This is a genomic window from Actibacterium lipolyticum (genome assembly GCF_900184935.1).
GTDB lineage: Bacteria > Pseudomonadota > Alphaproteobacteria > Rhodobacterales > Rhodobacteraceae > Actibacterium_A > Actibacterium_A lipolyticum.
In genome coordinates, this window is sequence record NZ_FXYE01000001.1 from 1,355,521 (window position 1) to 1,470,863 (window position 115,343).

A 115,343-nucleotide genomic window follows, 5' to 3' on the forward strand; every position below is an offset into this window, starting at 1 on the left:
CCATATGACAGCGAGTTTGGCTGCCGGGTCGAGCAGGTGGTCTTTACCGGCCAGTACCATGTCGAAGAAATCGCAATCGCGTATCGCAACGATGCCTATCCCGAAGATCCGCCGGTACCGGCCTATTTCCGGTTCGATACGGTTGCGGTTGAAAACGATTCCATCGCGGATTTTTACCTGACATCCTTTCCGGGCGGACAGCTTTCACACAACGTCCGGCGGTTCCCGACATCGACGGACGCAATGCAGGCGCTTGACACTGGGGCGGTCAAAGCTGCGATGGGCGCGCGGGCAGAGTTGGAAGCCGGTTTGACCGATCAGCTGAGCCTCCATTCGCCGCCATTGCCGGGGTTCGCCGTCGGAAAATGGACGGTGGGTGTGGGTATTCACTTTGCATATCGCCCGCTAGCATACAGTGTAGATGATGCAATTTATCGCGCCATTCAGGATGGCCGCATTGAACAGATTTTTAAGAACCATGGGCTGACGTTTTCGGCTCCTGAACTTCGTTAACTACGCCCTTGGTCGAATAGCTTGATGGGCGGCGATTTCTTATCGTGTCGCTCAAAGACTGGGAGAATGAGCGAATGAAACTAAACGAATCAAGAGACATCGCAGCGGACCGCAGTGCGGTTTGGCAGGCTTTGCTTTCCGCGGATGTGTTGAAAGAATGCGTTCCCGGTTGCGAAGAGATGACAGGCTCGCCCGAAGAAGGGTTCGAAGCCACCGTGGTTCAGAAAGTTGGCCCCGTTAAGGCCAAGTTCAAAGGGGCTGTTACCCTGACCGATGTGGTCGAGGGTGAAAGCTGTGTGATTTCGGGTGAAGGCAAGGGCGGCGCAGCCGGTTTTGCGAAAGGCGGTGCCAAAGTGGTGTTGGAGGACATCCCCGGCGGCACCCGTCTGACCTATGATGTGGACGCGAAGGTTGGCGGTAAGCTTGCTCAGCTTGGCAGCCGCATTATCGATGGCTTTGCACGGAAAATGGCGGACCAATTCTTTGATCGGTTCCAGCAAACCGTAGAAGGGCCCGCCGAGGAAACCGTTGCAGAAGCAGCGGAAGCGCCTGCGGAAGAGGGTGAAAAGAAAAAAGGTTGGCTGAAGCGTATTATTTCAAGCTGACCTCAAACGAAAATCTAGGGAGAACCGTATGTCAAAAATATCCATGACCGTTAACGGGAAGTCGGTTTCCGGCGAGGTTGAAGGACGCACCCTTTTGGTGGAGTTCCTTCGCGAAGACCTTAAGCTGACCGGCACCCATGTGGGGTGTGACACCAGCCAGTGTGGCGCATGCACCGTGCATGTGGACGGCAAGCAGGTGAAATCATGCACCATGTTCGCAGCCGAAGCCGATGGCGCAGAGGTTAAGACGATCGAAGGCGAAGCAAACGCCGATGGCTCGCTTTCTGTGGTTCAGCAGGCATTCCAAGATTACCACGGCCTTCAGTGCGGTTTCTGCACGCCGGGCATGGTGATGGCCGCGACTGCGCTGTTGGGCAAGAACCCAAAGCCAACCGAGCTGGAAATCCGTGAGCATCTGGAAGGCAATATCTGCCGCTGCACCGGGTATCACAACATCGTCAAGGCCATCATGGCAGCCTCCGGTCAGGACGTTCCTGCCGTTGCCGCCGAATAATAGATAGAATTTTAGGGAGGACACCATGCCGAAAGACGGAGGCATTGGCGCCAGTACCAAACGGCGCGAGGACGTACGGTTCCTGACCGGTAAAGGTCGTTACACCGACGATATCAATCTGCAAAACCAGACTTACGCCTGGTTTGTGCGCTCGGACATTGCGCACGGCACAATTCAAAACATTGACACGTCTGATGCGGAAAGCATGGACGGTGTTGTTAAGATTTTCACATCGAAAGACTTCGAAGCCGCGGGCGGTATTCCGTGCGGCTGGCAGGTGACAGACCGCTTTGGCCAGCCGATGCAGGAACCAAAGCACCCGATCCTTGCCGAAGGCAAAGTGCGCCACGTTGGCGATCCGATCGCGGTTGTTGTTGCCGAGACACTTGAACAAGCCCGCGATGCGGCCGAAGCGATCGACATCGACATCGATGAGCTTGAGCCCGTGTTGGACATGAAAGCCGCCATTCAGGATGGCGCGACCAAGGTTCACGACGATCTGACATCGAACCTTTGCTACGACTGGGGTTTTGTCGAAGAAAACCGCGAAGCCGTGGACGAGGCGATCAAGAACGCCCATCACGTCACAACGCTGGAATTGGTCAACAACCGCCTTTGCGCCAACCCGATGGAACCGCGCGTTGCCGTTGCTGACTACAGCCAAGCCAACGACGAATACACGCTGTACACCACATCGCAGAACCCGCATGTGATCCGGCTTTTGATGGGCGCATTCGTGCTGTCGATCCCAGAGCATAAGCTGCGTGTTGTTGCCCCGGACGTGGGCGGCGGTTTCGGCTCTAAGATCTATCACTACGCCGAAGAAGCGTTCGTGACACACGCGTCCAAAATCGTTGGCCGCCCGGTTAAGTGGACCTCGACCCGTTCCGAGGCGTTCATCTCGGATGCGCACGGTCGTGACCACGTGACCAAGATCGAACTGGCAATGGACGAGAACCACAAGTTCACCGCGGTACGGACCGACACATACGCCAACATGGGCGCCTATCTGTCTACGTTCGCACCGTCGATCCCAACATGGCTGCACGGCACGCTGATGGCGGGTAACTACACCACGCCGCTGGTTTACGTGAATGTGAAAGCCGTGTTCACCAACACGGTTCCGGTCGACGCCTATCGCGGTGCCGGTCGCCCAGAAGCAACCTTCCAGTTGGAGCGTGTGGTCGACAAAGCCGCCCGTGAAATCGGGATGGACCCGGCCGAACTGCGCCGTTTGAACTTCATCAAGCCGGATCAGTTCCCATACGACACGCCTGTTGCTGTGACGTATGACACGGGTAACTACCACGCGACCCTCGATAAGGGTCTAGAGATGGTGGACTACGCCAACTTTGATGCCCGTGTCGCTGAAAGTAAGGCACGCGGTAAACTGCGCGGCCTTGGTCTTGCACACTTCATTGAAGCCTGCGGTATTGCGCCATCCAACCTTGTTGGTCAGCTGGGCGCACGCGCCGGTCTGTATGAATCCGCCACCGTGCGGGTGAATGCGACAGGTTCGATCAGCGTCATGACAGGTAGCCACAGCCACGGGCAGGGGCATGAAACCTCGTTCGCGCAGGTTGTCGCGGAAATGATCGGTATCGACGCAAGTCAGGTTGATATCGTTCACGGCGACACCTCCAAAACGCCAATGGGCATGGGTACTTACGGGTCGCGGTCTATCGCGGTTGGTGGTTCGGCCATGGTCCGCGCGACCGAGAAGATCATCAACAAGGCCAAGAAAATCGCGGCCCACCTGATGGAAGCTTCTGAAGGCGATATCGAACTGAAAGACGGTCAGTTCACCGTCGCGGGCACCGACAAATCGGTTGCTTGGGGCGATGTGACACTGGCGGCCTATGTTCCGCACAACTATCCGCTGGAAGAGATCGAGCCTGGGTTGGAAGAAACGGCGTTCTATGATCCGTCGAACTTCACCTATCCCTCGGGCGCCTACATTTGCGAGGTCGAGGTTGATCCCGACACCGGCAAAGTAGACGTGCTTGGCTTTATCGCGGCCGACGACTTTGGCAACGTCATCAACCCGATGATCGTTGAAGGTCAGGTTCATGGCGGAGTGGCACAGGGTATCGGCCAGGCGATGCTGGAAAACACTGTTTTCGACGAAAACGGCCAGCTTCTGTCGGGCAGCTTCATGGATTACGCCATGCCACGCGCATCCGACATGCCGATGTTTGATGTTGATCACTCTTGCCAGACCCCTTGCACGCACAACCCGCTTGGCGTGAAAGGCTGTGGCGAGGCTGGTGCGATCGGTTCGCCGCCCGCAGTGGTCAACGCGGTGATCGACGCGCTTCAGCGTGGCGGTTACGATGTCGATCACATCGATATGCCCGTGTCGCCGTCCCGTGTTTGGGAAGCCATGAACAAATAAGCCGCAACCGGCGCCCTGTCCGAAACGCATCGGGCAGGGACCCTTTAGGGAGAGAATGAGATGCATAACTTTGAGTTCGTGAAACCCTCGACAGTGGAAGAGGCGGTTGCGGCGCTGCAAAGCGACGAAGCGCAGCCAATGTCGGGCGGGCAGACGCTTCTGCCAACGATGAAACAGCGCCTTGCGGCACCCGAAAAGCTGGTCAGCTTGACAGGTATCGCGTCAATGCAGGGCGTGTCGGCAGTTGGTGGCGTTTTGACCATCGGCGGCGCAACTACACACGCAACTGTGGCCACCGAAGCAGCGGCGCATTACCCCGGCCTTGCCGGCCTTGCAGCGCATATCGGTGATCCGGCGGTGCGTAACCGTGGCACCATTGGCGGTTCGCTGGCCAACAACGATCCGGCGGCGTGTTACCCGTCGGCCGCGTTGGGGTCTGGCGCGACGATCGTCACCAACGCGCGTGAGATTGCGGCGGATGACTATTTCCAAGGCATGTTCACCACCGCGTTGGAAGAAGGCGAAATCGTCACCGGCGTGCGCTTTCCAATCCCACAGGCGTCGAACTATCAAAAGTTCGAACAGCCCGCGTCGCGCTTTGCGCTGACGGGTGTGTTTGTGGCCAAATACGCGGACGGTGTGCGCGTTGCAGTCACCGGTGCATCCGAAGAAGGTGTGTTCCGCTGGACCGAGGCCGAGGCGGCGCTTTCCGCCAATTTCTCGCCTGACGCGATTGAAGGCCTGTCTGTGTCGGCTGACGGCATGATCGGCGATCTTCACGGCACGCCAGCGTATCGCGCGCACCTGATCAAGGTACTGACCAAGCGCGCGGTTGCTGCTGCAAGCTAAGGTTTTTGAACCGAAAGATATTAGGCCCCTGCAAAAGCGGGGGCCTTTTTCATGTTAGGAAGGTCGTCTTACCATCGAAAGAGACAAGGGTCGCACGCACCGTCTGCGGCACGGCGTTTATCGCGTGTTGAGCTTCCTTGCGCGATAGCAGGCACAGCGCGGTGGACAGGCCATCGGCCAAGGCTGCATCTGGGGCTTGGACGCTGACCGTTGACCACTGGCTTTTTTGCCCAGCGGGGCCGATGATATGCCCGATATCCCCCAGCGACATCGCCGACGGGCTGGAGGTTGCGACGGCTGCGTCGGTTATGCGGTTGGTCGTGATCAGCCCGTGGGCCGGATCTTCGACCCCGATATGCCATTCGCCAATGCATGCGAATTCACCGATGTTGACTAGAACTTCTGTCAGGCCAAGGTCGCGCAGCGCCGCGGCAACGCGATCAGTTGCATAGCCTTGAGCGATGCCATTCAGGGTAAGTGCCTGACCGGGGCCGAGTGTTATGCGACGCGGGGCAATCGCGACGCGGTCCCACCCGATCAACGCTTGGGCAGCGGCGGTATCGCCCCCAGTTGCAAGCGCGCGCCAAAGCGGCTGCACCGTTGGGTCAAACGCGCCATTGGTGGCCTTGTGCAATTCGCCCGCCAGTTTCAAAACTTCACATAGGGGGGGCGAGGGCGACGATAGCGCGCCGGTTTGGTTCAGTGTTGAAATCTCTGACGCGGGGTCGAATAGGCTGAAGGTTTTTTCGACGTCGGCCAATATTGCCTTTGTGGCGCGGATTGCCTGATTGGCCACGGCTTGATCGCCACGAATATTCAGAAACGCCTCTGCGCCCAAAGCGTGGCCTTGCCAGTAAACCGGTTTGGCACAGGCTGGTGTTGCGAGTGCCGCGGCTGAGATCGTTAGAAAACGTCGGCGTGTGATCATTCCGCAGCTACCTGTCTTTCGTTGCGTTTGGCGGCGACAATAAGGGGAACGCACTGCTTTGGGTCGTCATGGATGGTGACGCAGTCAAGGCATTGAAAACATTCATCATACGCAATCTTACCGGTTTTTTCGATGGCACCGTATTTGCAACGGACTTTGCAGAGTTGGCAGGGAGAGCCGCATTCAGCCCGCCGGGCGATCCAGTCACGACCACGCAGCAACCCGCCAAGCGCCATAAACGCGCCCAGCGGGCAAAGATAGCGGCAGAACCCTTTGAACAGCACCATGGAAAGGCCAAGCCAGAACGAGGCATAAAGCACGTAATACCAATCGCGCACGAAGAAGACGGTGATTGCGGTTTTGAACGGCTCAATCTCGGCGGCGGTATCGATGTGATCCGGGGCGATAAAGACGGTGGCGATCAGCCCGGCCAAGACGACGTATTTGATCCGCTTTAGCCGTAGATCCCACCGATCGCTGGGTTCGATTTGAGGCAGCCGAAGGCGCGTTCCCAGATGGTGCATGAATTCTTGCATCGCGCCGAAGGGGCACAGCCAGCCACAGAACAGCCCACGCCCCCAAAGGACGAACCCAATGATGGTGACCGCCCAAAGGATAAGAGAGAAAGGATCATAGATCAGAAAGGCAAAGCTGCCGCCTTCGTATATTGTTCGGATCGTGCCAAGAACTGTGACGATGGACAGCTGGCCTTGCCCCCACCAGCCGACGAAGCCCAGCACAAACGCTAATATCGCCAGCCTGACCGGGGTAAAGCCGGCCAACCCGGCCAGCCAGTTCATGCGGGCCCACAACAGAGCGGTCAGGCCGACAAGAAACACGCATAAGACCACGACATCGTTTTGGCGATTTCGCAGGGCCTCCAGCCACGGTGGCACGGGCTTTACAACGCCGGGGCGGATAAAGAACCGTTCGTCTGTTGTGTGATCGACGGTTATGGTTACGCTGCCTGCTTCGGGTTGAAAGATACCGTGTTCGCGGACGGCCTGAACGCCCAGCTGCCATGGCCGCGCCGGATCGAAACCCAGCCGACGGTCTGTGCGCAGGATCATCGCGATGCCCTGAGGGACGTCATCAGCCAGTTCGACGAACAGGTCCGCATCGCGCAATGCGACGGGCAGGCCGTCTTGTTCGGCCGAAATCCAGTTCGGGGAGGTGTTGCGCACGAAAGAGTCCGATACCAAACCGTGACGTCCGGCCTCTATCAGCAGCAGGGGCTCGTCATCCGTTGAAATGGTAAGGAAGTCCTGCAGTTCGGCAAATGTGCCCGGTGAAAGTGCTGCACGTGCGATTGAACGTGGGCCAACGTCGACGATCCACAAATCCAGATAGGCCCCATCAGGGTCATCTTGCGCGACTGGGTCGTCATCTGCCCAAAGGGTTCCGGCAAAGGCGGCGTCGATCTCGGCGTTGGTGACGGTCTTGCGCTTTGCGATGCCCTGATCAACCAGATCGGCCCATGTCAGGTCTTCGCCGTAATCGGGGTTGGGGTATGCGGGCGGTGTGGTGGCGATGCCCTGCATTTTCTCGCGCGCGACGGCTAAGGTCGCGGCCATCACGGATTCATGGGCAATGCGCACGCTTGCCGTCGCTTTGGTCACGCCGTCCAGATAGACCAACGATGACCCTTCGCTGCCGCCCCCATAAGGCGTGCCCACGACGATTGAGGATGAAATCGACAGGCCGCGATATTGTTCGAAAAATTTGTGGAACGGAGCCTCGCCCAAGCCCGAAACAAAGATCGGTTCGTTATGCGCGATCAGGCGCACGTCCATGAAACGCCCTTCTAGATCAAGAAGCACCAACACGTTAATCGCCGCGCCTGAAAACCCGGGCAGGGGGGCAAGGGGTTCTGTTTCAAAGACATAGCCCGCTTCGGCTCCGCCGGAATTCAGAAGGCTCCAGACGCCGTTGTCGTTCAACTTCTCGCCCAAGGAAAACGGCGGCATGATGTATCCGGCAAGCGTGTCTTTGTTCATCTGTTCGGCCATTGCGTTGGTGGAAAACACCAACGCAAGGCAAAGGAATATCGTGCGAAGCCAAGCTGTCATTCACGAACAGTAAGTTCAGCCGAGGTGCCGCAATATAGGACGAAGGTATTAGCTTTTGCCGTATTGCGTTGACACTTGCGTGAAGCTGGGGTGCTGTTCACTGTGATGGAGGACCCTCAGAAAAATACCTTTTCCGGCCTTGTCGGCTTTACCTCGATCGGTGGGCTTATCCTGCTGTGGATCGTTGGCGCCTATCTGACGGCTGACGCCAGCATTCTTCCCTATCCCTGGACAGTGTTAGAGGTGATGGGAAAAGAGGCGCGGTCGGGCGAATTGCTGCGCCACAGTCTGGCCACGCTGGCCCGTGTTGCAGCGGCGTTTTGTATTGCCATGGGGCTTGGCACAGCGCTTGGCCTTTTGCTGGGCCGTTTCCCGAAATTAGACATGTGGGCCAATCCGTGGGTCGTGGTGTTTCTGAACGTGCCTGCGCTTGTCGTAATTGTGCTGTGCTATCTTTGGATCGGCCTGAACGAAGTTGCCGCCATCGTCGCCGTTTCGGTTAACAAAACTGCGATGGTTTTGGTCACGGTGCGCGAAGGCGCGCAGAATATGAACCGCGCGATTTCCGAAATGGCCCAGGTTTACCGGATGACCCGCTGGCAAAGGTTGCGCCATATCGTGTTGCCGCAACTGGCCCCATTCCTGTCGGCCAGCGCGCGCAACGGGTTGGCTGTGATTTGGAAGATCGTTCTGGTGGTCGAGTTTCTGGGGCGCAGCAACGGGATTGGGTTTCAGATTCACCTGTATTTTCAGCTTTTCGACACAGCGCATGTCTTGGCATACGCAATGACCTTTGTCGCTGTGATGGGGGTTATTGAATACGCCTTGCTGAAGCCCGCCGAAACGCGCGCTTTGAAATGGCGGCGTGCATAGCGTGTGATCCGCGCGGCGTTTGAGACTTCGGCCGCGCGGATGATTTGACTGTTATTCGTCCATCAACGCTTGGCGATCTTGAAGGCCAGATACAGCCCCAGACTGATGGCAAACAGCGCTGCGACCGAAATTTCGGCACCGTGCGGGTGCAGGTGCGGCCCCCCATGGGCCAGCGCGGGGGATGCCAAAAGGGTGGCGGCGATTACGGCGGGCAGGCGGGTCATTTTTCAATCTCCTGTTTGCGTTGATAAAGGAAGTCGCGGATATCCAGCGTCGATTTTTCATCCATCGAGACATAGATCAGCGACATGTTGGTGCGCTCGCGAACCATCTCTCCGGGGAAGGGCAGATAGCTAAGCTCGCGTGATCCGAACGAGGGCGAGGCCGTACCGACCTGCCAATCGGTTTTCAGCTCTACATCGATCAGTTTCAGCGCCTTTGCGCCATCCTTGGCAGGGCGTTCAAACGGGACCCCGGCAAGTTTCAGATAGCTCGTCTTATCACTTGCCTGAATGAAGCCGTCGATGAACTGGGTCGCCAGCACCTGAAGGTCCGCCGCATCGTCGTGGTGGTGCATGTGGCTGTGCAGGTGGTCGCCATGGGCGTGGTTATGCCCTTCGCCGTGATGATGGTGGTGGTCGTGTGGGTGATCATGTGGCATTGGACCACCGCTTTCCGCTGAATTCGCCGTGTGGGATCGAAACTGGCTTATCGATAAACTTCTTGTGCGCGCCCAGTTTGCCGTTGGACACCAGCGCGCCCAACACATCCACGATCACGCGGGTGCCCATCAACGCCGTAATGTCGGACGTGTCATAGGGCGGCGAAACCTCTACCAGCTCCATCCCACAGATACCTTCGGCCGCGATGCCAGAGGCAAGCGCCAAAGCCTCGCGCGGAAGGAAGCCGCCGGGTTCAGGCCAGCCGGTACCGGGGACAAAGCCGCAATCGATACTGTCGATGTCGAAGGACATATAGACCATGTCAACCCCATCCCACGCCATTTCCAGCGCCATTTCGATGGTCTTATCGACGCCCATCTTTTCCATATCGCCCATGGTGATGATGTTGGTTTCACGCTCGCGCGCAACCTTCACCGCCTCGCGCGGGACCTGCCAGCCACCGATGCCGATTTGGACAAGGTTCTTGGCTGGCACGTTGGGAAGGTTGGTGGAATGGAACCACGGGGTGGTATGCATCCGTTCATCCAGATCCTTTTCCTGAATGTCGGCGTGGCGGTCGAAATGCACGATGCCGATTTTCTTTGATGTGCATTGTGCGATGCCACGCACGCATGGGAACCCGATGGAATGATCGCCGCCAATCATGATCGGCAGAGAGCCAGAGGAGAATACATGGCTGACCGCTCGGCTGATCTGGTCAAAGCTCTTTTCGATATTGGCCGGGATGGTGAACACATCGCCCGCGTCGCACAGCGTCATCTGTTCGCGCAGGTCCACGCCGATTTCATAGTTATAGGGCGTGTAGAGGGCGGAGATTTTGCGCAGCCCTTGCGGGCCAAACCGCGTGCCGGGGCGGTAGGTCGTGCCGCCATCAAAGGGGATGCCCAGAACGGTGGCATCATAGTCTGCGACCTCCAACACATCTTCGGCATAGGGGGCTTTCAGGAAGGTGTTGATGCCCGCGAAATGCGGAAGCTCTCCACGCGCGAAGGTGGGGATCGATTTATCCTCGATGCTTTCGGCACCCGTCAGGCCCATACGCAGGGCCCAACGGCGTTCTTCGTCCCAGCGGCCTTCGGGCAGGTCGGCCTCTTTCTGCATGGCGCGCCAGCCTGCGAGCTTTGTCAGGTCTGGGTGGTGGCCGCGCTTTTCGCGGTTTGCCTGCTGTGCCAGTTGGTCAACCGGGTGGTGCGAGCGTGAGCGCCCGCGAGGTTCGTTAAACATCCTCTGCCTCCTTCAGATGTTGAAACGGGATGCCGCCATCGCGGGCATCAAAATCGTAGGTGATTGTCGCGCCATAGGCGCCGGGGTCGTGCGGGTCCCAACGGGGCTTGTCGAAGACCAGAACTCGGTCGCCCAGCTTGAACCCTTCTTCTAGGTCGTGGGTGACCATGAAGACGGTCATGCCGGTTTCGGCTTTCAGCTCCATCAGGAATTCGTGCATCGCGATCCGGGTGCCGGGGTCCAGCGCGCCGAAAGGTTCATCCAGCAACAACACCCGTGGTTTCGCGGCCATGGCTTGGCCGATGGCAAGGCGTTGTTGCATCCCGCCCGACAGGCTTGCCGGGTATTGGTCGGCGACGTGGTTCAGCCCGATCCGGGCCAGCATTGCATCGGCGCGTTCCAGCCCCGCGCGCCGGGCGGCACCCCGCAGGCGGCCCCAGCGCGTGGCGAAACCTTCGCCCGCCAGAATGTTGTTGCGGACTGTCAGATGCGGAAAGACCGAATAGCGCTGGAACACCACGCCGCGTTCGCGGTTCGGTTCAGACGCGGGTTCACCACCATCGATACGGATTTCACCACGCACCGGGGTTTCTTCGGCCAGCAGCATCCGCAGGAAGGTGGATTTGCCACAGCCCGACGCCCCGACGATAGAGATGAATTCGCCCTCATCGACCTCGACGTTCACACGTTCAAGGATCGAACGGTCGCCGTAGGATTGCCAGACATCGGTGACGGAAACAAAGCTCATAGCCCGGCCTCCATCCATGGGAATGATTTGCGTGACAGGGTCTTCAACGCCCAGTCGATCAGGAATGCCAGCAGGGTAATCCAGATGACGTAGGTTAGGATCACGTCCATCGCCAAATACCGGCGGACCAGGAAAATGCGATAGCCAAGGCCAACGTCTGAGGCGACAGCCTCGGCCGCGATCAGAAACAGCCATGCAGAGCCGAGAGAGAGCCGGATGTTGGAGATCAACCGGGGCAGGATTTGTGGCAAGGCGACGCGCAAGGCGATGACCCCGCTGGATGCGCCCAAAGTTTGCGCCTTGACGATTTGTTCATGCGGGATGTCCAGCACGCGCTGCGCCAGATCGCGGGTCATGATGGGTGTGATGCCGATGACGATCAGCACCACCTTGGACAGTTCCCCAAGGCCGAAGACGATGAACAGGATCGGCAGCAGGGCCAGCGGCGGTACCATCGACAGCACGGCCACAAAACCCGCGAATGTCTTGCGGGCATAGGGGAACAACCCAATCAACATCCCCAACGAAAGAGAGATGGCCGCCGCAATGCCGACCCCGCCCAACAACCGTGTCAGCGAGGCCCAGGTATCTTTCCACAGCAGGATATCACCGGTGCGTCGGTCCCCTTGGGTGAACAGGCGAACAGCCGTATCCCAAATGGTCGAAGGGGCGGGCAGCAGTTTGTCCTGTGGGTTCACGCTTAGCCGCATTTCGGATCCGACCGCATAGGCGATCACAACCAAAACAAACGGCAGCGCGGCAAGAAACACGCCCGTCGAACGATCAGGTTTTCGATTGATATGCCGCATGAACGCCCCCGCGAAAGCGTGGGCACGGCAAACGCCGCGCCCGTTTGCCGTTACAGCGCGCCGTCAGCGGCCATCTGCATATAGGTGGCGTCAAAGCGGAATTTGACGTTGCCAGCATCACCCGAGGTTGACCCATCAGGGTAGGCGATGCCGACGAAATCAGCACTTGGCGCGCCTTCGCCCAAGATGCCTTTGTCGAACAGGAATTCGGCGACAGAGGTCATCGTTGCAGGCAATTCGCCAGATGCGGCTTGGGCCACGGCGGCGGCAGGGTCAAAGAACATCTCGGTCGCTGCAAGCTGCGCTTTGTATCCGTCAAGGTCGGTGCCCGATGCTTCGGCCATTGCCGTCAACGCGGCCTCGTCACCGGCCGCCATAAGCGACATTACCTCGTACCATGCGCCAACCACGGCTTTTCCGAAGGCCGGATTGTCGGCCAGCGTTTCGGTGTTCACCACCATCAGGTCAAGGATTTCACCGGGTATCATAGAGCTGTCAAAGACGTTGGTCGCGTCTGGGTTTGACCCAAGGATTTCCGACACCAACGGGTTCCATGTCACCACGGCCTCTACATCGCCAGACGCATAGGCCGCGATCATATCCGCGTCGGATGTGTTGATGACGCCGTCCAGATCACCTTCGGACAGGTCGACAGTATCCAAACCGCGCGCAAGCAGATAGTGAGACACCGACAGTTCGACCAAGTTCACCGGCTTGCCATTCAGATCGGCCAGCGTGCCTTCGCCCTTGAGGATAACGGCGTCGTTGCCGTTGGAGTAATCGCCGATGATCAGCGCGGTCGTGTCAACGCCGCCCCCGGACGGGATCGAAAGCGTGTCCATATTCGTGGCCGACACCCCATCAAACGCGCCGGCTGTGTATTGGTTGATGGATTCCACATAGTCGTTGATTTGCACGATATCGACAGTGATGCCGTATTTGTCGGCCCACTTGTCCATGATGCCGCTGTCTTCCAAATACCCCCACGGCATCCAGCCGACATAGATGGACCACGCAAGTTTGAAGTCTGTCTTTTCCTCGGCCATGGCAGGTGTAAGGGCCGAGGCAAGAACGCCCAGCGAGAGCGCCGAAGCGGTAAGAAGCTTTGATTTAGTCATGACTTTCCCCGTTCAAGCGTCCCGCCGATTTTTGGTCGTGGTTTACGCCCCGCTGGCGGAACAAAGAGAAAAGGCGCGGGCAAAACCTGCGCAGTAATCTCCCGGGATTTTGGCCCGCCGTGTGCCCGCGCGGAATTTGCCACGTGGGTGAAGCTTCTTGGACCAGACCTGCCGCATGGGGCAGCGGAACCCTAAGCTTCCTGCGCCTTTGATTGGACTTTCGGAACGGTCTTTGCGTCAACAGGGCCGTCTTGGTTGGTGCGGGGCGGGCGGTGAATGGCTAAAAAATACGCACGAATTCGCGAAGTTGCCTAAGATGAGATCAACCAAGCGGTAAAAACAGGGGCCGAGTTAGCCTACTTCGCGTGTTGAAACGGCGAACAGTGTGTCGCCCTGAACCGGCGGCGTGCCGCGATACATGCGGGCGGTTTCAAAGCTGGGGGTGAACCCGTGTTCGGTCAGGCGCTGCGCGAATTCGGGCTGGTTGGACGGCAAGTCAATGCTTGCCCGATCAACACCAACGGCCCGCCCGGCGGCTGACATCAGGGCACAGGCCGCATCGACGTTGTCCGCGATGATGGGCCCGATTTTGCAGCCATCGTGACACTGCCGCGCAGTGGCGAAACCTTTGATTTCGCCACTGACCTCATACACCACGGTTTTGCGGGTGGGCGTGCCCATGATCCAGCCAGACAAGAAGCTGGGCCGTAAGTATCCGTTGGCGATGCCGTCCAACTGCGCGATGGTCGCAATATCGTTGCTCAGATCAATGTCACGCACGCTGTCGATGTTGGTTTCGGGCAGGGGGCCATCAAAGCGCGTCGTTGTGCCGGTTCTAACAAAACCGGACCGGGCATAGTTGCTTTGCTGTTCAGCCACGCCATCCAATCCGATGCAGCGGTCCCCAGCGTGGGCAATGGCATGTTGCCAAAGGTCGTACCCAATGCCCTTGCCGCGATGCGCGGGCAAACACAGGTAAAGACCCAGAAACGACATTTCATCATTGTGGTTCACAACCGAAATACCGGCGACCATTTCTCCGTTCTCTTTGGCCACAAAGAACCCTTCGCCATCGGCCCCTAGAAACGCGGCGGCATCGTCCAGCCCGGGGTTCCATCCTTCGGCGGCGGCCCATTTAAGCATCGTCTCAACATCGGTGAAGGTCGCGGTGTGGAACGTCACGGTCATTTGCGAAGCGCCTCGTGCAGGGAAGATGGGACCGATTTTCGCGATCTAAGGTCAAGTGATGTGACCAGATCAAGCAGGTGGCTTTTCATCAGCTCTTCGGCCAAGTCCCCGTCGCGATCGCGGAACGCCTCTATCAGGGCATGGTGGGCATGGCTTTCGCACAGCGCCGCGCGACGTTGCCAATAAAGCGCGATGATCAGCGAGGAGCGAGAGATCAACTGATTGATCAGATCGGCAATGGTTTTCTGATCGGCGATCCGCGCGATTTCGATGTGGAATAGGCCGGAAAGATACAAGGCACGCCCGCTTTCGCCATCGTCAATCGCCGCGTGTTCAGCATCTATATGTGCCTGCAACGCGGTGATGTCTGCCTCTGTCATGCGTTCAGCTGCGGATCGGGCGGTACGTGGTTCAAGAAGTGCGCGGGCCTCAAACACCTCACGGGCTTCGGCCACCGTTGGCTGGGCGACAAACGCGCCGCGGTTGCGTTTCAGTTCGATAAGGCGGTTGTGGGCAAGGCTTTGCAGGGCCGCCCGCACGATTGTGCGGCTGACGCGGTAAACATCTGCCAGTTCATCTTCGCCCAGTTTCATGCCGGGGGGCAGGCGATGTTCATGGATCGCTTGTTCCAACGCCGCAGCAACCGTTTCGGCCGTACCTGTTTTTACCTGCATCTTATTCATCACCAACTCCTGCCGTTGATTCTGCTTTGGCCGGACGGGATCGGCAAGTCGTGGGCTTCGTTAATGATAAGTGATCAGATTGTATACAATATTGTGGCTAAAATTGCGCACAGCATTGCTGCGGACGCACAAACTTCGGGCAATCTGTGAAAATGGCAGGGGGAAAGCATCAAAACACTGCCCTTAACGGGAAATTCTAATCGAACCTGAATGCAGCAAGCACATGGGGTGGGAATGCGAACAGGTTACGATCTTGAATTGGTTCACCTTACCAAACGCTACGGGGACACCGTGGCGGTGCGGGATTTGAACTATGTGTTTAGCGCGGGCAGCTATGTCTGCCTTTTGGGGCCGTCGGGATGCGGGAAATCGTCAACCCTGCGGATGATTGCCGGGCACGAAAGCGTTTCGGACGGGTCCATTGTCTTGGACGGTCAGGATGTGTCGTACCTGCCACCGGCGAAACGCGGCACAGCGATGATGTTCCAAAGTTATGCGCTGTTTCCGCATCTGACAGTGCGCGACAACGTTGGCTTTTCGCTTCGCATGAAAGGGGTCGATAAGCCAACGCGCGACGCCAAAGCGAACGAGTTGCTAGAGCTGGTGGATATGGGCGAATACGCCGACCGTCTGCCAGCGCAGCTTTCCGGTGGGCAACAGCAGCGCGTCGCCTTGGCGCGTGCGCTGATCACGGAACCCAAGGTTTTGTTGCTGGATGAGCCGCTTTCGGCGCTGGACCCGTTCCTGCGTGTTCGCATGCGGTCAGAGTTGAAGCGCCTTCAGCGTGAACTTGGAATTACCTTCATCCATGTCACCCACGGCCAAGACGAAGCTTTGGCTTTGGCTGATCAGATGGTGGTGATGAACAACGCCGTGATCGAACAAGCCGGCCCCGCGCGCGAGGTGTTCAATGCCCCCCGAACCGAATTTGTGGCCCGCTTTATGGGGGGGCACAACGTCATCTCGTTCAATGGGGCCAAGGTTGCGTTGCGAGCGGATGAGGTACGCCTTGGGGCCACAGGTTTGGCGGCCACGGTTGCAGGCGTTGAATATCAGGGCGCGCATGTGGCCCTGACGGCCATGACAGAGGCGGGGGAAGAAGTGCTGGCACTGGTCCCCGAAGCCAAGTTTTTCAATTCACCAAAAAATCCGGGTGACGCGGTCAACCTTGCCTGGGACGAGGGGCGGTTGCACCGCCTCCAAGCTTAATCAACCACGAACAATAGGGAATATTACAATGTCCAAAATGCGTTACAGCCGCCGTGCGATCCTGAAAGGCGGCGCAGCAGCCGCAGCGGCATCCACACTGTCTGCCCCAATGATTTGGGCGCAGGAAATCAAAGATATCACACTACGCCAGTTCGGCACCGGGGTTTCGAACCTGAACGAGGTCGCCGCAAAGGTTAAGGAAGACCTTGGCTTTTCGCTGGAAATGACTGCGCTGGATTCCGACAGCGTAACCCAACGCGCGGCAACACAGCCTGACAGTTTTGACATCGCCGATATCGAATACTGGATCTGTAAAAAGGTCTGGCCGACCGGCAACTTGCAGGCGATGGATACCAGCAAGATCAAGAACTATGACAAGATCGTTGGCATCTTCCGTTCCGGCAAACTGACACCTGAAAGTGAGATCGCACAGGGCACCGCGCCACACAGCGTTGGTTTCGTTGATGGGCCGGGCGCCACCAAGTTTGCCTCTGAAGAGACCGGTTGGATGACCCTGATCCCAACCATCTATAACGCCGATACGCTGGGCATCCGTCCCGACTTGATCGGTCGTCCGATCAACAACTGGTCCGAACTGCTGAACCCCGAATTCAAGGGCAAGGCGTCGATCCTTGATATTTCGTCGATCGGGATCATGGATATGGCGATGGTCTGTGAATCCATGGGCGAAATTCAGTATGCCGACAAAGGCAACATGACCAAGGAAGAGATCGACGCGACCTTCGCGATCTTTACCGAAGCAAAGAAAAACGGCCAGTTCCGCGCCTTCTGGAAGTCATTCGATGAAAGCGTGAACCTTATGGCCTCGGGCGAGGTGGTCATTCAGTCGATGTGGTCGCCTGCGATTACGGCCGTAAAATCGCGCGGAATTCCATGCGTCTATCAACCGCTGGAAGAAGGCTATCGCAGCTGGGGTGGGGGCATTGGTCTGTCGAAATCCCTGTCGGGGATGGAGCTGGACGCGGCCTATGAATACATCAACTGGTATCTGGACGGCTGGGTCGGCGGGTTCCTGATGCGTCAGGGTTATTATTCGGCTGTGCCTGAAACCTCCAAAAACTACATGTCAGAGAACGAGTGGGGCTATTGGTTCGAGGGCAAAGAGGCCAGCGACGAAATCACTAACCCATTCGGCGACGTTTTGGCCAAGGCAGGCGAAACCCGTGATGGCGGTTCGTTCTATGACCGGATGGGCGCGGTTGCCTGTTGGAACGCTGTCATGGACGAAAACCAATACATGGTTCGCAAATGGAACGAGTTCATCGCTGCGTGATGACCTGAGTTGTGGGGGCAAACGCCCCCACAGCACCTTTTTCCAGAAAAGAGCAAAAATGCCCCGATCCCTGATTGCCTGGCTTCAAGTTACGCCCTTGTCACTGATCCTTATGGGGTTCTTGGTGGCCCCGATCATCATGATCGTAATCGTCAGTTTTTGGGGTGCGACCGAATTTTCGATCTATCCGGCATTTCAGTTCGATAACTATGAGTTTTTGTTCGGCTCGCCAGTCACTTACAAGGTGTTCTTGGCCACGTTCAAATACGCGCTGATCACCTGGGCCTTTACCTTGGTTATCGGTTTTACGGTGGCCTATTTCCTTGCCTTTCACATTCGAAGTCAGCCGATCCAAATCGCGCTTTTCCTGTTGTGTACGATCCCATTTTGGACATCGAACATCATCCGCATGATTTCGTGGATCCCGTTTCTGGGGCGCAACGGAATTGCCAACCAAACCCTAATTTCGTGGGGTGTGATTGATGCGCCGCTGGATTGGCTGCTGTATTCAGATTTCTCGGTTATCCTTGCGTTTGTCCATCTTTACACGCTGTTCATGGTTGTCCCGATCTTCAACACGATGATGCGGATCGACAAATCCCTGCTAGAGGCCGCGCGCGACGGTGGGGCCAGCGGGTTTCAAACACTGCGCCACGTGATCATTCCGCTGACAAAACCCGGCATCATGATCGGCACGATCTTCGTGGTTACACTGGTGATGGGCGATTTCATCACCGTGCGCTTTATGTCGGGGTCGCAAAAGGCGAACGTCGGTCGGTTGATTTCCAACGACATCGCACTGCTGCAATACCCGTCGGCCGCCGCCACCGCTGTTGTTCTGCTGTGCACCGTGCTGATCGTTATCGCGATCCTGATGCGGTTCGTGAACATTCGAAAGGAGCTTTAAGATGGAAAGCCGCCCACGCTCTTTCTATGTCCTTGCCGCGTTTTTCTGCCTGTTCCTGCTGTTCCTTTACGGCCCGACGCTGACCATCGGCATCCTGTCTTTCCAAGGCCCGCAAGGGGGGCTGACCTTTCCGATGAACGGGGTTTCCCTGCACTGGTTCCGCGATTTGTTCGAGGTTCAGGCCGTCGGCGACATCTGGGGCTCTTTCCGCCGTTCTTTCGTGCTGGGGCTTATGGTGATGGTCACGACTGTGCTGATTTCGGTCATGGCGGGGCTGGCATTTCGCAAACGGTTCGCCGGTTCGGGCATTCTGTTTTACCTTGCGATCACATCGCTGGTCATTCCGTCGATCCTGATTTCTTTGGGGGTGGGCCTGATTTTCAACCAGTTGGGGCTAAAGGTACACTGGGCGACATCCGGTTTCGGCAGTCAGCTAACGTGGACCTTACCCTTCGGCCTTTTGATCATGTTCGCCGTCTTCAACCGCTTTGACAAAAGCTATGAAGAGGCCGCCCGCGACCAAGGCGCAACCGCGTGGCAAACGATCCGGTTTGTGGTGCTGCCGATAATCGCGCCGTCGCTGATCGGCGTGGCGCTGTTCGGCTTTACGCTGTCATATGATGAATTTGCCCGCACGCTTTTGACGGCGGGGTCGTACAACACCTTGCCACTCGAAATTTTCGGGATGACGACCAATGTCACGACGCCAGTGATCTATGCGCTTGGGACGCTGACAACGTTGTTTTCACTGTTGATCATCGCGGTGTTCCTTTTGACGGTCTGGGCGTTGTCCAAGCGGCGGGCGCGGTTCGGCTCTGACGCAGGGAAGGGCGTTTGATGCGGATTCTTTTCATGAACCCGAACGCCACCCAAGCAATGACAGACAGCATCCTCGGCGTGGCGCGCGCGGCAAGCCCATCGGGCGTTGAGGTTGAGGGGTGGACGAACCTTGACGGTCCGCCCGCGATTGAAGGGCCAGCAGACGGGGACGCGGCCGTTGTTGGGTTGCTGGCTGGGCTTTCATCTGCGCAAGCGCAGCGCGCGGATGCGGTCGTGATTGCGTGTTTTGACGATACCGGGCTGGAACAGATGCGGGACAAGGCGGATTGTCCGGTCATTGGGATCGGGCAAGCATCATATGCGATGGCCGGTTTGTTGGGGCATCGCTTTTCGGTCGTGACGTCGCTGCCCGTATCTATCCCTGTGATCAAAGAGAATATCTTGGCGCTGGGTCATGCCAGTCGCTGCGCGTCGGTCCGGGCAAGCGGCTTGCCGGTGTTAACCATCGAAGAGGGGGGCGAGCAAACCCGCGCCCGTCTTGCGGATGAGGTTTCGCAAGCGCATCAGGCGGACGGGGCGACGGCGGTGATTCTAGGCTGTGCCGGAATGGCCGCGCTATACGATGACCTGAAGTCGCGTGCAGATGTTGTGCTGATCGAAGGGATAAGAGCATCCGTTTGCCTCAGCACATCAATGCTGAACTATCAGGCATCGTGATCTAATTTTCAAAGCTAGGCTTTAAGAAACCAACTCCGCCTGTCGGGGCTTGGTTTTACGCTGCCAAATCTGTCTGAGGTCAGCGCTTATGGGTCCATTTAGGGCAATTTGCTAAGGGAGGGTTTCTGGCTCGTCGTCACCACCGAGGAGTGGACGATGAGAAAGACAACGAAGAGCCTTGGCGAAAAGGTCGTCAGTGAGGTGCCCCTAGATTTGTAGACGCCTTGCCCCCTAACTGTGAGGCGAGGAGGCTGACATGGGGACAAGCAATTACAGCGACGCGTTCAAGCGGGACGCGGTGCATCAGATTCCGGTGCGGGGTTATCCTGTTCGGGAGGTATCCCGGCGTTTGGGCGTCAGCACGCATTCTCTTTACAAATGGATGAAGCTGTTCGGGGATCCGGAGCCAAAGCCTGGCGTGGATCATGAACCCGAGAACCGACGGTTAAAGCGCGAGTTGGCCCGCGTGACTTAGGAGCGCGATATCTTAAAATAAGGAGGATTAGGAAAGGCCCCGGTGGGGCGTTTCCCCGACGAACGCAACGGTGTACTTTGCGCGAGGGTCCCAATGAAGTACGCCTTGATCCACTGCCCGGCAGTTGATTGCGAAGCAATCGACGAGAGGGAGGGCACATCGCGAGGAGTTCAGCATCCGGGGCATGTGCCGGGTGCTGCGGGTCCATTTCTCCGGCTTCTATGCATGGCTTAAGGAGCCGTTAAGCCAGCGTGCGCAGGAAGATGTGCGCCAGACGGAGTTGATCCGGCAGGCCTGGGCCGACAGCGGCAAGGTGGATGGCTATCGCAAGCTGACCGACGATCTGCGTGACCAGGGTGAACGGATTTCCGAGAACCGGGTGGCGCGGCTGGCTGGGATCGCCGCACAGGTTGGTTACAAGCGCAGACCTGGCGCTATGGTGGCAAGCCAGCGATGGTTGCCGAGAACAGGCTGGAGCAACAATTCCAGGCATCCGCGCCCGAGCAGGTTTGGGTCATTGATATCACCTACATCAAGACCCATGAGGGCTGGCTGTACCTATGCGTCGTCATCGACCTGTTCTCACGCCGCTTAGTCGGTTGGTCTGTGCAATCGCGTATGACCACTGATCTAGCTTTGCAGGCCTTGCTGATGGCCGTCTGGCGACGAAAACCCGGCAGTCGCGTCACAGTACACTCCGACCAAGGTTCGCAATTCACCAGTCGTGAATGGCAGCTGTTCCTGCGCCAACACAATCTGGCACCCAGCATGAGCCGGCGAGGCAACTGCCATGACAACGCGGTCGCTGAAAGCTTCTTCCAACTGCTGAAACGGGAAAGGGGCAGGCGACGAACATACCCGACACGCGACGATGCAAGACGGGACATGTTCGAATACATCGAGCTGTTCTACAACCCAAAGCGCAAGCACACGAACAACGGCATGCTGTCGCCCGTTGACTTCGAAACCAGACAGCACAAACTGAAAAAGGCAGGTGTCTAGGAAACTAGGGGCACCTCATAGTTCTTCATTTAAGCTGCGCAATGTTCTTTTACCAAGTCTGCAATCGATGAGGAACGTATCCCTTGAAGCGCGAAACGCGCTATGCCACTCGAAGCCCCTATAGATACATCAGACATCACTTCTACAAAGTCCCATCCGGTGAGCATCTCATACAACACTTCCGGCTCGGTCCTAACAACCCGCATTTGCCAGGTTCCGGCATCTTCGGTGCTTTCCCTCGCCAAGGCTATTGCCGTAGCTGCATTGCCAATCCTAGAAGTTTCTCCTGGGCTGCGACTCGGGATATGGAAACTCAAGCCCAGTGCGCCCGATGACAGCGGCTCGGCCTCAGGCATGCCAAAATCATAAACCGCAGCCGCACGATCAACACGAAAGAAATTAACATCTGCAGGAGTGAACGAGACTCTCGGCATGGTGTTCTCTTGGCAAATGAAACGCAGCGTAGAGTCTTCCCGATAGAATGACAGCGCGAGGGCCGGTTCGCCATCCCATGTGGTAAGCCTCGCATCAATCACAGTGCCCGCCGCCGCAAGATAGTCTTCATACCGGTTTTGTTTCTCCTGTCGGCACATCTCAGATACCCGTTCCGCAACCGCTTGCGCAGGATCCGAACGGAAATCGACCAAAAATTTCTCCGATCCCGGAAGATCCAGTATCTCGAAGACATCAACGCTCGACTTGATTTTGTAGAGGTTTCGCATTCCTTCGAACGGAAGGCTGACTTTCGTCCAGAATGTGTATTGGGCCCCTAGACGACTGGCAAACGCCTCGTAAGTTTTGCCTCCGACCCGAAACCGGAAACGCAGAAGTGTGTCGTCGACTTGATTGAGCGCAAAGAACCTCTCCGTGCGCAGGTAAGCTGAAAACGGAGGCTCAGTTAGTCGATTTTCCTCACGGTCGTTGTCGGCGTAGTTCTCAGTGCGAAAACCAAGATCGCAGGTGAGCATAATATACGGCCCGTTTTCATCAGCAACAATGATATAGGCCCTACCATAGGAATCACCTATCTCGAACGACGCAGCTGCTTCTGTTCTTCCGCTAGCCGCGAAGGTAAGACAAGCAACCAACCCGATCACAAAACTCAAAATTCTTTGTATAGTTCCTACCATGTTTGGTTCCAATCATTTTTAAAGCAATAGTCGGGCAAGACGATCACCACAGAAATTGTAGAGAAGGGTAGATTAGTAACGGTCTCGCTCGACCCTACTTGCATCTTGATCCCGTCGTACGAGAGGTTCTCGACGACTGTGATGCCGTCAGAAACACCGTCTGTGCCTGAATAAGTCAGATGAAATGCGAAGTTTCCTGGATACTTCACGTTCTCGGCACAGTCTCGAGAGCCGCCGAGTGCTGGTGGGGCAACTTGTCCGCAAGTGCCGTCTATCACCAACTTGAACCCGACCTCGATCTCTACTGTCACATGATCGCCCTTGCAGGCAGGGTCAAAAGTGATGACGCCATCTGATATGGACACCACACGTCCCTGATAAGTGCTGCCAGCTAAGTGAACGCTATCGGCTGAAGCACTCAAGGTGGTCATCGGAAGAATGTGGCTCAGAATGAGCACTCGACGTGCGCATCTCGTAAGATGCCGGAATGACAATGTAGTATGTATCAACGGTAAGTTGCTCCGCTGCAAACGGCGGTTCACGGAAAACAATAACTTGCTCTTGCGAACGGAACAACACAAGCATCTTCTGCCCGTCTGCCACAAGGCTAGCGACCCAGCTATCTGCCTCTGAATCACCAGTTCGCAAACACTCCAACCTCCTGAGTGCCGTGCTATCCGTAAACATATCGCGGACCGCGGCAGCTTGGGCTGTACTCGATATCCGGGCGTCTACAAACAGCACGATTAATGGCAGGGCGACGAGAAACGGGCCGGTTTTTGGAACCCTCATCTTGAGGACTTGGAAAGAGAACGGGGCTAGAGAGAACAACGCGAGTGCAAAAAGTAAGACGAACGCAAAGAGAAGAACGAGATCGTAGCGTAATACGTCCAGGCCTCGGATTAGGTAGTGGTCTGTTGTAATATCCAGAAACTGGAGTTGCACTCCGAAGCTACCATAGTACTCTGACAGGAATACGCTTCCGCAAAATGCGGTATAGGCAATGATGCCCGATATCACAGCGAGATAGGCGGATAGGTTCATCGTATCGCTCGCACTATGGACGTGTTAGGGTTCTACCTAACGTGGCAGTATTTTGCACCAAAGATCGCCCAGCGGTACGACGGACATAAACCTCTTGTCAGAACCTATGCGTCAAAACGGTCCTTTTCGCCAGCGACAAAACCCATGGGTTCTGGCACCCTCTCTTAGTTCGGGCAGCCATCTGCTCCAGAACCCCTGACGACGGGCAAACAGCAGGCGTTCGTTTCAGTGTAAAAAATCAAAAGTGCCTTCGGCGGTAGCTGACTTTCGACTGGATAAGATAGCATCCCATCCATAGAAACGTTGGTGAGACCCGCCACAGATTTACTACCACTATGGCGGATCGAAGCTACATAGGCGCTACAAACAAAGGAACAAGTTGAAGTATTCATAGGTATTTGGGTTTGCCCGCGTTGAAGCATATTCTGCACGTGTTTTTCCGCCAGTCTGACAGATACGGGTGGCTTCCGCCTGAGCTGCTGGGAGTGAAGTTTCTCTGCTTTGGAATGAAGAGGTGACGATTGTGACGCTATCGCCGTTGTAGTCAGATACAATTGGTGGGACATCACAAGCGGCAAGTGCGAACAAACCGACAAAAATCATTCCTGTTTTTTTCATTTTTCAACTTTCTTCTTTGAATTTTATTTTGGCCAACTGTTTCAGTTTAGATGGGAAAAAGTATCGTTCGTCAATACTTTAGCTCGCCGCCGCAACCGAAAGCCAAGGGTGCATCGGCGAACGCTTCGATACTCGTTGCCTTTTAGGCGTGTTCGCGACTTACTGGCCGAACGCGGGATTGGTCTGGCCGCTCGGTACTCATTCCAGCCGTTGGCGGCGGTAGCGACCGTTGTTGGTTCAGTTTTGTCCGCCGATGTTCGCTGAGCAGGACTTTTCTGCCGTTTGCCTAATGTCGGCTTTGGGAATCAAATAGCGAAAGCGCCCTCTCGCGCATCGTCGGGAAGGCGCGGAACTGATCGAGCGGGTGCAGCGGCGCGCGCTGAACGTTCTCGGCGAGGCTGTCCTCCTCGGCTAGCCCGTCAGTGCGCACGATGCAGGGGACCAGCGCGGTCTTGTTCATGCGCTTTTGCTTGACGAGCAGTTCCAGCGCCCGGAGCCGCCGCTCGCCGGCGGGGATCGTGTACATGCCGGTCTCGGCACCGCTCTCATCCAGCACGGGCCGTGCGGTGATGGAGCTGAGCAGCGTCCGCCGCGCGATGTCCTCCGCCAGTTCCTCGATCGACACACCCGCCTTGACGTGGCGCACGTTCGACTGGCTGAGCGTCAGCTTGTTGAAGGGGATGTCGCGCGATGCGCTGAGGGTGATCTTTTGTTGCTTGGTCATCGGGATATCTCCGCGACAGGCCAGCCGGGAGCCTCTCTCCCGACCTCCAAACCCGTCAAGGAAGACCCGGCACACCTCTCACTCTATAGGGTCATGTGCAGCAATCAGCGGCATCTCATAAACGACCGTTGGCAAGACAATACAGGAGTTGGAGAAGGCTTCGCAATCTGATACCCTTTCCGGCGAAGCAATTTGAAAACCTACGTGTATCTACTCTGGACCGATCTAATGAACATACGGGAGTAATCAATTCGTGTCGCGGTCTTTTGCATCCTTGACCATTCTACTCACTTCGACTCTGTCAATGCCGGCGTTTGCAAAGATGAACCCAGTCGAGGGTGATTTCCCTTGTGCTTCTGGAATTGTTCTGACGCCAGATGGTGAGATTCAGACACTTCCTTTTGCGGACTGTTTTCCAGATCAGGGAATGGCGTCATTTAATGTTCCGTTCTTTTTTTCGTACTATGCGATTGACGACTTCGAAGCCTCAATAAGGGATACGCTTCAAGCGCTAGGCTTCTCTTATAAGCCGGAAATCTTTCGCCGCCCTCCGTCTGCGGAATGCGCAGCAGTGGGCGATGGTGCCGAGTCGAATATTTTTTGGACGGACTGGGTTGTGATTAATGAAGATTTGCTGAGCGATTTCTCCCTCGAGGTGTCCGCTTTCGATGTTTCACTCGACGAGAGGCATCAGTACCGTATCCAGATCTACGGTTGCTTTAGTGCGGGGACTACTGTCCAATACGTTCAAGTGCCTGGAGACGCATGTCTCTACAGGCAAGCTCCAGTAGCAGAGGGGCCGAACGCATCTCTGACCTCGTTTGTTGATGTTGAGCATCGGGGCTCCGGTGGCCTTTGGCGAGCATACCAAAATCAAGAGTTTGACTCAGCCCCTCTTTTGACTTCAGTTGATCTTCAGTTGAGCTCAGCAATTGAAAGTGTTGAACCTAATAGAATTCGAGCGGCTGAATTCCGGACATGTGAGGACGGATAATGGTTCGTTTGTTAATGACTTGGATTTGGTTTGTCGGAAGTAGCTTAAGCCTTGCGTTGCTTTTGGTTTTTCTTTGGCGCGGAATAATTATTAACCAAGATTTCGCCGAGGTTCTTGATGATCTTGCGGGGATTTATCTTCCGTTTTTCACACCGATTGCCGCCTTTTGGTTTGCCGAAAGGGGGGAGCCATCAAACGCGCCAGCATCTGCAAGTTCGCTAGCAATTGGTATGTCCGTTCTTTACAATATTGTGATGCTCGCAATGCTAGGGTCCGTCCTTTTTTCCGAACAAATCGGAGGCCTAGTCGCCAATAGAATTGACCTGATGCGGCAGGTTGGTCTCTATTTGGGCGGCATCGTAGGCCTTTCGATTGGGTATTTCTTTGGAAAGGAATAGGCCATTGAAAGATGGTACAAAACTTGGTGTCAGTTTCGGTAGGGCAGGCTGGTAGCGATCTGGGCAGTGCGGCTGGTGTCGTGAGGCGACCATGATTTATGATCGCCTCTAGACAACCCAGCCTAGCCAGCTCCCTCCAGCAACGCCTTCGCCTTCCCCTCCATCACCAACCGCGCATCCTGCTGCGGCTTGGACCGGGCGACTGCCGTGATCCCCTGCACGAAGTCGAAGATGCTCTCGGGCGGGCGGCCTTCCTCGGCCAGAACCGTCTCGACGATCCGCCCCGTCTCCGCCTTCGAGAACCTGCGCTTGCGGAGGAAGTCCTGACGGTCCTAGTCCGACCGTGCGACGATCTTCTTCCGCGCCGCGCGGATGCTGTCGATGAAGGGCGCGGGCGAGGACTCGGCGAAGCGGCTGAGCGCCGGGGCAGCCTCGTGGGCGAAGCGGGAGGCGGCGGATTTCGAATGCCGGATAGGTGATCGGTGGTCTTTCGTGGTCGGGAAGCGGCGGCATGCAGGTGATGTTTGGCGATGCCAACGATGGCTCTCCTCTGAGCAGCCCCGCGCCACAGCAGCCGCAATTGCTTTGACGCTTTCTCCAATATGTATATAGTCAACCCTTTGTTTTGGTGCACCGCTCTGGTTTTACGCTGAAAATAGTTCAAACCTTTTGAAGAGGCACCAGATGCTTTTTACTCCATTCCTCCGCGTCACAGCCCTGTTTTGCTTGGTCGTAGCAGCGCCGCTCACCGCACAGGCCAAAACGGTAACCGTCGAATTCTGGGGGGAGGTCGTAGAACTCAAAAACAACGGCGGTCCGGTCACCACGACCTCGATCGCCGTCGGCGATGCGGTGCATGGCAAGTTTACGTATGACCTGACACCCGTGGCTGTGTCCCCCGGTTACGTGGGGTCAACGCGGCCCGATTTTGTCGATGGCAGCGGATCACGAACCAACTATTTGCCCGGTCCCTTCGGCGCGTCCACAACGTTCGAGCTTTCGATCGGTGAATATGAGTGGATCGGGAGGCGCAGCACCATATACTTGTATGTGGCCGACGACTATCGCTACCTGGAAAACGAGGACGACAGAACCGACATCTTTCTCTCCGCCCCTTCGTCGATCGGTCCAACGGTAGATGGCGCGAGTAACAGTGGAATGAGTGTGGGTTTCGGTGATATCAACAACCCTTCGCTGCTGAGCAGTAGTGCCGCGCTGCCCGACCTTGGCGAAATGCAGGACCTCCTTTCGGCCAACCCCGACTACTGGGATCGAAATGGTATCTTTCTAAGCAATGGCGACATCATTCGCTATGGCGTGACAGACGCCATTGCGTCGGTTTCGGCCGTTCCGTTGCCGGCGACGTTGCCGCTCCTGTTGGCAGCTTTCGGTGGGCTCGGCCTCGCGCGTCGCCGCAAGACCGCCTGAGGCCCCAGCACCCGTATCACGACCCGATCACCGCGCCCCCATGTCGCGGCGATTTCTATGTTGACGCCACGTCCTGTCCATCGCGCAGGTCTCCCTGCCGCCCATTTTTTCGATCATCGGCGCCAAGACTTTGCGGCGGTCGACAGGCTGGCTGATCATACCTTTTCTTGCTCTCTGCGGATATGAAATGAATGTCATGAATAGAGCCATTGCTGGATTCTCCATTTGCATTTTTTCGTGTTTGTTTCCACGATCCAATCATGCGCTTTTCTGCGCGGCCAGTCCTTAAGCGTGTTCGGAAAAATTCCAGAAAATTGGGAATTTAGAATTGGGTTCATCCCACCGAACCCAATATCCGCCCTCCGAAATCAGAATGTGTTTTATGCGATCGCAGCCAACGACTGCTTTCCCGCCGTCATGACGCATCGTAACACCGGCGCCTTACGCCGCTAAAACAAGCGCGGTTGCAGGTCGATCGCTGCTTTCTTCATTTCGAATGGCATGCCTTCTTCGTCACCATAGATCTCTTCGTTAAGGTCTTCGCCAGCGTGTCCCAGAATGTCGAGACGCACCTCTTTTTTCACGTCTTTTTGGTTCTTGAGAAACTGGTTGAATGAGTGGCGAAGGCTGTGGCCGTCGAGGCCTTTGGGATTTCCATCAAGCTGTTGGCTGCGGAGCTTTTCCCAATTGTATCGTAAAGCCGAAATGAACTTTTTCTTTTCGCTTTTTGGACGCAGCTCAGGAAACAGAAGGGTTTCACCTTTGGAGCGCATATGGTTCCGATGCTCAATCAGGCCTTGAGTAACAAGATGCTCGTGCATGGGCACAAGGCGTTCGCTTTGGAGGTTCTTTAGTCGTCGCTCGGCGTGTGGACGGATATCAAGCCCATATGAACCGTTAACTTTGACAATTGAATCAACGGTAAGACCTGCAATTTCTTCCATCCTGCCACCAGTATACGCGACGATCATTGGGACGTAATACAGACCATCTTTGTGAATCACATCACCTGCGTCGTGCCGCCTGTTTTCATTTCTACAACCCTGCCACACTGGATGTTTGAATAGTTCTTTTAGTTCATTTTCTTTGAAGGCTGCCCGCTTAGATCTTCCGCGTTTCGTCTCGGTTTTGCGAAGCTTTCTCGTATTAATTTTACCGTTGATCGAAGTGTCTTCGATGCCCTGAGCATAGCTTAGGATTGCAGACACCTGCTCAAGATAAGTGTTGAAGGTTTTCGGGGCCCGCCCAAGGTCATCGTCTGCTGACGCGTTGGCGAGCTCTTGGATGTCGCTCCAGGTGAAGTCGAGGTGAGTGGGACTCCTCATGAAGTTCTTATGAACTTCCGCGAGTCTGCGCTTGAAAATTCTCAGGTGGTACTGCTCGACTTCTGTCACCATTTGAACACCTGTTAACAGACAGAAGAGTTTAATCTTGGAGCGTCTGGCGTTTGCGGTCTTGTTGTCCATCGTTCCGTTGACCTGCGCGTGTTTGATGCTGCGTTCACATACCCCCGCGAAATCGACACCGAATGGGTCTTTCTCAGTTGATCGGTCTAGGTCTTCTTTACAGGCTTTTGCAGCTTCGAACTGATCGTTTAGGAGACGAGTGGTGAGTTCCGATGTAATCAGGTTTACCCCTGAGGTTAATAAAGGTGCAGGCTCGTTTGCAACAACCGTTGACGGTTGCTCGGAAACGTCTGGTGCATTGCATTCCTCTGTTAGCTCCAAACGGGGTTGACGGGCTTCTTGCTCGGGCTGCGCTGCGGCAAGCATAGATTTCAAGTATGCTTGCATGATTTGTGCGTCATGTTCGGCAGAGCGGGGGGCATAGTCCGTTGCGTCTTTGAATTCGCGAACCAAGTGATCCATCATGCCAGGAGATTTTAGCTTGCGGGCCTCCTGATCGAAAATCTCCATAACGCGACTGAGTTCTGTTGGTGACCACTCCGGATCGATGGCATCTACTGGAAATGGGTGATGTGGCCCGAACTTGATGAGTGTCTTCAAAGCATGTTGAAGGGCTGAGCGATCACATTCCGAGAAACTATGTTTGCGGCCGGTGAACCATGCCATCCGGCTCTGTCGCTTCAGATCATCAACGAACTGCTTCAAGCGCCTCTGCATGAATTTATGCACAAGTGCGTCCGGAATCGGATCATGGATGAATGCAAAGGAATTAAGCACGGTCTCGAACTCTTTGGTTAGTGATAGAGACCAGATAAGCGCTTGGTTTTTGTTTTTCGTCCCCAGCGACACCATGAGGGGTGACTTATATGTGGATAAGGTCGGAATTCGCCGACGATAATAAATCCGGTTGGGCTGGACGTATAGGTAGGTAGGGGCAGACATAAGCTCTCCTCGAAGTGGAGAACGCTTTGTTCGAGAAAAGTCCGCAATCAGCAGGGAGGCAACCTTGTGTGCAACTGCTTGTGCAACCTAAATGCTCTTACAGCCTGAAGTCCCTCGGAGGGAACTTCAGGCTTGTAGCAAAATCAACCGCTTAGGGGAAGATTGGCTCCGGCGGTAGGGATCGAACCTACGACCAATTGATTAACAGTCAACTGCTCTACCGCTGAGCTACGCCGGAACGTGGGGTGCTATCTAGCAATAGTGTTCAGCGGCGTCTAGAGGGTTTTGCAAGAAAAATGAAAAGGCTTCTACAACTTCGAAAATTGACCATCCGCGCGCAGCGTTTCGGTGGGCTTTGTCAGGTTTCTTTCAGTTAAATCAATAAGATGAGCGAGGACGTTGCGCGAGGCGGCTGGAAGCAAAGCTTTTGGCGTGTCTGTGTAGATGCGTGCTGCAAGGTCGTTTGCTGTTGCGGGGCCGTGTTCCAAAGCCTTTAGGATTTGCGCTTCGCGCCCGCGCCGGTGGGCGATTAACGACTCTATGCGCTTTGCCGGTGTGATGACCGGCGCGCCGTGGGCGGGGAAAAAGACGCGATCAGACCTGCCTTTAAGCTTTTCCAGCGATTCCATGAAGGCGGTCAGGTCACCATCCGGAGGCGAGACCATAGAGGTGGCCCAGCCCATAACGTGGTCGCCTGTGAATACGATGTCTTGGGTGGCAAAACACAGATGGTTGGCCATGTGCCCGGGGGTCCAGATTGCGGTGACGTCGATATCCCCGACAGACAATGTTTCGCCATCCGCCAAGGTGATGTCAGGGGCAAACCCTTTATCGACACCTTCGCCGCCGCCCAGACCAGTCAGCTGCGCAAGCGCCGCGCGTTGGCCGGCCTTGCTGTCGCCAAATGCATAAACCTTTGCGCCGGTCGCTTGTGCAAGTGCGGGCGCAAGCGGGGAATGATCTAGGTGACTGTGGGTGACCAAAATGTGCGTGATCTGCTCGTCAGGGCCAAGGGCGCGCATTATCGCCTGAAGGTGAGCGTTGTATGCGGGGCCGGGATCAATGACGGTGACGGCGCCTTTCCCTAGAAGATAGGTGTTGGTTCCGCGAAAGGTCATAGGGGACGGGTTGGGTGCAAGAATGCGGCGTACGCCGGGCTCTAGCTGTTCAACCTGGCCGACGATTGGGTTGAACCCGGCAATTTCGTCCATCTTCCGCTTCCTTCCGACTGCGCTGACAGATACGGTCTTAGCTGATGAAGATGGGATGGATCAAACGCACCTTGCCACGAAGCCTGTATGGACGGGCGGCGCTTATCCTTATCGTGCCGATTGTTTCGTTGCAGTTGGTGGTGTCCGTTGTCTTTATTCAGCGCCATTTCGCGGGCGTGACCCGGCAGATGTCCTATGGCATCCAGCTAGAGCTGGGTTACCTGCAACGCCAAGCGAACTCTGCCGTTGATTTGGAAAGCGCACAGCCCAGGGTGGCAGGGTTGGGGCAGGCGCTGCGCCATCAGGTCAGCCTTCCTTCGCAGAGCGATTTCGCAGATCAGCGCCTTTTTTACGACCTGTCGGGGAAAACGGTGATTTCGACGCTGCGTAGCGGTGCTCTTGATGTTTTGGGGATCGACCTAAGGTCTAACACGCGCGAAGTTCAGGTGCTTTTGAACACCCGGCACGGTCCGATGCTGGTTGTGGTGGAGCGGCGACGGGTCTCTGCGTCGAACCCTCATCAACTGTTGGTTTTGATGATTTCCACGGGGTTGTTGATGACCCTGATCGCCTATCTTTTCCTGCGCAATCAGCTTCGTCCCATTACCAAGCTGGCATTGGCCGCAGAAGCGTTCGGTAAAGGGCGCCACCTTAGGTACAAGCCGACTGGTGCGAACGAGGTTCGATCGGCCGGGAACGCGTTTATCGACATGCGCGCCAGAATTGAGCGTCAGATCGAACAGCGCACACTGATGTTGTCCGGCGTCAGCCACGACCTTCGCACCCCTTTGACACGTCTTAAACTAAGCCTGTCGATGCTGGACGAGGACGACGAAACCAAAGAGATGCTGCGCGATGTGTCCGACATGGAGCGGATGCTGGACGGGTTCCTTGATTTCGCGCGTTCGGATGCGTTGGATGATCTGGAAACGGTTGATCCTGCGGCGTTGCTTAAACGAGTTGTCGAAAAGACGACACGTGGCGTGACCTTTGGCGAGCTTCCGCAGGATATGCAGGTCACGCTGCGCCCGATGGCGATCGAACGCGCTTTGCTGAACCTTGTGAACAACGCTTTGAATTACGGAACGAACTGTATGGTTAGCCTGACGGTCGCCGACAGGGTACTTCGTTTTACCGTGGAAGATGACGGGCCGGGCATTCCCGCCGACAAGCGCGATGCGGCGATGCAGGCTTTCACGCGCCTTGATGAGTCGCGCAATCAGAATCGGGGGCCGGGGGTTGGGCTTGGCCTTGCCATTGCATCTGATATCGCACGACGCCACGGGGGGATGCTGCGACTAAGTGAAAGTGAAACGCTGGGTGGGCTGAAGGCCGTCTTGGTGATCGCGCGCTAAAGAACGCACCGGAGGGAGTCGTTTGTGGCGCTTCAGTCGTCGCAACTTATTGCGGCGTCGCGTGGTATTTCCCACGAATCTAACAGGGAATTCGTTTTCTCACGCGGCGACTTTCGAACCGCGCCTGATTGCGCGACATACCGGATTTTCCAGTCGCAGGGCTGATCGTCAGAACGGGCTTGCCAGAACGCAATGGGCCGGCGATATGCCCGTAAGTTGTTGAAACTGTTGGTAGGCCCGGAGGGACTCGAACCCCCAACCAAAGCGTTATGAGCGCTCTGCTCTAACCAATTGAGCTACAGGCCCGACCTGAGGAGAGTGAGTATCAGACCGGCATCTGCCGTCAAGCACCTCGTATGGCCCGTGGACAGCGGGCGGGTTATCGTCTATCGCAGCGCCGAATGACCGGGGGATATGTTATGAGCGATGGCAAGAACGGGCTAACCTATGCGGATGCAGGCGTAGATATCGACGCGGGCAACGCGCTGGTCGATCGGATCAAACCAGCAGCCAAGCGGACCAACCGCCCCGGCGTAATGGCGGGTCTTGGTGGCTTCGGCGCTTTGTTCGATCTTAAGGCCGCGGGCTATGTTGACCCGGTTCTGGTTGCGGCCACCGATGGTGTGGGCACCAAGCTGCGTATCGCCATTGATACTGGCGAAGTCGGCGGCGTGGGCATCGACCTTGTGGCGATGTGCGTGAATGACCTTGTGTGTCAGGGCGCAGAGCCGCTTTTCTTCCTTGATTATTTCGCCACCGGTAAGCTGGAAGTTGAAGAGGCTGCCAAGGTTGTCGAAGGCATTGCCGAAGGCTGCGCGCGCTCTGGCTGTGCGCTAATCGGTGGTGAAACGGCTGAAATGCCCGGCATGTATCATGACGGCGATTTTGACCTTGCTGGTTTTGCTGTTGGTGCGATGGAACGCGGTGCGGCCCTGCCGGACGGTGTTCAGGCGGGTGATGTCCTGCTTGGCCTTGCGTCGGACGGCGTGCATTCCAACGGCTATTCGTTGGTGCGCAAAGTCGTAGAGATGACCGGCCTTGGCTGGGATGCTGATTGCCCGTTTGCAGACGGCACACTGGGGCAGGCACTTCTGACGCCCACGCGGCTTTATGTCAAACCTGCGCTGGCGGCTGTTCGGGCAGGGGGCGTTCATGCGCTGGCCCACATCACCGGTGGTGGTTTGACCGAAAACCTGCCTCGTGTCCTTCCGGACAATCTGGGGGCGGATATCGACCTTGGCGCGTGGGATTTGCCACCTGTCTTCCGCTGGTTGGCTGAAACCGCCGGCATGGAGCAGGCAGAGCTGCTGAAAACCTTTAACGCTGGTATCGGTATGATCCTGTCCGTCGCAGCCGATCGTGCTGACGAACTGGAAAAACTGTTGGCTGCCGAAGGCGAAACCGTTTCCCGCATCGGGACCGTTAGCGAAGGCGCTGGCATGCGCTATTCCGGGACGCTTCTGTGACCAAACGCGTTGCCATTCTGATTTCTGGCGGCGGCTCTAATATGGTGTCGCTGGCGGAAAGCATGACCGGCGACCACCCGGCGCGCCCGGTTCTGGTGTTGGCCAACGATCCGGCGGCTGGCGGGCTAGCCAAGGCCGCTGCGATGGGTATTCCCACGGCAGCGGTGGATCACAAGCCATTCGGGAAAGACCGCGCCGCGTTTGAAGACGCGCTTCAGGCAAAGCTGGAAGAGGCGCAGCCAGACATCCTTTGCCTTGCCGGATTCATGCGGATTTTGACGCCCGGTTTTATCGCCAAGTGGGAAGGGCGGATGTTGAACATCCACCCGTCGCTTTTGCCAAAGTACAAAGGCCTGCACACCCACGCCCGCGCATTAGAGGCAGGGGACACAGAACACGGCTGTTCGGTCCACGAAGTCACTGCAGAGCTGGATGACGGCCCGATATTGGGGCAAGCCCGCGTTCCCGTACTGCCCGGCGATACGGCAGATATGCTGGCGGCGCGGGTCCTTCCGATGGAGCATAAATTGTATCCCGCGGTGCTTAGGAACTTTGCAGCTGGTGCACGCGAGCCGATCTTTATTTCATAAACTCTTTCCTTTCGGCGACTTATTGCCTAAACCGTCAGGACGGGTGAGGGCAGGAAAACAACGATTGCACCAGGAACAGCGTCCCTGAATGAGAACACTTACCAAGACTGATGAGCTTGCAGCCTTCTGCGCCGAAGCGAAGAATGGCCCATACGTTACTATAGACACCGAATTCCTAAGAGAGCGGACCTATTACGCAAAGCTGTGTCTAATACAGCTGGCGCTGCCGGGGGATGGAGAGGCGGTTCTGGTGGACCCGCTGACCAATGGCCTTTCGCTTGATCCTCTATACGATCTTTTCCGCGATACAAGCGTGGTCAAAGTCTTCCATGCTGCACGGCAGGATCTGGAGATTTTCTTCGTTGAAGGAAAGGTATTTCCAGAGCCGCTGTTCGATACGCAGGTTGCTGCGATGGTCTGCGGTTTTGGCGAACAGGTGGGGTACGAAACCCTTGTCCGCAAAATCGCGAAATCTCCGCTCGATAAAACCTCTCGGTTCACGGATTGGTCGCGCAGGCCGCTATCCGATGCTCAAAAAACCTATGCGTTGGCCGACGTTACGCATCTGCGCGTAATTTATGAATTTCTTGCAGCTCAGCTTGAAAAGAACGGGCGCGATAAATGGCTGCGCGAAGAGCTGCGGGTTCTGACGAACCCTGAAACCTATATCGTGCGTCCGTCCGAAGCGTGGAACCGTGTTAAAACGCGCACCCATTCCGGTAAGTTTCTTGCCATGGTGCAGGAACTTGCGCGTTTTCGCGAAGGGTATGCGCAATCACGCAACGTGCCGCGCAACCGCGTTTTCAAAGATGATGCGCTATTAGAATTGGCATCGACCAAACCACAAAACCACAATGACCTTTCAAGGTCTCGGCTGTTGTTGCGTGAAGCCCGTAAGGGTGAAATCGCCGACGGGATCATCGCTGCGGTCAAGGCCGCCAGCGAAATGAACCCCGACAACTATCCAAAGCCGGCAAAGAGCAACGACAAACTGCAGGTAAACCCGGCACTTGCGGATCTGTTGCGTGTGCTTCTTAAGGCCAAATCCGAAAACGCAGGCGTTGCGCAAAAGCTGATTGCCACCTCATCCGACCTTGATCAAATCGCCGCTGGTATGCGCGATGTGATGGCCCTTAAGGGCTGGCGGGCAGAGGTGTTTGGCAACGACGCATTGCGCCTGTGCGAAGGCGAATTGGCGCTAAGGGCCAAGGGCAACAACGTGGTCGTCGTCGAACTTTAGCGACGACTGCTACGTTGGTTTTGGGCGCCTCTCACAACGATCGTGCGAACATTGGCAAGGCTTTGATCCGAAAGGAACACAGCCGCCGTAATTTCGCGCGAGGCTTGTGTGCCAGCGGGGCCGACGGTTGGGGGTGGAAATGCGCGGAAGCTAAACACAAGCGTTCCGTCTTGCGGCTTTGCGTTGTTTTCGGCAACTAGATCTGCTTCCCAGTATCCTTGCTCTGTCGGCAGGCCCGTCGCGCGGACAATCGCGCCGCCCGGCACGCGTTCGATTTGCATCGATACGACCTGATCAACCAACCAGCGCCGTTCGACAGGGGCTGCTGGAACCTCGCTGACGGAAAGCGTTTCTTCGGTGCTGCCGCCAAACCAATTAAAGGGGTTCAGGCGGGATTCGCTGACAGTACTGCACGCGCCAATAAGCAAAACAGCGGACAAAACGGGAAGAAGTGGTTTTTTCATCAAAAGCCCTCGCATAGCTCCATTGGGTTAGCCCAAACCGGGCGTCTTGAAAAGGCAAGACAGCCCAGCACTGGACCTTTGCGGGCCAAGTGCTTAGGTCATGGCGCGAAAGAGCAGGGGGCGAAGATGGCCAGCGAAGCGTTTGAAGACATTGTGGACACGTTCGAATTTCTGGAGGACTGGGAGGACCGGTACCGCCATGTGATCGATCTGGGGAAGGCAATGGACCCACTTGAAGAGGCGTTTCGCGTTCCCGCCACCAAGGTCGACGGCTGCGCCAGCCAAGTTTGGTTGCTGCCCGAGATTGAAGGCACAGGCCCAAACGCCACGTTCCGGTTCCGTGGCGAAAGCGACGCGATGATCGTGCGTGGGCTGATCGCGGTGCTGGTGGCGCTCTATTCCGAGCAAAGCGTTAGCGACGTGTTGAAGATTGATGCGCCAGCCGAACTGGCTCGGCTGGGCCTGAACGATCACTTGTCGGCGCAACGCTCTAACGGGTTGCGCGCGATGATCGAACGGATCAACCTTTTGGCCAGTCAGGCCGCCGCCGCCTAAGCCTTGCGGTAATGGCGCAAAACGTACAGGCGGATGGCCGATGCCAAGCCGCAGTCCAAGCCGCGGTCCGCGTCAATTTCGGCGGCTAGTGCGTTGAGTGTAATTGATTTTTCTTCCGCGATTTCACGAAACGCGCCCCAAAAGTCATCCTCTAACGAAACACTCGTGCGGTGCCCTTTTAGGGTCAGGGAACGTTTGATGGGGCGGGTGTTCACGTGTCGTCCCGCCGATGCTTTTCAAGGTCGCTGCGGGCCTTTTCATTTCGTGCGGACTCTAACGTTTTGACGGCTTTCGTCCGGCCAAACTTGACTGAATTTTCATCACCGGTGGCGCGCTTCTGATCACGCTCTCGCGCCTTGCGCGCAGATTTTAGGTTGATGATTTTGGGCATTTAGATTGCCGCCTGTGCAAGGATCAGTTGGCTAGAATGTAAGCCAACACCCCCACCTTCGATAGGGGGCATGAAAACCGCCGATACGATGCACCGGCGGTCTTCGTTAATTCAGATCAGCCCTTTGGCCCGATCATCTGCTCTGGGCGGACGACACGATCAAAGGTTTCGGCATCTACAAAGCCCAGCTTGATCGCCTCTTCCTTCAGGGTGGTGCCGTTCTTATGCGCGGTCTTTGCCACGGTGGTCGCGTTGTCGTACCCGATTTCAGGGGCCAGCGCGGTCACCAGCATCAGGCTTTCGCGCATCAGCTTGTCGATCCGGGTCTCGTCCGCCTTCAGGCCGGCGATCAGGTTGTCGGTGAACGCACCACAGGCATCGCCGATCAACTGCATGGATTGGAGCACGTTGTAGGCCATCATTGGCTTATAAACGTTCAGCTCAAAGTGGCCTTGCGATCCGGCGAAACCGACAGCGGCGTCGTTGCCCATGACATGGGCGCAAACCTGTGTCAGCGCCTCGCACTGGGTCGGGTTGACCTTGCCCGGCATGATGGAAGAGCCCGGCTCATTCTCGGGCAGGACAAGTTCGCCCAGACCGCAACGTGGGCCAGAGCCCAGCAGGCGGATGTCGTTCGCGATCTTGAACAGGGATGCGGCGACGGTTTTCAACGCACCCGAGATTTCGACCATCGCGTCATGCGCGGCCAGTGCTTCGAACTTGTTTGGTGCCGTCACGAAGGGCAGGCTGGTGATTTCGGCCATGTTCGCGGCCACGGTCACGTCCCAACCCTTGTCGGTGTTCAAGCCGGTGCCAACGGCGGTGCCGCCCTGTGCCAATTCGTAAATCCGGCCAAGCGCGCCTTTGACCCGTTCGATCCCCATCGCAACCTGATGGGAGTAGCCCGAGAATTCTTGGCCCAGCGTCAAGGGGGTCGCGTCTTGGGTGTGCGTGCGGCCGATCTTGATGATGCCGTCAAACGCCTTCACTTTTTCCTCAAGCGCGGCGTGCAGCTTTTCCAGACCCGGCAGCAGAACATCGCGCGCTGTCATCGCTGTTGAAATGTGCATCGCAGTTGGGAACGTGTCGTTCGAAGACTGCCCCATGTTGCAGTGATCGTTCGGGTGCACCGGATCCTTCGATCCGATAACGCCGCCCAGAATTTCGATCGCGCGGTTGGCGATAACTTCGTTCGCGTTCATGTTGGACTGCGTGCCAGAGCCCGTCTGCCATACGACCAGCGGGAAGTTGTCGTCAAACTTGCCGGCAACCACTTCCGAGGCGGCTTGGATAATCGCGTCCGCCTTGTCGGCGTCCAGCTTGCCAGATTCTTTGTTGGCCATGGCGCAGGCCTGTTTGATCACGCCAAGCGCGCGCACGATGGCAACGGGCTGCTTTTCCCAGCCGATCGGGAAGTTGATGATCGAACGCTGCGTTTGCGCGCCCCAATATTTGTCAGCAGGTACTTCCAGTGGGCCGAAGCTGTCGGTTTCTGTGCGGGTCTGTGTCATGAGAGCAATCCTCCGGTATACGGTTGCATGCCGTTTACCCCCGCATGGCCAGCGTGGCAATCACCCAGCAGGGGCGTTAGCGCTATTTGCGGAAACTATCGAGGCTGACAACCTCTGCATCTTTAGGCGTGGTGCCGGATGGCGCGTCATCCGCATCCAATTCCGCCAAAATATCATCCTCGTCGTCATCTTCATCATCATCGTCCGAATCTTGCGTTTCAAAGCGCAAGCCGAACTCAACCGACGGATCAACGAACGTGCGGATCGCATCATATGGGATGAAAAGGGGTTCGGGGTTGTCGCCAAAATTCAAAGTCACGGAAAACGCGTCTTCGCCAACATTCAGGTCTTCGAACCAGTGCTGAACGACAACGGTCATCTCTTCCGGATAACGGTCACGCAGCCAATCCGCGATGATCACGTCAGGATGCGTCGTGTCAAAAGTGATGAAGAAGTGATGCTGGCCGGGAAGGCCGCGTTCTGAAACGTCTGTAAGCACACGCCGGATCAACCCGCGCATGGCACTGTGCATCAAATTTCCGTAGTCTATTCCGCGCGACATAGGGCCCCCAAAGCCGACATGCGCGACAGCATAGAAGATTCGAAGTTTTATGAAAGGGGCGTCAGGCTGGATTCTTTACATGCTTGTTAAAGAACTGCTGTGATTGCCCCCAACGTCGCCATCAGAACAAGCACAAGGGGCAGGTTCCAACGGCGCCACAAAAGCAGGACACCGGCAAGTACTGCCAGCGTTATAGCAGTTAGGTTAAGTGAGCCGACGATTGGCACGATGGTGTCGATAGGCCCGGATCGCAGGGTTTGGACCTGACCAAAAAAGACATGCGCAGAAAACCAAAGCGTTAGGTTCAGAATGACCCCAACCACGGCGGCCGTTACGCAGCTCAATGCCGCGGAAAGCCTAGGCTGCGTTGCAAGGCGGTCGATATAGGGCGCGCCCGCGAATATCCATAAAAAGCAGGGGGCGAATGTGACCCACAGCGTAACGATTGCCCCAAGAATGCCAGCGCCAACGCCGCCCGCTTTGTACGCGGCCAAATAACCCACGAACTCTGTCACCAAGATCAGCGGCCCCGGCGTGGTTTCCGCCAAGCCCAACCCATCCATCATTTCGGGCGTCGTAAGCCAGTTGAACTCGCCAACGACCGCTTGGGTCATATAGGCCAGTACCGCATATGCTCCGCCGAAGGTCACGATGGCGAGCTTGGAAAAGAAAAGCGCAATGTCCCCCAACAGTCCGGGTTGCACCGCATACAGGAGCGCGACAGGCAGCAGCCAGATTACCGCCCACAATGCGACAGTACGTGCCGTGTTCGTCTGGGGCGGCGGGGCCACGTCGGCTTGGGCTGTGCGGTCTGCCGTTACGAACCCATAAAGTGCGGCTAGGGCGATAATGAGCGGAAAGGGCAGACCAAAAGCGAATATCCCAAGGAATGAAAGCGCTGCGATGACCCATCGCGCGGGGCTGTGTAACGCACGTTTGGACAGTTTGATCAGCGCTTCGATCACGATGATCACAACAGTGGCTTTGACGCCCAGAAACAGCGATTGCGCCAGCGGGACGTTTCCATAGGCACCATAGGCAACAGCCAGCCCCAGCACGACGGCGGCACCAGGCAGCACAAACAGTAGCCCCGCCAAAAGTCCGCCGGGAACGCCGCGCATTCGCCAGCCGGAATAGGTGGCAAGCTGCATCGCTTCGGGTCCAGGTAAAAGCATGCAAAAAGAAAGGGCGCGCAAGAATTGCGCTTCGCTGAGCCATTGGCGGTCATCAACCAATTCGCGGTGCATCAATGCGATTTGCGCGGCAGGCCCGCCGAATGACAAAAGACCGATCCGCCCAAAGACGCTTAACATGGTGCGAAAGCTTGGCGTCTCCATCAGTCAGCCCCTTAAAGCGGACCAACCGCGGCCTTCGTTATCATTATGGATATTCATCTCAGCGTACAGTTATTGCTGATGATCTTTAAACTGATGTGACAGTCAGAAGGACTTGCGCATAAATCAGTCCGCGGCGGCGTGATTGAGCCAGCCGATAGGACGTTCAAGGAAATGGTTGGGAAGTGCAGGCTTCTGTTGCCAGGTGCCTGCGAACCCCGCCTTACGCTGCTAGGCGAAAGGGCTTAAGATTTCGATAGATCGAACTGCTTACGCAGCCAGAGCCATCGGAGCTTTGTTGTCATTTGCAACTAGCTTAAACGGACCGATATCGGTGGTACCTCACCGAGACAAAGCTAACCCCTTTAGACGTTCGTCGATCCTATTTCGACCCCATGATCCCCAAATGAAGGATGTTTGGTGGAGTCGCCGGGTACCGCCCCCGGGTCCGATCCGCTTATTACGAGCGCGTTTATGTCCATAGTCCCGAAGGACAACTTTTATATATGAGGAGGGCTGCTAAGGTTCAAGCATTCACAGAAAAACATTTGGAAAAGGAAAGGTATTCCAGAAGTGTGTGAAAGCCTTCTTTCGTCTATGATCAAGGCATAGATTGGTATTTATACAATGACTTTTAGTAAGAAACATTCAGAAAGCGCTGCCTCTGGACTTACTAGGGAAACGCGCGATCAGGCGATTGAACGCCTCTACGATGTTGCACTTGATCCAGCGCGCTATGAAACGCTTTTGGATCTATGGGAAACTGCGTTACAGCCGCTGCGTGAGCAGGCCGATTTTAATTCGGCCCGATTGCTGGATGACCCTGTTATTTCCAGCCATTTCACGCGGGCAGAGGAATTCCTTGATCGTGTGAACCACGCAGAGTCCCAAGATCAGCTGAACCAGGCGCTTGCGCCATTTGAAAAGCTTGCAGCGTTTCTGCTGGATGCCCAGAACAATGTCGTCGCGGCGAACCCCGCGGCGGGGCAATCACTTGGCCTTCAGCCGGGTGTGCCGCTTAGCGCGATGTCGGTGAACCCAGAAGACAGCGACAGCATCCTTTCAACGGCGCGGTCCCTGATTTCTGGCAAAGTTGAAAACGCCGCTGTTCTGCGTGTCAGGTCGCGCGAAAAAGGGCATTTTGTCGTGCTGCGGCTTCAACGCACGGTTCTGAACGACGGGGCCAAATACATCTTGGCCGCGTCTTCCGAAGTCAGCTGCCCCGAAGGTTTTTCTGACCTTCTGCGCCGCGCCTTCGGGTTGACGAATGCCGAGGCAAATGTCGTTCAAGGCTTGGTCGAGTGTTGTTCCGTTCGCGAAATCGCCGAACAGCGGGGCAGGTCGGTTGATACTGTCAGGGCGCAAATCAAATCCATCTTGTCGAAGACGGAAACCCGATCCCAAGTCGAACTGGTGCGCTTGGCGCTGTCGATGATGGATATGACGCAGCTGACGCTTAACGTGGATCTTAGCCCGCGTATCGTAAGCCGCGGTTATGCCACGTTGAAAGAATGCCCGTTTGAAAGCCTGTTGACGCCAGACGGGAGGCGGCTCGATTATCTTTGCCTTGGTGATCGACAGGGCGCGCCTGTTCTGTTCTTGCCTTTGGATTACGGCCTTGTGCGTTGGCCCGCTTCGGCCGAACGCTCCGCAGAAGAGCAGGGGTTGCGGATTATTGTTCCGGTCCGATCCGGTTATGGCGCTTCGGATATGGTTGATAAGTCGAAAGATTATGACGAAACGCTTTATGCGGATGTCCTTCAAATCCTTGAAGTGGAGCGTGTGAAAACATGCCCGATCATCAGCCTTGGCGGTGACAGCTTCTATTCCATCGGGTTGGCCAACAGATTTCCAGAACGGTTTCCTGCTTTGATCGCCTGTGGGGGCGTTTTGCCCATGACCCGGCGCGAGCAATATGAGCGGATGGAAAAATGGCACCGGTTCATTTTGGCCGGGTCTAAATACACGCCGCATTTGCAACCGTTTATGGTGAAGGCTGGTTTCTATCTGGCGCGCAAAATCGGCAAGCGTGGGTTTGTGCACGCGGTCTATGGTAACTGTAAGGCCGACGTGGAAACCTTTGAAGATCCAGAAGTTTTCGAAGCAATGGTCACCGGTTCCGAGGTCGCCTTGACCGATGATAACAGTGCCCACGAAGCGTTTTCCAGAATGTTGCTGGGGCCGCAGAAGGACGATTGGTCTGACGCTGTGAACGCTTTGAAAGATAAGACGCCGGTTATCTTTTTTAACGGCATGCAAGATCCACAAGTTCCACTTGCCACGCTAGAGGAATTTCAGCGTGATTATGATTGGATCGACTATCGCGTTTACGAAAACGCAGGCCAGTTAGTGTTTTTCCGCTACTGGCGCGACGTCTTGAAAGAATTGAAGAAATACACGCTTCACTGATGCTTTTACCCAACCTGGGGTATGACGCCTATTTCGGATGTCAGCTAAGGTGAAATTATACAAAAAACAGTTTGTACCGAGGTTAGTTTGTTGCGGGAATTTTTAGATTTCATAAGGGCTTACCCCGATCTTCTCGAACTCTCTGGTGTGGTGGGTTCGATCCTGTATGTCGGTGGTTTTGCATTGGTTCAGGGTGGTGTGGTTTGCGGAAATGGTAAAACTTATGCCCTTTCGAAGATTTTTGCAGCTTTGTTCGTTTTGTTGAGTTTGGCTGGTGCGTTTAACCTCGGGGCCTTTCTTATTCAGATTGGCTTTATCTCGTTCGGCTTGTGGGGGTTGGTGCGTCGGGTCGAAATTAAGGACACGGTCCCGATTGTTCGGATCCCCGAAAACCCGATCAAGGTGTGATCAGTAAGAATTTTAACAAGTGATTTAATAACCAAAGTGGCAGCCACCTAGGCTGTGTTTTCTTCTTCGAATGCATCGTGAGTGGTGAGTTTGAAGTCAAACGCCCGGGCTTGCCCCGGGCGTTTGTTTTGCCAGCTTAGAAACCGGCTTTGATCTTTTCGAACTCTGCGCTTTGTTTTTCGCGCAGTTCGCCGCTCATGGGAAGCTGTGCAAGCACAGGGGCAGAGATCGGGCCAAGGCCCACTTCGGTCAACGCCTCGTCCCCGACTTCGGCCATCGCAGCGGCGTTGGACTGGCCATAACCAGCGTCCAGAAGCGCCCCGGTGGAAGAGGGGTCAAGCATCGCGTTGAGGTAGTCATAGGCTTTCGCCTCAACCCCTTCGCCGTCTTTCAGGTTCACATAACCGCACAGCCAAAGCGAAGAACCCTCAGCCGCTTCGCGCTGAAAGCCGATTGGAAAGCCTTCTTCGACCATGGTTGGCAGGGTTTCGTTCCATGCCCAGCTGACCAGAACCTCACCGGTGGCCAAAAGCTGCGAAAGCTCAGCCGGGTCGGTCCAGTAGGTGCGTAAGTTCGGGTGCACCTGACGCAGCCAATCAGACGCGGCCGCGAATTGTTCGTCGGTGGCATTGGTCCAGTCCGTGGTGCCGGTGGCAAGATAGGCCAGCGCATAGGCATCATCCACGTTGTCCGGAAGGGTCATCCGGCTGGTGTATTTCGGGTTCAGAAACACTTTCAGTGATGCGACGTCTTCGGCAGGGACTTGATCCGAGTTATAGGCAATCGCGGTGGAGCCATAATCGGTCGGAACAAAGTAAACATCCGAACTGCCAGCGGTGACATCTTGGCCGGTCAGATCGGCGTTCAGATCAGCATAGGCGGTGATTTGCGCGGTGTCCCATGGTTCCAGAATTCCGGATTCCACCCATTTGGTCACCGAACCGGCGCAGACGTGGCTGACATCGGATTTGAAACCCGAGCGCAGCTTCTGAAGCGCTTCTTCTTCGTCGCCGAAGAACGCGAAATTAGGGCTGTCGCCGTTCTTTTCCACATAGGCGCTGTGGAAAGCGGGGTCTTCAAAACCCGAATAGTCAAAGACCAGCAGGTCGGTATCTGCGGCCATGGCGGTGGTGGCCAAAGCAGCAAAGGCGGTGCTGGCAAGCAGCTTTTTCACAAGAGTCATGAACATCCCTCCCGTTAGGGCGTTGCGGTACAGAACGACGCTAGATCAGCAAATGACCGTCGACAAGTGGGAAAAGCATTGGCGCGATCCGGTTGAATTATTGCCTTGAAAACAGGCGGTTCAAGGGGCCGTGTTGCGGGTGCGCGCCGCGCGGACATCACGGCCCAGCCGCAGTGTTTCCTGACACAGCGCATCCAACTGAGCTTCGACGCCAACGGGATTCTGTGCCTCTAGGGCGTCGGTAAGGGCAACGTGCAGCGCGATGATCCGCGCGCGGTCGCGGGCGGAAAAGGTGATCATGTTCATCAGGGGCTGCATCCCTTCGACCGCACCGGCAAGGTGATAGGACAGAACCGGGTTTTCCGCGCCGTCCACCAACGTCCGGTGAAACGCGACGTCAGATGCACAGAATCCTTCGTCGCTTAGGCCCGGTTGCTGTTGACGATGAATTTCAGCGCGCATTGCGGCCAAGTGATCCGCCGTGCGCCGTTTGGCCGAAAGGGGCGCACAGGCGCGTTCAAGCGCAAACCGTGCCTCGCAGGCGGTTTCAAAATCGACATCATTCATCGACAGCAAAAGGGTGGAGGTCGTGATTTGGTCGCCATACGCCTCGTCAAACCGCAGCCGGTTTACGAACGCGCCGCCGGTGGCCCCACGCTGCGTCCGGATTAGGCTTTGCGCCGCAAGGCGCTTTAGGGCTTCGCGCACCGTCGGGCGAGACACGCCAAAGGTTTCCGAAAGCTCTGCCTCGGACGGAAGGCGGGCATCAACGATCAATTCGCCAGAAACGATCGCATCCCGGATCGCCTTGGCAATTTGGGCTGAAAGGTCGGCGTCTGGCTTTAGCTTGGTTTTCATCGGGCGGTTCCGTGTGGTGCAGGTTTTCATTTGTCAGACATTTAAATGTATGACAATTCTTTTCACGAGTCAGCGCGAATAGATTCAGTGAAACCGGCGGATCGGATAGGATGAAGGCCACACCCATCTGGGTAAGGGGCGGGCTGCCAGACTTTGAATGATCGATTGGAAATGATGCGCGGCGCATTGCGTGGCGCTTTGGAGTGGAGGAGAGCGGAATGTTCAACGCATTGGTGGTTGAAAAGGACGACGAAGGCAAAACCCACGCCGCAGTGGCGCAGCTTGAAGACGGGCAACTGCCTGACGGCGACGTCACGGTGGCCGTGGAGTTTTCGACCGTGAACTACAAGGACGGGTTGTGCATCGGCCCGGGTGGCGGACTGGTCCGCAATTATCCGCATGTTCCGGGGATCGATTTTGCGGGCACTGTCGAAGCCTCGGACGATGCGCGCTACAAACCCGGTGACAAAGTCGTGCTAACCGGTTGGCGCGTCGGAGAGGCGCACTGGGGCGGCTATTCGCAGAAGGCGCGGGTAAAGTCCGATTGGCTTGTGCCGCTGCCTGACGGCCTGACATCGCGTCAAGCGATGGCGGTTGGAACCGCTGGGTTCACTGCGATGTTGGCCGTCATGGCGTTGGAAGATCACGGTCTGAAACCGGCAAACGGTCCGGTTTTGGTGACGGGTGCCGCGGGTGGCGTTGGATCGGTTGCCACAGCCATTCTTGCCAACCTTGGGTATGAGGTCACCGCCGTTACGGGCCGCCCTGAAACGGCTGATTACCTGAAATCCCTAGGGGCAAGTCAAATCGTTGCACGTGAAGAGTTGAACGAACCCATCAAACGCCCCTTGGAAAGTGAAAACTGGGCTGGGTGCGTTGATGCCGTTGGCGGGGCGATGTTGGCACGTGTTTTGGGGCAGATGAAATACGGGGCCTCGGTCGCGGCAGTTGGCCTTGCCGGGGGCGCGGGCCTGCCTGCCACGGTGGTTCCGTTCCTGCTGCGCGGCGTTAATCTGTTGGGGATCGACAGCGTTATGCAGCCCTATGAAAACCGTCTGCGCGCGTGGCAGCGGATTGCCAAAGACCTGCCTATGGACAAGTTGGAGGCGATGGTTCAGCCCGCGACCCTGTCAGATCTTCCCAAGCTTGGTGCGGATATTCTGCAGGGCAAGGTCAAAGGCCGCGTCGTGGTTGATGTGAACGCCTAAAAGGGCCGGTAAGTGCTCTGGCGCAGGCCTCTGGTGATAAAAAGATTGATTACCTGATGTCCGCGCTAGATCAGCACCTGTGGCGACCTGTTCGCGTTGAAAGTGGCAAAGTTTAAATGACTGAAAATCCTCCGATTATCTTGTGGTTCCGGCGTGACTTCCGGCTGTCGGATCACGCCGCACTTTCAGCAGCGTGCCGCACGGGCCGCCCAGTGATCCCCGTGTTCATTCACGATCAGGGTGTTGAAGAGCTGGGCGCTGCGCCCAAATGGCGGCTGGGCCTTGCGCTGGAAGAGTTTGAGCGGTCTCTGAACGTGAAAGGATCGCGCTTGGTTTGTCGGCGCGGCGATGCGCTTGGTGTGTTGCAGGCGCTTGTGGCGGAAACTGGGGCCGGGGCCGTGTTTTGGTCGCGACAGTACGATCCGCAAAGCATGGCGCGTGACACCGCTGTGAAAGCCGCGTTGAAAGACAGCGGGGTAACGGCAGAAAGCTTTCCCGGACATGTGATGTTCGAACCTTGGACTGTCGAAACCAAGACCGGCGGCTATTACAAGGTCTACACTCCGTTCTGGCGTGCGGTGAAAGAACGCCATGTGCCTTCACCATTGCCAGCGCCCGAAGGCTTCACCGCACCGCAGGAATGGCCGCAAAGTGAAGTGATTGCCACGTGGGATATGGGCGGTGAAATGCGTCGCGGGGCAGCTGTGGTGCAGCAGCATGTCGCCGTTGGTGAACAGGCTGCGTTAGAACGGCTACATGAATTCGTGACCGACAAAGTTGAATACTATAAGGCCGAACGTGACTTTCCCGGTATCGATGCAACCTCGCACCTGTCGGAAAACCTGACCTATGGTGAAATCAGCCCGGCCACAATTTGGCACGCTGGTCATCGCGCCCATCACGAAGGGGCTAAAGGCGGCGAACACTTTCTAAAGGAACTTGTCTGGAGAGAGTTCGCTTGGCACCTGATGTACCACACGCCACACATCGCTAAGGAAAGCTGGCGCGAAGGGTGGGAGCATTTCCCGTGGTCCGAGGACGCCGAGGCTCCGCAAGTTTTGGCCTGGAAACAGGGGCGGACAGGGGTTCCGTTCGTCGACGCCGCAATGCGCGAGCTTTATGTCACGGGCACCATGCACAATCGCGCACGGATGATCGTTGGGTCATACCTGACCAAACATTTGCTGGTGCATTGGCGGATCGGTCAAAAGTGGTTCGAAGACTGTTTGGTGGATTGGGATCCAGCCGCAAACGCAATGGGGTGGCAGTGGGTCGCGGGGTCCGGCCCCGATGCGTCACCGTATTTCCGGATTTTCAACCCTGAAACCCAGCTGGACAAGTTCGACGCCGATCGAAAATACACCGATGCTTGGATCGCTGAGGGTCGCTCTGATCCAAGTGCGACGGCGCTTAGTTATTTTGACGCGGTTCCGGTGAACTGGCGATTGTCACCGGCTGATCCTTACCCATCGCCAATTGTCGGCTTGGCAGAGGGGCGCGCGCGCGCGCTTGACGCCTATGCGAACCGTGGTTTTTAGGCTTACGCCACAGCAACGCGCAAAATCTTTAAACCCACTTGCGCAAAGGGCTTTTGCCGCCGAAAATGCACGGCGGTAATACTGACATGAAAGACGCCAAGAATGCCCACCGCAGCCCGCCTTATCGCCGCGATTTGTTTTGCCGCGGTGGCATATTTCGCATCTGACAGCTTTAAGGTCCTTCTGCCCGAGGGCACCAAAACCGATATGTTCAGCGAGATTAACGCCCTGATCGGTGCCATCATCGGATGGCGCGTTATGGGCCGTGTCGCCGGACACGGGTATCGCGATGCGATTAACAGCGGGCTTCAAACCTCGGCCACGATGGTTTTCTATGTCATGCTGTTTCATAGCGTCGCGCAGATGCTGAAAAACTCGACCCGCTTGAACTATGACGGCCCCATGGAAGCGATCGTCGGCATTTTTGAGCTGGCGGTGGAATATGGCGCGATGATGGTAACGTCGGCAGAGGTTATGATTATCGTCATTGTCGGCGGCATCCTTGCTGCGTGGATGACCGAATGGGTCGCTGCGCGCTGGAGCTAAGCATTGGGCGATATGTTTTTCTATGGCACGTTGTGCCACCGTCCGCTTCTGGAATGTGTGCTTGGGGACGAACGTGAAGGCGTTCAGATTTCCGCTGCGCGCTTGCCCGGTTACGCGTCCTATTGGGTGAAAAGCCAATCCTATCCGATGATTGAACCTTTGGCTGGCGGGCATGCCGAAGGGTTGCTTGTACGCGGACTTTCAGAACGCGCAATCGCACGGTTGAACTTCTACGAAGGAGGTTTTTCGTATTGTATAGAAGAGGTTACCGTCGAATATTCGGGTGAATTCGCGCGCGCGGACGTTTATTTTCCGCAAGCTGAACAGTCGAAAGGTGAACCGTGGTGCCTTGAAGATTGGGCGAAAATCTGGGGGCCGGTAACGGTCATTGCAGCGCAAGAGGTGATGCAAGACTTCGGTATTCGTTCTGCGGCTGAAATCGCTCAGCGGTTTGGCTCGATCCGTTCGCGCGCGGCGTCGCGCATTCGTGCACAGGACGCTGCCCCAACGACTCTGCGTGGTGCTGCGGTGCCCAGCGATGTGCGGTTGCACAAAGCTTCGCGCCCCTATGCGGATTTCTTTTCGGTTGAAGAGTATGAGCTGACCCACCGCCGATTTGCGGGCGGTGAAAGCGCGGTTTTATCCCGTGCAGGGTTTGTCGCCACGGATGCCGCTACGTTGCTGCCTTATGATCCCGTGCGTGACCGTGTTCTTCTGATCGAGCAGTTTCGCGTGGGCCCGTTTGCCCGCGGCGATGCGCAGTGTTGGTCGTTAGAGGCGATTGCAGGCCGGATTGATCCGGGCGAAACCCCCGAAGAAGCGGCGCGACGAGAAGCACAGGAAGAGGCGCATCTGACAATTGGCGCGTTGCATCCTGTGTTCAACTATTACCCGTCGCCGGGCGCGTTAAGTGAATTCCTCTATTCCTATGTCGCAATTGCGGATCTGCCCGACGATGCCGCCGGTTTGGGCGGAGCAGTCGACGAGGGAGAGGATATTCGCGCCCATGTCATTGGTTTTGAACGATTGATGGCGCTGTTGGATACGGGCGAAGTGCAGAACGCCCCGCTGATCATTTCGGCGCTATGGTTGGCACGTAACCGTGATCGGCTTCGCGCGGGTGCTTGAGTTCCCCTAAAACGAGCGATACTCAGAGGGGAACCAAGCTAGGGGAATTGAACATGCGTAAAGATCTTGCAGAACTGATTGGTAACACGCCCCTGATCCGCCTTAAGGGCCCTAGCGAAGCGACGGGCTGTGAAATCCTTGGCAAGGCTGAGTTCATGAACCCCGGCCAGTCGGTCAAAGATCGCGCCGCGCTGTTCATTATTCGCGATGCCGTTGCACGCGGTTTGCTGCGCCCCGGCGGCACGATTGTTGAAGGTACCGCAGGGAACACCGGGATCGGTCTTGCCTTGGTTGGTGCGTCGATGGGTTTTCGGACCGTTATCGTGATTCCGGAAACGCAGAGCCAAGAAAAGAAAGACATGATCCGCTTGGCCGGCGCGGAACTGGTTCAGGTGCCAGCCAAGCCGTACAGAGACCCCAACAACTATATCAAATACTCCGCCCGTTTGGCCGAACGCCTGATTCAGTCCGAACCGAACGGCGCGATCTGGGCCAACCAGTTTGATAATGTTGCCAACCGTCAGGCCCACATCGAAACCACCGGCCCCGAGATTTGGGAGCAAACCGGCGGCAAAGTCGATGGGTTTATCTGCGCGGTCGGTTCTGGTGGTACCTTGGCAGGCGTTGCGATGGCGCTTCAGCCCAAAGGCGTGAAGATCGGCCTGGCAGACCCCGACGGTGCGACGCTGTACAACTATTATAAAACCGGTGAGCACAAGGCCGAAGGCAGCTCCATCACCGAAGGGATCGGGCAGGGGCGTATCACTGCGAACCTTGAAGGGTTCACGCCTGACATGTCTTACCGCATCCCAGATGCCGAAGCATTGCCCGTGGTATTTGACCTGCTGGCGGACGAAGGGCTGTGCCTTGGCGGTTCGTCTGGCATCAACGTCGCGGGCGCAATGCAGATGGCGCGCGAAATGGGGCCGGGCCACACGATCGTCACCGTGTTGTGTGACTACGGGACGCGCTATCAGTCCAAACTCTTCAATCCAGCGTTCCTGAAGGAAAAGGGGCTGCCTGTCCCAAGCTGGCTGGATAACGAGGCGCGCGCACTGCCAGAGGTATTCGAACCGTGAAAAAACTTCATCGCTTATTGGCAGCCGTCTTCTTCTCTCTGACGCTGCCAGTAGCGCCGGTGGTGGCTCAGAGCACGAGCACGACGGCGACCGAAGCGGTGCAAGAAGCTCCTAACTATACTGCGTGGCAAGAGGTTGCCGAGCAGACAGAGGACGCCATCGGTTCGGGCGCTGCCACGAACAGCGCGCTAGAGAAGGCCCGCGAAGAGATTGCAGCCTGGCGTAGTCGGTTCTTGGATGCGCAATCGCTTAATCAAACGCGTATCGAAACGCTGGGCGGTCAGATTGCTGCCCTAGGTGCCGCCCCGGAAGAGGGAGCCACGGAACCGCAAGAGATCGCCGATCGACGCGCCGCATTGAATAGCCAGCTGAAGCAGTTGCAGGCGCCTGTGCTAAGCGCCGAAGAGGCATACCGCCGCGCAGATGGCTTGATCCGAGAAATCGATACGATCATTCGTGATCGCCAAGCGGATGAGCTTTTGCAGCTTGGCCCATCGCCCATCAACCCGACCCATTGGTCAACGGGCATTACGGCGATTTCCGGGACGTTCAGCGGCGTCGCACAAGAGGTCGCGACATCGTGGAACAGCGAAGAAGGCCGCGCAAACCTGCGTGAAGATCTTCCTGCTGTGTTGTTTTACTTGGCGGTTGCGCTTGTCCTGATTTTGCGCGGACGACGCTGGATGGAAAAGAACACGATCCGCTATGCCGAAAGCACGTCTTTGCGGGCGCGGGGTGCCTTTATTTTCCTGATTTCGCTGGGGCAAATCGTGCTGCCTTACATCGGGTTGGTCGCACTTCTGAAAGCGCTGAATTCCACCGGTTTGCTGGGCGAGCGTGGGACGCAGCTTTCAGCGTTGATTCCGACCGTTGGCTTGGTCATCTTGTCTGCGCGCTGGCTGGGCGGGCGGATTTTCCCCAAGGCCAACGTTCAGTCCCGTCTGTTTAATCTGTCGCGCCAGCGCACTGCCGAAGCGCGCTGGAATGCCGCCGGGCTTGGCGTGGTTGTCGGTATGGCTGGGCTGTTGGATCGGATGTCTTCGTTCGAAGACTACGCACCCGCCGCGCAGGCAACGCTTGGCTTTCCAATATTGGTTATTGGCGCCGTTCTTATGTTCCGCCTTGCGCGGCTATTGATGAACCATGTTCAGGCAGACGCCGCCGATGGGCACGAGGGGCTGTATCGGAACCGATTGATCGTCTTGATCGCCCGTGCGTCGATGGTGACGGCCGTTCTGGGGCCGGTTTTGGCAGCGATTGGGTATGAACGGGCCGCTGGCTTTTTCACCTATCCAAGTATCGCGACATTGGCGTTGTTCGGGCTTTTGGCCGTTCTACAGCGGCTGGTCGCCGATATTTACGCGATGGTCACTGGCGACAGTGAAAGCGCGCGCGATGCGCTTATTCCGGTGTTGATTGGCTTTATGCTGTTGCTGATGGCGCTTCCGGTGCTTGCGCTGATTTGGGGCGCGCGCGTTGCTGACCTGACCGAGATTTGGACGAAGTTCACCGAAGGTTTCTCGATCGGGGAAACCCGCATTTCGCCCAGTGACTTCCTGACTTTCGTTATGATTTTTGTGTTCGGCTATATGCTGACACGCTTGTTGCAAGGGGCGCTTCGTTCGTCTGTTTTACCGAAGACCAAGATCGATACTGGCGGGCAAAATGCCATCGTTTCGGGAACGGGTTACATCGGTATTTTCCTTGCCGCGATCATCGCGATCACATCGGCGGGCATTGACCTAAGCTCGCTTGCGATTGTCGCTGGTGCGCTTTCGGTCGGTATCGGCTTTGGTCTGCAAAACATTGTTTCAAACTTCGTTTCGGGGATCATCCTGCTGATCGAAAGACCCGTAAGCGAAGGGGACTGGATCGAAGTCGGCGGCGTCATGGGGACGGTGCGTGATATCTCAGTACGCTCAACACGTGTTGAAACGTTTGACCGCACGGATGTTATTGTCCCGAACTCTGATCTGATTTCGGGCATGGTAACCAACTGGACGCGCTCTAACCTAACGGGGCGGATTATTGTTCCGGTAGGGGTCGCCTATGGGACCGATACCAAGCGGGTTGAAAAGATCCTGCGTGACATCGCCGAGGCGCATCCGCTGGTTATCATTAATCCGCCGCCGCAGGTTCTGTTCCGGGGTTTTGGTGCCGATTCTCTGGATTTCGAAATCCGTGCAATTTTGCGCGACGTGACACTTGGTGTCCCAACACAGTCCGAGATCAATCACGAAATCGCGCGGCGGTTTGCCGAAGAGAAAATCGAAATTCCGTTCGCTCAGCGTGACATCTGGCTGCGCAACCCCGAAGCTTTGGGTGGGGCAGTTCCGTCGGCCGAATAGTATTCGCTTGAATGGGGGCGGGCCTTGCGTCGTTGGAGCGGCGGCAAAGGGCATGCGGTGTTCAAACGGGGCGCATTTGTTCCGCAGAAAACCGGCTGGTTTCTTGTTCCGCTGAAACTAGTTATGGCTCTGACGCATTTTCGGTAACTTCCTGCTTGAACGTTCCAGATTGGGCTGTATAACACGCCCTCACCGGAGAGGTGGCCGAGTGGTCGAAGGCGCACGCCTGGAAAGTGTGTAGGCGGGAGACCGTCTCCAGGGTTCGAATCCCTGTCTCTCCGCCATATACCCAACAAGCTGTACAAAGATGACCGTTTGGCGGGTGTTTGGCGTGTCTTCGCGACAAAAGACGATGGATCGAACCAGTCTGGATTGCCGGACGCACCTCACAGAAATCTGCGACCCATCTGCCACCTTGCTGGCCCCAAGGCATTCACGACATGTTTCGCCATAGGTTCGCGTTTGGTTTTGCGCGATAGTGAAAATCTGAGCACGGGGGCAGAGGGGGACAAGGCGATGAAGCAGATAGGCACGTTCGATTACATTGTCGTCGGTGCGGGCTCTGCTGGGTGCGTCCTTGCCAACCGATTGAGCGAGGATCCCACCAAACGCGTTCTGTTGTTAGAGGCTGGCGGCAAGGACAACTATCACTGGATCCACATTCCCGTCGGCTACCTTTATTGCATCGGGAACCCGCGTACGGATTGGGGGTTCAAAACGGCACCAGAAAAGGGGTTGGCAGGGCGTTCACTGATCTATCCGCGGGGGCGGGTGCTGGGGGGATGTTCGTCGATCAACGGCATGCTGTATCTGCGCGGGCAGGCGGCGGATTATGATATGTGGCGCCAGCTTGGAAACACCGGCTGGGGCTGGGATGATGTACTGCCGTATTTTGCGAAGTCTGAAGATTACTATGGCGGAAAAGACGACCTGCACGGGGCAGGCGGCGAATGGCGCGTCGAAGAACAGCGCCTAAGCTGGGACATTCTGGATGCGTTCAAAGCGGCCTGTGTTGCCGCGGGCATTCCCGAGACGGATGACTTTAACCGCGGCGATAATTTCGGCGTCGGCTATTTCAAGGTCAATCAGCGCAACGGCTGGCGGTGGAGCACGTCAAAAGGGTTCCTGCGCCCCGCGCGAAATCGGCAAAACCTGACAGTCCTGACACATGCGCAGGCTGAGCGATTGTTGTTCGATGGGAAGCGGGCAACCGGGGTGCAATTTCGCCTAAAAGGACAACCCGCCCAAGCACACGCGGCAGCAGAGGTGATTTTGTCGTCGGGGGCGATTGGCTCTCCTCAATTGATGCAGCTGTCTGGGATCGGGCCGGGTGGGTTGCTGCAAGAACACGGGATTGATGTGCTACACGAAGCATCGGGTGTGGGGGCAAACCTTCAAGATCACCTGCAAATCCGATGCGCATATAAGGTGCAGGGCGCAAAAACGCTGAACACGATGGCGAACAGTTTGTGGGGGAAGGGCATGATCGGGTTGGAATATCTGCTTAAACGCTCTGGCCCGATGTCGATGGCACCCAGCCAGTTGGGCGCCTTTGCGTGCTCATCCGAAGCGGTGGAAACGCCCGACCTTGAATATCACGTTCAGCCGCTGTCGCTGGAGGCCTTCGGCCAAGCCCCCCATGACTTTCCGGCAATCACCGCAAGTGTCTGCCATTTGCGCCCGGAAAGCCGGGGCCATGTCAGGATCACCTCGTCTGATCCAAACGCGCATCCAGAAATCCAGCCGAACTATCTGTCGACAGAGGGGGACAAGGCCGTTGCCGCACGGGCCATTCGCCTGACACGGCGGATCATGGAGCAGACACCGCTGGCGCAATATCACCCTGAGGAGTTCAAGCCCGGGCCGCAGTATCAAACCGATGCCGAACTGGTGGATGGGGCGGGGCAGGTGGCCAGCACAATCTTCCACCCTGTGGGGACCGCGCGGATGGGGGGCGATGAAGCCTCCGTTGTGGACCCTCAGCTGCGCGTACGGGGCGTTCAGGGGCTGCGTGTGGTCGATGCGTCGGTCATGCCCCGGATCACTTCTGGCAACACGAATTCGCCGACCATCATGATTGCTGAAAAGGCGGCGGACCTTATCCGTCAGGCTGCCAAAGGGCAGTAGGGCATCTTGGACTTCGATTTATGAAAGAAGGCTGCTAGGCTGCGCGCCGATGAGCAGAGGTTGCTGACGTGAAGAATAACAAACGCTTGGACGATGCAGCGCGCGCCGCGTGGCACTATTACATAGCTGGAAACACGCAGGATGAGATTGCTGCGGTTCTTGGCGTTTCGCGCCAGTCCGCGCAACGGTTGGTGTCGCAGGCGATGTCGGCGGGGTTGGTAAAGGTGCGCATCGATCATCCGATGGCGAACTGCATGGACCTTGCATCGAAGCTTAAGCAACAATTCGGCCTGAAATATTGCGAGGTGGTTCCGACGGATCCGAATTCGGCCTCGACAACGCTGGGTGTGGCCGAAGCCACGGCCGATGTGTTGGAAGATTGGCTATCACGAGAAGAGCCTGTGGTCATCGCCTTGGGGACGGGGCGGGCGCTTCGGGCGGCTGTTCAGCAGATGGGGCACATGGAATGTGACCAGCACAAGATCGTTTCACTGACCGGGAACATCTCGCCCGACGGCAGTACGGCCTATTATAACGTTTTGTTCTCGATCGGTGAAAAGGTAACCGCGCGAACGTTTCCGTTGCCAATGCCGGTCGTCGCGGCCTCTCCGGAGGAACGCGATATGCTGATGGCGCAAAAGACCATCCGCCAGACGCTTGATTTGGTGAAAACTGCGGATGTTGCAATCGTTGGTATCGGTGAGATGACCGATGGCGCGCCGCTTTTCAAAGATGGCTTTATTTCGAAACAGGATTTGGCCGAAATGCGTGCGGCTGGTGCAGTTGGGGAAATCGTTGGCTGGGCCTTCGATAAGAACGGCGACTTGATTGATGGACTCACCAACAGTCGCGTTGCCAGTCCCCCACTTTTGGACGTTGATTCTACGCTGGTGATCGGTTCTGCGATGGGGCAGGCAAAGCTTGAAGGCATTCGTGGCGCCATAAAGGGGCACCTTATCAACGGATTGCTTACCGATGAAAAAACCGCAGAAGCACTGCTTAAATAACTGATATAATGAAAATCTAGCTGGGCCCAGCCGTCGTGCTTTCTGCAGTGCGGCGTATGATGTTGTTGACTTTCATTTCAGAAAGCGAACAATTACCCACGAGCTTAGCAATTGCTCAAGTCTATGGGAGGACATAATGAAAAGTTCTATCCGCGTCCTGATGGGCGCCTGCGCTGTTAGCGCAATCGCTTCGTCGGCGTTTGCTGATACAATCACCATCGCAACTGTGAACAACGGCGACATGATCCGCATGCAGGGTCTGACCGAAGATTTCACCGCGAAAACCGGCCACGAAGTAGAGTGGGTTACACTGGAAGAAAACGTTCTTCGTCAGCGTGTTACCACCGACATTTCGACCAAAGGCGGTGCTTTCGACGTCATGACGATCGGTATGTACGAAACGCCGATCTGGGGCAAAAACGGATGGTTGGTATCGCTTGACGACCTGCCAGCTGAATACAATGCCGATGACATTCTGCCCGCTATGCGCGGCGGCCTGTCCTACGACGGCACCATGTATGCTGCGCCGTTCTATGGCGAAAGCTCCATGATCATGTACCGCACCGACCTGATGGAGAAGGCCGGTCTGGAAATGCCAGATGCACCTACTTGGGAATTCGTTGCGGACGCAGCCCGCAAGATGACCGACAAGGAAAACGAAGTATACGGCATCTGTCTGCGTGGTAAGGCAGGCTGGGGCGAGAACATGGCGTTCTTGACCGCAACATCCAACGCTTTCGGCGCACGCTGGTTCGACGAAAACTGGAAGCCTCAGTTCGACAGCCCACAGTGGAAAGAAACACTGACTTTCTATCTGGACCTGATGAACGAAGCAGGCCCTCCCGGTGCGTCTACAAACGGTTTCAACGAAAACCTGTCGCTGTTCCAACAGGGCAAATGCGGCATGTGGATCGACGCAACTGTTGCGGCGTCCTTCGTGACCAACCCAGACGATTCCACCGTAGCTGACAAAGTTGGTTTCGCACTTGCACCTGACACAGGTCTTGGCAAGCGCGGCAACTGGCTGTGGGCTTGGGCGCTGGCAATTCCTGCAGGTACGCAGAACGAAGCCGCCGCGAAAGAGTTCATTCAGTGGGCAACTTCGACCGACTACATCGAACTGGTTGCTGAAAACGAAGGTTGGGCCAACGTTCCTCCGGGTGCGCGTATCTCGCTCTATGAGAACGAGAACTACAAGGACATCCCATTTGCAAAGATGACCTTGGAAAGCATCCTGTCGGCTGATCCGAACAACCCAACGGTTGATCCGGTTCCATACGTCGGCGTTCAGTTCGCAGCGATCCCTGAATTCGCTGGTATCGCAACTGAAGTTGGTCAGGAATTCTCGGCCGCTCTTGCTGGTCAGCAGACTGCCGAAGAAGCTCTTGCCAAGGCGCAAGCTCTGACTTCGGATGCTATGGAAGCCGCAGGCTACTAAGCATCCTCCCGAGGGAGGGCGGCCTCGTTGCCGCCCTCCGCTTTCGTTTTAGAAAATCCCGAACGGACATACGAGGCGGTATAAAACCGTCAACAGAGGAGATGTGTCGATGGCGACGCAACATTCCCGATCCGCCGCACGACTGATGATGGCACCGGCTGTTATCCTGTTGCTGGGCTGGATGCTGGTCCCGCTTTCAATGACTGTATTGTTTTCGTTCAAAAAGTACCTGCCAATGCGCGGCGGGGACCTTGGCTGGGTAGGCTTTGACAACTACGTTCGGTTCGTCAGCTCCAGCGCGTTTTGGCCCAGTGTACAGGCCACGCTTTTGATTGTTGGTGGTGTGCTTCTTATCACCGTTGTGTTGGGTGTTGTGCTGGCGCTTTTGCTTGATCAGCCGATGTGGGGGCAGGGCATTGTTCGTATCCTTGTGATCGCGCCCTTCTTTGTAATGCCAACCGTTTCTGCGCTGGTCTGGAAGAACATGTTCATGGACCCGGTGAACGGGCTTCTGGCACATGTCTGGAAATTCTTTGGTGCAGCACCGGTTGAGTGGCTAAGCCAAGCCTCGATGCAATCGATCATCTTGATCGTCAGCTGGCAGTGGCTTCCTTTCGCGACCCTGATCTTGTTGACGGCTGTACAGTCGTTGGACAGCGAGCAGTTGGAAGCGGCCGAAATGGATGGCGCGCCAGTGTTCAAGCGGTTCTGGTACATCATTCTGCCACATCTGGCCCGTGCGATTACGGTTGTCGTGTTGATCCAAACGATCTTCCTGCTGTCGATCTTCGCAGAAATCTTTGTCACCACCCAAGGGTCGTTCGGCACCAAAACGCTGACCTATTTGATCTTCCAGCGCGTGTTGGAAAGTCAGAACGTGGGGCTTGGTTCTGCCGGTGGCGTATATGCAATCATCCTTGCCAACATCGTTGCGATCTTCTTGATGCGCATCGTTGGTAAGAACCTGGACGCGTGAGGAGAAACTGATATGGCCCGCGCTGTAACCAACCAACGCAAAACGATTAACACCATCCTCGCATGGGCGGTCGGTTTGCTGATCTTCTTTCCGATCCTTTGGACAATCCTGACCAGCTTTAAAACCGAAGCTCAGGCAATCTCGGACCCACCTGTTTTCTTGTTCTTCGACTGGACGCTGGAAAACTATGCCGTTGTTCAGGAACGCTCTAACTATATGCGTTTCCTGTGGAACTCGGTTCTTATCGCTGGTGGTTCTACCCTGTTGGGTGTCATCATCGCGGTGCCTGCGGCATGGTCGATGGCGTTTGTTCCAAGCAAGCGGACAAAAGACATCCTGCTTTGGATGCTTTCGACCAAGATGTTGCCAGCGGTGGGTGTGCTTTACCCCATCTACCTGATCTTCATTAAGTTCGGCATTCTGGATTCTCGTATCGGTCTGATCATCGTGCTGATGTTGATCAACCTGCCGATCATCATTTGGATGCTCTACACCTACTTCAAGGAAATTCCGGGCGAGATCCTGGAAGCCGCCCGGATGGATGGTGCCACCTTGAAAGAGGAGATCCTGTATGTGCTGACGCCGATGGCCATTCCGGGCATTGCGTCGACCATCCTGCTGAACTTCATTCTTGCGTGGAACGAAGCATTCTGGACGCTGAACCTAACGGCGGCAAAAGCTGCACCGTTGACAGCATTCATTGCCAGCTATTCCAGCCCCGAAGGGCTCTTCTACGCGAAACTGTCTGCCGCCTCGACGATGGCAATTGCACCGATCTTGATTTTGGGCTGGTTCAGCCAAAAACAACTGGTGCGTGGCCTGACCTTCGGCGCCGTCAAATAAGGTATAAAAAGATGGGTAGCATTACACTTAGCAAAGTCACCAAATCCTTCGGCGAGGCGCAAGTCATCCCGCCGCTGGATCTGGAAATCAACGATGGTGAGTTCGTTGTCTTCGTCGGCCCGTCGGGCTGTGGTAAATCCACGCTGCTGCGCCTGATCGCGGGGCTGGAGGACGTGAGCTCGGGCGAGATTTCGATTGATGGGGTTGATGCAACGTCGCTTGCCCCGGCAAAGCGAAAGCTGGCGATGGTGTTCCAGTCCTATGCGCTTTATCCGCATATGTCGGTGAAAAAGAACATCGCATTCCCGCTTAAAATGGCGGGGATGGATCCGGCAGAACAGGAAAAGCGGATCGCGAATGCGGCCAAGGTTCTGAACCTGACCGACTATATCGATCGTCGGCCTGGCCAGCTTTCGGGTGGTCAGCGTCAGCGGGTCGCCATTGGCCGCGCAATCGTTCGTGAGCCTGAGGCGTTCTTGTTCGACGAACCGCTGTCTAACCTTGATGCGGCGCTGCGTGTGAACATGCGTGCCGAAATCTCGGAGCTGCACCAACAGCTTGCGACAACGATGATTTACGTGACGCACGATCAGGTGGAAGCCATGACAATGGCCGACAAGATCGTCGTGCTGCGTGCTGGTCATATCGAACAGGTCGGCAGCCCGCTGGAACTGTATGAGCGGCCAAGAAACCTGTTTGTTGCAGGGTTCATCGGATCGCCCAAAATGAACCTGATCAGTGGCGCCGAAGCCGCCAAACATGACGCCGCCACCATTGGCATCCGTCCAGAGCATATCACGCTATCCAAGGAAAGCGGGACATGGGCCGGTAAGGTCGGCTTGGCCGAACATCTTGGCTCTGACACGTTCTCGCGGATCCATTCGGATGAACTGGGTGAAATCACGGTGCGCACCATCGGCGATTTCGCGATCAAGCATGGCGACACCGTTTACATGACCCCTGACATGTCCAAGCTGCATCGCTTTGATGCTGATGGGCTTGCCATTCGATAAGCCATCGCGCCGGCCATCCTTCGCGGTGGCCGCGCCTTGCACGGCATGGATGACATGGCCGTTCTAAGCGCCTCTGAGGAGGCTGAATATATCGCTGCTTAACCTGATGTCGGGAATGACACAGGGACAAGCATAGGGCCGAATGGCCCTGACCTATGGAGCATACTGTAAATGCCAACGCGCCTTTGTATCGAAAACCTAAAGGATCTTCCTGACGATGTTTCGGTACCCGCTTATGACCGGGCCCAGCTTAGTGCGGGCATTTTGCATTTTGGGGTCGGCAACTTTCACCGGGCCCATCAGGCTGTGTATCTGGACGCGCTGTTCAATAAGGGCCTTGGGCGTGACTGGGCGTTGGTTGGCGCGGGTGTAATGCCGGGCGATGCCAAAGCGCGCGATGTTCTGGCCGCTCAGGACTATCTGACGACTGTTGTCGAACAGGAAGCTGGCGCAAGCACTGCGCGTGTCACCGGGCCGATGATCGATTTCGTCGAACCCGGCGATGCGCAGGCCATCATCGCACGTCTGGCAGACCCTGAAATTCGGATCGCATCGCTGACCATTACCGAGGGCGGGTATTTCATTGACCCAGCGACCGATAAGTTTGATCCCGGCCATCCGCAGATCGTTGCGGACGCCGCATCGCCGGATACGCCGAAAACGGTGTTCGGCATCCTTGTGGCCGGACTAAGCGCGCGCCGCGCAGCGGGGCAGGAACCGTTCACGATCATGTCTTGCGACAACATCCCACACAACGGGGTGGTCGCACGCAACACGGTTGTGGGGCTGGCCCGTTTGGTGGACCCGGAATTGGCAGACTGGATTTCGGCCAATGTCGCGTTTCCGAATGGGATGGTTGACCGCATCACCCCCGCCACTAGCGACCGCGAGCGGTCGATCCTTGAACAGGACTTTGGCGTTCAAGACGGCTGGCCGGTGTTTTGCGAAAACTTCACGCAGTGGGTGCTGGAAGACAACTTTACCTGCGGCCGTCCACCGTTAGAGGAAGTCGGGGTTCAGTTCGTACCCGATGTTTCGCCATACGAGTTGATGAAAATCCGCATCCTGAATGGTGGTCACGCGATCATCGCTTACCCAGCAGGCCTGATGGATATTCACTTCGTTCACGAAGCGATGGAGCATCCTTTAATCCGCGCCTTCCTTGAAAAGGTAGAGCGGGAAGAGGTTATCCCGTCCGTGCCACCTGTGCCCGACACTGACCTTGGTGAATACTATCAATTGATCGAAACCCGCTTTGCCAACCCAAAGATTGGCGACACGGTGCGCCGCTTGTGCCTTGATGGTTCAAACCGTCAGCCAAAGTTCATCGTGCCCACGATTACTGACAGGCTTGCTGCCGGTGGGTCGGTTGATGGGTTGGCGTTGGAAAGCGCGCTTTGGTGCCGATACTGCTTTGGCACAACCGATAGCGGGGCTCAGATCGCGCCGAATGATCCCAGCTGGGACCGTCTGAAAACCGTCGCACAGGCCGCGAAAGATAACCCTGCTGAATGGCTCGCCATGGAGGATATCTATGGCGATACCGGGCGTAACCCGAATTTCGTCGACGCGTTTACAAAGGCGCTAAACGCCCTTTGGAAAGATGGTACCGCCGCCGTTTTGACCCGTTACTTGGACGCAGGTTAGGGCTGTATGGGGTCAGGGTTGATCATATTCGACTGCGATGGCGTCCTTGTTGACAGCGAGCCGATTTCGGTCGCGGTTCTGGTCGAGGTGCTGGCCGAAGCCGGATGTGATTTGCCGCTGGATCAGGCGTATGGCAAGTTTCTTGGCCGTTCGATGGCAACGATCGGGAAATTGCTGAAAGACGAATTCGGCCTGTCGATCACGTCAGAACATCTAAGCGAAATCCGTCGCCGCCTTTACGAACGGTTTCGGGGCGAACTTCGCCCCATACCGGGATTGGCCGATGTGGTGCATATGATGGATCGACCGGTTTGTGTCGCATCATCCAGTCAGCCAGAGCGTATTCGCCTATCGCTTGAGGTGACGGGGCTTTTGCAGTTGTTTGAACCTCATATTTTCAGTGCAACAATGGTGGAAAAGGGCAAGCCTGAGCCGGATTTGTTCCTTTATGCCGCACAGAAAATGGGGGTCGATCCACGTCACTGCACAGTGATCGAAGACAGCGCTGCGGGTATCCGTGCCGCCAAAGCAGCAAACATGCGGGTCATTGCCTTCACGGGGGGATCGCACGCTGGACCCGCCGATTTGGACGGAACTGCGCGCGCCCTCTCGCCGGACGCTATCATTGGTGATATGCGTAACTTGCCCGAGGTATTGGGTAAAATCGGCTGACCGAGGGACTCCCGAATGGGGCAATTGATCTGTGCGGTGGATGTCGGGACGGCGAGCGCCCGAGCGGGGGTATTTACCGCCGAAGGACAGCTTGTTTCGCGTGCTGTTCACCCGATCCTGATTTCGCAAAATGGCGACAACGAAGCTGAACATGATTCAAACGACATTTGGCAGGCCGTGTGCCGCGTGGTGCGTGGCGCCTGTGACGAAGCAGGCGTTGATAAGCAACAGATAGGCGCGCTGGCGCTTGATGGCACATGTTCGTTGGTTTTGGTCGGACAGGGGCGTTCGGTTTCTCTTTCGGCGCCTGGGTTTGATACGATTTCGTGGTTTGATCACCGAGCCGTATCCGAGGCAGAGGTTTGCACCAAAACTGGCCACTCCGTTCTGGAGCATATCGGTGGCACGATGTCTCCGGAAATGCAGTGCCCCAAGTTGCTGTGGGTTAAACGAAAACGTCCGGATATCTGGGAAAACCTTGGCGGTGCCTATGATCTTGCCGATTATCTGACGTGGCGCGCGACGGGGCAGAATGACCGCTCGCAATGCACGCTGACCGCAAAGTGGACGTATCTTGCCCACGCTGGTGGATGGCAGCGCGATTTCCTTTCGGCCATCGGGATGGAGGATTTGCTTGAAAAGGCGGCCCTTCCAGAAACGGCGCGGCCCGTTGGTTCCGCGATCGGTCGGTTAACCGCCACCGCGGCAAAAGAGCTTGGCCTGACGCAAGATTGCGTCGTTGGCACCGGAACCATTGATGCGTTTGCTGGCGGGATCGGCGTTTTGGGGAAATGCACCCCAGAAGAGCGTGACGGAAGCCTTGCGATGATTGCGGGCACGTCCAGTTGTGTGATGGGGTTTGCCCCTGAAAGCCGTAAGATTGCCGGGATTTGGGGGCCTTATCTGGGTGCGATCCTACCGGGCGTCTGGGTGAACGAAGGCGGGCAATCCGCCACAGGCGCGCTGCTTGATTTCGTGTTGAATTCGTTCGGTGAAGTGGTTGGCAGCGCGGCACATGAAAAGGTGCTGGCCCATCTTGCCGAGTTGTTGGAAGAACACGGCCCCGGCTTTGCGCGTGACCTGAATATCCTACCAGATTTCAACGGAAACCGGTCTCCTTTTGCTGACCCGACTGCACGCGGCGTGATCAGCGGGCTAACGCTGGATACCTCTTTCGAAGCGCAGTGCAGGGTCTATTGGCGCGCGGCGGTTGGGCTTGGGCTTGGGACGCGGCAGATTTTGGCGCGACTTGCGGAGGGGGGATATTCCCCCAAACGCCTTCATATCGCCGGTGGGCATGCGAAAAGTCAGTTGCTGACCCAGCTTTACGCGGATGCGACGGGTTGCATCGTCGAAGTCAGTTCCGCGCCGGATGCGGTGTTGCTGGGTGCTGCGATGATCGGGGCAACGGCCGCCGGTATTCACCCGTCGCTGGAACAGGCCGCAGCCGCAATGGCGCAAGAAACGACAATCCGTTTTCCAAGACCAGAACATCAGCTGGTACATGAAAAAGATTTCGCCGTTTTTGAAAAGATGCAGGCACAGCGCGCGGAACTGAACGCGCTGATAGAGGAGTAGACGATGTATATTGGATTGGACCTGGGGACTTCGGGTATCCGCGCGTTGTTGATGGACGCGGATCAGCGGATCATCGGGTCGGCCGAGGCTGACCTGACAGTCTCGCGTCCGCATCCCGGTTGGTCAGAGCAGGAGCCCGCCGATTGGATCCGCGCGGCAGAGACTGCGATGGCAGAGCTCCGCTCGCTTCACCCAGATGAGGTCGCCGCCGTAAAGGGCATCGGGCTATCCGGCCAGATGCACGGCGCGACGTTGTTGGATGCAGATGATCAGGTTTTGCGCCCGTGTATCCTGTGGAATGACACGCGCAGCCATGAAGAGGCCGCAGCCTTGGATGCTGATCCTAGGTTTCGCCAGATTTCCGGCAACATCGTGTTTCCGGGCTTTACCGCGCCCAAGCTGGTTTGGGTCGCCAAGAACGAACCCGAGACATTCAAAAAGGTCCGTAAGGTTCTGTTGCCAAAGGATTACCTTCGTCTTTGGTTGACGGGTGAACATGTGGCTGAAATGTCCGATGCGGCTGGAACCAGTTGGCTGGACACCGGTGCGCGCAAATGGTCGCCGGAGTTGCTGGACGCAAGCGGGATGAGCATCGATCAGATGCCGCGCCTTGTTGAAGGTTCCGACGTGTCTGGGCAGCTTCGCCCTGATCTGGCGCAGGAATGGGGCATGGGGTCGGTTGTCGTTGCCGGTGGCGCAGGCGACAACGCGGCGTCGGCGATTGGCGCGGGTACGATTTCCGCCGGCACTGGCTTTGTGTCGTTGGGAACCTCGGGCGTTTTGTTCGCGGCAAACGATCAATACCTGCCAAACCCAGAAAGCGCCGTGCACGCGTTTTGCCATGCACTGCCGGGGCGGTGGCACCAAATGGGCGTGATCTTAACAGCCGCATCCGCGCTGAACTGGTTCGCCGGTATCGTAGGAAGTACGCCAGCGGCACTGTCAGACGCCTTGGGTGACACGCTTATTGCGCCGTCCGGCGCGACGTTCCTTCCGTACCTATCGGGCGAGCGGACCCCACATAACGATGCAGCCGTCCGGGGTAGTTTCGCCGGATTGGCGCATGAAACGGATCGCGACGCGATGGCGCGCGCGGTGATGGAGGGGGTCGCCTTCGCGCTTCGCGACAATCTGGAAGCGCTTCATGCGGCGGGCACAGATTTGCAATCGATCATGGCGATTGGTGGCGGGTCGCGGTCGCACTATTGGCTGAAGGTCATCGCCACAGCGCTTAACCTGCACATTGATATCCCGGCCGAAGGTGATTTTGGCGCTGCGTTTGGTGCCGCGCGATTGGGTCTTTTGGCACATACTGGTGCTGATCCAGTGGCCGTTTGTCACGCGCCCAAGATCGATGGCGTGATTGAACCCGAACTTGCATTGCGCGATGCTTTTGACGCGGCTTATGACAGGTATCGCAGCCTTTATGTTCGCGGATAACATGCGGAAATAAAATAAAAACGCTGCGCAGGGTGACCCGCGCGGCGTTTCTTTTTATTGGGCCTAATTTACCCTACGAAGGCTTTTTCAACCACGTATTCGGCGGGCTCAGAATTCGCGCCTTCGTTCAGGCCAAAGCCCTCAAGGATCTCCATGATGTCCTTGTTGAAGTCGAGCGAACCACAAACCATACCGCGGTCAACCGCTGGGTCCATTGCGGGCAAGCCAAGGTCAGTGAACACTTTGCCAGAGCGCAGGTTGTCAGTGATGCGGCCCATGAATGGGCTCTCTTCGCGCGTCGTGGTGGGGTAGTATTTCAGCTTGTCACCAACCAGTTCACCGATCAGTGGATCGTTGGGCAGGCTTTCGACCAGCTCACGACCATAGTCCAGCTCTGCCACGTCACGGCAGGTATGCATCATGATGACTTCGTCGTAACGCTCGTACGTGTCGGGGTCGCGCATCAGGCTGGCGAAAGGGGCGATGCCAGTGCCGGTGGCGAACAGCCATAGACGTTTACCGGGCAGCAATGCGTCCAGAACCAGCGTACCCACGGGCTTGGGGCGCAGGATGATTTCATCACCCGGCTGGATGTGCTGAAGCTTCGATGTCAGCGGGCCGTCTTGCACCTTGATGGAGTAAAACTCCAACTCTTCGTCCCATGAAGGGGAGGCAATGGAATAGGCGCGCAGCAATGGCTTTTGTTTTCCATTGGCGTCCGGGTCACCCATCAGGCCGATCATCACAAATTCACCCGAACGGAAGCGCAAGGATTGCGGGCGCGCCACGCGGAACGAAAACAAGCGGTCGGTCCAGTGCTTGACCGATGTAACGATCTGCGCGTCGGGAAGAGCTTTTACGGGTTTCGCTTTTTCGGGCGAAACAGCGGTGGAGTCATTCATAAATCGTATCCTCGAAAGTCGGTGCTGGGCGGATTAAACCGCGCCACGCAGGCGATTTTGATAATCGTGGTCTTGCCAGGTTGCGCGGGCTTTCCATTGGTCCCACGGCTGCCGTTCAGCAAGTTCCGGTGTGATTTCAACCTCTTCAAAGCCAGAGCGGCGGGCCATTGCGTACTGATCCGCAATAACATGCCCCTTGGCGCGAAGACGTCCGTTGAAGCCCATCAGGCGCAAACGACGGGCCAGCGTAAAGCCACGGCCATCTGCGAAGGATGGGAAATCGATGCGGATCATATCGATCCCGTCCAGCTTCCCGGCCAGTACCGCAGGATCGGCATCGGATGCCAGATCAATCGCCAAGGCGGGAGCATCGGAATTATCGGCCAGTTCGTCGGGCGTTGTATAGGCAAGGGTCCAGTCGTCTTGGCCAAAGCCCTGATCGGTTACGATGATGTTCATAGGCTCCTCCTTCAGGATGGGGCCGCGCACGACCTTGCCGTTGATAAAGTGAATTCCGCATTCTTCCTTGTCCTGATCGCGCCAGCGGCCAGAACGGGGATCTTCGCCAGGTGCAACGCGCGACGTACACGGCGCGCAACCGATCGAAGGATACCCCTTTGCCACCAGCGGGTGGCGGGGAAGGCGGTTGTTTATGATGTAATCTTGTACGTCGTCTGGTGTCCAATGGGCCAGCGGGTTGATCTTGATCCGGGTATCGCCCTCATTTTCAAAAAAGTCGAGCGTTGCGCGGGTTTTACCCTGAAAACGCTTACGGCCGGTGATCCACGCGTCAAAGTTTGACAGCGCGTTTTCCAGTGGGACCGTCTTGCGCAGATCACAGCACGCATCGGTGCTGGACTTGTGCAGCAGACCGTCGGGGTCATGCGCGGCCACGGCTTCGCGTGTTGCGCGGATCGTGCGCACATCGGTCAGGCCAAGGTGGGCTGCGACCTCTTGCTGATAGGTCAGCGTTTCTTCGAACAGCATCTGCGTGTCGATGAAAAGGATCGGTGTGGCCGGATTGATCACGGAAAGCATGTGCAACAACACCACCGATTCCGCACCGAAGGACGAAACCATCGCGATGCGCCCGACGGTATCATCCGTCAGGGCACGCTTTAGCACCGCCTGCGCGGCGTGGTTCAGATACCGTTCGTTCAGATCCGTCACCCGGTCGGCGACAGAAGCTGTGAATGGGTCAGGCTGCATGTTTTCGGCCTTTCTCGGCGTCGGGATACAGGGCGGCTTTGAAAGGGTCCGCCCCGAGGCGACGATAGGCGCTTAGGAAGGTTTCATCGCTGTTTTCACGCAGATCAAGGTAGGCAAGGATCAGACGCTCAATCGCCGGAACGATTTCAGTGTCAGAAAAGCCGGGACCTGCGCGTTGGCCAATGGCGAAGGTTTCAGTACCGTCACCGCCAAGCGTGATCTGATAGTTTTCAACGCCAGCGCGGTCCAGACCCAGAATGCCAATATGCCCCACGTGGTGGTGACCACAGGCGTTGATGCAGCCCGAGATTTTGATCTTTAGCGCGCCAATCTCATGCTCCAACTTCAGTTCGTCAAAGCGGGTGGCGATTTCTTGGGCAACCGGGATCGAGCGGGCCGTTGCCAGCGCGCAGTAATCCATGCCGGGGCAGGCGATGATGTCGGACACAAGCCCAACGTTTGCCGTTGCCAGATCAGCCGCCACAAGGCGGGCGTGGATCGCGGGCAGGTGCGATTTATGGACATGTGGTAGCACGATGTTCTGTTCGTGGCTGACACGCAGTTCGTCGTGGGAATATGCCTCGGCCAGATCTGCCATTTCGCGCATTTGCGCATCCGTCGCATCACCCGGCGTCGCGCCGTGTTTTTTCAACGAGATTGTCGCAATGGCATAGTCGCCGTTCTGATGTGCAACGGTATTCGTATCCACCCACGACCGGAACACAGGGTCCGCGTCATAGGCTGTGGTGAACGCATCGGTGGGCGCCTGAATATAGGTCGGCTTGGGGAAGGCAGGCTTAATCTCGGCCAGCATTTCCTGATCGATGCCGGAAAACGCCGCGCGGCGCACGGTGAATTCCTGTTCGACCAGATCGCGGATCGTCTCTAGGCCGTTTTCGTGAACGGTGATCTTGATGCGCGCCTTGTACTTGTTGTCGCGACGACCCAGCAGGTTATAGACGCTGACGATCGCCTCTAGGTACGGCAGCAGGTCCGCCTTGGGCAGGAATTCCCGCACGACCTTGCCTTCCATCGGGGTCCGGCCAAGGCCGCCACCGACGATAACCTCAAACCCGGTTTCACCCGCGTCATTACGCGCCATACGCAGACCGATATCGTGGGCTTTGACCACGGCGCGGTCATTCGGGCTGCCCGTGATGGCAATCTTGAACTTGCGCGGCAGGAACTGGAATTCCGGGTGGTCAGTGGACCACTGGCGGATCAGTTCAGCATAGGGGCGGGGGTCTTCAATCTCGTCCTCGGCGGCACCTGCGAACTGGTCCGAGGTGACGTTGCGGATTGTGTTGCCCGACGTTTGGATGGCGTGCATTTCCACATCAGCCAACGCGCTGAGCATATCTGGCACGTCGTTCAGTTTAGGCCAGTTGTACTGGATGTTCTGGCGCGTCGTGAAGTGGCCATACCCTTTGTCCCATTTCTGGGCGATATAGGCCAACTGGCGCATCTGGCGGCTGGACAGCGTGCCATAGGGCACCGCAACGCGCAGCATATAGGCGTGCAACTGCAGATACAGGCCGTTCATCAGGCGCAGAGGCTTAAACTCATCCTCGGTCAGGGAACCGTCGATACGGCGTTCCACCTGACCGCGGAACTGTGCCACACGTTCGCGAACGAATTTTTCGTCGAAATCCGAATACTTATACATGGCTCGCCGCTCCGTGCTTGCTGCTGGTGTAGTTGGATGGGCCGCTGACGCGGAATTCTTCGCGGAAATGGGTCGGCTCGGGGCCGTTTTCGCCAAGCTTGGCATCGGCCAGATAGGCGCCGACGATTTTCCCGGGCTGGCTTTCGGCCAGTTTCAGGCGCGCTTCGGCGTGGTCGGCATCTTCCAGATACTCGGCCTTGGCGATGTCGCGGGTCCATTCGCCATCGGCGGTCATCCAGATGGAATCCCCTTCAAGCAGGTCATTGGCGGTCACGACTTTGGGCGTGAATTTACGGCTCATAGGGCCAGCTCCTTGAGTTCCGAATTGGCTATTTGTGTTTGGGGGGCGCGCGGGGCTAGGCCCAGCAACATGACGGCAGGGCCATCAACGCCTTCGATCTTGTTCGGCAGGTCCGCCAGTGTCAGCGCATGAATGCGGCTGTCGGTGCGGGATACGTTTTCAACGACTGTGACGGGGGTCGCCGGGTCGGCACCGTGCATCAACAGACGCCCTTGGACAAAGCGCGCGCTGCGCTTGCCCATATAGATGGCGGCCACCTGACCAGAGGCGGCCAGCGCCTTCCAGTCATGTTCGGCAAAACCTTTGACATCGTGCCCGGTCAGGAACCGCACGGAAGAGTTGCGCAGCCGTTTGGTGAACGACTGACCAATCTGTGCCACCGCGGCCGAGGCCGAAGTGATGCCAGGAATGATCCGCCATTCGATATTGGCAGCGCTCAGGGCGTCCAGCTCTTCGTCCAGACGGCCGAAAACGGTGGGGTCACCGGATTTCAGACGCACAACCTGTGCGCCGGCTTTGGCGTGTTCCACCATCAGCGCATTAATGTCGTTTTGATGTGCGGACGGGCCGAAACCTTTTTTCCCAGCCTCAATAATCACAGCCTCGCGGCGAGCGAGTTCAAGGATTTGGGGCGAAACCAGTTGATCGTGGATAACCACATCGGCCTCGTGCAACGCGTTGCGGGCCTTCATGGTCAACAGGTCCGGATCCCCAGGGCCCGCTCCGACAAGATCAACATGGCCGGTTTTCTGAGCAATGCCTTGGTGCGCGGCCAACAGATCGTTCAACGCATCGGGCAGGGCGGCCTCGCCGTTGGCCTCAAACGCCTGAGGGCCGGTTTTTTCATAATAGTCGGCCCAAAACGCGCGGCGCTTGCGACCGTGAGGCAGCTTTTCTGCGAATGGACGGAAGGCTTTGCCAGCTTTTGCCAACAGGCCAAGTGTCTGTGGAAGGCGTTCTTCCAGACCTGCCTTGATGGACCGCGCCAGAACCGGGGCCGCGCCTTCGGTTCCGATGGCAATGGTGACCGGATCACGGTCCACGATGGCGGGGGTGATAAACGCGCTGTCTGCCAGATTGTCGACGATGTTCGTCAACACGCCAGCCTTAGCGCCGATCACCGCGATATGGGCATCGCGGGTTTCATCTTCGTGCGCGGCATAGAGGAGGGCGGCACCGCGGGCGTCCGCAAGCTGCAAGTCGCGTTGGATAAGGGCTAGTTGGCCTTGGTCGGCCCATTTGACAACATCGGGCGCAGCGTCCGTTGCGAAAACCTGAACCTCGGCCTCTGTCTTCAGAATCAGCCGCAGCTTCGCAACAGCAGCCTCACCACCGCCAGAGACGATGATACGGCGGCCTGCGACCGCAAGAAATATCGGGAAATGTTTCACGACGACCAACTCCGATGGGGTTGGTAGTAAAATAGGTTATCCCCCCGTCATGCCGCCAGATGCGCAGGGAAATAAGAAAAAGGTCAAAGCTGGAAAGCTGAGGGCGGAAATTTGTTTCGGTTTCCATCCCGATGGAAGGTTAGCTTTTCTGCCCAGATGCAGTTGGCGGGGTTTCATACCTATTTCGATGGATGAAAATCCGGCCTCCCGCAGCGAAAAACGGGCGGTTGAGGCCAGACTCAGTATTCAGAAAGGTCAATTTCACGCAGGGCGTTGATCTCTTCTTCCGAGAAATTCTCGATGCCTTGGGTCAACTCATGGACCTCATCGACGATCGCGTTCATCGCGTCGAGTTCTTCCTTGGAAAAGGGTGGGCCGTTGCGTGTGAAACCCGATATCGTACGCGAAGAAATCGGCCCCGTGGCATAGGTTACCCCATTGTTAAGGCCGAAAGATTTCGCTTTGGCCAGAACGCCAGCGTCATCGTCATCCATCAGGTCATCCCAAAGGACATACCCTGTGTTTTGCAGGCCCCACCGAACAACAGGATCGGAAAGCATAAGACCGTTTTCGCTGTAATAGTCATTCCAGGCCTGATCATACGTTTGAAAAAGCAGCGAAGGCCGCGTGTAACGGATATGAATCGCCAAAGCGAAACCCGTGTCGCAGTATTGCGCCAATTTTTTCAAAAGATTGGCCATTTTTCCAACCTTAGTCATTTCCATTGTCACCTTTCGCCAATAGGCTGCACGAAATTATAGGTTAACACTCGGAACACGAACTAAGTATATGGAGCAACCTTTCATAGAATGATCACAGCAACTATTTGGAGTCCATGAGTTTATTGTCGGACTATACCGAACAGCTTCTCTCGTTGGCGCCCTCAGGCTGCTATATCGGGCTACGTGTTGGGTTTTCTTTCCCTGCGGAAGAGCTGAACAAATTGCCGGATGATTGGGTCGAGTTTTATACAGCTAACGGCCTAGTGGTGCATGATCCCGTGATGAAATGGGTTTATGCAAACCATGGTTTTGTGCGTTGGAGCGAGATCGGCTTGGATGACCCGCGTGGTGTGCTGGAAAGCGCCGCGCGATTCGGCCTGCGCTATGGTGTCGTCGCAAGCATTACGGCCCCCGGAGAGCAGGGGAAGCGCAGCTATGGCAACTTTATGCGGTCTGATCGCGAGTTTCAGGTCGAAGAAATCGAAGCGCTGCATGATATCCTTCAGCGGCTGCACGATGCAGGGGCTCAGCAACTGGCGCTGACCAATGCCGAGATTGAGGCATTGACGCTTCAGTCGCAGGGCCTTCGGCTCAAGCAAATCGCGGGTGAGTTGGACATTTCGATAAGTGCGGTCAAAGCGCGGTTGGCGAATGCGAAGCGGAAATTGGGGGCCCAAACGCCATCTCACGCTGCTTCGATCGCTCGGACCCGCGGACTGCTTTGAAGTGTGATAAGATTACAAAAATGTGGGTGATAAATCCCCTTTGAGGGAATTCTTATGCATTTAGCACAACTTAAAGATTAGAAAAATTTATAATCTTGGCGCAAGGTACTCCTGCAAAAAGGAGATTCACCATGCACAACATCACTTTCGACTTTGCTGGCTTACATAAACACGGCACCGCATTTTACGACTTTCTGGCCCTTCGCAAAAAAGTCTTCGTGGACGAACTGAAGTGGGACATCCCGCACAATGACGAAGTCGAGATGGATCAGTACGACACGCCGGTCGCCAGCTATTCATTGGTGTTGAAGGACGGGAAGGTCGTCGGCGGCGCACGTGTAATGGCAACGACGGCAAGTTGGGGCGACCATACCTACATGTTGCGCGATGCCTTTTCTGGCAAGCTTCCCAAGATTCCAGCCGAAGTGATGTGCGAAGAAATAAACAGCCCGCTGGTCTGGGAATGCACGCGGCTTGTCATCTCAAGCGAACTGCGGACGCAGAAAGAACGGACAGAGTGCTTGCGCCAAATTGTGGATGGATTGGTTGAAATGGCTCAGCGCGCCGGGGCGTCTCAGCTTATTTGTTTGTCGTCGCTGGCGCTGATGCGCGCTTTGCGCCAAATCGGTTACGATGCAACCAGCATTGGTAAGTCTTACAAAAACGCTGATGACGGTCGTCGCTATGCCGTTCTAAGCATGCCAGCTTTGTATTCCTATCAAAAGCCGCAGCCAGTGTCGGAGCTTATCGAGTACCGAATGAGTGCCTGACCTAAGCATATTTGGTGCGGCCTTGATACCGCCGATCGTAACAAATTCCTCCTCGAGTTCGGCCGCCAATAGCGTCCGGCGCGAAATCAGTTTGTGTTTAGGCGATGCGTTCCGTTTTGGTATCGCGTCGCCAACTCCTCTTGTGTCTGTGTCTATTTTTGCTGCGAAAGATGTTCAGAATATGGTATGATGTTGTCCATTAAGTGGTTGTGTCTGCTTTGAAATCTAACTCTTCGGTTGAGCGGCCTGCAACGTGGTGGCGTTGCCTTTCGGATCTCAAATGTAGGGTAAGGTTCTCCTGCCTTTACGGGTCCTCTGCTTGTGGTGAGGATGGCCCTGTCAGGTTGTCGCAGTGTGAAGGAGGTTTAAGCGCCGTGCGAATTGGGCGAAGCGGTTATTTGACATGGAGGATGCCGGAATAGTCGGCGTTCTTGGCGCAAATGCTGCAAAACGCGTGCAATTATTGATGCGTTTCTTAGCAGCGGAGCGACTTAAATTTGTCGAAAAAATAGGCATCTAAAAAGCAGAATTGATTTTGTAGGCGCATCGACATCGTCGAACTATCGCGCTAAACGGCGGCAAGAGTTTTTAATGGTGCCGTTGAAGTATCGAATTTGGGGGGCGAATCTTTCGGTTGGAAGACGAGGAAAGCGAAGATTTTTGCACGAGTTTAGTCACAGGATGTTTTTTCAATTTGCCAAGCTTTCGTGCAAAACGGCAACGCTGTGGTGCGCGGACGTGGACAATTCATAATTTGGCCACAAAGATTTACATTTTATGCGCATATTGATCAGTAGGACGATAGAAGTTTAAGAGTGTGAAGGCCCGATTGGCTGCTGGGCTGGGTTTAAAAAGTTGAGTGTTTCTGGATAGAAGCACAGAATATTACGGCGTTTTTTTTGAGTGTAGCCGGACACAAAGTATTGTTCGTAGTTGGTATTAGCGATTGGGATGAAGTTGGCGTGATGACGCCTTTGGGAGAGTCCGCATTTTGCGTCTCTTCGTTTGGTTGAACTAGGCTTCCCCGGTCAGATGTTTTTTTAAGCACGTGTCGCTTTTAGCGGCATTCCTATTTGGGAGCTGTTTTGATGGTATTGACCAAGCGGGCCTTTGCGGTCTTTGGCATGAGCCTGGCGAACCATATCCAGCCTAGCACGGCAATTGCGACGAGCCGGGCAGGGCATGTTGGTGTTCTTGATCTTGAGTTTGGCGATCCCTCCTGTGTTGCGACGCGCAACGCGGTTGAAAGGCTTGCTGTCGCAGGACGTGGGGATTGGGGGCTAAAGCTTCGGGTCTCGGACGCGGATACTCTTTTTTCGGCTGTTGGCTCATCAGTTTCTGGGATGGGTGTTGCCGTTTTTGTACTGGATGATGTCAACGCGCTTGATGGGGCCATGGCTGCCCTTCGCGCTGTTGCCCCGAACGCACAGGCATTTGCCGAACTTCATGATGCCGATCATCTGGCAGTGGTCGAAAAGGCTGGGCTGTCTGGTGTGATCGCAAAGGGCCACGAAGCTGGTGGCGCGGTTGGCGACGAAACGACACTGCTTTTGACGCAGCGGTTGGTTGCGCTGACCAAGCTTCCTGTGATTGCGCATGGTGGCGTCGGGCCCAATACGGCGGCCGCGCTTAAGGTCGCTGGCGCAGCTGGTGTTGTGTTGGACTGGCAGCTTGCTTTGTTTGACGAAGCGGCGACACCGCAAAAGCTTGCCATGGCTATTTCGCGCATGGATGGCAGTGAAACCCGGACACTTGGTGGGGATCTTGGTCATGCGCATCGCGTGTTTTGGCGCGCAGATCACAAGGCTGCCCACGCGTTAGAGGCGTTGGATATTCCCGGCTCGGACGCAGGTGCCTTTTTGGCGGCTGTTGATAAGGCTGTTGATCCAACCGACGCAGAAAACTCCGTTTGGCTTGTTGGACAGGATGCCGCGTTTGCCCGTCGGTTTGCCGATACTTATTCGACGCTTGGGAAAGCACTGGATGCGATCGCTGACAGCGCGGCGAAGCTGACCCAGCTTGCACAAGAGTTGAAGCCGCTGGCCGAAGGGTCGCCATTGGCGCAGGCCACCGGCACGCGCTATCCGATCATTCAGGGGCCGATGACACGGGTTTCTGACACCTCGGACTTTGCGGTCGCCGTTGCAAAGGGCGGAGCGCTTCCGTTTCTGGCTTTGGCGCTGATGCGCAAGGCCGAAGTTGCGGCATTGCTTGAGGAAACGAAGGCCAAGGTCGGTGATATGCCTTGGGGCGTCGGCATTCTGGGCTTCGTCGATGATGCGCTGCGCGAAGAGCAGACGGCGTTGATCGTTGAGCATAAGCCCGATTACGCCCTGATCGCTGGCGGTCGCCCCGATCAGGCGCTGGCGCTAGAAGCGCAGGGCATTCCAACCTTCTTGCACGTCCCGTCGCCCGGGCTTCTAAGCCTGTTCCTTGAAAGCGGCGCGCGCCGGTTCATCTTTGAGGGGCGTGAATGTGGTGGCCATGTTGGCCCGCGGTCCAGCTCTGTTCTGTGGCAACAGGCGGTTGACGCGCTGTTGGATCACTATGGCCCAGAGGGAGAGATTGACTGCGAACTTCTGTTCGCTGGGGGTGTGCATGACGAACGCTCTGGCGCGATGGTTTCGGCCCTTGCTGCCGGGCTGGCGGCACGCGGTGCAAAGATCGGTGTGATTGTTGGCACTGGCTACATCCTGACCAAAGAAGCGGTTGAGGCTGGCGCGGTTCTGGAAACCTATCAAAAGCTGGCTCTGGAATCTAAGCGCACCATGCTGCTGGAATCCGGCCCCGGCCACGCAACACGGGTTGTCGAAAGCCCGATTGTTGATGAGTTCTTTGAGGAAAAAGCCCGACTGCGGTCTGAAAATATCGACCCGGATGACATCAAGGATCAACTGGAACATTTCAATGTTGGCCGCTCGCGCATTGCATCCAAAGGCGTGGATCGGAACCCCGATTACGGCAAGGTGGATGGCGCTAAGAAATTTGTGAAGGTCAAGAAGGCCGATCAGATGAAGAAGGGCGTTTACATGATCGGGCAGGTGGCAAACCTGCACGATACGCCCACGACGATTGCTGACTTGCATGCTGCGATCTGCACCGGCTCGGCCGCTGTTCTGGATGCAGCGGTGCCTGCGCCCGAACCCGTCGAACCCTTTGTTGAGGGGCCGGGTTCGCGCATCGCGATCACGGGTTTTGGAACCATTCTGCCCAAGGCGCAGGATTTCACCACTTATTGGGAAAACATCCTTGATCGCGTCGACGCCATCGAAGAGGTGCCCGAGCGACGCTGGGATTGGCGCCGGTATTACGACGAAAACCGGGATGCGCCGGACAAGATGTATTCGAAATGGGGCGGTTTCCTCGATGAGATCGAGTTTGACCCGATCAAATACGGCATCCCTCCGAATTCTATGCCAGCGATTGAACCGCTGCAGCTACTTGCGCTGGAAACGGTGCGACAGGCGCTGGAAAACGCTGGTTTCAAAGATGGCGTGATCGAGGACGAGGCGTTGCGCCGCAAGACATCGGTGATCATCGGTGTCGGTGGTGGTGCGGGCCCTCTTGGTCAACGCTATGCTGTGCGCTCGTCGCTTCCTGCGATCAACGGGTCAATGCCCGAAACGGCGGAAGAGCGACTTCCAGAATGGACCGAGGACAGCTTCCCCGGCATCCTGTTGAACGTCATCGCGGGGCGTGTGGCGAACCGGTTTGATCTTGGTGGTGTGAACTTCACCGTCGATGCGGCCTGTGGTTCGTCCCTTGCTGCCGTCATGATGGCCGCGCGCGAGTTGGAAAATGAAACCTCTGACATGGTGATCGTCGGGGGTGCGGATAGTTTCCAAAACCCGTTTGATTTCCTTGCATTTTCCAAGACCCGCGCGTTGTCGCCGCGTGGCCGTTGCCGCACCTTCGATGCGGGCGCTGACGGTATCGCAATTTCCGAAGGTTTGGCCATGATGGTTCTGCGCCGTCTGGATCAGGCAGAGGCCGAGGGTGACCGCATCTACGCGGTTCTGCGCGGTGTTGCTGGATCTTCTGATGGCAAGGACCTTTCGCTAACTGCGCCACGTCCCGAAGGGCAGGAATCTGCGCTTGTGCGTGCCTATGATCGTGCAGGAATTTCACCATCGACCGTGGGCTTGGTCGAAGCGCACGGCACCGGAACCGTTGTTGGGGACCGGACCGAAATTCAAAGCCTTTCCAAGATGTTCGCTGATTATAGCGATGAAAAACAGTTCTGCGGCGTTGGTTCTGTTAAGTCGATGATTGGTCACACAAAAGCTGCGGCTGGTTGTGCTGGTATGATCAAGATGGCGCTTGCGCTGCACCATCGTGTCTTGCCTTCGACCCTGAATGTCGAAGAGCCGAACCCAGGCGCGAATTTCCCGGAAAGCCCGTTTTATGTAGCAACCGAAGCGCGCCCATGGATGCGTCGTGGCGACACGCCGCGCCGTGCTGGTGTCAGCGCATTTGGTTTCGGCGGCACCAACTTTCACGCGGTTCTGGAAGAGTATCGCGGCGGCTACCTGCCCAAACATCAGGACAAGTTCCGCAAGAATTGGACGCATGAGCTTTACTTATTCTCAGCCAATTCCAAGTCAGACCTAACGAATGAACTGCGCCGCGCGTCCGATGCGCTTTCGGCGGCCCCTGAAGGCGTGTCTGCAAAAGATATCGCAGCAAGTCTGGCCAAGAAGTTCGACGCCAAGGCCACAGCCCGGTTTGGGTTGGTTGCCACGTCATTGGCGGATGCGTCGGCGCGTTTGGCGCGGGCTGCGGAAACCATCGATGGCGGGGATGATACCCTGCGCGCGGTTGATCCCTCGGGGGCGTATTTCTCGGCTGATGACGCGTTGACCAACGATCAGGTGGCGTTCCTGTTCCCGGGCCAAGGCTCTCAATATCCAGGTATGGTTTCGGACCTTGCGACGACCTTCCCATCGTTTCACGACACCTTAGAAGGTGCATCGCACGCGTTGGATGGTCGTACACCTGCGCCGCTGGCCGATCTTATTTTCCCGCGGCCCACGCTGGACGAAGATGAAAAAGCCGCACAGGTTGAGGCGCTAAAACGCACGGATGTCGCGCAGCCCGCAATTGGGGCTGTTTCGGTTGCTGTTTTGCAGCTGCTTAAGTCCTTTGGGTTGGATGCTGTTTCGGCGGCTGGCCACAGCTTTGGCGAATTCTCGGCGCTTTATTCCGCAGGAACGTTCGATGCTGACACGCTGCTCAGCCTAGCGCATGCGCGCGGTGACGCGATCATGAAGGCTGGGGGCGATGATTTGGGCGCCATGGCTGCTGTGAATGCGGGGCCAGATGCTGTTCGCGCCGCGCTAAGCGCGGATGCGGGCGTGACCTTGGCCAATATCAACGCACCCGATCAAACGGTCATCGCGGGCCCAACACCGGCAATTGCCGCCGCTGAAGAGGCCCTCAAGGCCGCCGGATTTGCCGCCAAGCGACTGCCGGTTGCCTGCGGGTTCCATTCTGATTGCGTGGCCCCGGCGCGTGATCTGTTGGCGCAAGCCTTGGAAAGCGCAGAGATTTCCGCGCCTGATCGCCCGGTTTACGCAAATGCCACCGCCGCGCCATATCCCGACGGCCCAGCAGCCGTGCGCGCCCAACTTGCGCAACACTTGATTGAGCCCGTCAATTTTGTCGGTTCGGTTGAGCAAATGCACGACGCAGGCGCACGTCTGTTCTTGGAGGTTGGTCCGGGTTCTGTCCTGACCGCGCTGACGGACCGCATTCTTGGCGACAAGCCGCATCTTGCGCTGCCTGCCGACAAGAAGGGCCGTTCTGGCGTTCAGCAAATCCTGTGCTTGTTGGCTGGGGCTGCGACTGCGGGGCTGGATCTTTCCATGGCCAGCGTTTTCGATGGCCGCGCTGATGACACGCTTGATGTAACGGGCTGGAACCTTGCCCCTGCAGAAGATTCCCGCCGTGCAATGCTGTGGAAAGTGGACGCTGCGAACTCCCGCCCAATTAACGGCACACCGCAACGCCGCGGTTTTGCTGCGCGTATCGAAGAGGACCCAAAGACCGTGACCAATCAACGGCCTATTGCCAGCCCCACGCCCACCGCTGAGGCGACCGCACCGGCGACTACCGCGCCAGCGCCAAACGCTGCCCCTGCAAGTGTGCCGCGCATGGCGGCGACACCGGCCGGGTCGGGCGCAGACGAAATCATGCGCCGCCATCAGGAATTGATGACGCAGTTCCTTGAAAACAACCGTGCCGTGATGATGCAATGGATGGGCGCAGCACCGACGGCGGCGCGCCCCGCGATGCCTGCTCCGGCACCTGTCGCGGCGGCGCCAGTTGTTCAGCCTGCGGCAGTTGCACCGGTGATGCCTGTCGAAACGCCGCCAGTCGTTCAGCCTGTTCCGGCACCAGCACGGGTGGCACAAGCACCGGAAGCGACGTCTTCAGTTTCGCTGACGGCAGATGCAGCAACCGATGCGCTGCTTGCGCTGATCTCTGATCGGACGGGCTATCCGACGGATATGCTGGACCTTGATTTGAACCTTGAGGCTGATCTTGGGATCGACTCGATCAAGCGTGTCGAAATCCTTGGTGCTTTGCGTGGTGATCTTTTGCCGAACGCGGGCGAAGAGGCGCGCGAACGCATTGGCCCGGTTAGCCGAGAACGCACTGTGCGCGGCATCGTTGCGAAGTTTATGGAAGTGGCAGGCGATTTTGCCGCGCCAACGCCAGTTGCAGCTGCGGCAAATGCCCCGGCCGCGCCGACTGGTCCGAACCTGTCTGAACCTGCGGTGACCGATGCCTTGCTTGCGCTGATCTCTGATCGGACGGGCTATCCGACCGACATGTTGGACCTTGATTTGAACCTTGAGGCTGATCTTGGGATCGACTCGATCAAGCGTGTCGAAATCCTTGGTGCTTTGCGTGGTGATCTTTTGCCGAACGCGGGCGAAGAGGCGCGCGAACGCATGGGCCCGGTTAGCCGAGAACGCACTGTGCGCGGCATCGTTGCGAAGTTTATGGAAGTGGCAGGCGATTTTGCCGCGCCAACGCCAGTTGCAGCTGCGGCAAATGCCCCGGCCGCGCCGACTGGTCCGAACCTGTCTGAACCTGCGGTGACCGATGCCTTGCTTGCGCTGATCTCTGATCGGACGGGCTATCCGACCGACATGTTGGACCTTGATCTGAACCTTGAGGCTGATCTTGGGATCGACTCGATCAAGCGTGTCGAAATCCTTGGCGCTTTGCGCGGTGATCTTTTGCCGAACGCGGGCGAAGAGGCGCGCGAACGTATGGGCCCGGTCAGCCGGGAACGCACCGTGCGCGGCATTGTTGCGAAGTTTATGGAAGTGGCGGGCGATTTTGCCGCGCCAACGCCAGTTGCAGCTGCGGCAAATGCCCCGGCCGCGCCGACTGGTCCGAACCTGTCTGAAGGCGCGGTGACCGATGCCTTGCTTGCGCTGATCTCTGACCGGACGGGCTATCCGACCGACATGTTGGACCTTGATCTGAACCTTGAGGCTGATCTTGGGATCGACTCGATCAAGCGTGTCGAAATCCTTGGCGCTTTGCGCGGTGATCTTTTGCCGAACGCAGGCGAAGAGGCGCGCGAACGTATGGGCCCGGTTAGCCGAGAACGCACGGTGCGCGGCATCGTTGCGAAGTTTATGGAAGTGGCGGGCGATTTTGCCGGAACGCCATCGGTCGCGCCAGTTGAAGTGGTGGTGGCACAAGGCGAAGCAGAGCCAGAAGTTTCGGCCGATGATTGGGGGGCGCGTTTCGTAATGATCCCGCTTCCGGTTCCAGCACCCGAGCGTGCTGAATGGCTGACCCAAGGCGCGACCTATGTGATCACCGACGACGGTGCAGGCGTGGCAGCGGGCTTGGCAGATGCGATTTCTGCGAAGGGCGGCAAGCCGCTTTTGCTTAACGGCGCTGACTTGTCTGATGATCAAGCTCTTCGTGATCTTGTTGCTGCCGAAGCTTCAAAAATTGCAGGGCTTTTCCATTGTGCGCCGCTGCGCGGTGTACCGAAATTCGCTGAAATGAGCCGCCAGGAGTGGGACGGGGCGGTCGATGCATCGACGCGCGCGCTTTATTCGCTGCTTTCAGGGCTGGGTGGTTCGTTAAGTACACGGGCTGACGCGGTTGTTGTTGCGGCTTCGGCGATGGGTGGGGCCTTTGGTTTCGACAGCGTTGTGCCACAGTCACCTGCCGCAGCCGGGGCACCTGGGTTGTTGAAAACGATCGCTAAGGAATGGGACGACGCGTTGGTGCGTTCTGTCGATTTCGATGTGGCAAGCGACACGTCCAAGCGCGTTGAGGTATTGTTGGCCGAGGCCGGGCATCGTGATGATCATGTTGAAATCGGGGTGCGCGGCGATGAACGCCTTGGTCTGTTTGCTGAACAACGCTCAATCTCAGCCGATGCTCTGGCTGACATCGAATTGGACAAAGACTCTGTGGTGCTGGTCACAGGTGGTGCGCGCGGTATTACCGCCAAGATCGTTAAGCACTTGGCCAGCAATCACAGCCCTCGGTTCGTGTTGTTGGGATCGTCTCCAGCCCCAGAAGGGCCGGAGGATGCAAGCACGGCGGGCATCACAGATGCGCGCGATCTGAAATCCGCGCTGATCGCGGCAACCAAGGCCGCCGGGCAACCGGTGAACCCCGCAGCAATCGAGGGCGCTTATCGCGCTGTGATTAAGGCGCGGGAAATTCGGGATGCGATTGCAGTTGTCGAAGCTGCCGGGTCACAGGTCGAATACCTTGCCTGCGACGTGCGTGATGATCAGGGGCTGACGGCGCTGATCAACGGAGTTTACGACCGGTATGGCCGGATCGACGGTGTGCTGCATGGCGCCGGCGTGATCGAAGACAAGCTGCTTCTGGATAAGGATGTTGAAAGCTTTGATAAGGTCATTCGGACAAAGACGGAAAGTGCCTTCACGCTGGCGAAAGCCTTGCGCCCAGATGGCCTGAAATTCTTGGTTTTCTTCACGTCTGTCGCGGGGCGGTTCGGAAATCGGGGGCAGGGCGATTATGGTGCTGCAAATGAAACCGTGTCCAAGCTTGCGCGCGTTCTGAATGCGGATTGGCCTACGAGCGTTACCGCCGTCAGCTGGGGCCCGTGGGACAGTGGCGGAATGGTTTCGGATGAAATCAAGGCGCAGTTTAACGCAATGAAGATTGAGCCGATTGCACCTGTCCACGGTGTGCGGGCGCTGGAACTGGAAATCACACGCGGGTCGTCGGACGAACCAGAAGTCGTGTGGGGGCGCGGCCCATGGGAAGAAGACACAACGCGGTTTGCTGAGACTTACGGCGGGCCGCGCACGCGCGAGGCCGCAGAATAGCACAAGAGATTCGCATGTCGCGCCAATACGAAGAAGAACCCATCGCCATTGTCGGCATGGATTGTATTTTCCCGAAAGCCCCCAACCGGGAGGCTTTCTGGAAGAACATTCTGGACAAGGTTGATGCCGTTGATGATGCACCTGCTGATTGGCACGGTGACCTGTTTCTTGATCCCGAAAGCGAAGAAAACGACCGGGTTTATACGACCAAGGGCGGGTTCTTGGGAGATCTCGCCACGTTCGATCCATTGCGTCATGGCGTGATGCCAAGCGCGATTGATGGGGGTGAGCCTGACCAGTTCCTTGCATTGGAAGTCGCCGCGCGTGCGGTTGAGGATGCAGAGTTTGCCCTGCGGCCGGTTCCGGGTGACAGGGTCGCGGTCATCCTCGGCCGCGGTACCTATATCAACCGGGGTTTCACGTCGGTTGTGCAACACGGCATCATGATCGACCGGTTTTTAGATGTGCTGAAAAAGCTGCATCCTGATACCGAAGCCGACGAACTTGCAGCCGTGAAGAAAGAACTGAAAAGCTCCCTTCCGCCGTTCAATGCTGAAATTGCACCTGCTCTGGTGCCCAACCTTGTGACCGGGCGCATTTCCAATCGGCTGGATTTTCGTGGTGCGAATTACATTGTTGATGCGGCTTGTGCGTCGTCTCTTATCGCGCTTGAACGCGGTGTGGTGGACCTGCGGGCAGGGCGGTGTGATATGGCCGTTGTGGGTGGGGTTCATGCCTCGACCCCGGCGCCGATCTATCAGATTTTCTGTCAGCTAGAGGCGCTGTCTAAGAAGGGTGCGATCAAGCCATTTTCGGCCGAGGCGGACGGAACGCTGTTGGGCGAAGGCGTTGGCATTTTGTGCATCAAACGCCTGTCCGATGCCGAGGCAGCGGGTGATAAGATTTATGCCCTCGTGCGTGGTGTCGGTGTTGCCAGTGACGGCAAGGGTCTTGGCATCCTCGCGCCCCGGATCGAGGGGGAGGCATTGGCACTGGAGCGGGCCTATGTGGATGCAGGGATCGACCCTAAAACCGTGGGGCTGGTCGAAGCGCACGGTACGGCGACTTCGGTTGGGGACGCCACAGAGGTAGAGGCGTTGGCCGGGCAATTTGGCGGGCGCAGCAGTACCGCGCCGGATTGTGCCCTTGGTGCTGTGAAGTCGATGATCGGGCATTGCTTGCCCGCGTCTGGATCTGCTGGATTGATCAAAACCGCAATGGCGCTTCATCACCGAACGTTGCCACCGACGCTGGTTGATACGCAAAACCCAGATCTTCGGATAGAGGACACGCCATTTTACCTGAACACGGAATCCCGCCCATGGATTCACGGCGGGGCTGAGCCGCGCCGGGCAGGGGTCAATGCGTTCGGTTTCGGCGGCATCAACGCACATGCCGTGCTAGAGGAATATCGCGGCGCACCGGAACCTCAGCCGCTTTTGACCCGGTCAAGCGAGGCGCTGTTGCTGGATGCCCATGACAGTGACGCCTTGTTGGCCAAGATCGCCCACACCGCCGATGTCCTGAAAGCCGAAGACGTGACGCTTGCCGCGCTTTCGACCGAGGTGAATGCACAGCTTGGCACGGGAACATGGCGGCTTGGCGTTGTTGCGTCTGACAAGTCGGATGCTTTGGCAAAGCTGGACAAGCTTGCCGCGCGAATTCGGGCTGGCAAAACAAAACTGAAAGATCGCAAAGGCGCATACCTTAGTTCTGCGCCGCTTGGCCAACAGGGCAAACTGGCATTTATGTTCCCCGGCGAGGGCAGCCAACACATTGGCATGCTGCGCGAACTGATGATGCACCACCCCGAAATGCGCCAATGGTTCGATGTCGTCGACGGTGCCTTCCGGGATCACTCCCGCAGTTTGCTGCCAAGCCAAGTTATTTTCCCGCCGCCCGGTGTGGCCGCCGAAGGGGATGCTTTGTGGCGGATGGACATCGGCCCCGAAGCCATCTTTGCGGCCAATCAGGCCGTTGCTGCGTTGTATGGAAAGCTTGGCTTGTCGCCCGATATGCTGGTTGGCCATTCAACGGGTGAATATTCCGCACTGTATGCCGCAGGCGTTACGCGCCGTGACGATCCGGCAGAGCTTCAGGCCGAAATGCGGGCTTTGAACGATGCATACGAAGTGATGGAACGCGACGGGGCGATTGCCGCGGGCGCGTTGATCGCGGTGGGTGCCGTTCCTGCCGACACCTTGAACGCGCGGCTTGCCGAACGCGATGACGTTTTCTTGGCGATGGACAATTGCCCAAACCAAAAGGTAATCGCGGCCTTTACGGACGAGGCGCGGGTTTGGGCCGAAAAGCTGGCCGGCGAACTTGGCGGTTTCGGCGAGGCGCTGCCGTTTGAGCGTGCCTATCACTCGCCAGCATTCGCTCAGTTCAGCGAACGGTTGGAAAGCTTCCTTGGCGGGATGGAAATCAATGCGCCAGAAATTCCGGTTTATTCCTGTCAGTCGACGGCGCGGTTCGGCGAAGATGCAGACAGCATTCGAAAGCTGACCGCCGATCAATGGTCCGATCGGGTTCGGTTCACAGAAACCATTCAAAAGATGCACGACGATGGCGCGCGGGTGTTCGTTGAATGTGGTCCGCGCAACAATCTGACGGCATTTACCAACGATATTTTGCGCGGAAAAGATCACGTTGCCTTGGCTGTCGATACGCCTGCACGGGCCGGGCTGGATCAACTGCATCATTTCGTTGCGCAGCTTGCCGTCGAAGGCGTGCCGTTGAACCCAGCGGCCTTCGCGCCACCAGCCTCGACCGAAAAGAAGGTCACTGGCCCAACGCGTCCACAGGTTCTGAAAATGGGCATTCAGCCGATGGAGCTTAAAAATGTTCCGCCGATGAAGCCGCGTGCGAAACAAGTGCGTCCAAGCCCACCCGAAGCCGCGCCGACCAAACCAGACACGACGCCTGTGCCCGAACCTACTGCACCGCCGATCGCATCGGCAGAAGACCAGTTGATCGCATCTTATTTCGATACGATGGAGCAATTCGTTTCGTCAGAGCGTGACATCATGTCGGCCTATTTCGGGGCCTACACCGGTGGCGCACAGGCAGAGGTGCCAACGGCCGCAGATGTCGCGGCGCCTGCGCGGTTCCCGATGCTGACAGCGTTGGAACAGGCTGCGGACGGGCGTTCGCTGACCGCGCGGATCGAAGTGGACGTGGCGCGCGCGCCTTACGTGTTGGACCACAGCTTTGGGCGCGGGATTTCGCAAACTGACCCCGCACTGACGGGCCTGCCGGTTGTCCCGCTGACCTTCACGATGGAGGCATTGGCAGAAGCCGCCGCCGCCCTTCGCCCCGATATGGTCGTAAGCGGCATGACCGAAGTCCGTGCCTCACGTTGGCTTGCGCTGGATCGCCCTGTTCTTGCGCTTGAAGCCAGTGTTGAGTTGCGAAGCGATGGCGACCCAACCGTCGTTCATGTGCGCCTTCGCGAAGCAGAAGGGCCCGCATTGCGCCCAATTCTGGTCGAAGCAGATGTTGAGCTGCGCACCGCGTTGCCAGAGGCACCTGTCGCGCCTCAGCTTGGTTATGGCGCAAAGCGCGATGTGCGTTGGTCGCTGGACGATGTGTACAGCCGTATCATGTTCCACGGCCCAAAACTGCAGGCGGTTGAAAGCATGGACCTTGCAGCGTCGGATGGCTGCGAAGGTGTATTGTGCGGGATGCCCCATGACGGCCTATATGCCGGAACTGCCAACCCGGCCTTTGAAACGGACGCGATTACGCTTGATGCCGTTGGACAGCTCGTTGGGGTTTGGTCGGCAGAGATGCTTCCAGAAGCATTCCACATCTTCCCGTTCCGCGTTGAGAAGTTAGAGATCTTTCGCCCGCGTCTTGCGCCGGGGGAAAGGGCGCGGTGCCGTTCGAAGATCACACTGATCGGTGAGGATGAGATGAGCTCATACATCGATGTGGTGTCAGAAGACGGCCATCTTCAGTGCCGTATCGAAGGATGGTGGGACAAGCGGTTCAATCTTCCCGAAAGCTTTTATCAGGCACGGCTGAACCCCGCGCAAAACTGTTTGGCACGCCCGTTGCCTGCGCCGAACGACGGCGTCGCGGTTGCGTTGATCGATGACTTGTCGAGCGGGCTTTTCGATGGCAGCGGCGGCATTTGGGCGAAGGTGCTTGCGGGACTGATCCTGACCCGTTCAGAGCGGGCGGATTGGGATGCGCTTGCCACTGCGACAGACAAGCGGCGCTGGGAATGGCTGCGCGGGCGATCAGCGGCAAAAGATGCTGTGCGGATGTTGCTTCAGTCGGGTATTTTGCCCGCAGATATTGAGGTGACAAGCACCGGCCCCGACGATGGCCCGATCATCGGATCAACATGGGCAACCGAATGGGGCGCGCGGCCGCATATTTCGATCAGCCACACTGGCGAATACGCCCTGTCAGCCGCCGTCGATCCGGCGAAATTCGCAGGGGTCGGTGTGGACATCGAGCGGGTTAAACACCGCGAGGAAGCCTTTCTGACAACTGCGTTTTCGCCCGCCGAGAGAGAGATGATCGCCACCGCGCCCGAAGGGGATGCACGCGACCGTCTGGTCACCCGCCTTTGGTGCGCCAAGGAAGCGACCGGTAAATCATTCGGGGTTGGTCTGGCGCATGCGCTTGACCGTTTCGAAGTTGTAACAGGCGGAACTGATACGGATCAGTTTCAAGTAAAGGATAAGGGGACGAACACCCTTATTCATGTGAAAATGATGGCCGACATTGCGCCAGGCGTGATTTGCGCAATTGCAGTGCGACCATTGTAGAAAAGATATTGAGAACGAGAAGGACTTGGGATGACAACGGTAACCTACGAAGACGCGAAAAGCGTTCTGCAAGAGATCTTCGAGGATCTTGAAGATGATCTGGATGTTGAAAGCGTAGAACTTTCTGCCGATGCCAAGGTGTTGGAACTTGGGATGGAATCGATCAGCCTTGTCTATCTGATTTCCGAGCTTCAGCAGCATTACGGGCTGGGTGACGCGTTGTTCCGAAAGATGCGGGACGAAGACCGATTGTTAAAAGATATGACCGTCGATGACATTTTGAACTCTGTCGTCGAACTGGGCGCTCGCGCGTCTGCATAAGAAGGAATTCATTTAATGGGCGACAGCAAAATCCGCACGCTGCTTATCGGCTTGGATGGCGCCACCTATGATCTGTTGGATCAGCTGGTGGAAGAGGGCGTTATGCCCAACCTTGGCAAGATCATGGAAGAGGGTGCGCGGGGGATTTTGAAATCCACCATCCACCCGCTGACGCCACCTGCGTGGACGACGATGACAACGGGCCGCACGCCGGGCAACCACGGTGTGTTTGATTTTATCCGCGTTGATCGGGATGGGGCAAAGCCAAGCTATACGTTGGCCACGTCATCTGATGTGATGGTTCCGACGATCTGGCAGATTGCCAGCCGCGAAGGGTTGCGCGCCACGACGCTGAACTTTCCGGTAACGTTCCCGGCCAAGCCGATCGACGGTGTGGTTATTCCGGGTTACGTGCCGTGGTCCTATCTTGGCCGGGCAATCCATCCGCGTCCTGTGTTCAAGATGCTGAAAGAAAAGGGCGTTTTCAAAGCGTCCGAAATGTCCACCGATTGGCAGCATGAGCGCAAAGCCGTGCAGGGGCTTTCGGAAAACCAGTTGGAAGATTGGGTTAATTTCCACATCACCCGTGAACGTCGCTGGTTCGAAATCCTCATCACCCTTATGGAAGAAGAGCCAAGCGAACTGACGGCTGTTCTGTTTGATGGCGTCGACCGTATTCAGCACCTTTGCTATCACCTGATCGACCGCGCAACCCGCGACCAATATGATACGCCTGACGCGATCAAGACCCGCGAACTTGCGCTTCAATATTATCGCGATGTCGATGGCTATGTCGCCAAGATGATCGAAAAGGCCGGCCCACAGGCGCAGACCTTTATCGTTTCAGATCATGGCTTTACCCGTTCCGGCGCGCGCATCTTCTATGCTAACACATGGCTGGAAAAGAACGGCTGGCTGGATTGGGTCGAAGGCACACCGATGGACGATCAGGGCCGCGTTGCGCTGGACGAAAACACCGAGGCCAGCACGCTGATCGACTGGACCAGTTCAAAGGCCTATGCGCTTAGCTCGTCCTCGAACGCTATCTTCATTCGTCAGGCGAAAGAGCCGGGCGCACCGGGCGTTCAGCCAGAAGATTATGAAGCGTTCCGTGACAACATGATCAAGGAACTTCTGGCGCTTAAAGATCCGGCGACGGGTAAGCCTGTGGTTATGCATGTGTTCAAACGCGAAGACGCGTTCCCGGGCACTTATTCCGACCGGGCACCGGACCTGACATTGATGCTGCACGATTACAGCTTCTTGTCGGTGCTGCGCGCGGATGAGGCGTTGAAAGACCGTCAGGTACCTTATGCAACGCACCACCCGGATGGCATCTTTGTTGCGACCGGGCCGGGCATTGACATGGGCAAGCGGCTTGACCCGCTTTACATCGCCGATGTCGCGCCGACCGCGCTTTATTCGCTTGGCCTTGCGGTGCCGCGGGACATGGAAGGTAAGGTTTCCGAAAGCACATTCTCGGGCGAGCATCGCGAAGAGCATAAGCTGAAATTCGTCGATGTGATCGAGGAAGCGGGCGGGAACAAAGACACCTCCACGCTGGATGCCGAAGCGCAGGCGCAGATCAAAGAGCGGCTCAAGTCGCTCGGATATCTGTGATCTGATATGCCAAGGGCCTCCCTTCGCGGGCATACCATCCACTATCAGCAGGTCGGGCAAGGCCCCGACGTGGTGCTGATTCATGGGCTGTTTTGCAACATCGCCTTCTGGTGGTTCCGCGTTGCACCAAAGCTGGCCGAAAAGCATCGCGTGACCGCGCTTGACCTGCGCGGCCACGGGTTTTCGGCAATGTCGAATGGTGGCTATCGGGCGGTTGATCTGGCCGATGATGTGGTGGCCCTTATGGCGCATCTGGGCATCGAAAAGGCCCACCTGATTGGGCACAGCTTTGGCGGCGCGGTTGCGTTGGCTGTGGCTGTGAAACATGCCGATCAGGTGGAATGCCTGACCCTAGCGGATGCATGGGTGCCATCGCTTCAAACCATGCCGCCGTTGAATGACAGTGCGGCTTGGGCCAAGCTTCAGGCGCGGTTGCGAAAGCGGGGCATTGTTGTCGATGGGGAACCGCCGCGCGTTGCGCAGGGGTTCTTAGAGGAGATGCTGGACGCCGAAGATGAGGGTGAACCCGTTGCGGGCGGCGATGGCGCCGGGGCATTTGCAGGGATGCAGGTTTCAAGCGCGGGGCAGCGCCCGACGCGCGCGATGCGTCGCTGGCGTGAGTTGATGGAGCGGACCTCGGCCAACAGTCAGTTCCGTGATCCGGCTGGATTGGACCTTGATCATATCAGGGCGGTCGAACGGCCCGTCGATCTGATCTATGGCGCGCGATCACGTTATCTGACCAGCCGCGATGGTTTGGCCGAGGCGCTGCCAAATGCGCATCCGGTCGAGATTCCGAATGCCGGCCATTACTTCCCGCTGCTGCGCCCCGAAGCCTTGTTAAGCGCGGTCGCCACTGGGGTGAAATCAATGCCGCCAAGCGGTACGAAGAAAAGAAAAGAGCATAGCGTTGACTAAAGCAGATCAGAACATGACCGGAGATGCTATAGGCAAGGTCGAAGCCGAATTAGGGCAGGGAGCAGACGTGTCTGACAAAAGTGGAACAGGTTTGACGGCCGGGAACTTCCGGCAACTTGCGAAGAACGGTATTGGTGATCCGGCCAATGCCTATGTCCATGGGATGGAGTGGTACGACGGTAAGCTGTACTGTGGTATGACCCGCAACTCTTTCAAACTGTTAAAACTTTTTCCGCCGATCGATCCGCCCGCGCTTGACCCTTGGCCGGTTGACGTACCCCCAAAGGTTCAAGATTTGGACATGCAGGGCCAGATTTGGCGTTGGACACCAGAAACTGATGAATGGGAGCTGGCCTATCGTTCGCCCCTGATTGACGGCAAACATGGCGAACCTGCACCGCGCGATCTTGGCTATCGCGGGATGGAAGTGTTTCAGGGCAAATCGGACAGCAAGCCGATGCTCTATGCCTCGACCATGTCGACGGTGCTGCGCGGCTGCGCGGCGCATGTGTTGCGGTCCGAAGATGGTCTGAACTTTGAACCCGCCTGTGAGCCGGGCATCGGGAACGACAATATCTCGACCTTCCGGGAATTGGTTGGGTTTGACGGCTACCTTTACGCGCCGCCAGCGGGCGAGGGGATTCAGTTCAACTCTAATCGTACCGGCGTTTTGATGCGCTCAAACGATCCCAAGCCGGGCAACTGGGAAGTTGCGGGCGACCTTGGGTTTGGCGACAGCAAAAACAACGGCATCTTTATGATGACGGTCGCGAACAACCAGCTTTATGCCGGGACGTTCAACAATTACGAAGGCTATCAGGTTTGGACGACGCCACCTTGTGGGGATGGTCCGCTGCAATGGCGCAAAGTCATTGATAAAGGCGCCCACCGTGGCCCGCTTTCCGAAATTGCCATGGGCATGGTCGAATTCAACGGCGCGCTTTATGTCGGCAGCTCTATCCAGAACGGCGGGTATGACCGCACAAACCTGGTTGGTCCCGCCGCCGGAGAGGTCATTCGGATTTGGCCGGATGACAGCTGGGATCTGTTGGTTGGTATGCCGCGCGAAACGCCGGACGGGATGAAATACCCGCTGTCAGGGATTGGGCCGGGGTTCGACAACATCTTTTCCGGCTATACGTGGCGCATGTGTGTCCATGACGGTTGGCTATATGTCACGACGTTTGATTGGAGCGTGTTCCTGCAATACGCCCACCGCCCGTCACCCACCGCCAAAAAGCTGGTTGATGCGGTCAGCTTTGAACAAATGGCCGAAGTTGGCAGCGGGTTCGAGATGTGGCGCACCAAAGACGGTGTGAACTGGATGCCCGTTACGATCAACGGAATGAACAACCCCTATAACTATGGCGGGCGCACGATGGTTTCGACGCCCAAGGGGCTGGCCGTTGGGACGGCGAACGTCTTTGGTGGCAAATCGCCAGCGCGGTTTGCATCGCGTTGGGAATACATCGAAAACCCAGACGGCGGCACAGAGGTGTTCTTGGGCGACCCCGGAACCACGTCTTATGTCATTCCGAAGCCGAAGAAGGACAAAGCCAAGACAGTTGATATCGCGGCAACAGGTGCGACGGGCTACATCGGTCGCCACTTGGTGCCCAAGCTGTTGGACGCAGGGTACACGCTGCGCCTTTTGACGCTGCCCGGAACACGCGATGACATTCCGGCGCACAAGAACCTTGAAGTGATTGAAGGGACGCTGGAAGACCCCGCAACCTTGGCCAAGCTGGTGGATGGCGCGGGGATCGTGTTGCACATGGCCGCGCGGCTTGCCGGGGCGTGCACGTTGGAACAATTGCGCGAAACCAACGTTGAGGGGACCCACAACCTGATCCGCGCGTGTTCAGATTCCAAGGCGCTGAAGCGGTTTGTGTTCTGTAGTTCGGTCGCGGCTTATCAAAACCAATTCAACGAGAAAGAATGGCCTATCCATGAATCGCACCCGCTAAGGGTCGATGGGGGGCACGATCTGGCCGATTACGGCATGACCAAGATCGCCAGCGAAAACCTTGCCCGTTTCTACAGCAACAAACATGGGTACGAACATTCGATCCTTCGCTTTGCGTTGGTTTATGGGGTTGGTGATCCTTTGGTCGATCTGATGGCACGCAAAAACGCGCCAGAGCCGGATTTCGGGCAGGGGCAGGGTGGCGAACAGCCACGGCAGTTTGTGCATATTGATGATGCGGTCGAAGCGATTGCGCGGGCGTGTTTCGAAGACGGTGCCAAGAACGAAACCTTCAACGTTGCCGGGCCGGATGTGATAACCTATCGCGATGTGGGCCGGATGACACGTATCGCAATCGGTACGCCTTCGAATGACGATCTGGATCCAGACCGCACCCGAGTATGGCGCCGGTATGTGCAGCAATATGATATCAGCAAGGGCAAGAACAAATTGGGTTTTTACCCGTCTGTTCCCTTTGCCGAAGGGCTTCGCCAGATCATCGAAGCCGCCCAAGCCGAAGGCGCGTTGCCGCGGCCAAATGACAAAGTAACGAGGGAGACTGCCAAGAACACGGGTTTCCAGGCAGATTTCGCAAATCCTTCTCGTAAGGAGGGTAAGCGAAACGAGGCTTCAGCGAAGCCGAAGAGTATTAGTGAACCAAAAAAACAGATTGCGAACTGATTTCTGCGCGTTTCGCGCTAAAGATACAATGGAGATGACCAATGTCGAATACAGATGAATGGATGCCAAACGTTGAACAGGTTGGTGGCGACTCGTCTCAGGCAATGAGCTATGCGCGCAGTTTGATGAACGAAGGCCGCACCGACGAAGCGCGTGCAGAGCTGCAGTCGATCATCGATCAAGACCCGCAGAACACCCGCGCGATCATGGCCTATGGTATGTCGCTTCAGCGCGAACGCCGCTTGGAAGAGGCTGCGCAATATTTTGAAAAAGCGATGGAAGTTGACCCATCAAACACCACCGCGCCGCTTTTGGCGGCGACGATTGGTGTGCAGGGCGATAACCCGGAATATGCCGAGGCCAACTATCACAAGGCACTGACGGCTGACCCGACCTCCATTCAGGCGCTGACAGGGCTGGCACGCCTTCACCAGCGCAACAAAAAGCCAGACGCAGCGATCGAGGTGCTTGAGCGCGCGCTGGAAGTCGACCCTCAGTCCGAGCGTGTCCGCCACCAGTTGGCGACAGTCTATGCCAGCTCTGGCCGCAAGGACGAAGCGAAAGCCCAGCTTGAACATGCGCTTTCGATCAAACCCGGCGATCAGCGTACAGCCCTGTTGCTGGCAAACCTGTGCAACAGCATGGACAAGCCTGACGAGGCGCTGAAGACGCTGGAGGCTGCGCTAAAAGCGTCGCCAGAAGACGGGCGTTTGATGATGGCCATTGGGCGCACGAAACTGGCTGCTAAAGATTATGCCGGTGCCGAAGTCGTGCTGCGCAAGGCAGTGAATGCACCGCGTAACACAAACCGTGGTAACGGCCGTTTTGCCAGCCGTATCGCAGAACGCCGTGGTCAGCAGCAAGCTGGCGCAGGCGGTCAGCAAGCTGGTCAATGGCAGGGGATGCAAGGCGGCCAAAACCGCCAGCAGCGCCCAAACTCTATGGCGCAGTTGACGCTTGTTCAGGCCCTGATCCCGCAGAAAAAGCTGAAAGAAGCGCGTGAGATTCTGGCCAAGGCGCCACGCAATGGCCGTGCCAGCACAATCGTTCAGCGCCTTTACGGTGACGCGTTCGCGGCCGAGGGCAACATTGAATCCGCCGAACAGTCTTATCGCGCATCCATTCTGCGTGCGCCAAACGGCGAAGAAGCAATCCGTAAGATCGATGAAGCCAAGGCTGCCAAGTCCGCGCCCAAAGGCGATGCGGTTCTGAAGCTTTACACAGACGAGTTCGCCCGCCGTGTGAAAGAGCGCGAAGAGAACCGTGGCAATCAGGATCGCAGCGAAATGATGACACGCATCCGCGAACGCCGCGCACAGCGCGGTGGCGGTCAAGGTCAGGGCGTCGGTCAGGGCCAGATGCGTCAGCGACTGCGTGAACGTATGCAGCAGCAGCGCGGCCAGCAGGGCGGTGGCAACTTCCAAGGCTTCGGTGCGGGCAACATGCAAGCCGGTGGTGGTGCAATGGTGCCAGACGCGGTCCCACAACAAGGTATTGACGCAAACGGCCAGCAAAACCAACGCGGCGGTTTCTTGCGCGCTATGATGGCGCGTCGTCGCAATAACTAAGCCACTGTTCGGCATAAAAAAGAAAAACCCGGTTCGTTCGCGGACCGGGAACTACGGAGGCTTACGTTGAAAGTACTTGTGACCGGTCCCACCGGCGCTGTCGGGCAGTATATCCTCGAAATGCTGATGACTACGGGGTACGACGTGCGTGTTCTGGCGTTGCCGGATTCCATGCACCGTATCAATTTTCGTGATCGAATTGAGATGGTTCCAGGTGAACTGTCTGACGACATCGCCTTGGAAGAGGCGTTGAAAGACATTGATATCGTATTTCACGCGGCATTGGTTAGCCCGCCACCTGCGATGAAGCCCGAAACGATGAATGCGGTGAATATCGAAGGCACGCGCAATTTGTTGAAGGCCTGTGCGGGCAAGATTAAGCGCTTTGTTTTGGTCAGTTCGAACAACGTCTATGCGCCTCATCGCTCGCCCGCGATGTGGCCCTTGCTTGATGATGCGTTGCGCCAAGCACATGGTAACCCGCAGCAGGCCGCGCTTGGCGAAAGCCTGATCGCCGCAGAAGATTTGGTGTTCGAAGCTGCCGAACGCGGAGAGATTGAATACTCCATTCTACGGCCCACGGTGACGGCTGGTCGTAAATGCCCGTTCATTGAAAGCATGGTCACAACGATCCTTCGCAACCCTGATAACTTGGAAATGCAGCGGCGGATGTGGGACATGATGCAATGGTCCCACGGGACTGACATCGCCAGCGCCGCACTGCTGGTGGCCGAGCATGAGAAGGCCGTGAACCAGTGCTTTCTGGTTGCCGGGGCCGAACCCGTTACGATCTACGATGTTCAGGCGCTGATGTGGGAGGTGATGAACGTCGGGAAAAGCGATAATCCGTATGCGGAAATCGCCTCGCGTAATAACATGGGCATCCCCAAGTTTGAGCCACGCAAATTGCACGCGCTTGGCTGGAGGCCGCAGGTCGGGGTGAAGCAATGCATCGCAGAGGTACTGGGCCGGTTGGAATTCTATTCTTCTGCCGCGATCAAGATGCCTGCGCATTTGCTGGATGAATAAATCAAATTGAATAATGGCCGAAGCCCATTCGGGGCGAGCGGACAATAGGAAGGAAGATATTTATGCGCGCACTGGTTTCTGATGCCGATGGGCTGATCGGGAAGCGCATCATTTCACGGCTTCTTGCCGCGAAATGGGAGGTCACGGGCGTTACTGACGCGCAGACCGAAGCGCCCGAGGGGGCCAAGTTTCGTGCTTGGCCGAAAAAGCCGGGCTCATTCGGCGCGTCGCTTAAGGACGTGGATGTTGTGTATGTGACTGAATTGGCTGGCGACGCCGATTTGGAGGAAAAGCAGGAACATCTTTCCGGTTTGATCCGCGCATCAGCCAAGGCTGGCGTCGGTCGGCTTGTGTTGCTGAGCAGCGCCGAGATTTACGATCCGACTGCGCTAAGAAACCTAACCCTTTACGAAACAGGCCCGTTCGCGGCCGAAGGTACGGGTGGGCTGCGCTGTCGTGTAGCGGCTGCCTTGGAGGGTGATCTGCGCGAGATCCCGGGGGATATGGAACGTGTTGCGCTGCGCGTGCCGATGGTTCTTGCGCCTGACAGCAGCGGCGCGATCACGCTGGTTCGCGGAATTTTGGATGATGGGGCCGTACCTGCGGATACCCCTCGTTTTCAGACAATCGACGCGGATGAATTGGCCGATGCTTGTGTCATCGCTGGGACATCCGATCAGGCGTCGGGCCATGCGATCAACCTTGCTGGCGCTGTGTCGGTCCCGACATATTGCATCGTCGAGGAAATTCATCGTCTGGCAGAGGTCTTTACGGATCAGCACAACGGCGAAGTCCGCATTCGCCCCGAACATCCGATTTCATCGCCGATCCTTGCAGCGGGAAAGGCGGCGCAAATTTTGGGGTTCACTCCGAAGAAAAGCCAGTGGGTCAATATTGCCGAGCTGGTTCAGGCGGTGGTCCATCAAAAACGTGCGGACGGTGCGCTTCCTGCTATCGTTCCGATTATGCCAGCTGCACTGATGGCTGTTGAAAAACGTGAAAAGCCGCTTGCCGGGAAGGTTGCCGTTGTTACCGGCGCGACGTTTGGCATTGGGCGTGCTTCGGCGCTGTTGTTATCGCGGCTTGGGGCCAAGGTGGTTGGTATCGCACGAACTGAAGATGCCGGTGCCGCGTTGGTCGATGAACTGAAGCGCGAGGCGAAATTTACCGAAGGTGAATTCATCGCGGCCGATCTAAGCTCGCAAAAGACCATTCGGGATTTGGCCGAGGCGTTATGTGCAGATTATCCAAAAATCGACATCTTGGTGAATAACGCGGGTGCGGCCTATGCCGCGCATGAACTGACCGAAGACGGCGTTGAAAAGTCTTTTGCGTTGAATACTTTGGCACCGTTTATGCTGACACAGCTTTTGGCCGAGCCACTGAAATCTGCCGGGGCTTCGCGCATTGTAAGCGTATCGTCTGGGGCCCACGAAAACGCACCGATCGATCTGAGCGATCTGCATAGTGCAAAAAGCTATATGCCGTTTGACGCCTATGGAAAGTCCAAGTCGGGCTTGGTGATGTTTACCTATTGCCTTGCGTCGCAGTTGAACGGAACGGGCGTTTCAATTCACGCGGTTGATCCAAGCACGGTGCGCACTGAAATTGCCGCCCGCAATGGGCTTGAGGAAAAACTGTCCAAGGATCTTGGGCCGCAAGAACAGCAGCGCGAACAAACCCGAATTGATCGCGAACGTATGCAGATGATCTCGCCGGAAGAGGCGGCAAGCTATGTGGTGAACCTTGCAATGGCCCCGGACTATGAGGGTGAAAATGGTCTTTACCTAAGCAAGGGAGAGATCGCGCGTTCCGCAGACGCCACCTATGACGAGGCAACGGCTTGGAAGCTTTGGGACGAATGTGCCAAACTTACAGGGGTGTCATAACACGGGCGTCTTAGCGCCCGTGCGTGCGGAAAAACGAAAGCACCTCTGTTAGGCCGGGAAGATCGTCGCGCGTTGGGCCGAACATATCAAGGCCGCGTTGCGACCTTGCCGACTGGCCCGGGAACCAATGGCCCATCTCGGGGACGGGGCATATGACAACCTCGGCTTTCGCGTCGCATTGCGAATGCCGATCACAGGCCAGTTCGTTAAGGCCGGTTGTTGGGGTTTCATCGGCGCAGTTGTTCGCTTTGGCCCAAAAATCCACGTTGCTGTCGACCGACGGGCGGGGGCCCGGCTTTTCAAGAACACCCATGCCACCATCATAGGGGGAAAACCCGTCCTCTAAGCCATGCATCATTAGGACGGATACAGGGTATTTCATCTCGCAACCCGCTGAATTGTCACGCGTTCCTCCCGCAATCGCAATTGCAGCGATTTCTGAGTTCAGCTCGCAGGCGAGCCGTTGGCTCATCCCTGCGCCGTTGGAAAAACCTGTGGCGAAGTGATTGCCCTGATCGAGTTTCACGAAGGAATGCAGATCACTTAGGATTTCTAGGACGAAGGCAACATCGTCAACGTTGTGCTCTTTCGCGGGGCCACAACAATCACCTTGGTTCCACGACCGCCAAAACCCGTTTGGATAGACGATGATGAAGTCATCGGCACCCGCGGCTTCGTGCAGGCCAAGTTGTTTTTCGAACCCTTCCGAGGTGCCATACCCCGGATGAAAGGCAAAGATGACAGAAAGCTTTCCGCGCGCGTCTGCATCATCGGGGATATGGGCGATATAGCTTCGTTCGAATTTCCCGAATTTTAGGGTTCGTTCCTGACGGGCGGCATGTGCATCCATCGCCATTAGGGGGGTGATACAAAGCGCAGCAAAAGCCACTTTGGAAGTGCGAATAATATCTTTGATCAAAACCTGAGCATATCCTGAAATGTGAGGCGTTAGACGTGGCGTAAACGCCGCCACTGCAGGCAAATAACAAGTCACATTGAAACCATAGTTTGCGGTCAACTTATTGAAAAGGCGACGCTGTATTTTTGCCAAGAAAACTGTCGTTGAAATACATCTTCTTGACGCATTTTTGCGCGTTCATTACACGATACATATTGTTGATAACGATTAGATATTTACGTTTTGGTGAACGGCGCGGCGTGTGGCCCGACAGGGTTGATCGCGGTTTGCGAACCAGACAGAATGACAAAGTAGATCAGGCTGAATGCCTGAGAGTTAATAATTTCCAAATGCCCGTTTTTGGGCGGTTTTATTTGATTTAGGGGAATTCGATGGCTGTAGATATGATCGGTTGGGGCGCCGCAATCGAAGAGAGCGATTCAGATCAGCTCATCGTGTTTGTCTCTGGGTATGGGCGACCTACGAACCAACAGTTTCACTTCGCCGGATATGCCGAGCAGTTTACTCAGAACAAGCTGTTCCTGCGGGATCATGCGAATTGCCAATATGCCCAAGGTATCTCGGGCGTTACGGACAACGAAGAAGAGAATCTTGAGTTTTTGCGTTACCTCATCAAAAAGCTTGGCGTCAAACGGGTGTCGTTTGTGTCGGGCTCTGTCGGCTCTCATCCGACGGTAATTTGGGGGCACAAGCTGGGCGTGAATGATATTCATCTGATCGGCCCGGTTACGGACATGGACAGCATCGCAAAAACGGATCGCGGGCAGCAGGAAGCGTTCCAACCTGTGGCAGAGTATTTTCAGTCACTTCTGAAAGATGATTATCCGTATTCGAACCTGCGCGAGTTCATGAAAGAGAATTCTGACAAGGTGGACAGCGTCGACATCTATTACGGTTTGGATGATCCGACCGATATGGCGCAGGCCGCCTTTATCGAAGATTTGCCACATGTTCGTTCGACCATTTATCACAAGGGCGATCATTTCCGCGTGCCGATGTTTGTGCAGCGTCGCGACCCGGATATGGCGAACCGTATCTCTGCACCATCTGTGGTGCGCCCGGCAGATATGCGCAAGGCAGGCACGATTGGTGACACCGAACTGGGCCATGCTGTCGTGAGGTACGTGTAGCAATGGGGCATGAGAACATGAACATTGCGATGACACAGCCCGGGACAGATACGTTACCACAACCGGTGTTTATCATCGCGCTTCCCAAAAGCTATACGTCCGTCTTAAGCGGAATGCTGGGACAACACCCATCGTTGTTGAGTGTGCCAGAGCTTAATCTGTTCGTCGGTGACACCGTGATGGACTGGGCGAACCAGCCGGCAAGTTTCATCTTTTGCGATGGCTTGCTGCGCACGACAGCTCAGCTTTTGTTTGGCGCTCAAACCGCGATGACCGTTTCGCAGTCGCTGGAATGGTTGCAAGAGCGCGCGGATTGGAAAGTGAAGGACGTGTTCGACGTGCTGCGTGAACATGCGGCGCCGTCAATCGTTATCGACCAAAGCCCGATCTATACGCAGCGCCCGGATTTCACCCAACGCGTGTTGCAGGCCTATCCGAATGCGCGGTTCATTCACCTGACCCGCAACCCGACAGCGTGGGTTGCTTCGATGGCGAAGTGGGGGCCGCAGGGCGAAGAGATTTTGCGGATGTATACCCAAGCCGAAGTAGGTTTGGATCAGGTGCCATCGCCGATTGAACTTTGGCATGCGGTTCACACGGGTGTCGAAGCCTTCTTGGACCCGCTGGATGACAAGCAGGTTTTGCGCGTGATGGGCGAGGATGTTGTGACCCAGCCCAAAGAAATCTTGCGTACAATTTGTGAATGGCTGGATCTGCCGTCAGAGGATGGTGTGATCTCGGAAATGCTGCACCCGGAACGTTCGATCTTTGCGGGTTGGGGCCCGCCCGGCGCGCGTGGGGGAAATAACCCGGACTACCTTACCGCGCCGCAACTGCGGACGCGTAATGACCGTGACAAGCTGTTGAAGATCGATCGGTCTGCGATGCCTGTTTCCGACGCTATAAGCGAATACGCCGAAAAAATCGGCTATTCCTAACAGGTTGATCCTTGGGGTGGATTATGCCGCCCCAAGGGACATTGCAGAATTACGGACCTGCGGGTCGCTCCATGACAGATCTGCGCCGTTGATGTCCCAAGGTGATTGCATCGCCGCCCAGACAAACAGGTTTGCCATCACTTCAGCTGATGCAACAGGCGCGGCAGATCCCGCACCGCCACGCGCGCGGCGGAAATCGGCAAGGCCGTCTGTTTCCGTCTTGCCCGGGAAAACCAAGCAGGCACCGATTTCTGTACCAGAAAGTTCGGCCGCTGTTTGGCGCACCAAGGCATGGGCACCGGCGCGGCTGGCGGCATAGGCCCCCATACCGGTTTGCACTGAATCGCCAAACGGTGAAGAGGCAAACAGCAACGCACCGCGGCCCTGTTTTTGTAGCGTAGGGAGCGTGGCCCGGATCACATTGTAGGTGCCGGTCATATTGGTGCTGACGGCGGCCTCCCAGTCTTTCTGCGCAACCTCCCAGCTTGGACGATCCAAGGGGCCGGTTGCGGCCGCGAAGTTGATAACGGTGTCCACACGACCGAATTCAGCGACGGCGGCGTTAACCACCGTTTGCATCTGGTCAGCATCTGTTATGTCCGACGGCTGCGCCCACACAGAATGCCCACGTGCCTGCACCGACCCTTTTACTGCGTTAAGGCGCGCGGCGTTTCGCGCGGTCAGGCAGACTTGTGCGCCGCGTGCCGCGAAGGCGTATGCGCAGGCTGCGCCGATGCCTCGGCTTGCACCAATCAACAGGGCCACATACGGTGCAGCGTTATTCATTTCGAAGCTCCAAGAAATTCAAGTGGGGCAGCGTCACCAAGGAAGGTTGCTGCCACGGTAATCAAGAAAGGCACCGCAATGGGCAGGGGACAAGTTGGCAATGACCGTTTTTATGCCCGCTGCGCTGTCTTCGGGTGCAACGGGGCCGCGTGGGCCGCCCATATCGGTACGAACCCAGCCGGGGTGAAGGGCAATACCGATGACCCCGTAATATCCCCATTCGTTGGCATAGTTGCGGATTGCATCGTTCAGCGCGGCCTTTGATTGGCCGTATGGGCCCATCGCGCGGCCACCCGCACGAATGCCTTCGGCGCTGGAAACGAAAACCATTTTCCCCAACTCAGCAAGGGTCAGGTTTTCGAAGACGGCTTCTGCGATGTTGATTGGCGCGTCGGTGTTAATCGCGAACACCTCTTCCGGGGCAATGGGGGGGCCAGCGCCAAACGGGCCGCCCACACGGTCATAGGTGCCAGCGGAAACGATGAGCACGTCAATAGGTTCCGCCCCTAGGTTTTTCTTAAGCTGCGCAATTTGCGACGGATCGCGCACATCCAGCTGATGCATGACCACATCCGCCTTAGTGCCGGACAGTGTCGACGGCGGGGCACCCGTGCGCGACGTTGCATGAACGCGCCAGCCGTCAGCGGCATATTGTTGTGCAAGTTCGCAGCCGATGCCTCGGCTTGCTCCGATAATTAGGACGCTCGGCATCGGCTGTTTTCCTGTCTTATTATTAGTGGTTCAAGAAGAAGTTCACGACCGCACGCGAGCCGTTCAGATCTGGGCGTGCGGGGCCAAATTTATCGCCCATCGCGCCCTTTGCTTCTTCAGCACCGGGCCATGTGTGACCAAGCTTGGGAATGACGCACAGGATCGCATTGGCGTTGCCGTTGCACTGATTGTAAAATGTGCAGGTCGTGCCAAGGCTACCTTCGCTTTTCTTGGTGGTTGAGTTGGTGCAACCGTTCCGTTTGGCGACAATCGCCACAACTTCTGCGGCGGGTGTCATATAGCCAAGAGATTTTTTCATGGCTGCCGATTTGGCATATCCGCCTTCGACCGGTGAACCTTGGTCAGACGCGCCATGCATGTGCATCAGTGGCACAGCACCAGAAGCACAGTTTTTCATCGGGTGGGTCGCAGCAAACGGCGCCGCGGCCGCGACAAGGCCGGGCACCTTGCAGACCAGTTGGTAAACCATCACAGCGCCATTTGAATAGCCCGTGATATATGCCTTTTTCTGGATCGGAGCGATGGTGCTTAGATCGGCCATGATCGCTTTGAAAAAGCCAATGTCATCGATATTGCGCTTTTCGGCCAGCCCGCAACAGTCACCTGCGTTCCAGGTGCGGCGGAACCCATCGGGATAAACGGTAATGAAGTTATTGGCACCCTTGGCTTTGTGCAGCCGGGTGGTTTTTTCCATGAAATCGGCGGTTCCCAAGGCCGGGTGGAACGCCATCATCACGCGTAGCGCTTTGCCAGATGACACATTCTCGGGGAGAATGGCGATATAAGAGCGGCTGCGGCCATCAACCCTTAATTCGCGCTCTATACGTTGTTGAGCGGACGATGGGGCAGGGGCAAGCGCGAAAACTGCGGCCATGGCGCCGGCTATCAGGGCGGTCAAGCCGAACCTTTTCGGAATATTGTTGGATCGTAGTCGCTTGAGGAGCATTGGACGGGCCTCTCATAAAATAGGAAGGGAAAAGTTATACAGGCTCAACTCAATTGGCGGCACTTTGGTTCAAAAAGAACTGACCCCAATTCACACGATGCAACGACCGAGTCGCATTCGGCGCGCTTTTTATCTTCTGACCTTGTAACAAGATCACTTCATCTTTCTTTGCGCAAATCTGCACGTTGGCCTCAGTGCCCACATTTTGCTGGGCTTTGTTGTTTTTACGCACGCCCATAGAGGAACGCGCAAGGTATTCGTCGATTGTGCCTGTATCACGCAGCTTTCCAAGCCAAACCGCAACACATTTGCGTCAACTAAGGTTTCAACGCGAAATCAGGCGAAACTTAGGATGCCGCGGCAAGCGGGCGTTCTAGGTCTTCGATCGGCGTTGCAAGATCCGCAGCCAATGAGCCACTGCGCATCAGACCCGCAACGATTGTCCCATGGCGGCCACGGTCGTGCGTGATCGTTTCCACATGCGGGAAGTCGCGGTTCAGTGCGGCATGGTTCATATCGACAGGTTCGCTTGTCGCGACGTGTTGGCGAACGACGCGGACTTTGCCCAAATTTTCTTCGACGATGTTCCGAGAGTTCAGATATTTCGGATCAAAGCCGCGTTCTTGGAATAGGCCTGTTACGGGTTCAAAAACGCCTTCCCAAAGCTGGCTGTTTTCGGGGTCTCCACCGCTTTCTTTGTCCAGATAGCTAACCAACGACACCAAATGGATATCATCAACACCGATCAGATGCCCCATAACCAATGCGCCATATGCGCCCAGCGAAGCACCGATAAAGGTCACCCGCGATGGCTTGGTTTTTCCAATGAAATACCGCAGGAACTCTACGTTTTCATCCATGCTGTTCGTTAGGCCGGGGATGCCGTTGTGGTAAAAATAATCCTTCGCCTCGTCGCGCAGGAAAAGCTTTGAGTATGGCATGTCCTTGCTGAAATCGGTGCAATCAAACGTGCCCTTGCGATAGGCCCCCCGAGAGCTGAAAAAAACGACCAATCGGTCATCGCCATAAGATACGGCTGCGCCGTCTGCTATCATTTGAGTCATTTGAAATTCCAGAAAAAATAAACGATTAAACTGGTTCGGTTTATACAGGTTAGTCGCCCACAATTGAAGTGCTTTGAGCCGCAAGTGGCCCATAAATTTTCCTAGCGTAAACCGTTAGCGGAAATTTCAAACGAAGCTGGATTCTTCGGCGACGATATTAAGATGTGATGCCGACGGATTGTTGCGTGCAGGCGTCACGCCTTCGCGCCACTTTCTTGCAACTTATCTGGATTTTAGGCGGGCTTGGCGCTAACTTTCTTGGCAGCCCATTGTGCGTGCGCGGCAAACGTGCGAAATTCGCTGCGCTTCGGCCATTTATTAGTTGCTTAGATGTGCGATTTTTGCACGATAACCGTCATTATTTCGATCGCGTCGGACTGATCCGTCGCTTTCAGCCAACTAGGTAGGGATTTATGCCTTCGCGCGACGCCGCAATTAAATCAGAGGGCGTTAAGCAAAAGACTTACCGCATTACCGCAAAAGTTACTGTCTCTAACCGGGGTGGTTCAGATACAGAAAATGCGGTCGCTTTTGTAAAACACACTGAAAGTGGGCGGTTATTTCGCCTTGGGAAAGAAGAATATTTTCTTCTGTCGCAACTTGATGCTGGGCAGACTCCAGACGAAGTTGCCGCAGATTTTCATGCTGAATTCGGAAAGATAGTTCGCGCCGATATCGTTGAACGCTTTGCGCGTCAGATGTTGGGCGCCGGTATTCTGCAAGAAATCGATGAGGTCGTGGTTGAGCGCATCAAAGTCGATGATGCCGTGGAGGTCGCCGACACCGCCGAGGTCGTGGACGAAGCTTCGGATGAAGATGAGTTGGACCCAGAGAATGGCGACGACGATGTAGACGATGAGCCGGAGGACAACGGCGGGCGCGACTATGATGAAATGCGCGATTTGGAGGACCTCGTTTTCAATGATGACGCAGGCCCAAAGGATGCGCCGTCTAACAACGAAACGTCCAAAGTGCGCCGCCTGAACGCGGCAATTGGCGCAGCTAATCGCAAAGCACAGCAGAAATCGACGGAAGGCACTTCCCAAAAAGACGAGCCCAGCGACCAAACGCAGTCGGCCGCGAATACCGGGCCGGGGGAAGCCTCGCCAAAAGTCGAAGCAGCCCCAATCGCGGATCCCGAGGTCGCAAATCGGAAAGTGAAGTTTCAGCGCGACGCCGGTGTGGATGGAAAAACCAGCCCACCCGGAATGTTGCGACTGTTTGATCCAACCGGGATGCTACGCGTCCTTAGCGATACATTCGGTTGGTGGCGCCACATCAGTTGGCTGCTTTACCCGCTTGTCATCTTTGCGATGCTGGTCGTGTTTAACCGGTTGGCAGAGTTCGGGCTTGGCATGGCGATGACGTCACGCACCGTTTCACGGATCGCGTTTATCGTCGTCTCGTTATTTACCGTCAATCTGTTCACACGGCTTGTGACGGCCGTGGTCGCGCATCGAAAAGGGGCAGAGGTCCGCCATTTCGGCCTGACCTTTATCCTGTTCTTTTTTCCGCGATTTGCCATCGATCTTAGCGGTGTGCAAAAGCTGGACCGTGAAGGCAAACTGGCGGTTTACAGTTCAACCATGAAGGCACGGTTGTTCCTGTTCGCGACGGCAACAATCATTTGGGCGGCCACCCGTCGATCCGCCACCGTCATTCCCGATCTTGCGATGATCGTCGAACAGATTTCGTTCCTTACTTTCCTGCTTACCGCGTTTCCGTTGTTGCAGGGGGATGGCTACAAGTGGATTTCGACCTACTTCAATCAGCCGTTCTTGCGTCAGCGTTCTTATTATTACGTCTTTGGTACATCGAAGAAAATCGCCCAGCATCTGCCCGATCCGACGAAGGGTGAAAAATGGGCCTTCGCGCTTTACGCCATTGGGTCCGCGTTGGTCAGCGGCCTGCTGATTTCGCTTCTTGTCATCTATGTCTCAACAGGGCTGGAAGGGCGTTTTGGTGGCACCGGTCTGGTAATGTTCTTTGGGCTTTTGGTGCTGATCGCGGTCTGGCTTTCCGTAATGAAATCCGGCCAGCAAGAGGCGCGCAAAAAGGCGATGAAGTCCGCGATGGCTGATCGTATGGCCGAACGCAAAGCCGAAGGCGGGCAGGGTGCCGGTATGGGCATGGGTGCTGGTGGCGGAATGGGCATGGGGCTGGGCGGCGGCAATCCCGGCCGGGCGCTGGTGCCGGTTGCATCGGCGGCGTCACAGGGAACCGCCTTGGCCAAACGCAAACTGACAGACGTCGGTCGGCCGCGCCCCGCGGTCAAGCCGTTGGCCGGTATCTATGCAGACAACGCGGCCAGCCAGCGACGCTCTCGTTGGGTGACGCGCCTGTTCATGGTCGTTGCGCTTACGGGCTTGGCCTATGTCGCGCTGCGCCCTTATTCGTACGAAGTCGGTGGGGATTTCGCGATCTTGCCGGACATGCGCACCGAAGTGAACGCGCGGGTCGCGGGCGAACTGGTCGAAATCTTTGTGGACGAAGGCGACGTGGTGCAAGAGGGCGATCTGGTTGCCCGTTTGTCGGATTGGCAACCTAAGCGTCAGGTCGCGTCGGCCAAGGCAGAACTGGCCAAGGCAGAGGCGCGGCTTCAGAAACTGCAAGACGGCGCGACTGAAGAAGAAATTCAGGTCGCACGCGAACAGGTTGGCCGGGCAGAGGCAAGTATTCCTTTCCTCAAGTCCCAAGCCGAACGCGCTGAGACCTTGTTAGAGCGCAAGACAATCTCGGATGCTGATGCTGAGCGTTATCAGAGCCAGTACATCACCGGTCTTCAAGATTTGCGCAGCGCCGAAGCCAACCTTGCGAAGGTCGTCGCGCCAGCGACAGAGACGGACATCATCATCGCAGAGGCCGAGGTTGAAAAGCTTCGCTCGGAACTGGACTTCCACATCGGTGCCCTGAATAGCGTCGAGATTGAAGCGCCAGTCGCCGGACGGGTCGTCAGCGAAAACGTGTCCTTGATGCGCGGCAAGTTTCTTGATGCGGGCGAGCTGTTCATCGAAATCGAAAACCACGAAGTTGCGCGCGCCGAAGTGAAGATTTCGGAAACCGACATCGGGCTTGTTCAGATCGGTGATACGGTGCGGTTGAAAGCTTGGGCAAGTTCGAACGGCGAACGTGATGGCACCGTGATTTCGATCGCGCCAGTTGCCGAAACGGAAGAGTTCGGACGCGTTCTGCGTGTGAAAACGCAGTTCAATAACGAAGAAGGATTCTTTCGCCCAGGCATGACGGGTTTCGCCAAAATCGAAGGCGGCGATATGAAGGTCTGGCAGGCGTTTACACGGTTGTTCGACCGGTTCTTCCGGATCGAAGTTTGGGGCTGGATCCCGTGATACAGCCCCAAATTCTTTAGGCGCGGTTGCGGTACAGGTTCGGATCAACGACCTGCGCCATCGCCATGTGATCCAGACCAGACCCCAAGAAGTCGGCAATCTGTGTGGCCTTCGTTGCGGGGTCTGCCACCACCTGGCGGTAGTCAGCATAGAACATTTTGATATTCGGCTGCGCATCCGCCCAACGGCGGAATTCAAACACCTCTGTTTGAAACAGCTGTAGCAAGATGTCTCGACCAATGGTGTCAGGGTCCAGTCCATCACGACGCATCATGGTTTCCTGCGATGCCAGAACCTCTTCCAGCTCGCGCTGCATAAAGACGACGCGGTAATTCACATTTGCTGGCAGATCATAGACCAGCTTGTAGATCACTTTGACCACTTTCCCGCACGACGGGGCGACCCAGCTTTTGTCTTCTTTCAATGCTTTAACAGGTTCGAACTCGTAATAACCAAGCGGGTTATCGTCGTTTGGCTTACGCGCATGATCGACAACCGGGGGGATTCCGCCAGCTTCAAGCATTCGCATCATCATCGATGTTCCCGATCTGGGAAGTCCCGATACGATGGTTACAAAATCGACCTCTTCTTGCATGATTTGCCCTTTAAATGAACTTTTAGATTATGCATCGGCGGCGATGCCAAGGCATCGTGCCTATGGCTTAAATGTTTGTGGCGCCTATGTGAAGTTTCGGTAAGCTTAGTTGAGAGTTTTTCGCGACTCATGTATCTGTATTGAAGTTGTTTTTTTCAGATCAGTTTGTTTTTTCAAAGGAGTTTTGGGGATGACGGAAAATAACATGAATAAAAACTCGCCTCAGTCTGACGCGTCGGCTCAGCAACAGCAACAACAACAGTCCGGTGGATTTGGCGGTGCTGGCGGCGGGTTCGGTCAGGGCCGCTTTGGTCAAGGTGGCCAAGGGCGGTTCGGCGGCGGACAGGGTGGTCAAGGTGGCTTCGGCCAGGGCGCGGGCCAAGGCCGGTTCGCACAGGGCGGCGGGCAAGGCCGGTTTGCACAAGGCGGCTTTGGTGGCGGTGCAGCTCTGGGTCAGGGTCGTTTTGGCGGTGCTCAGGGTGCACAAGCAGGTCAGGGCGGTTTTGGCCAAGGCGGTGGTATGGCCGGCGGTCAGGGTCGTTTCGGCCAGGGTCAGTTCGCTCAGGGCGGCGGCATGGGCGCACAAGGCGGCTTCGGCGGCGCAGCCCAAGGTCAGGGCCGTTTTGGCGGTGGCCAAGGCGCACAAACGCAAGCAGGTCAGGGCCGGTTCGCTCAAGGTGGCGGCTTTGGCGGTGGTCAAGGTCAGGGCCGGTTCGCACAGGGCGGCATGGGCGGCGGCCAAGGTCGATTTGCCCAAGGCGGCGGTATGGGAGCACAAGGTGGTTTCGGTGGCGCAGCCCAAGGTCAGGGCCGTTTTGGCGGCGCGCAGGCCGGTGGTCAGCAACAGGGGCCGTTCGCAGGCGGTGCGCAGGGTGGCGGTCAAGGGCAGGGGCGCTTTGCTCAGTTCTTGCGCATGATGGCTGCACGTAACCAGCAAGGCGGCCAAGCCGGTTTCGCACAGGGCGGTGGTCAGGGTCGCTTTGCACAAGGTGGCGGGATGGGCGGTCAAGCCGGTCAGGGCCGCTTTGCGCAAGGTGGCATGGGCTTTGGTCAGGGTCAGGCCGCACAAGGTGGCGGTTTTGGCGGCGGTCAGGGTCGTTTCGGTGGCGGCCAAGGTGGCTTTGGTCAAGGCCGTTTCGGTGGCGGGCAGCAAGGTGGCTTTGGTGGCCAACAAGCGGCCGCCGCTCCAGCAGATGTTACTGACGCTGTAGAAGTTGACGCAAAAGCGCCAGCTGGCGGATGGGTAAACTGGCGCGAAGCTGCGGCCAAGGAAAACGCTGAAAAATCATAACGATATTCGGCGATGTTAGTAAGAATGGCCCGGAGGTTTTCCGGGCCATTTCTTATTTGTGTACCAAGTGAGCGGCGCAACCCGTCAGGGCTGCATAGTCATCTTCGATCACAGAAATTGCGAACCCTTCCAAGAAACCGGTAAAACGCCCTTTGCCATGAAAGGCCGCCGGGAAACCGAGTTGCTGAAGATAGGGCGCCACGGCGCGGGCCACGCCGCCGCAAAGATAGATACCGCCAAAGGGCAGGAAAGTCAGCGCAAGGTTGCCGGATGCTATCCCCAGATGCCGCGTGAAGATGCGCGCGGCCTCTTCGGCGGCAACGGCGTCACCCTGTGCCAGCATCCCCATAACGGCGGCAGCGTCAGCTTGTTCCGGCGTGCCTGCACGGGTCGTAACCCACGAAAACAGCCGCGAAAGGCCACGGCCCGATAGAACATCTTCGACGGCTGCGAAATCATCGGCGCCTTTTACGAAGGTCGCGAGGGCCAGATCATCCTCATTCTCGACGGGAAGGGCGACATGACCAGCTTCTGCTGCCGTAACGATGGGCCCGTTGGGGCCGGGAATCACAGCGGCAGCGTTGAACCCGGTACCGATGCCGATGACCAGGCGCGTCGCGTTCGGCCCTTCTGGCGCACCGCTAAGCACGGGGCGCAGCGACGGTTCATCCAGATAGTCCAGCGCATGACCTTGGGCCTGCAGATCGTTCAAGATGGCGACACGCCCGGTTCCCGCAGCACGGGCCAGCGTTTCAGTGTCGATTTGCCAGTTGAGGTTGGTCAGTCGGCCAATTCCGTCGCGCACAGGGCCAGCCACTGCAACGCAGGCACCGGAAAGCTGAGTGTTCCCACGCCCTTCGATATAGTGACGCAGGACGGTCTCCAGATCTGGGTACTCGGCATTGCGAAAACGGTGGATCGTGTCGGTCAAAAGCTCTGAGCCTTGGGCCAACGCGACGCGGGTGTTCGTGCCGCCGATATCTGCGACTAGGGCGGGTGCTTCCGCGTGTGTCATATTCTTAGTGCCTCTTCCCTTACCGTGCCAATGCCCGGGCTAGCGCGTGATAGGATGCTTTTGGGGTCCGCTGCAAGCTGTCGAAATCCATGTGGACCAAGCCAAATCGTTTGTCATAGCCATGCGCCCATTCGTAGTTATCCAAAAGCGACCATGTGAAGTATCCGTTTACCGGAACGCCTTCGGCCGCTGCTTTGCGAACCTGATCAAGATGGGCGTTCAAATAGTCGATGCGCGGCTGATCATCGACGACCCCGTCTTTAAGGTCATCAAAAGACGCCATGCCGTTTTCGGTCACGTAAAGGGGCAGGCCTTTGGTGTATTCCGTATGAACCCACGTCAGGAAATGATGAAGGCCTTCGGGATAAATCTCCCAGTCGACGGCGGTTTTGGGAAGGGGGCCGGGCACCTCTTTGTGGGCTGGCCACGGGCCATCGCAAGGCGCGATCAGCTTGCGCGTATAGTAGTTTAGCCCCACCCAATCGAGCGGTTGACCGATCAGCGCAAAGTCATCCTGCCAGTTCTTTGGCATATGTGGCGCGAAGCCTTCCATGACATCGGCGGGGTATTCGCCCTTGAAAAGGCCAGACAGGAAGAACCTGTTGTAATACCCGTCATAAAGGCGCGCAGCTTTTGCCGCTTCCGGCGTATCGTCGGCGGGGGCGGCGTATTCGAAGTTGCACACAGCCCCAAGGTTTTTCACGCCCTGCGCACGCATTGCTTCGATTGCCGTTCCATGGGCCAAAAGCACATGGTGCATGGCATGGGCCGTGGCGCGAATATCGCGCAGGCCGGGCGCGTGGTGTCCAAGGAAATGGCTTAGCCAGCCAACGCACCACGGTTCGTTGATTGGCGCGGCGGACCAAACTCTGTCACCTATCCGGCCCATGATCACTTCGGCGAATTCCCCGAAAGCAGCGGCGATGTCACGGTTACGCCAACCGCCTTTGTCGGCCAAAGCGACCGGTAATTCCCAATGGTACAGCGTGGCGGCGGGCTTTAGCCCGCGTTCCAGCATGGCGTCAACCAACCGGTCATAAAAATCGAGCCCCTCTTGGTTGGGCTGCCCGGTTCCTTCGGGAATGACTCGCGCCCAAGATGTGGAAAACCGGTACACATCGAAATTTGCTGCCGCAAGCATGTCGAAATCTTCGGGGTAGCGGTGATAGTGGTCACAGGCGATATCGCCGTTTTCCGCGCGCACGACGTTGCCGGGCGTTGCGGCGAAGGTGTCCCAATGCGTGGTGCCGGCGCCGCCAAAGCTGTGCCCCTCTATCTGATAGCTTGAGGTTGCAGCCCCGAATAGGAAGCCCTCGGGAAAGTCGTTCCGCGTGAAGTTCATTATTTTGCCTCTTGTGGAGCAGGGCAGGTTGAGCGGCCAAGGGTCAGTTCCGCTTCCAATAAGCGGGACTGTGGCGCAGTGTCAGGTGATTGGATGATGGACAGCAACATTTCTGCCGCTTGTCGCCCCGCATCCCGAACGGAGGAGCGCGTGGCCGTGAACAGCGGCACGTCCATGCCATCGGAGTTCTTGAAATAGGACAGTTCATCGTCGTGAACGATCAGCGACACGTCCTTACCCATTTTCAAGCCAAGCTCTTCGATGGCGCGGCGTACGCCGATGGCGGAAATAATTGACGAAACCAGAAACGCGGTGGGCGGGGTGTCTTGTTCAAGCATGTTCAGCGCAGAGCGATAGCCGTTTGTTTCGGTCATCTCTTCTGAAACCATTAGGGCCGGATCAGCGGCGATGCCGCGTTTATCCAGCGCGCTGGTATACCCATCACGGCGGCGCTGCGCGAAATCCATATGCTCTAAGCCATTGATCAGCCCGATCCGCCGGTGGCCCAGATCAAGTAAGAACCCCGTTGCACGCGAAAACGCGCGCCGGTTGTTTATATCCAGCCATGAATAGGGGCCTTCCTCGCCACTTGAGCGGCCATGGACGACAAAAGGCAGGCCGATTTCGCGCAACAGTTTGATCCGCGGGTCATTGATAAGCGGCGCGTGAACGATAACGCCGTCGACATTCCGCTTTGAGGCAAGATCGCAATAAATACGTTCCTCATCCGCGTCTTTGACGACGCTTAGGTGCATGTCATATCCAGCGTTCGAATACGCCTCGCCAGCGCCTGCGATAAAGTCGGCAAAGACCGGGTTCACCATCTCATGTTTGGTTGCGATTGGGATGACGTGGCCGATGGCCATTGCTCGCCCGGTTGCCAACCCTTTGGCACGGGTGTTGGGGCGGTAATTATGTGCGATTGCGGCGGCGTGAACCCGCCTGCGCGTGGCCTCGCTTACTTCGGGATAGCCGTTCAATGCCCGACTCACCGTTGTTTGGGAAAGCCCAAGCGTTTGAGATAATTGTTTGAGATTCATACCTGTTTTAGTCCCAAAGCGCTTTCAATTTCCTCAAACACTACTGCTATAATCCGCGTGCGTCAAAAGGAAGGTTAAAATGCGTATTTTAGATTTAAGTTGTTAATACCCGCCAAAATACGTGCATTTAGCGCCATTGGTTGACAGGTGGTTTCGGTTAAGACTAACGTCAAAAAAGTCAAAGCGCTTTGGGGGCGATTCCAAGGCGACAAGATTGAAAGCGCGCCAATGAGCGCGTGTATCGGGAGGAAACCATGAAGAATTCATTTTATGCGGGCGTCGCGACGCTTGCATTGGTTGCTGGTTCTGCCACAGCGCAGGACTTGAAGTTCACGCCGGGTGAGGGCGCGTTCAACTGGGATAGCTACGAAGCCCTTAAATCCATGGATTTGAGCGGCGAAACGATTTCGGTATTCGGCCCATGGCTGACCGCTGACAAAGCCCTTGTTGAAAGTGTTCTGGCGTATTTCGAAGCGGCAACCGGCGCAAACGTTGAATACACCGGCTCGGACAGCTTCGAGCAGCAGATCGTTATCGACACCGAAGCAGGCAGCCCGCCCAATATCGCAATCTTCCCGCAGCCCGGTCTTGCGGCCGATCTTGCCTCGAAGGGGTTTTTGGCTCCGCTGGGTGAAGAGACGGGGAACTGGGTTCGTGAAAACTATGCGGCTGGGCAATCTTGGGTTGATCTTGGCACATACGCGGACGCCAACGGCGGCGAAGACCTTTTTGGTTTCTTCTATAAGGTCGATTTGAAATCCCTTGTTTGGTACGTGCCTGAAAACTTCGAAGATGCTGGCTATGAAGTGCCCGAAAGCATGGAACAACTAAAAGCACTTTCTGACCAGATCGTCGCGGATGGCGGCACGCCTTGGTGTATCGGTCTGGGGTCGGGCGGCGCGACAGGTTGGCCTGCGACCGACTGGGTCGAAGACATGATGCTGCGCACACAGCCGCCTGCGGTTTACGACGCGTGGGTTTCTAACGAACTGCCATTCGACAGCCCCGAAGTCGTTGGCGCCATCGAAGAGTTCGGCGCGTTTGCCCGCAATGACGCCTATGTTGCTGGCGGAGCAGGGGCTGTTGCCTCTACCGACTTCCGCGACAGCCCCAAAGGCCTGTTTGCATCGCCTCCACAGTGTTACATGCACCGTCAGGCATCGTTCATTCCATCGTTCTTCCCAGAAGGTACGGTTGTGGGCGAAGATGCTGATTTCTTCTACTTCCCGGCCTACGAAGGCAAAGATCTGGGTAAGCCGGTTCTGGGTGCAGGTACCGTCTTTGGCATTACCAAAGACAGCAAGGGTGCCCGGGCGTTCATGGAATTCCTGAAATCCCCGATCGCGCATGAAATCTGGATGGCGCAAACCGGTTTCCTGACACCGCACACTGGCGTGAACACCGACGTCTTTACAGACCCAACTGTTCGCAAAATGAACGACATCCTGCTGAACGCCGACACGTTCCGCTTTGATGGTTCGGACCTGATGCCCGGCGCGATTGGCGCAGGCGTGTTCTGGACCGGCATGGTTGACTACGCAGGTGGTAAGGATGCGGGCGAAGTTGCGTCCTCCATCCAGTCCACTTGGGACTCTCTGAAATAACCACTCACACAAAAATGGCCCCGCCTGTCATGGGCGGGGCTGCCTATTAGGCCAATAAGAATAAGATAGGAGGGAACGATGGACCAATTGCTCTATGCGTCCGCGACCATCGTGATAGGTGTCTTCGGCTGCGTCGCCTATTTCTTCTGCTCAAACCTTGCCCTTGATCTGATTTTCCCGCCACGCGGCGAACATGCAGGGCGCAATATCAATATTGCCAACCTGATCCGTCCGTGGCTGTTTTTGTTTCCCGCTTTGGCGTTGCTGGGGCTTTACCTTGTCTATCCGGTTTTCAACTCTATGTGGCTGTCGCTTCATGATGCGACGGGGCGTAATTGGGTTGGCCTTGATAACTATAAGTGGCTGTTCAACGACGAAAAATTCCGCGAGTCGATG

General features: G+C 56.7%; 93 protein-coding genes, 3 tRNA genes, 1 other RNA gene, 4 pseudogenes and 1 riboswitch (2 of these 102 only partly in view). Of the genes and pseudogenes, 56 read left to right on the forward strand and 45 right to left on the reverse strand.

Translation table 11 applies throughout. The features are described 5' to 3' along the window. From COL8621_RS06750 to COL8621_RS06770, 5 genes are all read left to right on the forward strand, one after another. Nucleotides 1–513, forward strand: the 3' portion of a protein-coding gene (locus COL8621_RS06750) for a substrate-binding periplasmic protein (protein WP_093966501.1). Its footprint begins 390 nt before the window's first position; only the last 513 of its 903 coding nucleotides appear in the window; the start codon falls outside the window, past its left edge; its stop codon occupies nt 511–513. A gap of 74 nt (nt 514–587) precedes the next feature. Then, the gene (locus tag COL8621_RS06755) at nt 588–1,118 is read left to right on the forward strand and encodes an SRPBCC family protein (protein ID WP_093966502.1); all 531 of its coding nucleotides are present in this window, start codon (nt 588–590) and stop codon (nt 1,116–1,118) included. A gap of 28 nt (nt 1,119–1,146) precedes the next feature. Continuing rightward, nucleotides 1,147–1,632: a (2Fe-2S)-binding protein gene (locus COL8621_RS06760; protein WP_093966503.1), complete on the forward strand. Its 486-nt coding sequence runs from the start codon at nt 1,147–1,149 to the stop codon at nt 1,630–1,632. Nucleotides 1,633–1,657: 25 nt separating this feature from the next. After that, nucleotides 1,658–4,027, forward strand: a complete 2,370-nt coding sequence (locus COL8621_RS06765; RefSeq protein WP_093966504.1) for a xanthine dehydrogenase family protein molybdopterin-binding subunit — start codon at nt 1,658–1,660, stop codon at nt 4,025–4,027. A 60-nt stretch (nt 4,028–4,087) separates the two neighbouring features. Next, nucleotides 4,088–4,876, forward strand: a complete 789-nt coding sequence (locus tag COL8621_RS06770; protein ID WP_093966505.1) for an FAD binding domain-containing protein — start codon at nt 4,088–4,090, stop codon at nt 4,874–4,876. 49 nt (nt 4,877–4,925) lie between these two features. Here the strand turns inward: COL8621_RS06770 and COL8621_RS06775 are convergent, their stop codons facing one another. Together COL8621_RS06775 and COL8621_RS06780 are read right to left on the reverse strand one after the other, a co-directional pair. Continuing rightward, nucleotides 4,926–5,804, reverse strand: a complete 879-nt coding sequence (locus tag COL8621_RS06775; RefSeq protein ID WP_093966506.1) for an FAD:protein FMN transferase — start codon at nt 5,802–5,804, stop codon at nt 4,926–4,928. Then, nucleotides 5,801–7,873 (reverse strand): 4Fe-4S binding protein, encoded by a 2,073-nt coding sequence (locus tag COL8621_RS06780; protein ID WP_093966507.1) that lies wholly within the window; start codon nt 7,871–7,873, stop codon nt 5,801–5,803. The genes COL8621_RS06775 and COL8621_RS06780 overlap by 4 nt, the downstream gene beginning before the upstream one ends. Before the next feature lie 75 nt (nt 7,874–7,948). Between COL8621_RS06780 and COL8621_RS06785 the strand changes: the two genes are divergently transcribed. After that, on the forward strand, nt 7,949–8,746 hold the full coding sequence (locus tag COL8621_RS06785; protein WP_306345713.1) for an ABC transporter permease: 798 nt from the start codon (nt 7,949–7,951) through the stop codon (nt 8,744–8,746). A gap of 62 nt (nt 8,747–8,808) precedes the next feature. Here the strand turns inward: COL8621_RS06785 and COL8621_RS19005 are convergent, their stop codons facing one another. From COL8621_RS19005 to COL8621_RS06820, 8 genes are all read right to left on the reverse strand, one after another. After that, nucleotides 8,809–8,970, reverse strand: coding sequence for a peptidase M23 (locus COL8621_RS19005; RefSeq protein ID WP_141137850.1), 162 nt, complete (start codon nt 8,968–8,970; stop codon nt 8,809–8,811). Continuing rightward, nucleotides 8,967–9,407 (reverse strand): hypothetical protein, encoded by a 441-nt coding sequence (locus COL8621_RS06790; protein ID WP_093966508.1) that lies wholly within the window; start codon nt 9,405–9,407, stop codon nt 8,967–8,969. Before COL8621_RS06790 ends, COL8621_RS19005 begins: the two co-directional genes overlap by 4 nt. Next, the gene (locus COL8621_RS06795; protein ID WP_176438443.1) at nt 9,397–10,653 is read right to left on the reverse strand and encodes an agmatinase family protein; all 1,257 of its coding nucleotides are present in this window, start codon (nt 10,651–10,653) and stop codon (nt 9,397–9,399) included. Before COL8621_RS06795 ends, COL8621_RS06790 begins: the two co-directional genes overlap by 11 nt. Continuing rightward, on the reverse strand, nt 10,646–11,401 hold the full coding sequence (locus tag COL8621_RS06800) for an ABC transporter ATP-binding protein (RefSeq protein ID WP_093966509.1): 756 nt from the start codon (nt 11,399–11,401) through the stop codon (nt 10,646–10,648). The genes COL8621_RS06795 and COL8621_RS06800 overlap by 8 nt, the downstream gene beginning before the upstream one ends. After that, a complete protein-coding gene (locus COL8621_RS06805; RefSeq protein ID WP_093966510.1) occupies nt 11,398–12,210 on the reverse strand; it encodes an ABC transporter permease in 813 nt (270 codons plus the stop codon). Before COL8621_RS06805 ends, COL8621_RS06800 begins: the two co-directional genes overlap by 4 nt. A 50-nt stretch (nt 12,211–12,260) precedes the next feature. Beyond that, nucleotides 12,261–13,328, reverse strand: a complete 1,068-nt coding sequence (locus COL8621_RS06810) for a putative urea ABC transporter substrate-binding protein (RefSeq protein ID WP_093966511.1) — start codon at nt 13,326–13,328, stop codon at nt 12,261–12,263. Nucleotides 13,329–13,424: 96 nt separating this feature from the next. Next, nucleotides 13,425–13,534, reverse strand: a riboswitch (guanidine-I (ykkC/yxkD leader). Between the two features lie 145 nt (nt 13,535–13,679). Continuing rightward, nucleotides 13,680–14,516, reverse strand: coding sequence for a GNAT family N-acetyltransferase (locus tag COL8621_RS06815; RefSeq protein WP_093966512.1), 837 nt, complete (start codon nt 14,514–14,516; stop codon nt 13,680–13,682). After that, complete coding sequence (locus COL8621_RS06820) at nt 14,513–15,199, reverse strand: GntR family transcriptional regulator (RefSeq protein WP_093966513.1); 687 nt, start codon at nt 15,197–15,199, stop codon at nt 14,513–14,515. Before COL8621_RS06820 ends, COL8621_RS06815 begins: the two co-directional genes overlap by 4 nt. Before the next feature lie 234 nt (nt 15,200–15,433). Between COL8621_RS06820 and COL8621_RS06825 the strand changes: the two genes are divergently transcribed. The 6 genes and pseudogenes from COL8621_RS06825 (at nt 15,434) to COL8621_RS06850 (ending at nt 21,583) form a co-directional block, all read left to right on the forward strand. After that, entirely contained in the window at nt 15,434–16,408 is a 975-nt protein-coding gene (locus COL8621_RS06825) for an ABC transporter ATP-binding protein (protein WP_093966961.1), read from the forward strand. Nucleotides 16,409–16,436: 28 nt separating this feature from the next. Beyond that, a complete protein-coding gene (locus tag COL8621_RS06830; RefSeq protein ID WP_176438444.1) occupies nt 16,437–17,702 on the forward strand; it encodes an ABC transporter substrate-binding protein in 1,266 nt (421 codons plus the stop codon). 58 nt (nt 17,703–17,760) lie between these two features. Beyond that, on the forward strand, nt 17,761–18,609 hold the full coding sequence (locus tag COL8621_RS06835; RefSeq protein WP_093966514.1) for an ABC transporter permease: 849 nt from the start codon (nt 17,761–17,763) through the stop codon (nt 18,607–18,609). 1 nt (nt 18,610) lies between these two features. Then, nucleotides 18,611–19,447 carry an ABC transporter permease gene (locus COL8621_RS06840; RefSeq protein ID WP_093966515.1) on the forward strand — a complete coding sequence of 279 codons (837 nt, stop codon included), beginning with the start codon at nt 18,611–18,613 and terminating at the stop codon, nt 19,445–19,447. Then, complete coding sequence (locus COL8621_RS06845) at nt 19,447–20,106, forward strand: aspartate/glutamate racemase family protein (RefSeq protein WP_093966516.1); 660 nt, start codon at nt 19,447–19,449, stop codon at nt 20,104–20,106. Before COL8621_RS06840 ends, COL8621_RS06845 begins: the two co-directional genes overlap by 1 nt. Before the next feature lie 256 nt (nt 20,107–20,362). Continuing rightward, a pseudogene (locus COL8621_RS06850) lies at nt 20,363–21,583 on the forward strand (IS3 family transposase). A 29-nt stretch (nt 21,584–21,612) separates the two neighbouring features. On the opposite strand, the gene COL8621_RS06855 reads toward COL8621_RS06850, so the two are convergent. The 5 genes and pseudogenes from COL8621_RS06855 to COL8621_RS06875 all read right to left on the reverse strand — a co-directional run. Further along, complete coding sequence (locus COL8621_RS06855) at nt 21,613–22,713, reverse strand: hypothetical protein (RefSeq protein ID WP_093966517.1); 1,101 nt, start codon at nt 22,711–22,713, stop codon at nt 21,613–21,615. Next, on the reverse strand, nt 22,707–23,144 hold the full coding sequence (locus COL8621_RS06860) for a hypothetical protein (RefSeq protein ID WP_093966518.1): 438 nt from the start codon (nt 23,142–23,144) through the stop codon (nt 22,707–22,709). Before COL8621_RS06860 ends, COL8621_RS06855 begins: the two co-directional genes overlap by 7 nt. After that, entirely contained in the window at nt 23,116–23,757 is a 642-nt protein-coding gene (locus COL8621_RS06865; protein WP_093966519.1) for a hypothetical protein, read from the reverse strand. Before COL8621_RS06865 ends, COL8621_RS06860 begins: the two co-directional genes overlap by 29 nt. Before the next feature lie 360 nt (nt 23,758–24,117). Beyond that, nucleotides 24,118–24,375: a hypothetical protein gene (locus COL8621_RS06870; protein ID WP_235823758.1), complete on the reverse strand. Its 258-nt coding sequence runs from the start codon at nt 24,373–24,375 to the stop codon at nt 24,118–24,120. Nucleotides 24,376–24,688: 313 nt separating this feature from the next. Then, a pseudogene (locus tag COL8621_RS06875) lies at nt 24,689–25,099 on the reverse strand (ParB/RepB/Spo0J family partition protein); the annotation flags it as partial. A gap of 322 nt (nt 25,100–25,421) precedes the next feature. Between COL8621_RS06875 and COL8621_RS06880 the strand changes: the two are divergent. Together COL8621_RS06880 and COL8621_RS06885 are read left to right on the forward strand one after the other, a co-directional pair. Then, nucleotides 25,422–26,093 carry a hypothetical protein gene (locus COL8621_RS06880; RefSeq protein WP_141137851.1) on the forward strand — a complete coding sequence of 224 codons (672 nt, stop codon included), beginning with the start codon at nt 25,422–25,424 and terminating at the stop codon, nt 26,091–26,093. Continuing rightward, nucleotides 26,093–26,491 (forward strand): hypothetical protein, encoded by a 399-nt coding sequence (locus COL8621_RS06885; RefSeq protein ID WP_093966521.1) that lies wholly within the window; start codon nt 26,093–26,095, stop codon nt 26,489–26,491. The genes COL8621_RS06880 and COL8621_RS06885 overlap by 1 nt, the downstream gene beginning before the upstream one ends. Nucleotides 26,492–26,613: 122 nt before the next feature. On the opposite strand, the pseudogene COL8621_RS19295 reads toward COL8621_RS06885, so the two are convergent. Continuing rightward, nucleotides 26,614–26,964: pseudogene (locus COL8621_RS19295) on the reverse strand (DUF932 domain-containing protein); the annotation flags it as partial. Nucleotides 26,965–27,175: 211 nt separating this feature from the next. Here COL8621_RS19295 and COL8621_RS06895 point away from each other — a divergent pair. Beyond that, nucleotides 27,176–27,919: a VPLPA-CTERM sorting domain-containing protein gene (locus COL8621_RS06895; RefSeq protein ID WP_093966522.1), complete on the forward strand. Its 744-nt coding sequence runs from the start codon at nt 27,176–27,178 to the stop codon at nt 27,917–27,919. 449 nt (nt 27,920–28,368) lie between these two features. Here COL8621_RS06895 and COL8621_RS06910 read toward each other — a convergent pair whose 3' ends face one another. The 3 genes from COL8621_RS06910 to COL8621_RS06920 all read right to left on the reverse strand — a co-directional run bounded on the left by COL8621_RS06910 (nt 28,369) and on the right by COL8621_RS06920 (nt 31,478). Then, the gene (locus COL8621_RS06910; protein WP_141137852.1) at nt 28,369–30,267 is read right to left on the reverse strand and encodes a site-specific integrase; all 1,899 of its coding nucleotides are present in this window, start codon (nt 30,265–30,267) and stop codon (nt 28,369–28,371) included. 163 nt (nt 30,268–30,430) lie between these two features. Beyond that, nucleotides 30,431–30,505, reverse strand: a tRNA-Asn gene (locus COL8621_RS06915). Between the two features lie 70 nt (nt 30,506–30,575). Further along, the gene (locus tag COL8621_RS06920; RefSeq protein WP_093966526.1) at nt 30,576–31,478 is read right to left on the reverse strand and encodes an MBL fold metallo-hydrolase; all 903 of its coding nucleotides are present in this window, start codon (nt 31,476–31,478) and stop codon (nt 30,576–30,578) included. Nucleotides 31,479–31,522: 44 nt separating this feature from the next. On the opposite strand from COL8621_RS06920, the gene COL8621_RS06925 reads away from it, so the two are divergent. Beyond that, nucleotides 31,523–32,833 (forward strand): ATP-binding protein, encoded by a 1,311-nt coding sequence (locus COL8621_RS06925; protein WP_093966527.1) that lies wholly within the window; start codon nt 31,523–31,525, stop codon nt 32,831–32,833. Between the two features lie 229 nt (nt 32,834–33,062). Here COL8621_RS06925 and COL8621_RS06930 read toward each other — a convergent pair. Further along, nucleotides 33,063–33,139 (reverse strand) — tRNA-Ile (locus tag COL8621_RS06930). A gap of 113 nt (nt 33,140–33,252) precedes the next feature. Here COL8621_RS06930 and purM point away from each other — a divergent pair. The 3 genes from purM (at nt 33,253) to rnd (ending at nt 36,129) form a co-directional block, all read left to right on the forward strand. After that, entirely contained in the window at nt 33,253–34,299 is a 1,047-nt protein-coding gene (gene purM / locus COL8621_RS06935; RefSeq protein ID WP_093966528.1) for a phosphoribosylformylglycinamidine cyclo-ligase, read from the forward strand. Beyond that, the gene (purN, locus tag COL8621_RS06940; RefSeq protein ID WP_093966529.1) at nt 34,296–34,889 is read left to right on the forward strand and encodes a phosphoribosylglycinamide formyltransferase; all 594 of its coding nucleotides are present in this window, start codon (nt 34,296–34,298) and stop codon (nt 34,887–34,889) included. The genes purM and purN overlap by 4 nt, the downstream gene beginning before the upstream one ends. A gap of 88 nt (nt 34,890–34,977) precedes the next feature. Further along, the gene (rnd, locus tag COL8621_RS06945; protein WP_093966530.1) at nt 34,978–36,129 is read left to right on the forward strand and encodes a ribonuclease D; all 1,152 of its coding nucleotides are present in this window, start codon (nt 34,978–34,980) and stop codon (nt 36,127–36,129) included. Here the strand turns inward: rnd and COL8621_RS06950 are convergent. Then, nucleotides 36,126–36,593 carry a hypothetical protein gene (locus tag COL8621_RS06950; protein WP_093966963.1) on the reverse strand — a complete coding sequence of 156 codons (468 nt, stop codon included), beginning with the start codon at nt 36,591–36,593 and terminating at the stop codon, nt 36,126–36,128. The two genes, rnd and COL8621_RS06950, sit on opposite strands and share 4 nt — an antisense overlap. A gap of 126 nt (nt 36,594–36,719) precedes the next feature. Here COL8621_RS06950 and COL8621_RS06955 point away from each other — a divergent pair, with 126 nt between their 5' ends. Further along, on the forward strand, nt 36,720–37,148 hold the full coding sequence (locus tag COL8621_RS06955; RefSeq protein WP_093966531.1) for a SufE family protein: 429 nt from the start codon (nt 36,720–36,722) through the stop codon (nt 37,146–37,148). On the opposite strand, the gene COL8621_RS06960 is transcribed toward COL8621_RS06955, so the two are convergent. The 6 genes from COL8621_RS06960 to ssrA form a co-directional block, all read right to left on the reverse strand. After that, entirely contained in the window at nt 37,145–37,363 is a 219-nt protein-coding gene (locus COL8621_RS06960; protein WP_093966532.1) for a ribbon-helix-helix domain-containing protein, read from the reverse strand. The two genes, COL8621_RS06955 and COL8621_RS06960, sit on opposite strands and share 4 nt — an antisense overlap. Further along, complete coding sequence (locus tag COL8621_RS06965; RefSeq protein WP_093966533.1) at nt 37,360–37,539, reverse strand: DUF4169 family protein; 180 nt, start codon at nt 37,537–37,539, stop codon at nt 37,360–37,362. The genes COL8621_RS06960 and COL8621_RS06965 overlap by 4 nt, the downstream gene beginning before the upstream one ends. 116 nt (nt 37,540–37,655) lie before the next feature. After that, entirely contained in the window at nt 37,656–39,050 is a 1,395-nt protein-coding gene (fumC, locus tag COL8621_RS06970) for a class II fumarate hydratase (protein WP_093966534.1), read from the reverse strand. An 82-nt stretch (nt 39,051–39,132) separates the two neighbouring features. Next, on the reverse strand, nt 39,133–39,612 hold the full coding sequence (locus tag COL8621_RS06975; RefSeq protein WP_093966535.1) for an SspB family protein: 480 nt from the start codon (nt 39,610–39,612) through the stop codon (nt 39,133–39,135). Nucleotides 39,613–39,698: 86 nt separating this feature from the next. Continuing rightward, nucleotides 39,699–40,949 (reverse strand): chromate efflux transporter, encoded by a 1,251-nt coding sequence (gene chrA / locus COL8621_RS06980; protein ID WP_093966536.1) that lies wholly within the window; start codon nt 40,947–40,949, stop codon nt 39,699–39,701. Between the two features lie 181 nt (nt 40,950–41,130). Beyond that, nucleotides 41,131–41,480: a transfer-messenger RNA gene (gene ssrA / locus COL8621_RS06985) on the reverse strand. 93 nt (nt 41,481–41,573) lie between these two features. Here ssrA and COL8621_RS06990 point away from each other — a divergent pair. Together COL8621_RS06990 and COL8621_RS06995 are read left to right on the forward strand one after the other, a co-directional pair. Further along, on the forward strand, nt 41,574–43,355 hold the full coding sequence (locus COL8621_RS06990) for a bifunctional helix-turn-helix transcriptional regulator/alpha/beta hydrolase (RefSeq protein WP_093966537.1): 1,782 nt from the start codon (nt 41,574–41,576) through the stop codon (nt 43,353–43,355). A gap of 87 nt (nt 43,356–43,442) precedes the next feature. Continuing rightward, on the forward strand, nt 43,443–43,763 hold the full coding sequence (locus COL8621_RS06995) for a CBU_0592 family membrane protein (RefSeq protein WP_141137853.1): 321 nt from the start codon (nt 43,443–43,445) through the stop codon (nt 43,761–43,763). Nucleotides 43,764–43,899: 136 nt separating this feature from the next. Here the strand turns inward: COL8621_RS06995 and COL8621_RS07000 are convergent, their stop codons facing one another. Beyond that, on the reverse strand, nt 43,900–44,946 hold the full coding sequence (locus tag COL8621_RS07000) for an ABC transporter substrate-binding protein (RefSeq protein ID WP_093966964.1): 1,047 nt from the start codon (nt 44,944–44,946) through the stop codon (nt 43,900–43,902). A 120-nt stretch (nt 44,947–45,066) separates the two neighbouring features. Further along, a complete protein-coding gene (locus COL8621_RS07005; RefSeq protein WP_093966965.1) occupies nt 45,067–45,804 on the reverse strand; it encodes a FadR/GntR family transcriptional regulator in 738 nt (245 codons plus the stop codon). 218 nt (nt 45,805–46,022) lie between these two features. Here COL8621_RS07005 and acuI point away from each other — a divergent pair, with 218 nt between their 5' ends. The 17 genes from acuI to xylB all read left to right on the forward strand — a co-directional run bounded on the left by acuI (nt 46,023) and on the right by xylB (nt 66,392). Next, nucleotides 46,023–47,012, forward strand: coding sequence for an acrylyl-CoA reductase (NADPH) (acuI, locus tag COL8621_RS07010; RefSeq protein ID WP_093966539.1), 990 nt, complete (start codon nt 46,023–46,025; stop codon nt 47,010–47,012). A 116-nt stretch (nt 47,013–47,128) separates the two neighbouring features. Further along, the gene (locus tag COL8621_RS07015) at nt 47,129–48,550 is read left to right on the forward strand and encodes a cryptochrome/photolyase family protein (RefSeq protein ID WP_093966540.1); all 1,422 of its coding nucleotides are present in this window, start codon (nt 47,129–47,131) and stop codon (nt 48,548–48,550) included. Nucleotides 48,551–48,652: 102 nt separating this feature from the next. After that, on the forward strand, nt 48,653–49,096 hold the full coding sequence (locus COL8621_RS07020; RefSeq protein ID WP_093966541.1) for a TrgA family protein: 444 nt from the start codon (nt 48,653–48,655) through the stop codon (nt 49,094–49,096). A 12-nt stretch (nt 49,097–49,108) separates the two neighbouring features. Continuing rightward, complete coding sequence (locus COL8621_RS07025; protein WP_235823802.1) at nt 49,109–50,224, forward strand: NUDIX domain-containing protein; 1,116 nt, start codon at nt 49,109–49,111, stop codon at nt 50,222–50,224. Nucleotides 50,225–50,271: 47 nt separating this feature from the next. Beyond that, nucleotides 50,272–51,303 (forward strand): cysteine synthase A, encoded by a 1,032-nt coding sequence (locus tag COL8621_RS07030; RefSeq protein WP_093966543.1) that lies wholly within the window; start codon nt 50,272–50,274, stop codon nt 51,301–51,303. 62 nt (nt 51,304–51,365) lie between these two features. Beyond that, complete coding sequence (locus tag COL8621_RS07035; protein ID WP_141137854.1) at nt 51,366–53,651, forward strand: DUF3772 domain-containing protein; 2,286 nt, start codon at nt 51,366–51,368, stop codon at nt 53,649–53,651. Nucleotides 53,652–53,845: 194 nt separating this feature from the next. Next, nucleotides 53,846–53,935, forward strand: a tRNA-Ser gene (locus COL8621_RS07040). Between the two features lie 232 nt (nt 53,936–54,167). After that, nucleotides 54,168–55,778 (forward strand): GMC family oxidoreductase, encoded by a 1,611-nt coding sequence (locus COL8621_RS07045; RefSeq protein ID WP_093966966.1) that lies wholly within the window; start codon nt 54,168–54,170, stop codon nt 55,776–55,778. Between the two features lie 68 nt (nt 55,779–55,846). Then, nucleotides 55,847–56,785 carry a sugar-binding transcriptional regulator gene (locus COL8621_RS07050; protein WP_093966545.1) on the forward strand — a complete coding sequence of 313 codons (939 nt, stop codon included), beginning with the start codon at nt 55,847–55,849 and terminating at the stop codon, nt 56,783–56,785. Between the two features lie 136 nt (nt 56,786–56,921). After that, complete coding sequence (locus COL8621_RS07055) at nt 56,922–58,223, forward strand: ABC transporter substrate-binding protein (protein WP_093966546.1); 1,302 nt, start codon at nt 56,922–56,924, stop codon at nt 58,221–58,223. A gap of 109 nt (nt 58,224–58,332) precedes the next feature. Next, nucleotides 58,333–59,199 (forward strand): carbohydrate ABC transporter permease, encoded by an 867-nt coding sequence (locus COL8621_RS07060; RefSeq protein WP_093966547.1) that lies wholly within the window; start codon nt 58,333–58,335, stop codon nt 59,197–59,199. Nucleotides 59,200–59,211: 12 nt separating this feature from the next. Beyond that, entirely contained in the window at nt 59,212–60,042 is an 831-nt protein-coding gene (locus COL8621_RS07065) for a carbohydrate ABC transporter permease (RefSeq protein ID WP_093966548.1), read from the forward strand. Nucleotides 60,043–60,053: 11 nt separating this feature from the next. Beyond that, nucleotides 60,054–61,055 (forward strand): ABC transporter ATP-binding protein, encoded by a 1,002-nt coding sequence (locus COL8621_RS07070; RefSeq protein ID WP_093966549.1) that lies wholly within the window; start codon nt 60,054–60,056, stop codon nt 61,053–61,055. 171 nt (nt 61,056–61,226) lie between these two features. Then, on the forward strand, nt 61,227–62,702 hold the full coding sequence (locus COL8621_RS07075) for a mannitol dehydrogenase family protein (protein WP_093966550.1): 1,476 nt from the start codon (nt 61,227–61,229) through the stop codon (nt 62,700–62,702). A gap of 18 nt (nt 62,703–62,720) precedes the next feature. Continuing rightward, nucleotides 62,721–63,374, forward strand: coding sequence for an HAD family hydrolase (locus tag COL8621_RS07080; RefSeq protein ID WP_235823761.1), 654 nt, complete (start codon nt 62,721–62,723; stop codon nt 63,372–63,374). Between the two features lie 15 nt (nt 63,375–63,389). Then, nucleotides 63,390–64,952, forward strand: coding sequence for an FGGY-family carbohydrate kinase (locus tag COL8621_RS07085; RefSeq protein WP_093966552.1), 1,563 nt, complete (start codon nt 63,390–63,392; stop codon nt 64,950–64,952). Nucleotides 64,953–64,955: 3 nt separating this feature from the next. Further along, complete coding sequence (gene xylB / locus COL8621_RS07090) at nt 64,956–66,392, forward strand: xylulokinase (protein ID WP_093966553.1); 1,437 nt, start codon at nt 64,956–64,958, stop codon at nt 66,390–66,392. 68 nt (nt 66,393–66,460) lie between these two features. Here the strand turns inward: xylB and COL8621_RS07095 are convergent, their stop codons facing one another. The 7 genes and pseudogenes from COL8621_RS07095 to COL8621_RS07120 all read right to left on the reverse strand — a co-directional run bounded on the left by COL8621_RS07095 (nt 66,461) and on the right by COL8621_RS07120 (nt 72,562). Continuing rightward, nucleotides 66,461–67,294: a ferredoxin--NADP reductase gene (locus COL8621_RS07095; protein WP_093966554.1), complete on the reverse strand. Its 834-nt coding sequence runs from the start codon at nt 67,292–67,294 to the stop codon at nt 66,461–66,463. Nucleotides 67,295–67,327: 33 nt separating this feature from the next. Then, nucleotides 67,328–67,753: a DUF934 domain-containing protein gene (locus COL8621_RS19365; RefSeq protein ID WP_176438461.1), complete on the reverse strand. Its 426-nt coding sequence runs from the start codon at nt 67,751–67,753 to the stop codon at nt 67,328–67,330. A 9-nt stretch (nt 67,754–67,762) separates the two neighbouring features. After that, nucleotides 67,763–68,503, reverse strand: a pseudogene (locus tag COL8621_RS19305) (phosphoadenylyl-sulfate reductase); the annotation flags it as partial. Beyond that, entirely contained in the window at nt 68,493–70,169 is a 1,677-nt protein-coding gene (locus tag COL8621_RS07105) for a nitrite/sulfite reductase (RefSeq protein WP_093966556.1), read from the reverse strand. The gene COL8621_RS07105 and the pseudogene COL8621_RS19305, both read right to left, overlap by 11 nt. Then, a complete protein-coding gene (locus COL8621_RS07110; protein WP_093966557.1) occupies nt 70,162–70,470 on the reverse strand; it encodes a DUF2849 domain-containing protein in 309 nt (102 codons plus the stop codon). Before COL8621_RS07110 ends, COL8621_RS07105 begins: the two co-directional genes overlap by 8 nt. Continuing rightward, nucleotides 70,467–71,861, reverse strand: a complete 1,395-nt coding sequence (gene cysG, locus COL8621_RS07115) for a siroheme synthase CysG (RefSeq protein WP_093966967.1) — start codon at nt 71,859–71,861, stop codon at nt 70,467–70,469. The genes COL8621_RS07110 and cysG overlap by 4 nt, the downstream gene beginning before the upstream one ends. A 239-nt stretch (nt 71,862–72,100) precedes the next feature. Continuing rightward, entirely contained in the window at nt 72,101–72,562 is a 462-nt protein-coding gene (locus COL8621_RS07120; protein ID WP_176438445.1) for an autoinducer binding domain-containing protein, read from the reverse strand. A 134-nt stretch (nt 72,563–72,696) separates the two neighbouring features. Between COL8621_RS07120 and COL8621_RS07125 the strand changes: the two genes are divergently transcribed. The 11 genes from COL8621_RS07125 to COL8621_RS07175 all read left to right on the forward strand — a co-directional run bounded on the left by COL8621_RS07125 (nt 72,697) and on the right by COL8621_RS07175 (nt 98,198). Then, nucleotides 72,697–73,308, forward strand: a complete 612-nt coding sequence (locus COL8621_RS07125) for a helix-turn-helix transcriptional regulator (RefSeq protein WP_093966559.1) — start codon at nt 72,697–72,699, stop codon at nt 73,306–73,308. A gap of 131 nt (nt 73,309–73,439) precedes the next feature. Beyond that, a complete protein-coding gene (locus COL8621_RS07130) occupies nt 73,440–74,078 on the forward strand; it encodes an acyl-homoserine-lactone synthase (protein WP_093966560.1) in 639 nt (212 codons plus the stop codon). Nucleotides 74,079–75,166: 1,088 nt separating this feature from the next. After that, the gene (locus COL8621_RS07135) at nt 75,167–83,422 is read left to right on the forward strand and encodes a type I polyketide synthase (protein ID WP_093966561.1); all 8,256 of its coding nucleotides are present in this window, start codon (nt 75,167–75,169) and stop codon (nt 83,420–83,422) included. Between the two features lie 14 nt (nt 83,423–83,436). Further along, entirely contained in the window at nt 83,437–88,206 is a 4,770-nt protein-coding gene (locus COL8621_RS07140) for a type I polyketide synthase (RefSeq protein ID WP_093966562.1), read from the forward strand. A 30-nt stretch (nt 88,207–88,236) separates the two neighbouring features. Beyond that, nucleotides 88,237–88,527, forward strand: a complete 291-nt coding sequence (locus COL8621_RS07145) for an acyl carrier protein (protein WP_093966563.1) — start codon at nt 88,237–88,239, stop codon at nt 88,525–88,527. Between the two features lie 15 nt (nt 88,528–88,542). After that, nucleotides 88,543–90,147 (forward strand): alkaline phosphatase family protein, encoded by a 1,605-nt coding sequence (locus tag COL8621_RS07150; RefSeq protein WP_093966564.1) that lies wholly within the window; start codon nt 88,543–88,545, stop codon nt 90,145–90,147. 6 nt (nt 90,148–90,153) lie between these two features. After that, on the forward strand, nt 90,154–91,065 hold the full coding sequence (locus tag COL8621_RS07155) for an alpha/beta fold hydrolase (RefSeq protein WP_093966565.1): 912 nt from the start codon (nt 90,154–90,156) through the stop codon (nt 91,063–91,065). A gap of 13 nt (nt 91,066–91,078) precedes the next feature. Continuing rightward, nucleotides 91,079–93,712: an NAD-dependent epimerase/dehydratase family protein gene (locus COL8621_RS07160; protein ID WP_093966566.1), complete on the forward strand. Its 2,634-nt coding sequence runs from the start codon at nt 91,079–91,081 to the stop codon at nt 93,710–93,712. Nucleotides 93,713–93,753: 41 nt separating this feature from the next. Next, complete coding sequence (locus tag COL8621_RS07165; protein WP_093966567.1) at nt 93,754–95,280, forward strand: tetratricopeptide repeat protein; 1,527 nt, start codon at nt 93,754–93,756, stop codon at nt 95,278–95,280. A gap of 66 nt (nt 95,281–95,346) precedes the next feature. Further along, nucleotides 95,347–96,309 carry an NAD-dependent epimerase/dehydratase family protein gene (locus COL8621_RS07170; RefSeq protein ID WP_093966568.1) on the forward strand — a complete coding sequence of 321 codons (963 nt, stop codon included), beginning with the start codon at nt 95,347–95,349 and terminating at the stop codon, nt 96,307–96,309. A 62-nt stretch (nt 96,310–96,371) separates the two neighbouring features. Next, nucleotides 96,372–98,198 (forward strand): NAD-dependent epimerase/dehydratase family protein, encoded by a 1,827-nt coding sequence (locus tag COL8621_RS07175; RefSeq protein ID WP_093966569.1) that lies wholly within the window; start codon nt 96,372–96,374, stop codon nt 98,196–98,198. Between the two features lie 10 nt (nt 98,199–98,208). Here COL8621_RS07175 and COL8621_RS07180 read toward each other — a convergent pair whose 3' ends face one another. Next, complete coding sequence (locus COL8621_RS07180; RefSeq protein WP_141137855.1) at nt 98,209–99,117, reverse strand: CE1 family esterase; 909 nt, start codon at nt 99,115–99,117, stop codon at nt 98,209–98,211. 371 nt (nt 99,118–99,488) lie between these two features. On the opposite strand from COL8621_RS07180, the gene COL8621_RS07185 reads away from it, so the two are divergent. Both COL8621_RS07185 and COL8621_RS07190 read left to right on the forward strand, forming a co-directional pair. Then, a complete protein-coding gene (locus COL8621_RS07185; RefSeq protein WP_093966571.1) occupies nt 99,489–100,247 on the forward strand; it encodes a hypothetical protein in 759 nt (252 codons plus the stop codon). Between the two features lie 17 nt (nt 100,248–100,264). Then, nucleotides 100,265–101,185, forward strand: coding sequence for a sulfotransferase family protein (locus tag COL8621_RS07190; RefSeq protein ID WP_176438446.1), 921 nt, complete (start codon nt 100,265–100,267; stop codon nt 101,183–101,185). 21 nt (nt 101,186–101,206) lie between these two features. Here the strand turns inward: COL8621_RS07190 and COL8621_RS07195 are convergent, their stop codons facing one another. The 4 genes from COL8621_RS07195 to COL8621_RS07215 all read right to left on the reverse strand — a co-directional run bounded on the left by COL8621_RS07195 (nt 101,207) and on the right by COL8621_RS07215 (nt 104,713). Then, nucleotides 101,207–101,971 carry an SDR family NAD(P)-dependent oxidoreductase gene (locus COL8621_RS07195; RefSeq protein ID WP_093966573.1) on the reverse strand — a complete coding sequence of 255 codons (765 nt, stop codon included), beginning with the start codon at nt 101,969–101,971 and terminating at the stop codon, nt 101,207–101,209. Between the two features lie 33 nt (nt 101,972–102,004). Next, complete coding sequence (locus tag COL8621_RS07200) at nt 102,005–102,682, reverse strand: SDR family NAD(P)-dependent oxidoreductase (protein ID WP_093966574.1); 678 nt, start codon at nt 102,680–102,682, stop codon at nt 102,005–102,007. A 22-nt stretch (nt 102,683–102,704) separates the two neighbouring features. Further along, nucleotides 102,705–103,601 carry a CE1 family esterase gene (locus COL8621_RS07205; RefSeq protein ID WP_093966575.1) on the reverse strand — a complete coding sequence of 299 codons (897 nt, stop codon included), beginning with the start codon at nt 103,599–103,601 and terminating at the stop codon, nt 102,705–102,707. Between the two features lie 395 nt (nt 103,602–103,996). Beyond that, nucleotides 103,997–104,713 (reverse strand): hypothetical protein, encoded by a 717-nt coding sequence (locus COL8621_RS07215; RefSeq protein WP_141137856.1) that lies wholly within the window; start codon nt 104,711–104,713, stop codon nt 103,997–103,999. A gap of 413 nt (nt 104,714–105,126) precedes the next feature. Here COL8621_RS07215 and COL8621_RS07220 point away from each other — a divergent pair, with 413 nt between their 5' ends. After that, entirely contained in the window at nt 105,127–108,060 is a 2,934-nt protein-coding gene (locus COL8621_RS07220) for an HlyD family secretion protein (protein WP_093966578.1), read from the forward strand. Nucleotides 108,061–108,076: 16 nt separating this feature from the next. Here the strand turns inward: COL8621_RS07220 and COL8621_RS07225 are convergent, their stop codons facing one another. Beyond that, nucleotides 108,077–108,655: a sulfotransferase family protein gene (locus COL8621_RS07225; RefSeq protein WP_093966579.1), complete on the reverse strand. Its 579-nt coding sequence runs from the start codon at nt 108,653–108,655 to the stop codon at nt 108,077–108,079. Between the two features lie 190 nt (nt 108,656–108,845). Between COL8621_RS07225 and COL8621_RS19125 the strand changes: the two genes are divergently transcribed. Continuing rightward, the gene (locus COL8621_RS19125; protein ID WP_176438447.1) at nt 108,846–109,946 is read left to right on the forward strand and encodes a hypothetical protein; all 1,101 of its coding nucleotides are present in this window, start codon (nt 108,846–108,848) and stop codon (nt 109,944–109,946) included. Between the two features lie 52 nt (nt 109,947–109,998). On the opposite strand, the gene COL8621_RS07235 is transcribed toward COL8621_RS19125, so the two are convergent. The 3 genes from COL8621_RS07235 to COL8621_RS07245 are packed head-to-tail and all read right to left on the reverse strand — an operon-like array spanning nt 109,999 to nt 113,343. Next, complete coding sequence (locus tag COL8621_RS07235; RefSeq protein WP_093966581.1) at nt 109,999–110,961, reverse strand: glucokinase; 963 nt, start codon at nt 110,959–110,961, stop codon at nt 109,999–110,001. A gap of 19 nt (nt 110,962–110,980) precedes the next feature. Further along, on the reverse strand, nt 110,981–112,303 hold the full coding sequence (locus tag COL8621_RS07240; RefSeq protein WP_093966582.1) for a GH1 family beta-glucosidase: 1,323 nt from the start codon (nt 112,301–112,303) through the stop codon (nt 110,981–110,983). Further along, nucleotides 112,303–113,343, reverse strand: a complete 1,041-nt coding sequence (locus tag COL8621_RS07245; protein WP_093966583.1) for a substrate-binding domain-containing protein — start codon at nt 113,341–113,343, stop codon at nt 112,303–112,305. The genes COL8621_RS07240 and COL8621_RS07245 overlap by 1 nt, the downstream gene beginning before the upstream one ends. Before the next feature lie 254 nt (nt 113,344–113,597). Between COL8621_RS07245 and COL8621_RS07250 the strand changes: the two genes are divergently transcribed. After that, nucleotides 113,598–114,947: an ABC transporter substrate-binding protein gene (locus COL8621_RS07250; protein ID WP_093966584.1), complete on the forward strand. Its 1,350-nt coding sequence runs from the start codon at nt 113,598–113,600 to the stop codon at nt 114,945–114,947. A 78-nt stretch (nt 114,948–115,025) separates the two neighbouring features. Continuing rightward, nucleotides 115,026–115,343, forward strand: the beginning of a protein-coding gene (locus COL8621_RS07255; protein WP_093966585.1) for a carbohydrate ABC transporter permease. The gene runs 672 nt beyond the window's last position; only the first 318 of its 990 coding nucleotides appear in the window; it begins with the start codon at nt 115,026–115,028; its stop codon lies off the right edge, out of view.

Bases quoted from the DNA above. Each gene is read 5' to 3' on its own strand.
- COL8621_RS06755 (WP_093966502.1), top strand. From the start codon at position 588: ATGAAACTAAACGAATCAAGAGACATCGCAGCGGACCGCAGTGCGGTT.
- COL8621_RS06760 (WP_093966503.1), top strand. From the start codon at position 1,147: ATGTCAAAAATATCCATGACCGTTAACGGGAAGTCGGTTTCCGGCGAG.
- COL8621_RS06765 (WP_093966504.1), top strand. From the start codon at position 1,658: ATGCCGAAAGACGGAGGCATTGGCGCCAGTACCAAACGGCGCGAGGAC.
- COL8621_RS06770 (WP_093966505.1), top strand. From the start codon at position 4,088: ATGCATAACTTTGAGTTCGTGAAACCCTCGACAGTGGAAGAGGCGGTT.
- COL8621_RS06775 (WP_093966506.1), bottom strand. From the start codon at position 5,804: ATGATCACACGCCGACGTTTTCTAACGATCTCAGCCGCGGCACTCGCA.
- COL8621_RS06780 (WP_093966507.1), bottom strand. From the start codon at position 7,873: ATGACAGCTTGGCTTCGCACGATATTCCTTTGCCTTGCGTTGGTGTTT.
- COL8621_RS19005 (WP_141137850.1), bottom strand. From the start codon at position 8,970: ATGACCCGCCTGCCCGCCGTAATCGCCGCCACCCTTTTGGCATCCCCC.
- COL8621_RS06790 (WP_093966508.1), bottom strand. From the start codon at position 9,407: ATGCCACATGATCACCCACACGACCACCACCATCATCACGGCGAAGGG.
- COL8621_RS06795 (WP_176438443.1), bottom strand. From the start codon at position 10,653: ATGTTTAACGAACCTCGCGGGCGCTCACGCTCGCACCACCCGGTTGAC.
- COL8621_RS06800 (WP_093966509.1), bottom strand. From the start codon at position 11,401: ATGAGCTTTGTTTCCGTCACCGATGTCTGGCAATCCTACGGCGACCGT.
- COL8621_RS06805 (WP_093966510.1), bottom strand. From the start codon at position 12,210: ATGCGGCATATCAATCGAAAACCTGATCGTTCGACGGGCGTGTTTCTT.
- COL8621_RS06810 (WP_093966511.1), bottom strand. From the start codon at position 13,328: ATGACTAAATCAAAGCTTCTTACCGCTTCGGCGCTCTCGCTGGGCGTT.
- COL8621_RS06815 (WP_093966512.1), bottom strand. From the start codon at position 14,516: ATGACCGTGACGTTCCACACCGCGACCTTCACCGATGTTGAGACGATG.
- COL8621_RS06820 (WP_093966513.1), bottom strand. From the start codon at position 15,199: ATGAATAAGATGCAGGTAAAAACAGGTACGGCCGAAACGGTTGCTGCG.
- COL8621_RS06825 (WP_093966961.1), top strand. From the start codon at position 15,434: ATGCGAACAGGTTACGATCTTGAATTGGTTCACCTTACCAAACGCTAC.
- COL8621_RS06830 (WP_176438444.1), top strand. From the start codon at position 16,437: ATGTCCAAAATGCGTTACAGCCGCCGTGCGATCCTGAAAGGCGGCGCA.
- COL8621_RS06835 (WP_093966514.1), top strand. From the start codon at position 17,761: ATGCCCCGATCCCTGATTGCCTGGCTTCAAGTTACGCCCTTGTCACTG.
- COL8621_RS06840 (WP_093966515.1), top strand. From the start codon at position 18,611: ATGGAAAGCCGCCCACGCTCTTTCTATGTCCTTGCCGCGTTTTTCTGC.
- COL8621_RS06845 (WP_093966516.1), top strand. From the start codon at position 19,447: ATGCGGATTCTTTTCATGAACCCGAACGCCACCCAAGCAATGACAGAC.
- COL8621_RS06855 (WP_093966517.1), bottom strand. From the start codon at position 22,713: ATGGTAGGAACTATACAAAGAATTTTGAGTTTTGTGATCGGGTTGGTT.
- COL8621_RS06860 (WP_093966518.1), bottom strand. From the start codon at position 23,144: ATGACCACCTTGAGTGCTTCAGCCGATAGCGTTCACTTAGCTGGCAGC.
- COL8621_RS06865 (WP_093966519.1), bottom strand. From the start codon at position 23,757: ATGAACCTATCCGCCTATCTCGCTGTGATATCGGGCATCATTGCCTAT.
- COL8621_RS06870 (WP_235823758.1), bottom strand. From the start codon at position 24,375: ATGAAAAAAACAGGAATGATTTTTGTCGGTTTGTTCGCACTTGCCGCT.
- COL8621_RS06880 (WP_141137851.1), top strand. From the start codon at position 25,422: ATGAACCCAGTCGAGGGTGATTTCCCTTGTGCTTCTGGAATTGTTCTG.
- COL8621_RS06885 (WP_093966521.1), top strand. From the start codon at position 26,093: ATGGTTCGTTTGTTAATGACTTGGATTTGGTTTGTCGGAAGTAGCTTA.
- COL8621_RS06895 (WP_093966522.1), top strand. From the start codon at position 27,176: ATGCTTTTTACTCCATTCCTCCGCGTCACAGCCCTGTTTTGCTTGGTC.
- COL8621_RS06910 (WP_141137852.1), bottom strand. From the start codon at position 30,267: ATGTCTGCCCCTACCTACCTATACGTCCAGCCCAACCGGATTTATTAT.
- COL8621_RS06920 (WP_093966526.1), bottom strand. From the start codon at position 31,478: ATGGACGAAATTGCCGGGTTCAACCCAATCGTCGGCCAGGTTGAACAG.
- COL8621_RS06925 (WP_093966527.1), top strand. From the start codon at position 31,523: ATGAAGATGGGATGGATCAAACGCACCTTGCCACGAAGCCTGTATGGA.
- purM (WP_093966528.1), top strand. From the start codon at position 33,253: ATGAGCGATGGCAAGAACGGGCTAACCTATGCGGATGCAGGCGTAGAT.
- rnd (WP_093966530.1), top strand. From the start codon at position 34,978: ATGAGAACACTTACCAAGACTGATGAGCTTGCAGCCTTCTGCGCCGAA.
- COL8621_RS06950 (WP_093966963.1), bottom strand. From the start codon at position 36,593: ATGAAAAAACCACTTCTTCCCGTTTTGTCCGCTGTTTTGCTTATTGGC.
- COL8621_RS06955 (WP_093966531.1), top strand. From the start codon at position 36,720: ATGGCCAGCGAAGCGTTTGAAGACATTGTGGACACGTTCGAATTTCTG.
- COL8621_RS06965 (WP_093966533.1), bottom strand. From the start codon at position 37,539: ATGCCCAAAATCATCAACCTAAAATCTGCGCGCAAGGCGCGAGAGCGT.
- fumC (WP_093966534.1), bottom strand. From the start codon at position 39,050: ATGACACAGACCCGCACAGAAACCGACAGCTTCGGCCCACTGGAAGTA.
- COL8621_RS06975 (WP_093966535.1), bottom strand. From the start codon at position 39,612: ATGTCGCGCGGAATAGACTACGGAAATTTGATGCACAGTGCCATGCGC.
- chrA (WP_093966536.1), bottom strand. From the start codon at position 40,949: ATGGAGACGCCAAGCTTTCGCACCATGTTAAGCGTCTTTGGGCGGATC.
- COL8621_RS06990 (WP_093966537.1), top strand. From the start codon at position 41,574: ATGACTTTTAGTAAGAAACATTCAGAAAGCGCTGCCTCTGGACTTACT.
- COL8621_RS07000 (WP_093966964.1), bottom strand. From the start codon at position 44,946: ATGACTCTTGTGAAAAAGCTGCTTGCCAGCACCGCCTTTGCTGCTTTG.
- COL8621_RS07005 (WP_093966965.1), bottom strand. From the start codon at position 45,804: ATGAAAACCAAGCTAAAGCCAGACGCCGACCTTTCAGCCCAAATTGCC.
- acuI (WP_093966539.1), top strand. From the start codon at position 46,023: ATGTTCAACGCATTGGTGGTTGAAAAGGACGACGAAGGCAAAACCCAC.
- COL8621_RS07015 (WP_093966540.1), top strand. From the start codon at position 47,129: ATGACTGAAAATCCTCCGATTATCTTGTGGTTCCGGCGTGACTTCCGG.
- COL8621_RS07020 (WP_093966541.1), top strand. From the start codon at position 48,653: ATGCCCACCGCAGCCCGCCTTATCGCCGCGATTTGTTTTGCCGCGGTG.
- COL8621_RS07025 (WP_235823802.1), top strand. From the start codon at position 49,109: ATGTTTTTCTATGGCACGTTGTGCCACCGTCCGCTTCTGGAATGTGTG.
- COL8621_RS07045 (WP_093966966.1), top strand. From the start codon at position 54,168: ATGAAGCAGATAGGCACGTTCGATTACATTGTCGTCGGTGCGGGCTCT.
- COL8621_RS07055 (WP_093966546.1), top strand. From the start codon at position 56,922: ATGAAAAGTTCTATCCGCGTCCTGATGGGCGCCTGCGCTGTTAGCGCA.
- COL8621_RS07060 (WP_093966547.1), top strand. From the start codon at position 58,333: ATGGCGACGCAACATTCCCGATCCGCCGCACGACTGATGATGGCACCG.
- COL8621_RS07065 (WP_093966548.1), top strand. From the start codon at position 59,212: ATGGCCCGCGCTGTAACCAACCAACGCAAAACGATTAACACCATCCTC.
- COL8621_RS07070 (WP_093966549.1), top strand. From the start codon at position 60,054: ATGGGTAGCATTACACTTAGCAAAGTCACCAAATCCTTCGGCGAGGCG.
- COL8621_RS07075 (WP_093966550.1), top strand. From the start codon at position 61,227: ATGCCAACGCGCCTTTGTATCGAAAACCTAAAGGATCTTCCTGACGAT.
- COL8621_RS07085 (WP_093966552.1), top strand. From the start codon at position 63,390: ATGGGGCAATTGATCTGTGCGGTGGATGTCGGGACGGCGAGCGCCCGA.
- xylB (WP_093966553.1), top strand. From the start codon at position 64,956: ATGTATATTGGATTGGACCTGGGGACTTCGGGTATCCGCGCGTTGTTG.
- COL8621_RS07095 (WP_093966554.1), bottom strand. From the start codon at position 67,294: ATGAATGACTCCACCGCTGTTTCGCCCGAAAAAGCGAAACCCGTAAAA.
- COL8621_RS19365 (WP_176438461.1), bottom strand. From the start codon at position 67,753: ATGAACATCATCGTAACCGATCAGGGCTTTGGCCAAGACGACTGGACC.
- COL8621_RS07105 (WP_093966556.1), bottom strand. From the start codon at position 70,169: ATGTATAAGTATTCGGATTTCGACGAAAAATTCGTTCGCGAACGTGTG.
- COL8621_RS07110 (WP_093966557.1), bottom strand. From the start codon at position 70,470: ATGAGCCGTAAATTCACGCCCAAAGTCGTGACCGCCAATGACCTGCTT.
- COL8621_RS07120 (WP_176438445.1), bottom strand. From the start codon at position 72,562: ATGGCCAATCTTTTGAAAAAATTGGCGCAATACTGCGACACGGGTTTC.
- COL8621_RS07125 (WP_093966559.1), top strand. From the start codon at position 72,697: ATGAGTTTATTGTCGGACTATACCGAACAGCTTCTCTCGTTGGCGCCC.
- COL8621_RS07130 (WP_093966560.1), top strand. From the start codon at position 73,440: ATGCACAACATCACTTTCGACTTTGCTGGCTTACATAAACACGGCACC.
- COL8621_RS07135 (WP_093966561.1), top strand. From the start codon at position 75,167: ATGGTATTGACCAAGCGGGCCTTTGCGGTCTTTGGCATGAGCCTGGCG.
- COL8621_RS07140 (WP_093966562.1), top strand. From the start codon at position 83,437: ATGTCGCGCCAATACGAAGAAGAACCCATCGCCATTGTCGGCATGGAT.
- COL8621_RS07145 (WP_093966563.1), top strand. From the start codon at position 88,237: ATGACAACGGTAACCTACGAAGACGCGAAAAGCGTTCTGCAAGAGATC.
- COL8621_RS07150 (WP_093966564.1), top strand. From the start codon at position 88,543: ATGGGCGACAGCAAAATCCGCACGCTGCTTATCGGCTTGGATGGCGCC.
- COL8621_RS07155 (WP_093966565.1), top strand. From the start codon at position 90,154: ATGCCAAGGGCCTCCCTTCGCGGGCATACCATCCACTATCAGCAGGTC.
- COL8621_RS07160 (WP_093966566.1), top strand. From the start codon at position 91,079: ATGACCGGAGATGCTATAGGCAAGGTCGAAGCCGAATTAGGGCAGGGA.
- COL8621_RS07165 (WP_093966567.1), top strand. From the start codon at position 93,754: ATGTCGAATACAGATGAATGGATGCCAAACGTTGAACAGGTTGGTGGC.
- COL8621_RS07175 (WP_093966569.1), top strand. From the start codon at position 96,372: ATGCGCGCACTGGTTTCTGATGCCGATGGGCTGATCGGGAAGCGCATC.
- COL8621_RS07185 (WP_093966571.1), top strand. From the start codon at position 99,489: ATGGCTGTAGATATGATCGGTTGGGGCGCCGCAATCGAAGAGAGCGAT.
- COL8621_RS07190 (WP_176438446.1), top strand. From the start codon at position 100,265: ATGAACATTGCGATGACACAGCCCGGGACAGATACGTTACCACAACCG.
- COL8621_RS07195 (WP_093966573.1), bottom strand. From the start codon at position 101,971: ATGAATAACGCTGCACCGTATGTGGCCCTGTTGATTGGTGCAAGCCGA.
- COL8621_RS07200 (WP_093966574.1), bottom strand. From the start codon at position 102,682: ATGCCGAGCGTCCTAATTATCGGAGCAAGCCGAGGCATCGGCTGCGAA.
- COL8621_RS07215 (WP_141137856.1), bottom strand. From the start codon at position 104,713: ATGACTCAAATGATAGCAGACGGCGCAGCCGTATCTTATGGCGATGAC.
- COL8621_RS07220 (WP_093966578.1), top strand. From the start codon at position 105,127: ATGCCTTCGCGCGACGCCGCAATTAAATCAGAGGGCGTTAAGCAAAAG.
- COL8621_RS07225 (WP_093966579.1), bottom strand. From the start codon at position 108,655: ATGCAAGAAGAGGTCGATTTTGTAACCATCGTATCGGGACTTCCCAGA.
- COL8621_RS19125 (WP_176438447.1), top strand. From the start codon at position 108,846: ATGACGGAAAATAACATGAATAAAAACTCGCCTCAGTCTGACGCGTCG.
- COL8621_RS07235 (WP_093966581.1), bottom strand. From the start codon at position 110,961: ATGACACACGCGGAAGCACCCGCCCTAGTCGCAGATATCGGCGGCACG.
- COL8621_RS07240 (WP_093966582.1), bottom strand. From the start codon at position 112,303: ATGAACTTCACGCGGAACGACTTTCCCGAGGGCTTCCTATTCGGGGCT.
- COL8621_RS07245 (WP_093966583.1), bottom strand. From the start codon at position 113,343: ATGAATCTCAAACAATTATCTCAAACGCTTGGGCTTTCCCAAACAACG.
- COL8621_RS07250 (WP_093966584.1), top strand. From the start codon at position 113,598: ATGAAGAATTCATTTTATGCGGGCGTCGCGACGCTTGCATTGGTTGCT.